The following is a 111,184-nucleotide window of genomic DNA, read 5'->3' as shown; positions in this document are numbered from 1 at the left end:
AGATGTGTATAAGAGACAGGGACATGCCGCACCTGCCTATGCAAAATGACGGCGGGACGCGTGCGCTACACGATCGAATGGCCGGGTCTCAGCCGGGAAGAAAAAGCGGAAGGCTACATCCTGCCGTGTGTGGCGATCGCGGAAACCGACGTGGTGATCGAGGCTCCGGACGCGGTCGAAATATAGCAGCGCGAGGACTGCGCCTCGCGCTGCCCGCATTGCATTCAGCCTTACCGACCGTTGCCCATCGCCCGGGCGATTTTCTTGTCGGTGTTGTACTGGCTCAGTGCATACACCGACCAGATCGCAGCCGGAATCCAGCCGATCAGTGTGATCTGCAGAATCAGGCAGATGATTCCGGCAAAAGGCCGGCCGATCGTGAAGAACTGAAACCACGGCAGAATGATGGCAAGCAAAAGACGCATTCAGATTTCCTGTTTGTATTGACCTGGCGGCACACGTTCTTCGAGTGCAATCGTGATGACGATAACGACTGCCTGAACGAGGCAGCCTAGTTGATCGGTGCGAAGCGCGGCACCTTGATACCTTCGACTTCGACCAGCTCGAAAAACACCGAAGCCGGACGGGTCCAGATCGTACCATTGCCGGCTTTGTAGACGATCATCGTGATCGTCGGATCGGACTCCAGCGTGGCCTCGCAAACCAGCTCGTAAATGCCGCCTTTGTAGTGTCGATAACGCACCATTCAACTACTCCTGTCCCGATCAACGGAATCTTTTATAAACGGGCCGACGTCCTCCGAAGCAGAGCACGTGGTTTTATTGCGGCTGTCATTGTAAACCTGTGCTGGACCCCGAAAGATCACTGATGCAGGCTTACGCTATCGCCAACACTTGCAGAGAAACCTTCGCCCGCGCATTTCGCCGCGTGCCCAGCCAGTGGCATGGGCATGCGCTCAATCTTTTGACGTGACACCAATGAGGACAATGATGACTCTCGCGATCGCAACCGCCACCTCGGACGCAGATTCACCCAACTATGTCGTCAAAATCGATGCGGGCACACACAGCCTGCTCGGTGATGAAGGGCCGCGCGAAGGGGGACAGGATACCGGCCCGGCTCCCTTTGAATTCGTCCTTTCGGGTCTCGCGGCATGCACCGCTGCAACGCTCAGGATGTACATGCAGAAAAAAGCATGGCCGGGCGGCCGGATCAAGGTGGACACGCAATTGCACGCCGAGCGCGACGGCGGTCAAACCATTCGGCGCACCGTTTCCGTCGATGGGCCTCTCGACGATAGCCAGCGCAAGCGCCTTGGCGAAATCTGCGAGAAGACGCCGGTCACCCTGTTCATCAAACGGGGAACACGAATCGACACGACGATGCAGTGGTGAGGCGGCCCACGATCTTTTCGTTTTTTTTGAAAATGATTCAAAAGACACGCCAATTATCAAAAAACGCTCCAGCTCGCACAATGCGTCACGTCCTCAGAACAGTCCGGCGTTCAGCATCGAGTCGATGCTGTTGACCGGCGACCTGAGATGACGCACGCAACGCAAATGCAGGCTCACCCCGCAGCAAGGAGCAGAACATGTTTGTCTATCGCGGCTCGACCGCCCTGATTACCGGAGCCTCAAAAGGACTCGGCAAGGTCTTTGCGGAGACGCTGGCCGCACGCGGCATGAACCTTGTGCTGGTCGCCCGCTCTGCTGACACATTGCAGGCTCTGGCGGAAGGACTTTCCGCCAGACACGGCGTGCAAACCGTTGCGCTGAATATCGACTTGAGCCATCCCGACGCCGCCCTCCAGATCGGCGAGGAACTCGAGCGCCGCGGCATTCAGGTCGATCTGCTCGTCAACAATGCCGGGCTAGGTCTGACTGGCAGTTTCCTCTCGCACGATCCGACGAAAGAGCAGTCGCAGATTCAGGTCAACGTTCAGGCGCTCGTCGCTCTCAGTCATCGGTTTGGCAGCGGCATGGCGAAACGCGGCAGGGGCGGCATCATCAACCTCGCGTCCAACGCGAGCTTTCAGTCCCTCCCGCACATGGCCACTTACGCGGCGACCAAGGCTTTCGTCCTGTTCTTCAGCGAGGCGCTGCAATTCGAACTCGTCGGCACGGGCGTGCATGTGATGGCGGCCTGTCCGGGACCTACGGCAACGAGCTTCTTCGACGGGGTGTCGACCAACGTGTCGCCGAAAGACATGGACAGCTCGGAGTCCGTCGTTCAGGAAACGCTCAAGGCCTTCGACAAAAGAAAGGCGGTTGCGTATCCGGGGCGGACCAGCGTGCGAGCCGCGACCTGGCTGTCACGCTTGCTTCCCAGGGGGCTCGTGGTCCGCGTTGCAGCCATGGCGAGCGGCAAAATGGGACTGCATAGCTGAACGCAGCGATTCTTCGCGCAAGGCGGCCACAATCTCCTGGGCGCATCGGCCTTGCTGATCAGCTTGATCATCGGCTCACTGCCGGGTCCGGCGCTGGGCAGCGCCAGCCCACTGCGATCTGAGGAAGCGTCAGCCGCCCTCTTTCATCTGCTTCAGAATCTTATAGACGGTGGCGCGCCCCATCGTCAACACAGCGGCCACATAGTTCGCCGAACTGCGGCCGCGAAACGCGCCCTGCGCATGCAGCGCCTCGACGATTTCCCGCTTGTGTTCGCGCGTGAGTGCATTGACGCCGATTTGCCGCTCGCGCAGCCAGGTGTGCAGGAACGTGTTGATGCGGTCCTGCCAGTCATCCCGGAACAGATCTTCCGCGGGCGCGTCTGTCAGATTGCCGCCTTTGATGAACAGATCTAGCGTGGAGCGCACATCTTCGAACACCGCGATGTTGAAGTTGACGCACAGCATGCCGGCCGGCTTGCCCTCGTCGTCGAACAGGATGTTGCTCACGCAGCGCATGCGACGGCCGTCCCAGTTGAGCTTCTCGTACGGCCCGATCGTCCGGCCGCGCGCCGCGTAGTGGACTTCATCGAGTACCGAAGGGCCACCGACTTCGAGCTTCGACAGGTTGTTCACGAGATACGCGATGGTCTGATCACGCAGGTCGTGAATCACGACTTCGGCACACGGATAGAACAAGGCCGCAATGCCGTCTGCGATGGGTGCGTAGCGGTCCAGCAGCAGGTCTTTCACAGGAGAGACGGTTGTCTTGCGCATTGAGAAATCGCAGTGTTCCAGGGAGGCGGCGCCGCTTTAGCCTGATTGAGCAAAAAGGGACGCCGAGGTTATGGCCGGCAGCCGAGGCAAGCACAACAATGCCGGACAGCCGCGCGCTGCAACTCGCCATTGTAACGACCCCAATCGCCAGCGACGACCGCGACGGCACGGCGCCCGCGCAGCGGCTTTTTTATTGCGGGGCCGCATCGCGCGCGGGGCCTTGATGGGCGCTCGACGACATGCTGCTGCCTTGTTCCGGTTGTTGCATCCGCACCCGCCGATTTTTGTTCGCTTGGCGGGCGCTTTTTTTTCGTGCGATAAAAGAACCCACTATTTCACGGAGCAACAGATGGCTACGCTCGAAGCGTTTCGCGCCGTGCTCGATGACGAAGGCACGCCCGAAATCATCCGCAATCACATCATCGATTCACTGCAATACACGCTGCGCAATCACGGGCAGATTTTTACCTCGAAGGAAGTCGAATGGCTCGCCGGCTGGGATGATGCGCGCATCCCGCTCGCCGCTTCACGCGAGCTGCAAAAGCGCGTCGCCGAAACCACCCGCTGAAGCTCGCCCGCCTTCACCCTCGCGGCGCGGTCTCATACACGGCGTGCCGCTCATGCCCCGGCGCTCCGTTCGCGGCAGCCCTTTTTCGCCCAAAGCCCCGCCGGCTGGGCGGTTTGCCCGCGCGCGGAACTTTTTGCTATCCAATTAGCCCCATTTAGTGCATCATATTGGAATAGCTGTATTCCGCATCCGCACTATCGGGAATGCAGCGCGGGAATACAAGCGGCAGTACCAAGCACAGTATCAATCGGCGTCTCCGCACCACCCCCGACTGTTCGACCGCTGCCTGTCAGCGATCCCGTCACTCCGGCAATGCGCCGCCTGCATTCGCCGTCGCGAGTTGTGCAGCTGAGTGGTTCATTTACGCGCCCGATGTCTGCGCGACATCAGCGTGTTTCTTCTCCATCGAATCCGCGATTTTGCGCGGCCGCGCTCATGCCCTTGCCATCGGGCCTGTGCCAACCTTTTTCCATGGCGGCGCGCCCCAAGGTGCTGCGCTGCCGGGTCTGTCGTGCCGCGCGTAACACGCGTGACACGGCGGCCACGTAATACAGGACACGTGCTTCATGAATTCAGTTGTCAAGACGTACAAGGGTTACGAAATTCACCCGCTCGTCTATCCGCGCCGCCCGGCGGACGGTCAGACGGGCCGCAATCCGGACGCAGGTTACGACGCGTCGGTGCGCATCTGCCGCGTGGGCGCCAATCCGGCAGCCGACGGGCGTGTGTTCCGTCTGCAGTATCTGTTTCCGTTCGACGGCACGGGCAAGGCGCGCATTGCGTGCATGGCCCACGCCGAGCAATTGATCGACGGCCGTGTAGACGGCCAGTCCGTCGCCGATCTTTGAGCGGTACTATCAGCGAATCTGCTGGTGCCGCAGCAGTTGGCCTGAAAGCCAACTGTCAACCGTATCAGATGTTGCGCCAGGCTTAACCGCGCGGCCAACACCCATTTATCCCATCGACCAGGAGTTATGCATGGCGAAAGAAGAACTGCTTGAACTTGACGGTATCGTCGACGAAGTACTTCCGGACAGTCGTTACCGCGTGACGCTCGACAACGGCGTCGTGGTTGGCGCTTACGCGTCCGGCCGCATGCGCAAGAATCACATCCGTATTCTCGCGGGCGACCGCGTGACGCTGGAACTGTCGGTTTACGATCTGACCAAAGGCCGGATCAATTTCCGTCACAAAGACGAACGCGCCACCGGTGGCGGCGGCGCACGCAATACCCAATTCCGTCGCCGTTAAGGCTGGCGGCACGCTGACCGCTTCCTGAGTTGTTTCATGACCGGTCCGGGCGTGGTTAATTGTTGCTATCTGGTTGTTCGCGAAGCCTTTCGCGCGCCTTCTCCGGCTTGATTCGTTGACTCGAGCCTGAGCGGCGCGCCGCGGCGTCGCATGGGTTACGCGCTTTGCAGCACGCCTGGCGCCTCGACCCGTCCTGCCGCAGTCGGGTGTCTCACACCCTTGCGCAATTTCCGTTGCTTCCTTTTCATACCCCGAACACCGCACCGAGATCCTCTCCGGCGGCGCTTTTGCGCACCTGTTCGACCACCCGCTCCTCCAGCTCCGACAGATGCTCGCGCATCGCCGCCAAGGCGGCATGCAGGTCGCCCGCATCGAGCGCTTCGATGATCTGCATATGCTCGTCCGCGGAGCAGGCCGAACCCTTCGACGGGTCGAACAAGGCCTTGTATAACTCGGTCTTTGCGACGAGTTGCCCAACCAGTCCGAGCAATTCCGTCCCGCCCGCCAGTTCCGTCAACAGCACATGAAACTGGCCTGCGAGCCGCACGGATTCTTCGACTGCGCCGGCGTGTGACACCTTCTCTTCGCTGCGCACATGGGCGCGCAGGCGGCGCTTGTGAGCCGCACTCAAATTCCCGCATAAAGCCGCAACGATACCCGCCTCGACAATCTGCCGGGCGCGATACACCTGACGAATGTCTTCCTCCGATGGCGACGGCACGAACGCGCCGCGATTCGCCTCGAGCACCAGCTTGCCTTCGAAACCCAGCCGCGCGAGCACCTTGCGCAACGCACCGCGCGTACAACCGAACGCCGCGGCGAGATCGCGCTCGACCAGTTGCGCGCCCGGCCGCAGACGGCCCTGTAGCAATGCCGCGGTGATCGACGCGTAAATGCGCTCTTCGACGCTGATCGAGTCGTCTTCAGGCGCGCTGCGGATGGGTGTGCCGGTGCTGACGGACGGCGTACGCGAGGAACGGGAGACCATGAGTTCAGTAATGGAGAACGGAGCGATATCGCCCGGCATTGTAGCGACGCGGGGTGGCAGGCGCCATCCGCGGGCGCTTGGGCTTATACCGGGCATCAGAAAAATGGTTAACCATCTCATGATATTATGGTCAACCAAAATAGTCGTGCACGGTCTTTTTCACCCTGTTCGCGGCTCGTCATCCGCCTTGCCGCCAGCGGTCACGCAGCGCCCCGCAGCGTCCTCTTCCCGCTTGCAAGGTGTCGCCCACTCTCGCATTCAGGTCCATTGTGAACTCGCACTCCAGCGCCAGCCCGACCCCAGCCCATGCCAACGACGCATCCCACGCGCTCACGTGGCGCGACGCGCTATGGCTGGGCGCGATTGTCGTGATCGGCATCAATCTGCGGCCCCTGCTGACGTCGATCAGCCCCTTGATGACGACGATCCGCGACGCAACCGGGTTGAGCTTTTACGGCGCGTCCTTGCTGACCAGCCTGCCGGTCGTCGCGATGGGCATCGGCGCATTCGGCGCGGGTGCGCTAACCCGGTCGATCGGCGAAACGCGTGGCGTTGCGCTCGGCTTGCTGGCGATCGCGCTTGCCTGCGGCGCCCGCTGGTCGACCGCCGGCGGCGCTGCGCTCCTTGCGACGGCAGCGCTCGCGGGCGTCGGTGTCGCGGCGATTCAGGCGCTGCTGCCCGCCGTCCTGAAGCAGCTTTTCACTGCACGCGTGCCGCTGGCGATGGGGGTTTTCTCGGCGTCGATCATGGGCGGCGGTGGTCTCGGGGCGCGTTTGAGTCCGTGGGTAAGCACAGCGACGGGGTCGTGGCATGCGGGGCTCGCGGTATGGGCGATTCCCGCTCTCGTGGCCTTGCTGTGCTGGCTGGGGTTGAACCGCGGACCTTCGCACGGCCCTGCGGCACAGCCCGCTCCGGCAGATGCGATCGCTTCTTCGCTCTGGCGCAAGCGACGCGCGTGGACGCTTGGCTTGTACTTCGGGATCGTTAACGGTGGGTATACGACGCTCGTCGCGTGGTTGCCGGCGTTCTATCAACAGCATGGCGCGAGTGTCGCGGAGAGCGGTTCGCTCCTTGCCGGCATGACGGTGTTTCAGGCCGCGGCGGCCTTATTGCTGCCTCTTGCTGCCGCACCGTTCCGGGATCGGCGCCCATGGTTGATCCTCGGATTGTCGGCGCAACTGGTCGGCCTGCTTGGCTTGATCTTCTGGCCCGATGCCGCGCCGCTGGTGTGGGTTGGCATTGCCGGCGCCGGGCTTGGCGGGACCTTCTCGCTGACGCTCGTTACCGCTATGGATCATTCGGCACACCACAGCGTGGCAGGAAAGCTTGTCGCGTTTACGCAAGGTGTCGGCTTCGTTGTAGCGGCTATTACGCCCGTTTTTGCCGGCATGGTCCGGGGCTGGACTGGCGGGTTCGGCGCCGCCTGGGTCATGCTGGCCGTTAGCGTTGCCGCCATGATCGTCGTGAGTGTCTTCTTTTCGCCTCGCAGTTACGCGAAATGGAACTGATGCGTTGGCATGCTGCGTGGACGCGCGTCGATGGCCTTACACGGCCGGTAAATTTTCTGACCGAAAAATAGAAAGCCCTGATTGTTTATATTAATCAGGCTATTTATTCTCTTCATCAAGCTATCTATAGCGTTCAAACATAAGAACCTGACCGGCTGACTAACAGCCGCAGAAGGTCGCGTACCAGGCAGCCGTCACCAACGGTCATTAGTTAGGAATCTTAACTCGGTACAAAAAAACAACCTGTGCCGGCTGGCCAAATGACGACCTATGGCTTTGGCACCGCTGATGACCGCAGTACGACTACTTCACAAAAACAGGGGCAATCATTTCTGTATGTCGTACCGGGAATAAAACCGTGAAACAAAAGAAAGATGAGAGCGTGCGGAACGACTCTCGTAGAACAACCGCCTCCATTAGCGCGCTGCGGTCCAAAGCCGGAGCGCGCTATGCGTTGGCATGCGCTGCCTGTATTTCGCTTTCGCTGGTACTCGTAGCATGTGGCGGAAGCAACGCCAGCGACGCGACTTCCGAAGCTAAGGAGCCAGTCGCTGCTGCGGCAAACGCCGCCAGCTCAAACACCGTTCCACTGCAAACAGCGCTGAAGATGAATACGAGCAGCCTGTCGCCAGATGTGTCCAGCGACCGCTTCATCATCAAGTACAAAACCGGCACCGCCGAGCGCGGAGCAGCATCGGCGGTGCAATCAAAACTTAACCGGCTGGCGAATGCTTTCCCGTCGAAGGCGCGCCACATGCGCCGCATGGGCATCGGCGCTGACGTGGTGACAACGGAGCGCAAGCTGACGGCGAAGGAGGCGAAAGCATTCATGCGCGCCATCGCATCGGACCCCAACGTCGAATTTGTCGAACCGGATACGGAAATGTCGACAACCATGGTTCCGAACGATCCGGAGTATTTCAGGCAGTGGAGTTTGGCCTCGAACCTGAAGCCCGCTACCCCCTACCCGGGAATACGGGCCGAGGGCGCGTGGGATATTGCTAGCGGTTCGGGGGCCGTGATCGCGATGGTGGATAACGGCGTAACGAGTCATAGCGACCTGGATGCCAATATCCTGCCTGGGTACGATTTCACCGCGTATAACCGGGGCGGCAATGGCAGCAATCCGGGAATCACAACAGAGACGTGCTCGGTCCAGTGGCACGGCACGCATGTCGCGGGCATCATGGCCGCGCCCGCCAATAACGGCCTGGGTATCGCCGGCATTGCTTCTGCTGCAAAGGTCGTCCCGGTCCGGGTGCTGAACGGGTGCGGCAAAGGCTATACGTCCGATATCGCCGACGGCATCGTATGGGCCGCTGGCGGGAGTGTTCCGGGCGTCCCCGCCAACGCCCACCCGGCCAGGATCATCAATGTGAGCCTCGGCGGTAGCGGATTCTGCGAAACGACATTTCAGAACGCGATCGACTATGCAGTCAGTCAGGGGGCTGTGGTCGCCGCGGCGGCGGGCAACGATCAAGCCAGCGCAACAAATTTTGAGCCCGCTAACTGCCGCAACGTCATCAATGTCGGCGGTAGCAATCGCTATGGTGCGAGGTGGATCGGTTCAAACTTCGGCGCAGGGGTCGATATCGCTGCGCCGGCCGACTCGATCTGGTCCACCTACAACAGCGGAACAACTGCGCCGGGGGCCGAAGCGTATGCCTTCATGAACGGCACTTCGATGGCGACACCGATGGTAAGCGCTGTGATCGCGCTCGCCCAGTCAGCCGCTCCCTCGCCCCTAAGCGCCGCTGAAATGCGAACCCTGCTCTCGCAGAATGCACAGCCCTTTCCCACCGGTCAGCCAGATCGACCGCTCGGGCAGGGCATTCTGGATGCGAACGCAACCGTCGTTGCAGCCAGGTCCGGAAAGATTCCAGCCGCGGCGGATTTCAAATGCTCTGAGCATACAGCGGTGATGCAGGTGTCATGTACCGACCTCTCTACTGCGAGGGGTGTGCCCATCAAGTCATGGTCCTGGAATTTCGGTGCTGGAGCCCCTGATTTCACACGTACGCAATCAGTCAATCCGACCACGAACTATGACTATCCTGGTATTTACGAAATCACACTGACCGTGACGGATAACACCGGGGCCATTAGCCGGCTGACTCGCCCTTTCCAGGTCTTGCCACCGGCTATTACGGATATCAGCCCCAATATTCCGACGACGTTTTCGGCGAACCCTGGCGATATGCGGTATTTCGCACTGGACGTTCCAGCGGGCGTAAAGAGCCTCACTTTTAGCCTGTCACCCGGCGCCAACGGCGAAACCGGAACGCTGTATCTCAGGGCCGGCACGCCTTCCTTGCTCCGTCCTGACTGCGGGAACGCCTGGACCAAAGGTGCGAATGCAATTTGCACGCTCTCCAACCCGGCGCCCGGGACTTACTACGGCATAGTGAGTGTCCCTAACTCAACCGTCAGGGGTGCTTCCATTCTGGCAACTTATACACAATAAGCCTCTGCCAACGGAATGACACTGTCCCCCTGCTGCGGATCGCAGGGGCGACTTCCCGCGCTCGACAAACTTGCCCCAGGACCTCCTGTCGATGTTCAGAATCCCCCGTTTCAATAACGATGACCCAGACGTCGACGCGCTCATCGCACGTGCAGACGTGCATTTTTCCGCGCGACGGATGACAGAGGCGATCGTCGCTTACCGGCAGGTGCTAAGCGTGCGTCCACGCGACGCTCACGCGCTGCACCGCATGGGACTCGCTTGCGTTCATACGAACGACATGGAGCGAGCCCACGGCTACCTCGAGCAGGCACTGCACGCCGCCCCTGACCGGGCCGAACTATGGGAGCACGCGGGCCTGCTTGCAGCGTTGGCAGGCAAGCACGAATCGGCTGAAGCGTTCTATCGTCGCGCAATCATCCTGGCTGGCAGTACGGCCAGTCTCCACAGAAACCTCGGCGACTGCCTGCGGCTATCCGGCCACCTCACGGAGGCGATAACTCACTACGAGAAGTCGATTGAAATCGAACCGGGGCTGCATCACGCGATTCGCGCCCTGGCCCGCATCCATGCGCAACTCGGGCAACTTGATAGCGCGGCGCATTACTGGCGCCGCGCATGGACACTCGAACCGGCCAGCCTGAACGATGGACTCGGCCTGATCGCCGTACTCGCAAAATCCGGCCGTATGCACGAGCTTGCCAATGCGATCACGCAGATAAGAATCCGCTTTGCCGGCGATGCCAACGCTCTAAAAGCGTTGGCCTTCGTACTGAACACAAGCGATCGCTTCAATGACGCGCTCAGTGTCGCCCGACAAGGTCTCGCCATCGATCCGCACCATCCGCTCCTGCATCACAACGCGGCACGCGCACTCAGCATATGCGGAAAAATCGCCGAAAGTCGGCCGCATAGTATGGAAGCAGCACGGCTTCTGCCGGATAACCCCCACATGCAATTCCATCTTGCGGGCGTGCTGCTTGGGCTCGGGGAATTCGAAGAAGGCTGGAAGCGGTACAGATGGTTCTACGATCTGCCGGACAGGCAAAACGAACAAGTCCGGCCCATCTTCCGCGAATGGAACGGGGAACCCGTTGCGGGTTGCCGGTTCCTGCTCGTTGGTGAACAGGGGCTCGGCGACGAAATACAGTTCATCAGATTTGCCGAATGGCTGCATCGCCAGGAGGCAACGGTCGATGTGCTGGTAAGCGGGCCGATAGCGGAATTGGCGATCAGCATGACGGGCGTGCATGCCGTATTCACAACGATGCCGTCCGGACCTTACGACTACTGGTGCCACATGCTAAGGATGCCGGAGCATATGAAACTCGATATATCGATGCTCCCCGTCGCTATGCCGTATCTGACGGCGCCACCCGATAAGCCGCGCCAATGGCGGGCTCGTATCGATGCTATTTCATCGGGCAGAAGACATTCCAATAACAGACGCGTCGGCGTCGTTTGGGCAGGTAGCCCGAACCATGTTCTTGACCGTTACAGGTCAATCCGGCTCGATGCGCTAAGGCCCCTGTTTGGGCTTGCCGGGGTGACCTGGTATTCCGTGCAAAAAGGCAACCGCGAGCGTGAAAGCGAAAGCCTGGCGCATGAATACGACCTGCACACGTTGGGCCCTTCAATCAACAGTTTCACTGACACCCTGGCAATACTGCAAACGCTCGATCTTCTGATTACCGTCGACACGTCGGTCGCGCATCTTGCCGGTGCGGCCGGACTTCCCGTTTGGGTGCTGGTACCCGCCTACTCCGAGTGGCGATGGTTGACCAACAGAACCGATAGCCCATGGTATCCGTCAATGCGTCTATTCCGGCTGCAGGAACTGGGCAAGTGGGATCCCGTTGTCAATGAAGTGCGGGCCGCGTTGCAAGTGTGGCGTGACGCCCCGGCAGCCCGCCTTCGCGTTCATTAAAACAATGTTCATACCTCATGCGCCACTTCGGTGCATGCCTTGTGCATGCCCCGTACGGGTGCAGCTCCTGTGGCTTACACTGTTTGTAAGCCCATGATTGCGTTGTCTTCATCGCAATCGTCTCGCACTGGCATACACGTTGCTTTAACAGTAGCCAGCCGTCGATAAACCACACCTCATGCTGCGCGTTCTCCTCGTAACCGATACCGACAAGCCGATAGGCGATCTGCGCGACGCCCTCGCACGACTCGGCTACGAGATGCTGGCCGGCACGGCGACGCCGCAAGCGCTCCACCGCGTGGTCCAGAGCGAGCGGCCCGACGTCATCATCATCGATACGGAATCGCCGTCGCGCGACACGCTCGAACAACTCGCGGTCATGAACGCCACCGCGCCACGTCCGGTGCTGATGTTCAGTCACGACGCGAACCAGCAATTGATCCGCGACGCGGTCGGCGCCGGGGTCACGGCCTACCTCGTCGAAGGGCTCGCCACGGAACGACTGGCGCCGATCCTCGAAGTCGCACTCGCACGATTCGCACAGGAATCGGAGTTGCGCGAACGCCTCGCGCAAGTCGAAAACGAACTCGCCGAACGCAAGCTGATCGATCGCGCCAAACGCCTGCTGATGGATCAACTGAAGATCACGGAACACGCCGCCTACGCCAACCTGCGCAAGCGCGCAATGAACCAGGGCGTCAAACTCGCCGAAGTCGCGCGCGCCGTCGTCGCAGCGGCCGACTCGCTCAAATGAAGCGCCGCACATGAACTCTCCCAGCTCCCTCGCCCCATCGTCCGCGCCTGCGCCGCTCGAGAAAACCCATTTGCGGCTCGGGTTCGTCGCACTAGCCGATGCCGCACCGCTCGTCGCCGCAAAGCTGCTCGAATTCGGCCACGCCCACGGACTGACGCTGGAGCTGTGCCGCCAGCCGTCATGGGCCGCCGTGCGCGACAAACTACTGTCGGGCGATCTCGATGCGGCGCATGTGCTCTACGGTCTCGTGTACGGCGTGCAACTCGGCCTCGGCGGCCCGCAAACGGATATGGCCGTGCTGATGGTGCTCAATCGCAACGGCCAGGCGATCACGCTCTCGAATCGTCTCGCCGATGCATTAACCGAACACGGCACCTTGCCCAAGGCTTTGGCGACGCTCGGACGCAAGCCGGTGTTCGCGCAGACCTTCCCCACCGGCACGCACGCCATGTGGCTGTACTACTGGCTCGCGTCGCAAGGCGTGCATCCGTTGCGCGATATTGAAAGCGTCGCGATTCCGCCGCCGCAAATGGTCGCCGCGCTCTCGGAAGAAAGGCTCGATGGCTCCTGTGTCGGCGAGCCGTGGAATGCAATGGCAGAAGCGGAAGGTGTCGGCAGAACAGTCGCTTACACGAGCGAAGTCTGGCCCGATCATCCCGAGAAAGTGCTGGCGTGCCGGCGCGATTTTGTCAGCGCGAATCCGAATACAGCGCGGGCGCTGGTGCAGACAATGCTCGAAGCGTGCCGCTGGCTCGATGGCGCGGGGCATCGCGAGGAGATTGCACGCTGGCTCGCGCGGCCCGAATTTATCGGCATCGATGAAGCGTTGATTGCGGCGCGGCTCGGCAACGAGATCGCGGCCTCAGCGCCGCGGGGTTTGCCCATGCGGTTCTTCGACAACGGCGCGGTGAATTATCCGCGAGCAACCGACGGTGCCTGGTTCCTCACGCAGTTCGAACGTTGGGGCATGATCGACCCACGCGCGGATTACGCGGAAATCGCGGCGCACATCAATCAGACGGAGTTGTATCGTGATGCGGCAGCACGCGTCGGCATAGCGGTGCCGGGCGATGAGCGCTCTCAAGTGCTGATCGACGGTAAGGTGTGGGGTAGCGACACGGCATCCAAGGCTTACGCGCGGAGCTTCGCGATCCGCGCATAGCGGTTGCGGTTGCGGTTGCGGTTGCGGTTGCGGTTGCCGCGTGATCGTCACGCGGACTTTAACGCCGGAAACAGCACGCTAACCACCAGCCCACCGCCGGGTGCATCGCTCAACGCAATCTCCGCGCCATGCACGCGTGCGATTTCCCGCACGATCGACAACCCCAGCCCGCTGCCCTCGACCGTCTGCGTCGCTTCACTGCGATAGAACCGCTCGAACACCGCATCGCGTTCGCCGACGGCAATCCCCGGCCCGTTATCGATCACCTGCAGCAACGGTTGCTCACCTTCGCATGCAACGCGTACGGTAATCACCGCCCCATCGCCCGAATAACGAATCGCGTTGTCGATCAGATTGCCGACCAGTTCCGCCAGCAGATCGGTCTGGCCCATCACGTCGATACGCACGTCCTGTTCAAAACCGAGATCGATGCCACGCGAGCGCGCCACCGGCGACCAGTCGAGCGTCACGCTGCGCGCCACTTTATGCAACGGCACGGCGGCATGCTTGACCGTATAACCGCTGTCCGCATCGAGCCGCGAAAGCGACAGCAATTGCTGCACGATACGCACCGCCTGCTGCACCGCGCGATTCAGCCGCCGCAAATGCACGCCTTGCCGGCCATTACCGTTCGAGGGCTCATCACCACCATCGATATCACGCAACGCCAGCTCCGACTCCGCCTGAATGACCGCGAGCGGTGTCTTCAACTGATGCGCGGCGTCGTTAAAGAATCGCCTGCGCGACAATTGCATCAACCGCGTGCGGCCGATGTACTGATTGATCGAATCGACCAGCGGCGCAACTTCACTCGGCAGGCCCACCGTATCGAGCGGCGTAGGATCGTCCTCGGCACGCGCGGCGACTTTCGCCGACAGGCGGTTCAGCGGCCGCAAGCCGCGCGCCACCCCCAGCCACACGATGCCTAGCGCGAGCACCACCAGCAGGAATTCCTGTTGCAGTGAGCCGATCAGAATCTCGCGCGCCAACGCCTGGCGCTGCTCGATCGTTTCGCCGACCCGCACCAGCACCACACGCGTCTGCGCTGACGGCACGTCGTGGACCGGCAATCTCAGCATCGCGATACGCAACGGCCGTCCGCGAAACACGTCGTCATAAAACTGCACACTGTAGGGCTCGGCAAGCGCCTTCGTGCCTGACGGCAGATCCGGATAACCGGTCACTACCCGGCCGCCCTCCTCGCGGATCTGATAGTAGATGTTGCCGCCGCCGTTGGATTCGAACATCTCCAGCGCGAGATACGGCAGATCGACTTCGATCTGAGCGTCGCGCAAACGGATGCCGTCGCGTATCGAACGCAGTGAAAACTCCAGCGTGCGATCGAAGGCCGCGTGCGCCGCGTTCATTGCACGTTGATACGTGAGCCATGCATCGAAGGCAAGCAGCAGAAGCAGCGGCAGCAATAACCACAGCGCGACGCGAACGCGCAGATTCGGCCGTGTCATGCGTCTTTCGCTTCCAGCAGATAGCCAAGCCCGCGCAGCGTCACGATGCCGACCGAACTGCGCTCGAGCTTCTTGCGCAAGCGGTGCACGTAGATTTCGATGGCATCGGCATTCACCGATTCATCGAGCCCGAAGATTTTCTCGGAGAGCGTGTCTTTGTTGATCGCGCGGCCGTTGCGCAGGATCAGCACTTCGAGCACCGAACGTTCGCGTGGCGTCAATGCGAGCGGCTCGCCGTCGAGCGTGAAGCCGCGGTCGACGCTGTCGTAAAGCAGCGTGCCGCATTGCGCATGCAGCGGTTCCTGGCCGTGACTGCGGCGCAGCAGCGCCCTCGCACGCGCTTCGAGTTCGGTGAGCGCAAAGGGCTTGGCGAGGTAATCGTCGGCGCCGAGATCGAGCCCGCGCACGCGCTCTTCCACCGAACCATGCGCGGTCAGCATCAACACCGGCACCGCGTTACGCCGAGCGCGCAAACGGCGCAGCACTTCGAGGCCGTCGAGCTTCGGCAAACCGATATCGAGAATCACCAGCGCGTAGTCCTGCGTGCGCAAAACATGGTCGGCAGACTCGCCGTCATGCATGCAATCGACGGTGAGTTTCGCGCTGGTCAGCGCATCGGTTAGCGAGCGGGAAAGAATCGGATTGTCTTCGACGAGCAGCACACGCATAAACAGAATCCCAGGGAAATCCATGAGGCGAATTCGACCATTGTGACGCATTTTCCTCGAAAACTGAAAGCATTCAGAAAGCAAGCGTCTCTTACCATTCGCCTACACAAAACAAACACAATGTTTTCTGGAGGAAGACGTGCAAATCTCTTTGAAGTATCTCGCCGTAGCCGTTGCATTCGCCGCAAACTCAGCATGGGCGGCCTTTCCGGCCGGTTATCCCAGCGACTATCAGGCCACCGTCGACGGGGCAAAGAAGGAAGGCAAGCTGATCGTGTATTCGGTCACGGACACCGCTCTCGTGCGCCCGCTCATCAAGGATTTTGAAAGCCTGTACGGCATCAAGGTCGAGTACAACGACATGAACAGCACCGAGCTGTACAACCGCTACATCAGCGAAAACGCGGCCAGCAGCACCAGCGCCGACGTGCTGTGGAGCTCGGCGATGGACCTGCAGGTCAAGCTCGTCAACGACGGTCTGATGGCCAGTTACGAATCGCCTGAAGCGAAGCAGTTGCCGCAATGGGCGCAGTACCAGAAGCAGGCGTATGGCACCACGTACGAGCCCCTTGCGATCGTCTACAACAAGCGCCTTCTGGCCGCCGGCGAAGTGCCGCAAACCCGCGCCGATCTGATCAAGCTGCTGCAAAGCAAGCCGGATCAGTTCAAAGGCAAGGTCACGACTTACGATATCGAAAAATCCGGCGTCGGCTTCAACTATCTGACGCAAGACGCGCGCGTCAATCCGCAAGTCACATGGGACCTCGTGAAAGCGATGGGCGCCACCGGCCCGAAACTGCAATCGAGTACCGGCGCGATGATGGAGCGTATTTCTTCGGGTGAAAACCTGATCGGCTACAACATCCTCGGTTCGTACGCCCTCACCAAAGCGAAGAAAGACCCGTCGATCGGCTACGTCTATCCCAAAGACTACACGCTGGTGGTGAGCCGCCTCGTGACGATTTCGAAGAAGGCGCAAAGCCCGAACGCCGCGAAGCTCTGGGTCGATTACCTGCTGTCGCAACGCGGTCAGACCTTGCTCGCGAACCAGGCGAGCCTGTTCTCGATTCGCGCGGACGTCGACGGTGAAACGTCGATGGCGGGACTCACGAAACAACTCGGCGACTCGCTCAAGCCGATCCCGATCGGCTTCGGCCTGCTGGTGTATCTCGACCAGTCCAAGCGGCTTGAATTCCTCAAGCAATGGCAGCAGTCGATCAAGCGCTAAGCCTCGGCTGACCTGACGGCGTCCACGCTGAAACGCGCGGACGCCACGCCTTCCTTCATTACCTGTCGATATGCGGCTTTCACGCTGCAGGGGGACACTCATGCTTTCCACTAGCGCAACCGGACACCGCGATGCCCCACCTTTCGCGGCCGACGGCGGCACGATAGGCGCACTGCCGCGCGGCGGTCTGCAGCCGTTTGCGGGGCTGCTGCGCTGGCTCGTCATCGCGGTGCTGACCGTCGCGGTGGCGCTGCCGCTCGGCTTCATTCTGTTCCAGAGCGTGCTGAACGCGCCGTTCTTCGACGCCAAACGCACGCTCGGTCTTGCCGGCTTCGAATTCATTTTCAGCGACCCCGACTTCTGGTCCGCGCTGAAGAACTCTTTCATCATCGCGGCCGGGATGCTGTTCATCTCGATCCCGCTCGGCGGCATTCTTGCGTTCCTGATGGTACGCACGGACCTGCCCGGCCGCCGCTGGCTCGAACCGCTGCTGCTCACCCCCGTATTCGTTTCGCCGATGGTGCTCGCATTCGGCTATGTCGTCGCGGCCGGTCCGGTCGGCTTCTATTCAGTCTGGTGGAAGGAACTGTTCGGCACCGCCGAGGCGCCATGGAGCGTGTACTCGATTCTCGCCATTACGGTGATCGTTGGACTCACACACGTGCCGCACGTGTACCTGTATTCGTCGGCGGCACTGCGCAATCTCGGCTCGGATGTCGAAGAAGCAGCGCGCGTCGCCGGTGCGCGACCGTTCCGTGTCGCGCTCGACGTCAGTCTGCCGATGACGCTGCCAGCATTGTTATTCGCCGGCGTGCTGGTGTTCTTCCTCGGCTTCGAAGTGTTCGGCCTGCCACTCGTACTCGGCGACCCCGAAGGACACCTCGTGCTGGCGACGTATCTGTACAAGCTCACCAACAAGCTCGGCGTGCCCTCGTATCACCTGATGGCCGCCGTCGCCGTGTGCATCGTCGCGATCACGTTCCCGCTCGTGCTGCTGCAACGACGCTTGCTGAAGAGCGCGAACCGCTTTGTCACGGTCAAGGGTAAGGCGGGGCGTCAGACCGTGCTGCCGCTCGGCGCATGGCGTTGGGTTGCGCTGGCGATCGTCGCGCTGTGGCTACTGCTCACGGTGTTCGTGCCGCTCTCCGGCATCACGCTGCGCGCGTTCGTCACCAACTGGGGCGAAGGCGTGAACCTCGCCGAAGTGCTGACGCTCGCCAACTTCACCGAACTGTTCGAACAGGACAACCTGGTCCGCGCAATTCTCAATACGCTGGGCATCGGTGTGATCGGTGGCGCGCTTGCAGTGGGCTTCTATTCGCTGGTCGCATTTGCCGGCCATCGCCGCAACGACTGGGCCACGCGCCTGCTCGACTACCTCGTGCTGCTGCCGCGCGCCGTGCCCGGCCTGCTCGCCGGTCTCGCGTTCCTGTGGATCTTCCTCTTCGTGCCCGGCCTGAAGGAACTGAAGAACTCCATGTGGAGCATCTGGATCGCGTACACGGTCGTGTGGCTCGCGTACGGCATGCGCCTGATTCAAAGCGCGCTGCTGCAAGTCGGCCCCGAACTCGAAGAAGCGGGACGCAGCGTCGGCGGCACGCGGGCACGCGTCAGTCTCGATGTGACGCTGCCGCTTGTGCGTTTCGGTTTGCTCGCGGCATGGCTCCTGATCTTCATGATCTTCGAGCGCGAATACTCGACCGCGGTCTATCTGCTCTCGCCCGGCACGGAAGTGATCGGCGCGCTACTGGTATCGCTGTGGGCGACCGGCGCGGTCGATCAGGTCGCGGCGCTTTCTGTCATCAACATCGCGATGGTCGGCGTCGGACTCGGCGTCGCCCTGCGCTTCGGAGTGAAATTGCATGGATAAGCTCTCGGTCGACAACCTGTTTCTCAGCTATGGCGACAACCCGATCCTGAAAGGCGTGTCGTTCGAACTTAACCCCGGCGAAGTGGTGTGCCTACTGGGCGCATCGGGCAGCGGCAAGACCACCCTGCTGCGCGCGGTCGCGGGGCTGGAGCAGCCCTCCTCGGGCCGTATCGAACTGGACGGCAAGGTGTTTTTCGACGGTGCTTCCAAAGTCGATCTGCCGGTCGAACAACGCTCACTTGGGCTGGTGTTTCAGTCGTACGCGCTGTGGCCGCATCGCACGGTGGCGGACAACGTCGGCTATGGATTGAAGTTGCGGCGCGTATCGAGCGCTGAGCAAAAAAAACGCGTGCAGGCTGCACTCGATCAACTCGGCCTCGGCCACCTCGCCGCGCGTTATCCGTACCAGCTTTCCGGCGGCCAGCAACAGCGTGTGGCGATTGCGCGGGCGCTGGTCTACAACCCACCCGTCATTCTGCTCGACGAACCGCTGTCGAATCTCGACGCCAAGCTGCGCGAAGAAGCGCGCGCCTGGCTGCGCGAGCTGATCGTATCGCTCGGCCTGTCCGCATTGTGCGTCACGCACGACCAGACCGAAGCGATGGCAATGTCGGACCGCATCCTGCTATTGCGCAACGGCCGCATCGAACAGGAAGGCACGCCCGCCGAACTCTATGGCGCGCCCCGCTCGCTCTATACCGCCGAATTCATGGGCAGCAATAACCGCATCGACGCGCGCGTTGCCGCGGTCGACGGCGAACGCGTGACGCTGACCGGCGACGGCTGGCAATTGCAAGCCCAGGCGCGCGAAGCGCTCACCACCGGGCAAAACGCGCAGGCCGTGATTCGCCTCGAACGCGTGCAGGTTGCCGATGGCCCAGGTGCAAACCGCCTCGAAGCGGAACTCATCACGTCGATGTATCTCGGCGACCGCTGGGAATACCTGTTCCATTGCGGCGATCTGCGCCTGCGCGCCTTCGGCCATGTGCCGCGCGCAGCCGGCCGTCACTGGATCGAATTCCCCGCCAACGACTGCTGGGCGTTCGCACAGGCGAGCTGAAGCGAGTTCAAACGTGCTGATGGACCCAGCCGCACCGTATCCCCAACCGAAGTGAATAAACCAAGCACAGGAGACTGTTGATGAAGTGGAGCATGACAAAGGCAACCCTCGGCGTGACGTGCGCCGGCCTCGCCGGATGGGCAGCAACGGCCCATGCGCAATCGAGCGTGACCTTGTACGGGATCGTCGATGCGGGCGTCGAATACGTGAATCACGCGAGCAAGGACGGCGGCGCCGCGCGCCTCGTCTCGGGCGGCAAGAACACCTCGCGCTGGGGTCTGCGTGGTGTCGAAGATCTTGGCGGTGGACTGAAAGCGGTCTTCCAGTTGGAGAGCGGCATCAACGTCGCGAACGGCCAGTTCGACGACGGCCCCGGCGCAATCTTCGACCGCCGCGCCACGATCGGCCTGAAAAATCGCTTCGGGCAAATCACGCTCGGCCGCAATTTCACGACCACCTACGACTACATGCTGCAGTTCGACCCGATGGGTTACGCGCCGAACTACTCATGGGCGACGTCATCCACCGCTACCGGTGGTCGTAAGGACGGTTTGTTCTCGCGTTCGGCCAACGCCGTGCGCTATGACGGCACGTACGCCGGGTTCAAGTTCGGCGCCATGTACGGCTTCGGCAACGTGCCGGGCAGCATGAAGTCGAGTTCCAAGTACGACTTCGGTCTCGGCTATGAGAGCGGTCCGTTTGCCGTCGTCGCCACCTTCGACCGGCAGAACGGCGCGAACGACAGCGTGACGCCCGCGGATACCACCAACTACATTCAAGGCATCCACGCCGGCTTGAGCTACGACTTCGGCACGGTGAAGGCGATGGCCGGCTATCGCAACTATCGGCGCACCTTCCACACCGCCGCGCCGACCTTACGCAGCGATATGTACTGGGTCGGCGGTCAATACGATGTGACGCCGTTCTTCTCGCTGTTTGCCGCGGTCTACCATCAGGACATCAAGGACGCGAGCGACGCCGATCCGACACTGTTCTCTCTGCGGGCGCAGTACGCATTGTCGAAGCGGACAGTGCTGTATATGGCGGGCGGTTATGCGATGGCCAAGCATGACAACGCGGTCAGCCTGTCGCGTGATCTGACTGGCGCGGCGGATACGCAAGCGGGTGTCACGGCGGGGATTCAGCACCGGTTCTGACGCATCAGGATGCGGATAACGCATCCTGGCGTGCAGGCATCCAAAGCAGAGCGAGGCGCGGCGAAGGTCAATCCTTCGGCGCGCCTCGCTCGTTTGCTTTTAGATGGATTCGGGCAGTCCATTCGCCTAGAATGAATCAGGCAAATAGAGCACTAGCTGACAGGAGCCATGCCATGTCACAGGTAAGCCGTGATACCCGTAAGACGCCTCGCCACGGCCTGCTGTGGTTCGTTGCATTGTGGCTGCTTGGCGTCGGCGGAACGGCACTACTCGTGCTCCCGTTTCATCTTCTAGTCGCTGCCGCCATGCATCACTAGCATCGGCACCTTCCCCGGCGCTTATGCGTCCGTCCTCGCGCAACTCAAGATTGCTCAAGCGTTGGTGGTAACTGTCCAAGTTGCCGGAACACCGATAGCCAGTCTTCGAGATGCCACGTCTTCGCAATCAAATTTCCGCGCATCTGATGGAAAGAGTGAATTGCGAAACTGATGTGTTTGGAACTGGCCGCAATGCCCAGTAGTGTCCCGGTTTGCGTGCCCGTGATCTCTGCGCGAACGCCCACCCGGTCCCCATGAATCAACACGTCGAGAATGGTGATTTTCATATCCGGCAGTGCTGTGGCGATGTTCGCGAATATTTGAACCATCTGGTCAGGTCCCGGCGCCACCCCGACGGGCTCGGGAATATATTCCCAATCAGGGGTAACGACCTTTCGTAACAACGCGACGCTTTTCTGCTCGAAGGCGCGATAGAGCCCTTCAATCGCTTCACGGGTGATAGCTTCGTCGGTAGATACGGCCATGTCCGGTTACTCCTGAAGAATGCACCCGGTCAGGCAAGTGGTTTGCGCAAAACGCTCCCGCCATAACCGAGCACGATATTGTCGACTTCAAACGGTGACGCCTCCTGCGCCTCGAGGATGAATGCCACGTGGCCAGGGGTCAGTTTGCCGGATATCGATGCGACCAGATCGTCGTCGAACGTGTCCTTGATCGCGTGCTCGGCCAGTCCACCGCTTGCCCCTATCGTGAAGCCAAGTAGCGCCCCTGCCGGTCCGCCAAGCATCCCGATCAAACCGCCCGTCAGCGCACCGATCACTGTGCCCCAAAACGGCCGGGTTTGCTTGTCGAGCAGGATCAGCTTACCCGTGGCGTCCTTTTGAACCAGCACGCCGCTCTCGATTTTGAAACCAAGGTCTTTTTCCTCAAAATTCCTGAAATCCCGACCGGCTCTTTCGGCGACGTCCACACTGTCGAAAACCGCGACGATCAACTGTTGTGCCATTTGATAGCTCCTTGACTCGCCAACGTTGTCTATCAAAGATAGTGACTTTCGCATCGCGTGCCATTTGTTTGTTTCCGATTCATGGTATCGGTCGGACTGGGCCTTGACCTCAGCGCGCGCTCTACCGAGGATTTCCGGCGTGCAATGGTTTAGCATCGTCACAATCAGTTGTACCCGCATGGGTATCTGGCGTTGTGTCTGACTCAGGAGATTCAGTTCGAATGGCGGCACGTCGAAAGCCGGCAGGATTCGGACCAGCTTGCCCGCTGCGAGCGCATCGACGCACGCCGGCTCTTCCAGCACTCCGATGCCGGCACCCGAAAGGATCATTTCATACATGGGCCGCCAATGACTGGTCTTGATTGCGGTACGAATCGACGCGCTCTCCACAACGGTCGCCACGTGCCTGAGCGGCAACTGGTCGGTGCCGAACATGCCCTGGACCCGAATGAACGGGTGCTTGACCAGCTCAGACGGCTCGGTGATCGGACCGTGCTGGCTGAGATAGCCTGGCGCCGCAACAAGAACGCGCCCAACCTGACCCAATCGACGGGCAATGAATGCCCCTTCTCCAAGTTGCCCAAGACGAAACGAAATATCGACGCCCTCCGTCACGAGGTCGACGATCCGGTCGTTCAGGACCAGTTCCAGATCCAGCTGTGGATAGCTTGCCCGCACCAGCGTCAACGCTTCTGGCACGATCGTCTCGCCAAAGCAGTGGGGCGCCGCGATGCGAATCGTTCCCTTGAGACCCTGCTCGTCGCTCGACACTTCAGCGACCGCCTGTTCCACGGCGTGCAGAATCCTCTTGCTACAGTCGTAGAAGGTGACGCCTTCGGGCGTGCGATTGAAAGCGCGTGCACTACGGAGCAGGAGCCGGCAGCCAAGGTACTTCTCCAGCCGCTCGATGCGTTCGCTTGCGGCCGGCTGCCCGATATTGAGGTCCCGAGCCGCGCCGGAGATACTCCCACGCTCAACCACCCTGACGTAGATGCGCATGGCTTCGAACAGATTCACCGCACGCCACCTCCATTCGCAATGCGAATTATTTGGCGCCGCCTTTCTTGCTGCGAAAGACAGGCCTGAACGGATGGTAACGATATGACAGGAGAATAGAAGACCGTCAGGTCCGATATGAAGTATCGAATGAGAAGCAGAGATTTGCGACAAAACAATGTCGAACATTATCGGCACATGATCTCACCTGACGCCGCTTGATACGTTGCCGGCCGGCGAGCATGCAAAACGCAATCGGGTCGCCCGTCTGGCCTCGGGATGCCGCATTCGGACTCACCCAGATCCTTTGCACTGTTTCCATAATGTGCCTGGGCGGTATAACATCTCTGGACGCATAGTTGAACATCGACAATGTCACGTATATCTGCGCACCTCCTGATGACGAAGCAACTCTTCACGTGTGCTTGCAGCGGCTGTAACAGCACACATGCTTCAATCATCCGCACGAAAAATTTGCGCGCGCCTTAGACAGATGATCACAAAGGCGGAAAGACATTCGCTCCATTCCCGGAATCAATAACGGTTCATCAATATTCAATCCGATGCCCAAAGACACCCCAGAATCGCAAGCCGTCTGTAATGACATCACACGTAGCGCGATCTTCATCGTCGCGACCCTCGCGCCAGGCCAGGAGCCCGCTGAACAGGTGCGCGCGTGGTGCGGGGACGTTGCCGCCCTGGTACGCTCGGTCGGCAAGCGCGTCCCCTCCGGCAACCTGTCGTGCGTTGTCGGCTTTGGCTCCGACGTGTGGGACACGTTGTTCGGCGCCCCGCGCCCAGCGTGCCTGCATCGGTTCCGCGAATTCGGCGCAGGCGAACGTCGCGCCGTGAGTACGCCGGGGGATATCCTGCTGCACATCCGCGCAGATCAGATGGATCTCTGCTTCGAGCTCGCCACGCAACTGACAGGACGGCTCGGCGCGGCGGTCTCAGTCATTGACGAAGTACACGGTTTTCGCAACTTCGATCTGCGCAGCATGGTGGGCTTCGTCGACGGCACCGAGAATCCGGCGGGTCGTGAGGCCGTCGATTTCACCCGCATCGGTGACGAGGACCCGGAGTTCGAGGCCGGCAGTTATGTCATCGTGCAGAAGTACCTGCACGACATGACCGGCTGGAACGCGCTTTCCGTTGAGACCCAGGAGCGCATTATCGGCCGCACGAAACTGGCCGACATCGAACTCGACGAAGCGGTCAAACCGTCGTGTTCACACAGCTCGCTCACCACGATCACCGAGAACGGCGAGGAAGTGAAAATCCTCCGCGACAACATGCCATTCGGCCGCCCCGGCATGGGAGAGTTCGGCACCTACTTTATCGGCTATGCCCGTTCGCCCGAGCCTATCGAGCAGATGATGGAGAACATGTTCGTCGGGCGGCCGCCGGGCAACTACGACCGGCTGCTCGACTACAGCCGCGCGGTCACGGGCAGCCTCTTCTTCATCCCGTCGGCCACCTTGCTCGAGGCGCTCGCAGATCGCGATCCGCAAGCGGCTGCCGGCGCAGTCGAGCAACGACCCGAACCGTCTTCATCCGCCGAGCCGCGTCACGACGGCTCGCTGAATATTGGCTCTCTCAAGGGAATCTCTCAACATGAATAATCTGCATCGCGAGCTTGCCCCCATCTCCCGTGCCGCCTGGTCGCAGCTCGAAGACGAAGTGGCTCGCACGTTCAAGCGCAGCGTCGCCGGCCGTCGTGTGGTCGACGTCAAGGGTCCCGGCGGAACCGAACTGTCCGGCGTCGGCACGGGGCATCAGGTCGCGATCGCCGCGCCGCAGCAGGGCGTCTTGGCGAAACTGGCTGAGGTAAAGAGCCTCGTGCAGTTGACCGTGCCGTTCGAGCTGCAGCGCGAAGCGATCGACAGCGTCGTGCGCGGCGCGAAAGATGCCGACTGGCAGCCCGCGAAGGAAGCAGCCAAGCAGCTCGCCTATGCCGAAGACCGTGCGATTTTCGATGGATATAAGGCTGCGGGCATAGGTGGCCTTCGCGAAGGCTCGTCGAATCCGGCGCTCGCGCTGCCGGCCGACATCAGCGATTATCCGAACACGATCAGCAACGCGCTCGAAGAGCTGCGGCTTGCGGGCGTCGACGGACCCTATTCCGTATTGCTCGGCGCCGACGCATATACAGCGCTCGGCGAGGCGCGCGATCAGGGCTATCCGGTGATCGAGCACATCAAGCGGATCGTGAATGGCGACATCATCTGGGCGCCCGCGCTTGCCGGCGGCAGCGTGCTATCCACGCGCGGTGGCGACTTCGAGTTACATCTTGGCGAAGAGCTGTCGATCGGATACGTGAGCCATACCGACACCGTAGTGCGCCTCTATCTGTGCGAGACGCTGACATTCCTGATGCTGACCAGCGAAGCGTCGGTGTCGTTGACGCAGGCAGAGTAAGCGCCTTCCGATTCCTGCTATCGGTTGCTGGGGGTTGCCAGATCTCCCAGCCTCAGCCATCGTTGCGTGTTCAGGCCCGCAACGATGGTGTTAGAAGTGCAGACACATCATCGTCGGGAAGTACTTCAAAGCGACTCGTCACTTCGCCGCAGTCGACCTGCACCCTCTCCAGGATTTCCGACGTGCACTTTCTCAACATCGTCACCATCATCCGTACCCGTGGCGGCACCGGACGTTGCGCCTGAATCAGTACATTCAGATCGAAGGGCAGCACCTCGAATTCCGGCAGTATGCGCACGAGCCTGCCCTCTGCAAGCGCGTCGACGCATGCCGGCTCTTCCAGCACTCCGATGCCTGCACCCGAAAGGATCATTTCATACATGGGCCGCCAATGACTGGTCTTGATTGCGGTACGGATCGGCGCGCTCTCCACAACAGTCGCCATGTGCCTGAGCGGCAACTGTTCCGTGCCGAACATACCTTGGACCCGGATGAACGGATGCTTTACCAGTTCAGACGGCTCGGTGATCGGACCGTGCTGGCTCAGGTAGCCTGGCGCGGCGACGAGAACACGCCCAACCTGCCCCAGTTGACGGGCAATGAATGCCCCTTCCCCAAGTTGCCCAAGACGAAACGAAATATCGACGCCCTCCGTCACGAGGTCGACGATCCTGTCGTTCAGGACCAGTTCCAGATCCAGTTGCGGATAGGCTGCGCGCACCAGGGTCAACGCTTGCGGCACGACCGTCTCGCCAAAGCAATGAGGCGCCGCGATGCGAATCGTTCCCTTGAGATCCTGCTGGTCGTTCGACACTTCAGCGACCGCCTGCTCCACGGCGAGCAGAATCGCTTTGCTACGCTCGTAGAACGTGACGCCTTCGGGCGTGCAGTTGAAAGCGCGTGCGCTACGGAGCAGGAGCCGGCAGCCGAGGTATTTCTCCAGCCGCTCGATGCGTTCGCTTGTGGCCGGCTGCCCGATATTGAGGTCCCGTGCCGCGCCGGAAATACTCTCGCGCTCAACCACCCTGACGTAAATCCGCATGGCTTCTAGCAGATTCATAGTGCCCAACCTCCCTTTGTACCTATCTCGCGTGATTCGAACCAGTTTTTACGCATCGGAAGGCCCCTGCGGGGCGGCCTGGCAATGCGCATTCGATGGAGAACAGGTTAAGGCTGGGCTATCGGTCGCTGAGTGCACACATCGGGCCGACTCGGGTCAGTACAGTTCTGCTACGCTCCTTGCACCGGGCGGCGGCATGGCGAGGCGAGCGCGTGCAAGCCAGGGGAGAGGTCGATGCAACGTGCCGCTGCGGAACGCTAAGGGAATCATCCGATGAATCTCTACGAGAAGCTGGCAGATGACATCGAGAAGCTGATCCGGCAAGGCGTGTACGGGCATGGCGAACGCCTCCCATCGGTACGGCAGACCAGCCAGCAGCATCGGCTCAGCGTGACGACTGTCATCCGCGCCTATTTGCTGCTCGAAAGCCGCGGTTTGCTGACGGCGAGGCCTCAGTCGGGCTATTTCGTCAATTTCAGGGGCGAAGGGGGCGAACGGAAAACGCTCGAACTCAGGCCATCGAAGCCGATTCCGATCTCGTCGCCGGTCGACGTCAGCCGGCTGGTGCTGTCCACCTTGCGCTCGATCGGTGTCGACGATGCCGTGCCGCTCGGTTCGCCCTACCCCGACCCCGGCCTCTTCCCCTTCGAAAGGCTCAACCGCTACGCTTACGACGCGGGACGCGGCAAGACGCGCTGGGGCGTGACCGACGCGCTACCGCCCGGCAATGCGGCGCTTGTGCGCCAGATCGCGCGACGCTACCTCGAGAACGGCATGGCCGTCGATCCGAACGAGATCATCATCACGGTCGGCGCAACTGAGGCGATCAATCTGTGCCTGCAGGCGGTCGCGAAGCCCGGCGACGTGATCGCGGTCGAGTCACCGACGTTCTACGCGATGCTCCACGCGATCGAACGGATGGGCATGAAAGCGATCGAGGTGTCGACGCATCCGGAGCACGGCATCGATATTGAAGCGCTCGCCGCCATCGTGGAGTCGCAGACCATCACGGCCTGCATGGTCATGCCGAACTTCCAGAATCCGCTGGGTTTTCTGATGCCCGACGAACGCAAGCGCGAACTCGTGGAATTCCTGACGAAGCGGGACATTCCGGTCATCGAGAATGGTGTCTACAACGAGCTTCACTATGACAACACGCACCCCAGCACGTTGAAGTCCTTCGACACGAAGGGCCTGGTGCTGCACTGCGGGTCGTTCTCGAAGACTCTCACGGCAGCCTACCGGATTGGTTGGGCGCTGCCGGGACGATATCGCGATCAGGTGGAGAAACTCAAGTTCCTGAATACGCTGACCTCTCCGTCGATCCCGCAAATGGCGATTGCGGAATTCCTCGAGCGCGATGGCTATGAGCATCACCTGCGAAGGGTTCGCAGAGCGTATGCGCAACAGGCCAATCTGATGAAGGCGACCGTCTCGCGTTTCTTTCCTGAAGGCACGCGCATGTCCAACCCCGCGGGCGGATATGTGCTGTGGATCGAACTGCCGCCCAAGGTCGACGCGATGCGGCTGTATAACCTCGCGCTCGATCAAGGTATCACCATCGGACCGGGCTACATGTTCTCGGTCTCGGAGACGACCTATCGGAACTTCATCCGCCTCAATTACAGCAGCCCCTGGTCAAGCGAGATCGAACAGGCGGTGGTTACTGTGGGCAAGCTCGTCGCGATGTGCGCCCGGTAGCGGCACGCTGATACGCTGGCCACGACCTTAGCGCGTGTGGGGCACGGGTGAACTCCGAGCGGCCCGATCTGGATCTTGAGGGGGGGAGCCTCAGCCCCCCGTGACCGGCGGAAAGAACGCGATTTCGCTGTCCTCGCGCACGACAAACGTGTCGGCGACCATCTCGTGATTGACGGCTGTGCGAAGCGGCCGGCCCGCGCGCAGTGCCTCGGCCATCCGCTCGTCTCTCGACGCGAGTCTGACCCGCAGGCAGTCAACGGGGAGTTCGGGCGCGTCAATGTGCACAATCTCCTGCGAGATGCCGAGTTGTTCACGAACGCTAGCAAAATATCTGATAGTGAGTTTCATTCGTCTGTTCCTGTTGCCAGCACGATGTGGGCGCACGTTGTGAGCGAATCGCGCATCACCCCCACCGCAGCATCGACTGTTCGTCGCGCGTCTTGGCCTCGACCCATCTGACCTCGCCGTCACGGCGGATTTCCTTCTTCCACAGCGGTGCATGGGCTTTCAGGAAGTCCATCAGGAATTCGCACGCGTCGAATGCCGCCCTGCGATGCGGCGCGGCGACCACGACGAGCACCACCGCCTCGCCAAGCGCGACGCGGCCCACCCGATGCACGATCTTCACCGCCTCCAGGTGCCATCGTGCGATAGCTTCTTCGACGATGCTGCTGAACGACTGCTCGGTCATCCCCGGATAGTGCTCGATCTCGAGTGCGACTAAGTCGTCGAAATCACCGCAATGACGCACCACGCCGAGGAAGTTCACGATGGCGCCCACGTTGGGATTGCGCGTGACCGGCATGATTTCCGACTGGATATCGATCGGCTGAAACTGGACCCGTACTTCGAAGCCCGACGCGATGGTGGCCTGCACAAGCGCTGGATCGATTGCACGCTTGCCGGCATGCGCCGCGTCAGGCTGTGTGCGATCGCTGGGCGACGGTGTCATGGCAGAACTCCGGTCTCTGTCTGCTTCGCAAGGACTCGCCAGGCGTCAACCGCCGACCAGCGACATGCGGACGGTGGGATAGGCTTTCCCCGATCCTGGCCTGCGCGGTGTCGAGCGAAGCTCGGAGTAGCGATCGTCGCGCTGGATCCACCGGCTGCGGACGACCCCAGCCAGCTGCTCGACTGAAGCGGCCTCAGTGAGCCAGGGCCTGAGGTCCGTGCCATGTGTGGCGAAAAGACATGAATAAAGTTGACCATCGGCCGATACGCGAGCGCGCGAACACGACCCGCAGAACGGTTGGGACACGCTCGCGATGAAGCCGACTTCGCCTGTGCCGTCGGCATGGCGATAGTTGACCGCGGTGCCCGTCTGTTCGCGAACGACGACGGGGACGAGAGGAAACGCCGATTCGACGATGTTGCGCGTCTCGCGAGCCGTGATCACCTTCGTGTTCGACCAGCCGCCCGCGCCGCCAACGTCCATAAATTCGATGAAGCGCACCGCCACGCCGGTGCCCTTGAACAGCCGCACGAGCGGCAGGATCTGGCTGTCGTTGGCGCCTCGCTCGATCACGGCGTTGACCTTGACCGGGTCGAGTCCCACCGCACGCGCGGCCTCGATCCCGTCCAGGATTCGCGACACAGGCATGTCGACGTCACTCATCCGGCGGAATACGGCTTCGTCCACGGCATCGAGGCTCACCGTCACGCGACCGAGGCCGGCGTCGCGCAACGAACGCGCCTTTGCGGCAAGCAGGGAGCCGTTTGTCGTCAGCGCGAGCTCCAGCGGTTTACCGCTGGGTGTGGTCAGTTTCGCGAGTTGCTCGATCAGGGATTCGAGTCCACGCCGCAGGAGCGGCTCGCCGCCCGTGATGCGGATCTTCTCCACCCCGAGCAGCGCGAATGCTTTCGCGAGCTTGAGCATCTGTTCGAACGACAGGCGTTCCGAAGACGGCAGGAACCGGTAGTCTGCGCCGAAGGTCTCCCGCGGCATGCAGTACGTACAGCGGAAATTGCATTGATCGATGACAGACAGACGTAGATCCCGCAGCGGACGATCGAGCGTGTCGAGCGTGGTCGTGACAGCGCCGGCGGATACGCCATGGCGCGATGCTGTGTCGGCGAGTATGGGTTGGTGGACGATGTTCACGATCTATCCGAAGGTGGGCGGCGGGATGTGGCGTTGCCGGCAGTCGATCTGTCTGACCGGGACAGCCGCCGGTCCGTCAATGACCTGCTGGCAGGATAGTGCGTCGGCCCTGCCTGCGGGACGCACAGTCTGTGCCGAATTTCAGGAGTACAGTTCGTGCGCCGTATCGGGTACGACGGCGAGGCTGACGCGCGTCCTGCCGGGCAGGCTGACCGGATGCGTCGAAGAACGCGCTCTAAGTCAGTTGGTACGCGCGCACCGGTACCACCTCCTCGGGAAGTTCACAGCCACACAGTTCAAGAATCGATCGTTCGATGTTGCGGGTCATGGCGTCAAGCGCCAGCGCATTCGGCGCGACTGTAAAAGGCTCGGCGACTTCGCTAGCGATCGCTTCAAGCGCAATGAGCGTATAGGAAATGAAAACGCAAAGAAGCGGTGTGAAGAACTCCGTCGAATCGACCAGACCGAACGGCAGCAAAACGCAATAGGCGTAGACGGTGCGGTGCAGCAACACACTGTAGGCAAATGGAATCGGCGTGGAGGCGATCCGTTCGCAGCCCCCCACGGTTCTTCCCAATTCGTTGATCTGCGCGTCCAACATCCAGAGCTGGGTATCCGACATCAAGGCCCGACTTTGCAGATCGGCAAAGTCGCGGCGAAGCTCATTGAGCAACGCGGTCGGTTTGTAGCAGGTGTGCTGCAATGCCTCGGTTCGCGTGCGTCCGAGAAAGCGAACGAGATCCGAAGTCGGGTCGGTCCCACGCAGTTGATGCTTCAACGCGTACACACTCGCAATCAGCGTATGAGCCATTTGAACGTGGTGATCGCTCCGCGGGACATAACACAGCATCTGCGAAGTCAGCGCCCGCGCCGAGATCAGGATGCTGCCCCAGAGATGGCGCGCCTCATTGAACCGCTCGTAACTTGCGTTGTTGCGGAACGCCAGGAAGATCGCAAGGGCCAGGCCAAACAATGTGAACGGCGCCGTATTGAGCGGGATCTTTTCGCCGAAAATGCGCCCTTGCGTCATCACAGCGAGACTACTGACGGCCGCCATAAAAACCAACTGCGGAATAATCGACTGCAACACGGAACCGTTCCAGACAAACAGCAGCCGGAACCAGTTCTGCCCTGGCCTCACAATCATAATGTGCTCTTTTAATGGTCTGACTTCGCCGTCACCCTCAGTGGTAACCGGCATCCCCTTCCCGCACCTTGCCCCGGAACACGCGATACTGCATGACGTTGTAGACGAGGATGATCGGCAGTACGATCACCGTGCCGACCAGCGCGAACAGTTGGCTCGAGTGGCTCGACGAGGCTTCCCAGATCGTCAGCGACGGCGGAACGATGTTCGGCCAGATACTGATGAGCAAGCCGCTATAGCCGAGAAAGCACAGCGCGAGCGTGAGCAGGAACGGCGTCGCCTCGTGCTTCTGGCGAAGCGAACGGAAGACGCCCCACACACAGGCGACAACAAGAATCGGCACCGGCAGGAACCAGCCGAGATTGCCGCTTCCAAACCAGCGATGTGCAACCGCCGGCAAGCCGATTACCGTCCATAGACTCACGACGACCATCACCCCGAGCAGGATGCTCACGAGCGGCCGCATCACCTCGCGCATCTTGCGCTGCAATTCTCCATCGGTCTTCAGGACAAGCCAGCCGCAACCGAGCGTCGCATACGTAGTGAGCACGCCGATTCCACAGAACAGGCTGAACGGCGAGAGCCAGTCGAACGGCCCACCGGCGAAGCGGCCATCGACGATCTTGATGCCCTGCAGCAGCGACCCCAGCACGATGCCCTGGCAAAGCCCCGCGAGCGCGGAACCGCCAATGAAGGCGAGATCCCACGCGTGCTGGGTCCTGACGGCCTTGGCACGCAGTTCGAAGGCCGCCCCGCGGAAGATCAGGCCGATGACCATCAGGATCAGCGGGAGATAGTTCGCCGGCAGCAGCGTCGAATAGACCACCGGGAACGCCCCGTAAAGCCCGGCGCCGCCGAGCACGAGGAATGTCTCGTTGCCGTCCCAGACGGGCGCGATGGTATTGAGCATCACTTGCCGGTCGCCCTTCTCTTCGAAAAACGGAAACAGCAGGCCGATGCCCAGATCGAAGCCGTCCAGCATCACGTAGATGAAAACGCCGAGTCCGATGATCGCGGCCCACACAACAGGAAGATCGATTTGCATGGTGTCACTCCCCTTCCAGTGCGTCCAACGGGCGATTACGCAGGACCGGATGCCGGCGGGACTCGCGGCGCTCGACGTGCTCCTCTGGTCCGCGTTTCATCATCTTCATCATGTAGTAGAAACCCATGCCGAACACCAGGAAATACACCAGCACAAAGATCAGCAAGGAAACGCCGACTTGCTGGGAACTGACCGGCGAGACGGAGTCCGCTGTACGCAGGACACCGTAGACCGTCCAGGGTTGACGGCCGACCTCCGTCGTTATCCACCCCGCCAATAGCGCCACGATTCCAGAAGGTCCCATGCACAGGACGAAACCCTGATACCAGCGCGTCTCGTAGAGACGGCCACGCAGCCTGAGCAGTAAGCCAAGCAGCGCCGTCAACAGCATCAGCATGCCGAGACCCGCCATGACCCGGAAAGTCCAGAACACGATCGGCGAATACGGACGGTCCTCCGGCGGAAACTCTTTCAGGCCGCGAATCTCGCCATCCCAACTGTGAGTCAGGATCAGGCTGCCCAGATGCGGTATCTGGATCGTATATCGCGTCACTTCCGCATTCATGTCGGGCAGGCCGACCAGGTTGAGCGCGGTGCCGCCGTGCTCGGTTTCCCACAGGCCTTCGATTGCCGCGATCTTGGCCGGCTGATATTTGCGCGTGTTGAGTCCGTGCGCATCGCCAACGAAAATCTGTATCGGCGTCAGGAAAAGCAGGATCCACAGCGCCATCGAAAAACTACGCGTGACGGGTTTGTCGCGCCGGCCGTGCAACAGATGCCACGCACCGCACGCAGCAACAATGAAGCCCGCGACGATGAACGCGGCAATGGTCATATGCGCGAGGCGATACGGAAACGACGGATTGAAAATCACCTTCATCCAGTCGACAGGCACGATCCGACCATGCTCGATGGCGAATCCTTGCGGCGTCTGCATGAAGCTATTCGACGCGAGAATCCAGAACGTGGAAATGAGCGTGCCCACCGCAACCATTAGCGTGGCGAAGAAGTGCGCGCGTGGGCTGACGCGTTGCCAGCCAAACAGCATGACGCCGAGAAAGCCGGCCTCGAGAAAGAACGCCGTCTGCACCTCGTAGGTCAGGAGCGGCCCCGTGACGTTGCCGGCCACGCTGGAAAATCCACTCCAGTTGGTGCCGAACTCGTAGGCCATCACCACGCCCGAGACCACCCCCATTCCGAAGCCGACCGCGAAGATCTTCGACCAGAACTGGAACATGTCCTTGTAGGCCACGTCGCCGGTGAGCAGCCAGCGCCATTCCAGCACGGCGAGGAAACTCGCCATGCCGATACTGATCGCGGGAAAGATAATGTGAAATGAAACGGTGAACGCAAACTGCAGCCTGGCAAGGTGGAATGCATCGAAGATTTCCATGATCGATCAATGGCTCCAGGTGACAACAGAATTTGCGTAAAACGGCGTTCACGCCCGCTATCCGGCAGGCCGGTCAACTGGACGCGCACGCCCGGTTGATCGACCCGCTATCGCTCAAAGTCAGGCGTCTGCCGAGCGCACAACATGAACCGGAACAGACTTGTACGAAGGCGTACCGCTCTCCTTGTCGATGAAGTCGAGCGGCACCAGCACGTTGGCTTCAGGATAGTATGCCGCCACTGAACCCGGCGCGATGTTGTAAGCAATTACCGTTATTTTCTTCAAGCTACGCTGCCTGCCCGCTGAAATCGTTTCAATGTCGACCAGATCGCCATGCTCGAGTCCACGTGCGGCAAGATCGTCTTCGTTCATAAACAGCACGTCACGCCGGCCGAACACACCACGGTAACGATCGTCCATGGCATAGATGGTGGTGTTGTACTGGTCGTGGCTGCGGATCGTGATGAGACGCAGCACATTTTCAGCGCCGAAAACCTCTGCATCTTCCTTCACCCCGCCGTACACCGAGAACATCGCCTTGCCTGACGGCGTGGGCCACACGCGTTCCGTCGGAGGAAGCGGCATACGGAATCCTCCGGGCACCCTGATTCGGGTATTGAATGCCTCGAATCCCGGCACGGTTTGCTCGATCAGGTCTCGAATCTTGTCGTAGTCGGCAACCAGTTCCGACCATGCCACCTTGCTGTTCGGCAACGCAGCTCGCGCAATACCGGCGACGATCGCCGGCTCGGATAGCAGGTGTTCGGAAGCAGGCTTCAGCTTGCCTGAAGAAGCGTGGACCATCGACATGGAATCCTCGACCGTAATGGATTGCCGGCCGGTCGCCTGGATATCCAGTTCCGTGCGCCCCACAACAGGCAGCACGTACGTTTCTTTTGCCACCAGCAGGTGCGAGCGATTGAGCTTGGTACCGAGATGAACGCTCAAATCGAGGTTGCCCATTGCCGGAAAGCACTGCTCGGAATCGGGTAACGCAACCGCGAAGTTTCCGCCGAGGCAAATCAGGGCCTTGGCCGTACCGTCGATCATCGCCTGCATCGCCTGGACGGCATCGTGTCCGTGCGCCGCGGGCGGCTTGAAGCCGAATACATCTTCGATCTGCTTGAGGAAGGTGGCGGACGGTTTTTCGGTGATACCGACCGTGCGGTTCCCCTGCACGTTGGAATGCCCGCGCAAAGGGCAGATGCCTGCGCCGGGTTTGCCGATGTTGCCGCGCAATAACAACAGATCCGTAATCAGACGGACATTGGCGGTGCCCTTGTTATGCTGGGTAACGCCCATGCCATACGTGACAATCGTCGCATTGGATTTTGCATAGGCAATCGCAACCTCGTCGATATCCTCACGCGTGAGTCCACTGGCCTTTTCGATATCGTCCCATGACGTCGCTTCCAGATCGGCCGCAAACGCGTCGAACCCTTGGGTATGCGTTGCAATGAACTCGTGGTCCAGGACAGTGTTGCCCTGTTCCGCGTCCATCTGCAGGAGCGCCTTCATGATGCCTTTGAGCGCGGCGGCGTCTCCGCCGGCGTCGAGCTGAAAATAGGTCGACGCGATTCGGGTCGACGCAAAGGTCGCCATTTCGAAAACGCTCTGCGGATCGGCGAAGCGCTCCAGCGCGCGCTCGCGCAGCGGATTGAACACGATGATCGGCACGTTGCGCCGCGAGCATTCGTGGAGCGTCCCCATCATGCGCGGGTGATTCGTGCCGGGGTTGTGGCCGATCGAGAGGATCAGTTCGGTCTTGTCGAAATCATCCAGCGATACCGTGCCTTTGCCGATCCCGATCGACTGGGGCAAGCCAACGCTGGTCGGCTCGTGGCACATGTTCGAACAATCCGGGAAATTGTTGGTGCCATATTCCCGCGCGAGCAACTGAAAGAGGTAGGCGGCCTCGTTCGACGCTCTGCCTGAGGTATAGAACTCGGCTTCGTTGGGCGAGGACAACCCGCGCAGCACTTCACCAATGCGAGCAAATGCGTCCTCCCATTCGACCGCCCGGAATTTGTCCGTGGCGCGGTCGTAGACGAGCGGATGCGTCAGCCGGCCAAGATCCTCCAGTTCGTAATCCGTCCGTTGCAGCAGCGACGACACCGTGTTGCTCTCGAAAAACTCCGGCGTCACGCGCTTGGTCGTCGCTTCCCATGTGACCGCTTTGGCGCCGTTCTCGCAGAACTGGAACGTGGACTTGTGCTCCTTGTCAGGCCACGCACAACCCGGACAATCGAAACCGTCGGGCTGATTGGTCCGCATCAACGTGATCGGCGCCTCGATGCTTTCCATTTGGGTTCGGACCGCTTGAGCTGTCGCCCGGAGCGCCCCCCAACCGCCAGCGGGTCCGTCATATGGTCGGATTCCAGGAACTTCTCGTCGTGTGGTCATTTGATACTCCATGGCCTTTATTAGGATGCCTGATGGCTATCCAGATTGAGGGTACGTCGCCTCACGGCATAAAGCGTGAATACGGAATCAGTCTAGCTGGGTTGATACGCTGCGAAAGGTACAGATCGGCCCGTGGCGAGCGTGCACAGTACACACAGTACATGTGCGGTCACAGCGCCTGTATCGCCCAGACTGGGAGTCCGCACGCCGCCGGCGATGACGTAGCGGCGTCTCCCAGAGGGTTACGCACCTCATCCCTTCGAATGGGTGCCTACCGTTGCCTCGGCGCTGCTGACCTCTTTGGACGGCTTCTTCTTCGCACGTCCGTTGCTACCCTTCGCGCCCGTCGCCTTAGGCGTAGGCGGCGCCTCGCTCTTGCTGAACTTCACTTCGCCGCTGTCCTTGTCGTAACTGACCTCGACGCTGTCGCCCGACTTCAAGGCGTCGCTGAGAATCTCCTTCGCAAGCCGCGTTTCCAGTTCCTGACGAATCTGGCGCTTCAACTCGCGTGCACCGAACTCCGGCCGGTAACCGGCATCGGCGAGGTGATCGACAACCGATTCGTCTATCTTGAGGGTAATGTCCTGTGCGGCGGCAGTGCGCACGACCCGTTCGAGCTGGATCTGCACGATCGAGCGGATGTTGTCGCGCGAGAGCCTGTGGAAGACGATGATCTCGTCGATCCGGTTCAGGAACTCGGGCCGGAAATGCCCCTTGAGCACCCCCATCAATTCCTCGCGGATTGCTTTCTCGGCCTGGCGATCCCCCTCGGGTTTTTCGAGGTTGTCCATGATGATCGACGCGCCGAGGTTGCTCGTCGCTATGATGATCGTGTTGCTGAAGTCCACCACACGGCCCTTGCCGTCGGTCAGCCGCCCGTCGTCGAACACCTGCAGCAGCACGTTGTACACGTCGGGATGCGCCTTCTCGATCTCGTCAAGCAGGATCACGCAGTAAGGGCGCCGCCGGACGCGCTCGGTCAGTTGCCCGCCCTCGTCGTAACCGACGTAGCCCGGAGGAGCGCCGATCAACCGTGCAACCGCGTGACGCTCCATGTACTCGGACATGTCGATACGAACAACCGCCTGCTCGTCGCCGAACACGGTTTCTGCCAGCGCCTTCGCGAGTTCGGTCTTGCCGACGCCCGTGGGTCCGAGGAACAGGAACGTCGCGATCGGCCGGTTCGTCTGGCCGAGTCCGGCACGTGACAGGCGTACAGCATCGCTCACGGCAATCACCGCGTCGTCCTGGCCTACCACGCGTTCGCGCAGCTTCTTCTCCATATCCAGCAGCTTCTGGCGCTCTTCCTGCGTGAGTTCCGTGACGGGAATGCCGGTAAGACGCGACACCACTTCGGCGATTGACTGCACGGTCACTTCAAGCGTCTCCGAACCGGTCTTGCGCTGCCATGCTTCCATCTGCTCGTCGAGCTTCGCCTGCTTTTCGCCGATAGTTGCCTCGAAAGCCTTCGCTTCATCGAATCGCTTGCGCGAGGACGCATAATCCTGCTCACGCTTCATCTGGGCGATTTCGGCTTCGAGCTCCTGGATGGCCGCGGGACGCGAGGTCGCGCCGATGCGCACGCGTGCCGCCGCCTGGTCAATCAGGTCGATGGCCTTGTCAGGCAAAAAGCGCGATGTAATGTAGCGATCCGACAGTTCGGCCGCCGCAACGAACGCATCGTCGGCGAAAGTCACCTGGTGGTGTGCCTCGAGCTTGTCGCGAAGGCCGCGCAGGATGACGATGGTCTGGTCGACCGTCGGTTCCGGCACCAACACCGGCTGGAAGCGCCGCTCAAGCGCTGCGTCCTTTTCGATGTACTTCTGATACTCGTTGAGTGTCGTTGCGCCGATCAGACTGAGCTCGCCGCGCGCAAGCGCGGGCTTGAGCACGTTCGCGATGTCGAGGCCGCCTTCTCCCCCGCCTTGTCCCGCGCCCACGATCGTGTGCAGTTCATCGATGAACAGGATCAGTTCGTCCTTCTTGGCCGTGACCTCATCGATCAACTGCTTGGCGCGCTCCTCGAATTCGCCGCGATACTTCGCGCCTGCCACCATCGAGTTGATGTTGACTTCGACGAGCCGCTTGCCGCGCAGCACTTCAGGCACGTCGCCGTTGATGATGCGTTGCGCCAGGCCCTCGACGATCGCCGTCTTGCCGACACCCGGCTCGCCGATCAGCACGGGGTTGTTCTTCTTGCGCCGCGCGAGCACCTCGATCGTGCTTTCGATTTCCTGCGCGCGGCCGAGCACCGGGTCGAGTTTGCCCTGACGTGCCATCGCCGTGAGGTCGCGCCCGAACTTGTCAAGGTTGGGCGTGCCGGTTGGCGCGTCGACGCGACCGTCCTCCGCCCCTTTACCGACGACTTTCACGACTTTCTGCCGCAACGCTTCCGGCGTCACGCCATATTTCTTCAGCAATGTGCCCGCGATACTGTCCGGCACGGCAGCAAGCCCAATGAGCAGATGTTCCGGGCCAACGTATGAATGCCCCAGATCGCGCGACGCCTGGAACGCATATTGGAACGCCTTTTTCAAACGAGGCGACACGGTCATCTTGTCGACTGGCGAGTCAGGATCGCCCTTTCCCTTCTGCGCATGCTGATCGATGTAAGCCTTGATATCCTGCGGCGAGAGCTTGAGTTCCTTCAGCAACGCCGCACACACATCCGTGTCCGCGAGCACGTACAGCAGGTGTTCGGTGTCGAGTTCGTTACGGCCAAGCTCGTGTGCCTTTTCAGCAGCGCGCTGCAACAATTCGAGCGTCTGCTCGCTGAAAGCATCCGTGGCATCGACCGATTCACGCGGCACTTCGGCGTATCCAGCGTCATCGTCCTCGGCCCCATCCTCCATGCCGCCGAAGAAGCGCGACAGGCCGCCGCCCCCCAGCAATGAATCGAACGGATTCTGCATGCTTTGATGCCGCATTAGTTGCCGGTAGTCGTAGTCGCAGATCGATAAGGATTTCCGCTCCCCGTTTTGCACAACGGTTACACGGGCGACAGCGGGTCGGGCATTACAGATTTCGCAGAGGGCTGGCATCGGGAGTCACCTTTTCGGTTAAGGCATCCGGCTACGTAAAAGGTTATGGGGCGCGGTCATATGAGTTGCGAAGGCTTGGCGGGCTTCGCCAACAGGTCAGCTGAGTTTCTGTTCATGGTCCGTTTGTCTGGCTCAATAACCGGGGACCCGTGATAGTGATAGCTCATCGAGCGCGGTTTAAGCATCGGCGCGGAGCAGGTGTTCGTGCTCGACGAGCACTGTCTGAACAATACGGATCGGTTACAACGTCGATATCAACATGATTAGCATAACGAAACCCAAAATCCGCCCTTGGATTCTATGAGGGGTTTGTGAATAATGGAACATTGGTTTTTCCGATGATAGGCAATGGCGCAATCTGCCACCGGGGCCTCATGGAACAGGATTTCGCGGCCCGGCTTCAGGACCGCATCACGGCCATTCCCGACATCACAGCGGCGTTGGACGCCATCATTTGCCGGTCTCGCGACGGCTCTGCTCTTCAACGGTGAGGATCGCTTCCGGGGCGACTTCGAGCCGGGCTTTCGGTATCGGGTCACCACTCGCATCGGAGAGACCGTAGGTCCCCTCGTCGATCTTCTGCAGCGCCCGCTCGATGTCGTTGATGCGCTGGTCGTTCACGTCGTGCAGCGCCTGGTTGACCTCGTTCTGCGCCATGCCTTGCGCCTCGTCCTCGAACTCGTGCGCTTCGTCGCCGTGCTGCTCCTCGGCTGTTCGCTCGTTCGCGATCGTATTCTCCTCTCCACCCAACAGTTCCTGGCGTAGCGCGAGGAGGCGCTTGCGCTGCTGCGCGATGAACTCGTCACTCAACGTGCCCTGCTGCTCCGACATGGTTCTCTCCCTCGCCCTATATCAGGCGACAGCGCACTTTCAGCCAGCCTAAGGCAAGAATAGTACTAATTTGTAGAGATCAAAGTGCTATCTCGACCGTTTCGGAACGGCGTGCTCTACTCACCGATTCACCGTGGTATGGACGATCACGCACCCAGTTCCTGAAACGCATGGCCGTTCGCCTCGAGCCCATTCAGAATGTCTGGCGCCAGCTCGCTTTGCCACACGTGTCCATTGAGTTGCCAGTCACTTGTGTCGACGAGGTCGGGGAGGCCCGCTCCCGTGCGCACATAGAGGCCCAGTGTCGGCTTCTTCAGGTTGATGTAGAAATCGAATTCCTGCTGCATGGCAATACCTCATGCGAGATACCGAGAATCAACTATCGTCGACGTTGTCCGCATAGTGGTCGATAGCGACCTTGCACTCGTCCACAACGACCTGAAGGAAAGCGGGCTCATTTCTTTCGACCCATCGTTCCACATGGAGAAAGCGGGCCGTTCCCAGATCGGCGATGCGTTCCTGATCCGAGGTTGTGACATCGACCGTGACGATCCCCCGGTTACCCTGCAGCGGTGAGATCGTTGCGGCGATCTGGAACCGCCGATACGAAAGTTCATTCTGTGCCATGAAACCTCCCGTCAACCGAAAAGTGTGAGCCTCACGATTCTTTTGTACTCGAAGTCTATGAGCAAGTCATGTTCATGTGAACATGGGTTTCTCCGATGCTAGATATTGGTGAAATACGCCTACCGGTTTGTCACTGAACCTCAATAATCCGCGTGTCGGACTGCTGGAGTTACGGCATGATGGCGCTAGAAGAGAGGCCCGCACGCTGCGTTGCGGGCGGATATCGATCATGACCGCTGCAAAGGAGAAAACGATGCCAACACGCACTGTTTCTTACGGCGAATACGAAATCGCCGTGCGCCCTGAGCGCAACAAGCTCGGCGCCTGGATCGCAAGTGTCAGTGTGAGTCACGGCACCCGAACAGTCGTCGATATTCGTCCCATGACCGTTCAACCCGAGTGGCTAACCGAAGAGGAGGCGGCAAGAGACGGGGTCGAATGGGGATGCCGGTTCATCGATCGCGAGTTCAACACGCCGCCGTCTCGCTCATGGGTTGCCGAGCGGTCTCATGCGGAAACCTGGTTCCGTGATGCCGAGGAATCGGGTAGCTCGGAAACCAGCGTGTAGATAACACATCAACACAGAAACCCTGCGAGGCCACGATCCGTGGCCAGGTCGGGTTGACTGTGTGAAGGCTATATCACACCGAAGGCAGCCGATCAGTGTCGCCGCAGGTGCGCCTCAATTTGCCGGGCATTGAGCGTCGACAGATCCTCGCTGGTTTGCTCGAATATCAATCGACGGGTTTCCTCGCTGAGATCCGCTTTGACCATGCCGAGAAACTTCGGCTCGATGGCAAGTCTTAGCCGATTGTAGAGTTGATGGAGCCGCCCTGCCTCCAGATACGCGGCAACGCGCTTCGCGAATTTCTCGCGGTCCTTTTCCGTCAGCATCGTGCCGGTATATTCAGTGTTGATGAGACTTTCTTTTTCATGCAAGTCGAGTGTGAGTCCCGGCGTCTGGAAAACACGCGCACGGCCTCCGTCAGCCACAACAAGCCACGTCATTCCGATCATCATGCACCTCTAAGCAGGGATTTATCTGCGTGTACGGCATCCGTTCTGATTGCTCGCCTCCGTCCTCGCCGAAAACCGCGACCGCCAACTGCTGCGTCAATGATCATCCGTGGTCCGAACGGCGCTCACTCAAGATAGCAGTTCGGAGCCATCACGCCCACGGTCGATTTACCGATTCATAGTATAGGTCTTAAAGTTCACGCCGACGCCTCCCGCGCGTATCCGCAGCGGCTTCCGGTTTGGCCCGGCCGGCACGCATATCCCGTACCCGAATTGCGGCGCCCCGCTCGCTGGCTAGAAATTGAAGTTGTCGATATTGCTCGCATCGAACGTGGTCGGCGGTCCAAGAATGATTTCGCCTTGCGGTCCGATCGTGCGCTTGCCGAGCTTGCCGGCATCAAACGATTCGCCTTCCTTCCCGGCAATCGTTCCCGACGACAGCGCCGCTGCCGCATAAGCCGCCAGATAGCCGAGCTGATTCGGATCCCACAACTGGAACGCCTTGACTGTCCCGTTCTTCACGAAGGCACGCATCTGATTCGGGGTGCCCAAGCCGGTCACCTGTACCTTGCCCTTGCTCGACGAGGACGAGATATAACGCGCCGCCGCTGCAATGCCCACCGTGGTCGGCGCAACGATCGCCTTCAGATTCGGATACGCCTGCAGCAAGCCCTGCGTTTCGACGAACGACTTCTGGTCGTCGTCGTTACCGTACGCGATCTTGACGAGCTTGATCTTCGAGTACTCGGGCTTTTTCAACTCCTCCTGCATCCACTTGATCCACGTATTCTGATTCGTCGCGTTAGGCGTGGCCGACAGCACGGCAAACTCGCCCTCGCCGCCCATCAGTTTCGCGACCAGTTGGATCTGTCCCCGCCCGATACCCTCCGCGTTCGCCTGGTTGACGAAAAGCTGACGGCCTTCAGGCGCCGTGTCGGAGTCGAAGGTCACGACCTTGATGCCTTGCGACATCGCTTTCTTCAGATACGGCACGACCGCGTTCGCGTCGTTGGCCGCGATCACGATCGCGTCCTGCCGCTGCGTGATCAGCGTGTTGATGTATTGCACTTGCGACGAGGCGCCCGCATCCGACGGTCCCACGACCTTGCCCACCCCGCTGAACTCCTTGATCGCGGCCATGCCGCCGTCGTCGGCAATCACTTCATAGGGGTTGTTGATCTGCTTCGGCACGAAGGCAATCTTCAGGCCGCTTTTCAGGCCCGCCGCGGACGCGGCACAACTGATCGCGACTAGCGCAATGCAAAGCGCGGTCTTGCCGGTGTGACGTAGAGGATTGAACATGAGCTGTCTCCTGCTTTGTTGTTGGACGACATGCTGTCCGGGTTGTCGGTATTTGGTATTGGGTATTTCTTGTGGAGCCGGTTTTAAGAGAACGTTATAAAGAAGAAGCGGACTTCGCGATGAAACGCCGGTCACGCGCCGCACGCCAGCGCGCAACCAGATTGGGAATCAGCACCGATGCCAGCAGCAGCACGCCGGTGACGATCGTCAGCGTTTCGCTCGACACATCGTCGAGCGTCAGCGCGTTTTTCAGCACGCCGATGATCAGTAGCGAGAGCAGGACGCCGAACATCGAGCCGCGTCCGCCGAAAATACTCACGCCGCCGAACAGCACAGCCGCGATCACGGACAATTCGAAGCCTTCGCCGTTATCGCCGCGTGCGCTGGTGAAGCGCAGCGTGTAGACGACGCCCGCCAGCGCGCTCATCGCGCCGGACAGCACGAATAGACGCAGCCTGATCTTCGCGACTTCGATACCGGAGAAAGCCGCCGCGGTCGGATTCGCACCGATTGCGTAGAGGCTGCGGCCAAACGCCGTAGACTGAAGCAGCACGGTAAACAGCACCGCGCCGACGATCACGATCGCAAAAGGCAATGGAATGAAAGTCGAGCCGACCGTGTCCATGCCGAACGCTGTATAAGCTGCGGGAAAATCCGCGACCGCCTGATCGCCGAGCAGCACATACGCGAGGCCGCGAAACAGCGCCAGCGTGCCGATGGTGACCGCGAGCGAAGGCAGATTGAGCTTGACGATCACGAGGCCGTTCAGCAGACCCGCCAGCGCGCCGGCAATCAATACCAGCACGATCACGACCGGCATCGGCAGGCCCATGTGCCACAGCACGCCCATCAGCGCACTGGACGCGCCCAACACCGACGCCACCGAAAGGTCGATTTCCGCGGCGACGATAATCAGCGTCATGGGCAGCGCCATCAGCGCGATCTCGGTCAGATCGGCGAGGATGTTGCTGACATTCGCACTGGTGAGAAACACCGGCGACAACAAGCGCCCGAGCACGAGCGACAGGGCCAGTACGATGACCAGCAACACTTCCCATTGCAACGGCGTTTCGCGTTTGCGCGTGAGCAGCGCGGAATCGGGTTTAGCCATGATCGCGTTTCCTCATCATGCGTTTGGCGACGGAGCGGGCCAGCAAGGTGTCGGCGGTAATGGCGGCGACGATCAGCGCGCCCTGAATCGCCTGCTCCCAGAATGGCGAGACGTGCAGCACGACGAGCGCGATACTGATCACACCCAGTACGAGCGCGCCGAGCGTGGCGCCGAGGATGGTGCCCACCCCACCGGTGATCGCCACGCTGCCCACCACGGCGGCGGCAACGACTTGCAATTCGATCCCCTTCGCGGTGCTCGCGTCGACGGTGCCGAAGCGCGCGAGCCACAATGCGCCCGCGAAACCGGCAATCGCGCCGGACAGCAGAAAACCCGCCATGACGCGCCGTTCGACGTTCACGCCGGCAAGCCGCGCCGCCTCCGGATTCGAGCCGATGGCGTAGTGTTCGCGTCCGCCGCGAAACTGCTTTAGATAAACAGCCAGCCCGGCCAGCACGACAATCGCGATCAGCGCGAGAGTCGGTATGCTGAAGAAAGTGCCGGTAGCGAGACGGGAAAACGTGTCAGGCAAACTGGTCGCGTTGATCTGGCCGCCGTGTACCCACGCATAGTCCGCGCCGCGGAAGATGTAGAGCGTGGAGAGTGTCGCCACCAGCGATGGCACGCGCCCCACGGCAACGAGCAATGCGTTGATACTGCCCGCCACCAATCCGATCGCGAGTCCAGCCAGCAACGCGACGATCACCGGCATATGCGGAAACGCAACGTACAGGCTGCCGACCGCATACGCGCTGATACCGACCGTCGACCCGACCGACAGATCGATATGCCGCATCAGAATCACTACCGTCATGCCGGCCGTCAGCAAGCTGATGATTGACACGTTGAGCAGCACGTCGCGCAGATTCTGCAGATTCAGAAACTGCGGTTTCGCGAGCCCCGTGCCCACGATCAACAGAATCAGCACGACGAAGAGCGTCGTTTCGCGGCTCTTCGCAATGCCCGCGATGAAGCCGCCCGGCGCACTGCCGGTGCGCTTGGGGGTTGACGCCTGAACCGGCGCGGGATGGATCGAAGAATGGCGCATCATGCTGCGTTCCCCAACGGATGAGCCGGTTGGCCGAGCGCCGCGCCCATGATGCGTTCTTCGTCGGCTTCGGCGCGCGCTATGTCCGCGCTGATACGTCCCTCGTGCATGACCAGTACGCGATCGGCCATGCCGAGTACTTCCGGCAATTCGCTCGAAATCATCAGCACGGCCATGCCATCGCGCACCAGCTCCGCCAGCGCGCCATACACCTCGGCCTTGGCGCCGACGTCGATGCCGCGCGTGGGTTCGTCGATGATCAGGACCTTTGGATTCGTGGCGAGCCACTTGCCCAGCACGACCTTCTGCTGATTGCCGCCGGACAGCGTGCCGACCGGCGCATTCGGGTCACCCGCTTTGAGGCGCAAACGCGTGCCCCACTGATTGGCCAACTGCGTTTCGCTTCGCGTGGAAATCAGCCCATGTTTGACGAGACGTCCAAGCACCGTCATCGAGGCATTGCGCGCGACACTCAACTCCAGTGCCAGCCCTTGCTGACGACGGTCCTCCGGGACCAGCGCGAGGCCGGCACGCACCGCGGCGGCCGGACTGCCTGCGGTGAGACGTTTACCGCCAATCGAAATTTCACCCGAATCGAGGGGATCGATGCCGAAGATCGCGCGTGCCACTTCGCTGCGCCCCGCGCCGACGAGGCCGGCCAGCGCGACGATCTCGCCTGCGCGGACGTCGAAGGAAATATCCTTGAAGACGCCGATGCGCGTGAGTCCACGCACTGACAATCGCACTTCGCCCGGTGGCCGGTCGGCCTTGGGATAGAAGGTTTCCAGATCACGGCCCACCATCTTCGCGACGATGGATTCGGTGGTCAGATCGGCAGTGAGGCCATCGAATACTTTCGCGCCGTCGCGCATGATCGTCACGCGTTGCGTCAATGTGAACACTTCGTCGAGTCGGTGTGTAATGAACAGAATCGCCACATCACGCTCACGCAGCTTGCGCACGATTGCAAAGAGCCGCTCCACTTCCGGCAGCGACAAGGCGGCGGTCGGCTCGTCCATGATCAGCACGTTCGCGTTCAACGACAACGCCTTCGCAATTTCGATCACCTGCTGATCGGCAATCGAGAGCCCACGCACCAGTTGATCCGCACGCAGATCGACCCCGAGCGAGGCCAGCAAACCATCCACCTCGCGGCGCATGGCGTCGTACTGAATGCGGCCGATCCGGTCGACCGGCTGCCGCCCCATGAAGATGTTCTCCGCGATCGAGAGATCGAAAAACAGCGTCGGCTCCTGATAGATCACCGCGAGACCCGCGTCGCGTGCTTCCGCAGGCGTTGCAAATCGGCGCGCCACGCCGTCGACCAGCAGTTCACCGGTATCCGGCTGATGCACACCCGCGAGAATCTTCACGACCGTCGATTTGCCCGCGCCATTTTCGCCGAGCAATGCATGCACTTCGCCCGGCCACAACGCGAGATCGCCGTCGGATAACGCACGGACCCGGCCGAATGATTTGCTCGCGTGCCGTAGTTCGAGCCTGGGCACAGCGGATGGGGATTGCTGCACTACGTGTCTCCTTCTCTTTTGCTTTTGGGAATGCGTCAGACGCGGCAGGTACGTCAGATACGATAAAAACGCTCCGCGTTACGGCAAAACAGCGCTTCTTTTTCAGCATCGCTCGCGCCGTCGACGATCGACGCGTACGCGTGCCACAAATCCTGGTAAGAGCCGAACAACCGATCGACCGGAAAGTTCGACGCGAACATCGCGCGCTCGACGCCGAACGTATCGATCGTCTCAAGCACATAAGGCCGCAGGCTTTCGATGGTCCACTGATGATCGAACATGGCGAGTCCGCTGATCTTCACCGCGACATTCCTGCAACTCGCAAGCGTCCGCATACCTTCACGCCACGCGCGATAGCCGGCAACGCTGCTGCGGTCCACGAACATCCCCGCATGATTGACGATAAAAACCGTATCCCCATGCGCGCGCGCCAACCCAGCCGCCTCCTCCATCTGCGACGGATACAGTTGCAGATCGAACGACATGTCGTAACGGCGCAGCAACGCAAAATGTTCGCGCCACTGCGGCTCGCGCATGAAATGACGGCCTACGTAATCGAACAGCTTGTTCTCGTGCACATTCAGGATCTGCCTGATGCCACGGGTATTGGCGAACGACGCATGCGCTTCGAGCAGTTCGGGTGCGTTCGCCGCGGACAGATCCACGGCGGCGACAATCGCATCCGGCATGCCACGCGAGGCCGAACGATCCGCAATGGACTGCAACCAGCGGGTTTCCTCGACCGGATCGGCAGGATCGTGATTCGCCTCTACGTGCACCAGTTTCAGCACCTCGATATCGCCCGCCTCGCCGAGCAGATCATCGAGCAGATAGTCGTGCTTCAGATCGCGCGCGTCACCCACGAACGACACGCCCGGGTTTTCCAGCCACGGATAGCGATGCGTCCTCAGATCCCACAGATGGATATGCGAATCGACAACCTGCATGCGACATCCTCCGCCCATTGGGCCAAGCACAGTCAGCTAAGCGAATTCAGATGAAAGACCGGCTCCAGCGGTTGCTGAAACGGCGTGTGGTCGGGGGCGGTCTGCATGATGTCGGCCATGTAATCCCACCATTTGCGCATCACGTCGAGTTGCGGCAGCGCGTTCATCGTGTGATTCGTGCTGCGCGTCAGAATAGCGAACAGGTGATGCGAGTCTGCGTCGAAGAAGATCCGATAGTCGCGCACACCGGCGTTGTGCAATGCATCAACCAGTTCAGGCCAGATTTGCGCATGACGTCGTTCGTATTCTTCGCGCATGCCGGGGTTGAGCACCATCCGGAAAGCGATTGTTTCCATTGCGGCCTGTCTCCCGTCGTATCCGGGCGCTTTCCCTGAGAAGCGTAGAAGCGTCTGGTACGACTATAATTCCTGCGTCGATAGCATCTCAATCCGTTGTTGGGATTGGGCGATCCACAAACCGAATCGCACCCGGAACCATGAGCCAACACTCAGCCGCCATCGCACTCGTCAATCGGCTCAAGTTCAAGCATCTGGCGCTGCTCGTCGCGCTCGACGACGCGCGCAATCTCCACCAGGCCGCCGAGGCCATCAACGTCGCGCAACCCAGCGCGAGCCGCATGCTCGGCGATATCGAGGAAGCGTTCGGCTTCCTGCTGTTCGAGCGCAACGCGCGCGGCATGACGCCCACGCCGCTCGGCGTGGTCACGCTGGCGTATGCGCGGCGTGCACTCGCCGAGTTGACCCGTTTCGCCGAAGACCTCGACGTCAAACGCCGCGGCGGACATGGACAGTTGACCGTCGGCGCGATCATGGGCGCCGCGCCCGATTTGCTGGCCATGGCGGTCGCCGCCCTGAAAACCGAAAGCCCTCTGCTGAACGTGCGCATTCTTGGCGAAACCAGCGACCAGGTCGTGCAATTGCTGCATCGCCGCGAAGTCGATCTGGCGCTTGGACGGCTGACCAGTCCGTTGCAACACAACGATTTCAGTTTCGAACCGCTCGCGCGCGAGACGTTGCTGCTGGTGGTGCGTTCGGTGCATCCGCTGGCGCAGCGCTCGCGCATCACGTTGCGGGAGCTGATCGACTGGCCGTGGGTGGCGCAACCGGTCACCAGTCCAGCGCGCGTGCTGTTCGAAGAGGAACTCGCGCGTGCGGGTCTTGCGACACCCGTCAACCTGACCGAGTGCGCGTCGATCTTCGCCACGCTGCAATTGCTCGAGAACTACGACGCCGTGGCCATGCTGCCCGAGTCCGTGGTGCGCGATCATGTGCGTGGCAAGCTGCTGGTTGCGCTGCCGCTCGAGATCGGCAAGAGCCTCGCCGGCTTCGGCATTCTCACGCGCAAGGAAGAAGCGCTCGCCGAACCCGCGTTGCGCTTTATCGATTTGCTGCGCGGTTTCTCGCGCAAGCTCGCACGCGACGATCCCACCGCGACCGCGACTGAGCCTGTGATCGTATCCGCACCGATTCATTGACGTCGCCATCGCCCGTTACTGCAAGTTGACAAACAGGCCGCCGTCCACCAGCAGCGCGGCGCCTGTTACATAACGCGCGCGGTCGGAGGCAAGGAATACCACGCAATCGGCGACATCCTCCGGGCGGCCCAGTCTGCCCAGCGGAATACGCTTTTCGAAGTAGGCTCTTTTAGCTTCGTCGGCGAGATCTTCCGCGTTCAGGTCGGTCGCGATCGTGCCGGGCATGACCGAATTGCAGCGAATGCCGTACGGCCCCAGCGCTACCGCGCATGACTGCATCAGCGAATGCACACCGGCTTTGGTCGGCGTGTAGTGGGTTTGCATGCCGCCGCCCACCAGCGCGCTGATCGAACTCGTCGCCACGATCGCACCACCCGTGCCCTGCGCTTTCATCTGCTGCGCGGCGGCTTGCGTAACGTAGAACGCCCCGTTCAGATTCACTGCCACCGTCGACTCCAATACCTCGGGCGGCATGTCGAGAAAGGCGTGAAACGGACAGATGCCGGCGTTGCTCGCGAGCACATCGACTTTGCCGAAGGCTTCGACAGTGCGGCGAACAAGTTCCTGACCGGTTTCGCGTAAGGCGACATTCCCTTCGATCGCGATCACGCGCCGCCCCAAGGCTTCAATTTCGCCGACCACTTCCGCGACGGCCGAACGTCGCCCATACGATGCGTCGTTATCGCCCCAGTAGTTGATCGCCACGTCCGCACCTTCGGTTGCGCACGCAACTGCTATCGCGCGGCCGATGCCACGCGAGCCGCCGGTAACGATCACGACCTTGTCCTTGAGCAACACGTCATTCTCCTGTTGGCTGGATCGATAAGATGTCTTGCGGGTTGAAATCTAGTCCAACCCACCTTCAATAAGCATTCAGCGTGGATAAGGCCGCACCAGCGCGCACTCCGGATTGAGCCGCACACCGAAGCCCGGCGTGTCGGGCACTTTCATCCGTCCATTCACGGGGACCGGTTCATCGAGCAGCAGCGGCGTGAACATCGGCACGACTTCATTCGCCTTCGGCGCCATCATCAGAAACTCGGCGAACGGTGAGTTGTGCCGCGTGACGACGAAGTGATAGCTATACACCGACGAACCGTGCGGCACCACCATCACATTGTGGGCATCGGCGAGCGCGGAGATCTTGATGAGTTCGGTGATGCCGCCGCACCAGCCCACATCCGGCTGAATCAGATCGCAGCACTGCATCTCCAGCAGCATGCGAAAACCCCAACGCGTCGCTTCGTGCTCGCCGGTCGACACCATCATGCCGCGCGGCACGTTGCGGCGCAGCTCGGCGTAACCCCAGTAGTCGTCCGGCGGCAGGCACTCTTCGATCCATTTCAGACCGTACTCGTGCGCCGCCTGCGCGAGCCGCGTTGCATACGGTACGTCGAGGCTCATCCAGCAGTCGTACATCAGCCAGAAGTCATCACCTACACGGCTACGCATCTCGGCGAGCTTCTCCAGATTTTTCTTGAGACCCGCTTCGCCTTCGGCAGGACCATGCTGCAACGGCAATTTGCCGCCGATGAATCCCATCTCCTTCGCGAGGTCCGGACGCGCGCCGGTCGCGTAAAACACGAGTTCGTCGCGCACCGGGCCGCCCAATAGTTGGTACACCGGCTCCTTGCGCACTTTCGCAAGCAAATCCCACAACGCAAGATCGACGCCCGAGATCGTATTCAGCACCACGCCTTTGCGGCCGTAGTACAGCGTCGAGAAATACATCTGATCCCACATCTTCTCGATGTCGGTGACGAGCTGCCCCTCGAGAAAACGTGCGAGATGTTTTTCAACGATGAACGCGCCGATCTCGCCACCCGTCGTCACCGCAAAACCAACCGTGCCGTCGCTCGCTTCGATCTCGACCACCAACGTGCCGAGCACATTGATGCCGAATGACTGCCGGCTCTCGCGATACTCCGGATAACGCGCCATCGGCGTGGCAATGTGATCGTCGATCCAGTGTCCATCGGGTTGATCGTGATAGTCCGCGCCGCCACCGCGGACGATGAAGGCACGCACGTGCCGGATAGTAGGCATGGCCATGAAAAGGGCTCCGTTATGGGTGCGTCGAACGTGCAGCCAAAAAATGCGCCTAGCGGGCGCGGTGCAGTAATTGTTGGAAAGACCCGCTTGATTGGACGCCGTCACGACATAACAGCGTGCCGATCATGAGCGCCGCCAGCAGACTCGACACGCCCAATACGATCAGCCCCGCCGAGGTCGACGAAAACGCCCGTTCCGCCGCAGTGCGCAGGCTCGGCGCAATAAATCCACCGAGGCCGCCGAGCGAATTGATCAGCGCGATTCCGCCCGCCGCTGCGGCACCCGTGAGGTAGCGCGTCGGGAATGTCCAGAACAGCGGTTGCGCCGCGATGAAGCCGCTGGCCGCACAGCACAGCGCGATCAGGCCGATCGACGGGTTATGCGCGAGCCCCGAGGCGCCGATGCCGAGACCCGCGAGCACCAGCAGCGCAACCGCCCAGCGCCGGTGTGCACCCGTACGATCCGCTCGACGCGGCACGTACCACGTGACAGCCAACGCACACAGCCATGGCAGCGCGCCGACGAGGCCAACGCGCAAACCGACCGTCGTGCCGAGCAAAGCCGCCACCTGCTGCGGCAAATAGAAGATCACGCCGTAGACGCTCATCTGAATCAGCAGATAGATCGCCGAAAGCAGCAACACACGGCGGTCCACCAGCGCAGCGAGAATATGACGCGGCCCATGCGCCGATGCGGCGAGCGCATCGTCATCAAGCGCGCGGCGCAAGGTGGTGCGCTCCTGCGCGTCGAGCCACTGGGCGTCTTCAGGACGGTTGTCGAGATACCAGAACGCCCACACGCCGACCAACGATGCCAGCGTCCCCTCGATCAGAAACAGCCACTGCCAGCCGGCCAAACCCATCGCGCCATGCAGTTCGAGCAAGGAACCCGACAACGGACTGCCGAAGATGAACGCCAGCGGCGCACCGAAATAAAACACGCCCACCGCACGCGCTCGCGCCGCTTGCGGAAACCAATGCGTCAGGTAATAGATCACGCCGGGGAAGAAACCGGCTTCGGCGACACCAAGCAGAAAACGCAGCGAGTAGAAAGCAGTCGGCGTATGCGCAAGACACATCGCCGCCGAGACGAGCCCCCAGGTCACCATGATCCGGCACATCCACGCGCGCGCACCGACCTTGTGCAGCAGAAGATTGCTCGGTACTTCGAACAATGCATAACCGACAAAGAACACGCCCGCGCCGAAGGCAAAAGCCGCATTGGACAAGCCCGTGTCGTGCTGCAACGCTTTCTGCGCGAAGCCGATATTGGCGCGATCGAGAAACGCCAGCACGTACATCAGCAAGAGAAACGGCAACAGCCGGCGCATGACCTTGCTGTTGATCGCCTCCAGTGAAGCGGGCGAATGCGGATTCATGTCGTCTCCTTCACAGAGCATGCGGGTCGCGCTCTGCGTTGTTCCACCTTTCTTTTGCACCGCCACTGCAACTGCTACGGCTTAGGCGACGCTGTGACGACTCAGTAAGTGGCGCGGCCGCCGGACAGGTCGAATACCGAGCCGGTGCTGAAAGCGCAGTCTTCGGAAGAAAGCCAGAGAATCAGCGACGCCGCTTCTTCCGGCAACAGAAAACGGTTCATCGGAATCTTCGAGAGCATGTAGTCGATATGCTGCTGCGACATCGAATCGAAGATTTCCGTTTTTGCCGCCGCGGGCGTGACCGCATTGACGAGGATGTTCTTCGTCGCAAGTTCTTTGCCGAGGGATTTGGTCAAGCCGATGAGCCCGGCTTTGGAGGCGCTGTAGTGCGAGGCGTTCGGGTTGCCCTCCTTGCCGGCCACCGACGCGATATTGACGATCCGGCCATACCCCTGCTTGAGCATCTGCGGCACGACCGCGCGACAGGTGAGATACGGGCCGATCAGATTCACGTCGATCACGCGGCGCCAGACCTCGGGGTCCAGCTCCCACGTCGTGCCGTTGCCGCCGGTGATGCCGGCGCAGTTGATCAGCACGTCGATCGCGCCATGGGCGGCGACCGTTTGCGCCACCGCCTGAACCACTGACGCTTCCTGGGTGAGTTCAACTGTGTCGGCGGTGACTTTGCCGAGTTCGCTGAGTTCGCGCTCGCTGCGCGCGAGGCGCTCGGCGTCGATGTCCCATAGCGCGACCGACGCGCCCGAGTTCAGCGCCCGTTGAGCCACTGCGTAGCCGATGCCGCGCGCGCCGCCGGTAATGGCGACAACACGCCCCTCCAGATCGATTCGATTCATCGCTGTGCTCCTGTAGCAGGCCCGAGAGGCCTGCCGTTCAGTTGTTGTATTTCTGCTGTCTGTGCTTTCGTCCAGCAAATATACGAGCGGTGCGATGCGCTAACAATCCGTGTATTGGAGGGGCCGATAACAAAATCGGATCGGTTGACGTGGCGCTCGACGCTTACCGGCTAATCAGTACACGCCGGACACGCCATCGCTTCCGCTGGCACTTCCTGCTTGCTTCGTCCGAAGCTCGCGAGCGCCGCGAGTCCCAGCAGCGCCAAACCGCTGCCGAAGAGAAAGTCGGCGGAAATACCGACATGGTCGACCACCACGCCACCAATGAGCGATCCCAAAGCAATGGCAACCTGAATGATGCTGACAAACAGCGCCGAGCCCGCTTCGGGCGAATCCGGCGTGGCGCGCTGAATCCAGATGCTGAAACACAGCGGCAGTGCGCCGAACGAAACACCCCACGCGAGTACGAGCGCGGCGACCCCGATTGGCGATTGTTCCAGCAACGGCATTGCCAGCAGCGCGAACATGAGCAGAGAAACCATCACGCCCAGAGACACTTTCAGATTACGCGTCACCGTCGACGAAACGGCGAAGTTCGAGAAGAACCCAATAATGCCAAAGCCGAGCAGCAGCCACGTAATCGTCGACATCGTGAAACTCGCGTTATGCAGCAGGAACGGCGTGATGTACGTGTACGAGGAGAAATGCGCGCCGAATACGAGCGCCACCATCAGCATGCTTCTACGCGGATGCGGGCGGCGCAGCAGCGCCACCAGATCGCGCAGCCGCAAGGCGGTGCTCGACGGCAACGACGGCACGAAAACGAACTGCGCCACGAGCGCGATCGCGACAAGCACGCCGGTTGCCATAAACGAAGCACGCCACGACGCGAAGCTGGCGATGAATGTGCCGAGCGGAACACCGATCACCGTCGCGCAAGTCACGCCGGTCAGGATCGTCGCCATCGCTTTGGCTGAATCTTTCGGCTGCACGAGGCGCCCCGATGCCGCCGTTGCCAGGGTCCAGAAGCCGCCCAGCGCCGCGCCGAGCAACGCGCGTCCGACCAGCATGAACAGGAAATCGGGCGCGAAGGCGGAAATCAGATTCGACGCCAGCAGCAAGGCCGTGAGCAACAGAAAGACACGCCGGCGATCCATCCGTCCGGCCACCAGCATCAAACCGGGCGCCGAGATGGCGGCAATCACGCCCGGCACCGTGACCATCAGCCCTGCGGTGCCAGGCAGCACACCCAGATCCGCCGCTATATGCGGCAGTAGTCCGACAGGTAAAAACTCCGTGGTCACGAACGCGAACGCACCGATTGCAACGGCCACAACGGCGAGCCAGGAACGCAGGGACGACGAAGCCCCATCGTCCGGCGAGGCAATGCTCGCCGGCAGATTATCTTCCATCAACATAGTATTGTTTGCGAGTAACTAAACAACGGGTGGGATTGGAGCAGTCACCGGACTAATCAAATCGCAGACTGCAAATCATGAATAAAAAAGCAGGCGGTATTGGCCTGCTTATGATTGCGATCGGAAAAGACAGCGAGTGAAAACCCGAATGGAACACACCTTAACATCGTATTAAATCGCCCGCTGACGACTCCGTAAAATTGCACTCGGGCGTGTGGGTATTCCGATCAGGGTGCCGTGCGCGAATGGAATTGGAGGCGGTGCGTTCTGCTCCCCCACCGCCTCCTGAACTGCCGGCCTGCTATTGGCCAAAATAGATCCTGCATTGCGGCCCGGAAGCGCACGGCCGCTCCTGTCGGCCTCCCACTTCCGTAGCGCCTGCGGCCACCCCGCCATAGGAGGCGTTCTGCACCGGTTGCCCGGCCGGCATCGCGGTCCGCACAGTGTCACCAAACGACATGTCGGTGGTGTCCTGCACTGATTCGTTTGCGTTCTGCATGAGCGCCCGGCCCGACGCGGCTTCGCCCTGCTGGCTGTCCAGTGCGCCGGCTGTGCTCGGCGCCAGAAACAGAGCGGCGCTTGCCAACGCCATCAATAAACGTAGTTTCATGTCCAGACTCCTCGAATCCGGCGCAGCAGCGCTTAACCCCTTCAAAAAAAGAAGTAATCCGCGAAAAACGTCGTGTCATCAAATCGAACTGACGAACTGACAAAGGGGCGAATGCCTATGCGGGACTGCTGCGGCGAGTCACCGAACTAAACGAGTAAATAGTTGCCAGGCCTGAAACCGATGTCGGGCGTGCACGCGCGGCTTGCCGGAAGCGGTCGCCACCAGGCTGGAAACGCAGATTGTTGCTCCGCTGTTTCGTTATAGGTCGGCCACTCAGGATTTCAATCCCGGCGGTGCAGGCGGCCTTGGCGGCACCGGCCGCCGTTCGATCGGCGACATGCAACAACAAAATCAGGCTGGCCGGCGCGTGCGTTACCCGAACAGTGCGTTATGATGCTGGCATAACGCACAAAAATCGGCCCCGCGCGAGGCACCGGCGAGAGACGGAGCGTCGACATGAGACCGACTGTTCGCAATCATTGCATTGTCATCACCGTTTTTTCCATTGCGGCCGTAGGGCTTACCCAGCCGTACCTGCCGCGCGGCGGAGCGCTTGAATATTCACTGATTGGCACAGTCAGCCTTATAGGCGGGCTTGTTGGGCATATGCTGTACCGCAATGTATGGGGCGACGTTCTTTGACGCTGCCGCTGGAATTTCCTTCGATCAATAACCTTACCGCGAGCGGACCCCATCTACGTGGGCTCAATGCTTTCGCGGCTTCCCCTTGCAATCTGTAACTGACAGAACGCCGGACGCTTTAGAAGGACGAATATCTTATGGACGAAAGGAAGCGAGATAGCATGATTGCGTATCTCCGCCACCGCATGGAAGAGTTTGGTATCAAACCAGAAGACCTCGCCGCCGTGCTGGCGGCCGAACCGAAGGGGCAAAAGGCTGAACGCTACCGCAGCGCAACGGGAGATAGCTGGGATGGCCAGGGCGAAATGCCCCAATGGCTTAAACAGGCAATTAGCGCTGGTCAATCAATCGACCACTTCGAATTATCGGCCACGCCGGCACCCGCCCCGCAGCCGAAAAAACAGGTGGATTGGCTAAACGACCCATTCGCGGGAAGTCCGCTTGCGCGCCCGAACAACCGCTAAGCCGTCTGATCGCCAAACCGCTGGAGCAAAGCCATAACCCCGAGGCATAACCCCGTACTGGTTGACGCGCCGGGGCCGTTCACACGTTGCACCGAATGGCGGGACTCGTCGCGTCGCTCTTCGATGCACACGATGCGTCGCCGACACGAGTCGGCGCCGCCGCGTACTGCGGCAATTCGATAAACGTGCTGACCTGCCGGACGATTTGCCAGAACACCTTTTCGAACGAACGGACTCGCTCCGGCTCGAGCATGCCATCGGCAAGCGGATCGGCAAAGATCCAGCTACACAACGCAGGTTCTCCGGGAAAGCGCGGCGCATGATGCCCGGCGACGCACGCGTCCATGGCGATGACGAGGTCCATCCGCGGCGCCCATTCGCCGGTGAATTCCAGCCAGCTTTTCGGGCAGAGTACGCCGAGGTCCGATATACCGGGCCGCAATTGCGCGATCGCAATGGGATGAACGCGCGTGGCCGGCTCCGGCCCCGCGCTGAACGCTTCGAACCGGTGTCCAGCCAGTTCGCGCAGTAAAGCTTCGGCAATGATGCTGCGTGCTGAATTCTCGCGACAGAGAAACAGCACCTTGTATTTTTTGGTCACGCTCACCCCGTGTTTTTTTATCTCTCTCTATGCGCAATTCTGCCGGCCTAGTCTTGCGTCCTCGTGACACTACGATGACGTAATTTGTTGCGCCACAAGAATTTGTACCAGGGCCGTCGACCCACGGGTATCGCGCGCTGCATTGGCGACGAAGTGCAACTGCTCAAAGCCGAATCTTTCAACATACTTTCGACCGCGTGACGGCGGCTCCTCAGACGGAAGCCTCGCTGTCGCGCTGTTCGGACACGATCCGGTTCGCGGCGTCGCTTGCGCCGTCAGACGCCGCCGGTGACGGTTCGAACAGCATCGCCGCAGGCTGCGCGCTGATCGACTTGACGCCGTTCGCAATGCCGGGCGCTGCGACGTACGGGATAAACGCCGCCATCGCAACGACAAAAATAAAAGTAACCATGGCCGTCGTGCCTCTCGGAATCTGCAACGTGGAGGTCAAGCGAAGCGGGTCTTTCGCGGGGAAATAGAGTCAGCAACAAGGAGAGGAGCAGCGGGCACACATACAACCTGTGCCCGACGTGCTGATGCGTCCGCCACCCGCATGCGTGGCAATGAAGAGCCGTCGCTTCACGCCGACGCTCGAACGACACATGTCACGGACATGTCTTTGATTCTAGAAGCGGATATCCCAACGCCGAAGGCCGCTCTCCATATCAATTCGGCCTACGTCTCGGGTCTACCGGCCAGAACTGTCTGTTCAAAACCGCAAGCCGTTCAGGAACTGGAACCAGAGTCCACCCAGTACGCCGGCCGGATGAGCATCGCTGGCACTTTCTTCGTGCTTGCCTGAGTTGGCGTGCTTACCTGGTGCGTCACGATTGGCGGCGGCGTCGTTCACCGTCGTTGCCTCCGCTTTGGCTGAAACGTCGGGGACGTCCTCCGCTTTTGCTGCCGCCTCGGCCGCGACCTCCGCCTTCTCCGCCTCGCGCCGCGCCGCCTGCAAGGCCGACACGCTGTCCGCGATCTGCGCGGCCCGCTGCGCCTCGCATCGACGTCCTAGCAACACGCCGAACAGCACGTCGCGATTGTGGCCGTCGTCGGCGAAACGCATGGCGAGCGAGACCATCTCGGCATACGCTGCTTCGTCCGCGGCACGCGCCGCCGCCTCACGTTCGGCCTGTGCTTTTTGCTGGCGGGTGCGCTGCGCTTCCCAGCCGCGCATCTGCTCGGCATAGACCGCGTCATACACCTTGCGCTGTGCGGCGTCGGAGAGGATCGCGTACGCGTCCTTGATTTCCTGGAAGGTAGCGCGCGCAACTTCTTCGGCACCGTTGTTGCGATCCGGATGCCATTTCATCGCGGCCTTGCGGTAGGCCCGCTTGATTTCTTCGTCCGTGGCGTGCGCGTGCACACCAAGCGTGTCATACAGGGTTGCCATTGCTTGTTCGACCTCGCCGTGATTCGCGTTGCGGACCATCGTAGCATGCAAAAAACGGCTTTATCGTGAAGCGGCAAGCGCGGGCGCCACTGAAAGGCCAGACGAAAAAAAGGCCCCGCCAGTGGCGAGGCCGAATCCCATGTCAAGGAGATGTCATGGAGGAGACGACTCGATCATAGCCGCGTGTCATCGCGCCCCCAAACAATGGTTCGCCATATGCTTATCCGGGGCGGCCTCAACTGCATTGCACCGGGCGGCGTATGTGGATCGAAAACGGCTTCGAAGCATCCGTCAGACGACCCACTGAGCCGCCGATAACCCCGCGCGGTTATATCGTTAGAACAAAAAGTCGCTTCGCCCGGCTCGCGGCGGTCATTAAGATGACACTTCAAAGTCCGGTTCGCCCCGGTTCGTCTACGCGCAGCCCCGCGCCAGCGTCCCGTGAGCCGCTACCGAAGGAGCATTTCGTTGACCAGTTTCGACCATCACCGCCGGCCGCTCGTCATCGGCATCGGCGGCACGACACGCGCGGCGTCGTCGACCGAGCGCGCACTCGGCTTTGCGCTGCGTGGCGCGGAAGCCGCGGGCGCGAATGCCCCCCCCGCCGCCGCCCGCGCGCGCCCCCCCCCGCCTGCCGCGCCCGGCCCCGGAAGCGCCGGCCGCCAACACCCGCCTGTTCGGCGGCACCTTCCTGCATAGCCTGCCCCACTACGCTCCGGAAAACCCTCAACGCACGGCCGAACAGCTCGAGCTGATCGAAGCCGTGCGCCATGCGGACGCGCTGATCATCGCGACGCCCGGCTACCACGGCGGCGTCTCGGGCCTCGTCAAGAACGCACTCGACACGCTCGAGGAGCTGCGCGCCGATGAACGGCCGTATCTGGATGGCCGCGCGGTCGGCTGTATCGTCACCGCTTATGGCTGGCAGGCTGCCGGCTCGGTGCTGACGTCGCTGCGCTCGATCGTCCACGCGTTGCGCGGCTGGCCGACGCCGTTCGGTGCCGGGATCAACACGCTGGAAACGCGCTTCGACACCGTCGACAGTTGTTCCGATGCCAAGGTGGTCGATCAGCTCGCCACGGTCGGCCAGCAGGCCGCGCAATTCGCCCTGGCGTTCAACGCGCATCGCACGCCGACGGCAGCGCCGCTCGGCAATGCAGTCAAGGAAGCGCAACCCGCCCGGTTGCTGCACGCGGTTTAGCGCCTTTGCGTACGGCGTCAAGGACCCACGCTCGCACTTGCGGGGTCCTCGACGCACCCGCGTTTGCACTGAACCGGCGGCCATCCCGCTGCCTCGACGAACCATTCGACGCATGCGTGCGTTTGCCTCCCATCCCGCCAACCGCAGCATCCTCCAACGATACTTTCAAGGCCGACAAGCCGCGCCATGCGCGTTCGAACGCGCTCGTGTTTCCGCTCGCCCAAACCGTGCGCCACACAACAGACCGTACGCCCACAACGCCGGATAGTGTGTTCGAACGCCTCGCTGATTTGCTTACGACGAAAGATTGGTTCACCCGCTGCGCGGCGCGGCCTACGCTTGATCCTGCCCGCTCACTCACCGGTTGCCTGACGCACAGGGTTGCGTCCCGCGCGCCGGCTCCTCAGCAATACACGCGGGCACACTCACTGCCACGACCATGAATTCAAATATCCGCTACAAGGGCTACGAAGTCGCACCGGCTGCGCAACTGCTGCCCAACGGCCTGTTCGCCGCCAACCTGACCATCGAGAAAACGTCTGCAAGCCAGGGCCAGGCTTATTCGTTCGACGCACTCGACTACTTCTTCGACGAAGAGCACGCGCTCGCCTATGCGTTCCGTTGGGGACGCATGTGGATCGACAGCCGCAAGTAACGCCGGCAGACTCGTCCGATAGCACCCAGGCGGTCACGCCGGTCTCGCGCGCAGAACCGGAGAAGACCGTCCACCCCGCGAGCCGGCAAACGCGGGCCACCTTGCGCCACCCGGCGTCGATTCTTAAGCGGCTGTGCCAGAATAGACGATACCTCAGTTAAAGGAGACGCCTGCGATGACATGGACCGTCGATCAACAGTTGGCCCTAACCGCAACCGAAGCGGTCGCCGCGATCCAGTCCGGGCGCCTCAAGGCCGCCGACTATATGGCCACGCTGCTGGCGCGCGCGGCGTCGCTCTCGAGCCTCAATGCGCTCACCACGCTCGACCTCGACGGCGCGCTGGCCGCCGCGCAGCGCATCGATGCATTGCCGCCCGAAGCAAAAGCGCAATTGCCGCTCGCCGGTTTGCCCATCGTCGTGAAGGACAACATCAACACGGCCGGATTGCAGACCTCGGCGGGCACGCCCGCTTTGGAAGGCTTCGTACCGAAGACGAACGCGCCTTCGGTACAACGGCTTCTCGATGCCGGCGCGATCATCCTCGGCAAAGCCAACATGCACGAACTCGCGTTCGGCATCACCAGCACGAACTTCGCCACGCACGCCGGGCCGGTGCGCAATCCGTACGACCCAACGCTGATTCCCGGCGGTTCGTCGGGCGGCACCGCTGCCGCGATCGCCGCGCGCATCGTGCCCGCCGGTCTGGGCACCGACACCGGCGGCTCGACTCGCATTCCGGCTGCGTTGACCGGCATTGCGGGGTTTCGTCCGTCGGTTGGTAACGGTGGGGCCGAACGGCGTTATCACGACCCGAATGCCGTCGTGCCGATCAGCCATACGCGCGATACGGTGGGGCCGATGGCGCGCACGGTTGCCGATATCGCTTTGCTCGACGGCGTGATCACCGGAACGGGACCGTTGCCCGCGCTCACGTTGAACGGTTTGCGCATCGGCCTGCCCGAGCCGCTCTGGGAAGGGCTCGAACACCAGGTGGAAGACGTTGCACGCGCCGCCTTGCGCCGCCTCGAAGCAGCAGGCGTCACCTTCGTGCCTGTAGCGATGAGCGAACTGGCGACCTTGAACAGCCACGTCGGCGGACCGATCGCGATCCACGAGCCGCGCGAGGACGTGCTCGCCTGGCTCGTCGCCAATAACGCGCCGGTAAAGACAGTCAGAGAAATGGCAGCCCGCATCGCGAGCCCTGACGTGCGCGCGATCTACGACGGCGTGCTCGCCGACGTACTCGGCGCTCATTACGACGCAGCGCTGAAGCAATGGCGGCCGCGCTTGCAGCAGTATGTCGCGGCGACTTTCGCGGACGAGCGTCTCGATGCGCTGCTGTTCCCCACCACGCGCCTCGCCGCGGTGCCGATCGACGACCTGCACGGCTCGTCGACGGTATCGATCGATGGCGCCGCGCCAATCGATACGATGGACGCGTTCCTGCGCAATACCGACCCGGCCAGCACGTCCGGCATTCCGGGCTTGTCGCTGGCGGCTGGGATGACTGCCGGCGGCCTGCCGGTCGGCCTGGAACTGGATGGCCCGCTCGGCGAGGACCGGCGGCTGCTGGCGATCGGCGTCGCCTTCGAACAATTGCTCGGCGTGCTGCCAGCGCCGGTGCTCTGACGGCTTTGAAAATGCCGTCGAAGGTGCCAATGAAGATGTCGCCGAACACGCCAGTAAAAAACCGCCGATCCGCATGCCGATGACCGTACCCAAACCCGCCCGCATTCGCCAAACTATTCTGCGCACCGCCGCCGCATTGGCGGTCGCCTTCACCGCCGTCTCCTGCGCGCGTCTTGCTACAGTCGATTCGAACGCGCTCTGGAAAATAGTCGATATGCGCTGCGTGCCCTCGCAACAGGCCACCGGCACGCCGGGCCAATGCACGGTCGTCGATCTCGACAAACGTTATGTGATCCTGAAGGATATTGTCGGCCGCTCACAGCATCTGCTGATTCCGACCGACCGCGTCACCGGCATAGAAAGCCCATTCGTGCTTGCGCCGAATGCACAAGACTACTGGGACGACGCGTGGGTGTCGCGGCTCTACGTCGATAAGTCCGTCAAGCGATCCTTGCCCGACAATCAACTCGGCATCGAGATCAACTCGCAATTCCGCCGCACGCAAAACCAACTGCATATCCATATCGATTGCATGCACAGCAAGGTGAGCGACGCCTTGGCGCGTCACGCGAAGGACACGCCCGGCGAGTGGCGCTGGGATACGCTCGACGGCCAGCGCTACCGGATCATGCGCGTCACCTCGCTCACTCAGGCGAGTAATCCGTTTCGCATCGTCGCGCGTGATAACAGAGGCGCTGCGGCGATGGCCATGCAAACCATCCTCGTGACGGGTGCGGGGCCGTCGGCGGAGAAGGACGGCTGGCTCGTCGTGAATAGCGGCCTCGACGTCGGCAACGGCAGCGGCTCGGCGGAAGGCTTGCTCGATCACGCTTGCCGCGTGGCGGACGATAAATAAGCGTCTGTTACCGATCGCCCGGACAGTATCCGCGAGGACCTTGCACGGCGGTCGGCGCGCCGGGTGCTAGCGGCTTGGCGCTGCGCAAGGGCTGGCGATGTGCCCCCCCGCTTTTGCACATATGCGCAGATGCATTGCTGAACAAAATGGTTCTAGTCGCGTGAATTGGTCCGTAGGATCGGTCTAAACCTGCATTCCGACCGATCCAGCCGATGGCGATTTATCTCAACGACACGCAACGTAAAACACTCGCCAAACAGGCTGTAAGCTGGACATGGCGCACGCAATGGCCGACGTGGCTGCTGATCGCTACAATCTACGGTGGATGGTTCGGTGTGGCAACGCATGCGCGTGGGCTCGGCCTGCCGCTGACCACTGTGCTGCTGGCGTTGCTGGGTGCGTGGTACATGTCCCTGCAACATGAGTTGCTGCACGGCCATCCGACGCGTTGGCCGTTCGTCAACGCACTATTGGGATTCGCGCCGCTCGCGGTGTGGTTTCCGTACAGCGTCTATCGTGATTCGCATCTTCAGCATCACGACGACCCGCATCTGACGCTTCCTGAGTGCGATCCCGAAAGCTACTTCGTCAGTCAGCGCGTGTGGCAACGTGCGGGTTTGGCGATTCGCGCGCTGCTGACCTTCCGCAATACGTTTATCGGCCGCCTGCTAGTCGGGCCGGCTTTTGCCATAGCGGCAACGGGTGTCGATGAATTCCGCAGTATCAAACGTGGTGATTTGCGTCATGTGCCGATGTGGGTCGCGCATCTGGTTGCGTTAGCCGCGCTGACGGTGTGGCTTCAACGCGTCTGCGGAATCCCAGCCTGGGCCTTTATCGTCGGCGCAGGTTATGGATCGTTGTCGTTAGGTTCGATCCGCTCGTTTCAGGAACATCGGGTGGCACATGCTTATGAGCATCGCACCGTCATCAATGAGGCGGGGTGGTTCTGGCGGCTGCTGTTCCTGAACAACAACTACCATCTCGTGCACCACGACTTGCCTCATGTGCCGTGGTTTGCACTTCAGGAGGTTTATGAAACGTCAAGGCAGCAATATATAGAACGCTCGGGAGGATTTCTGGTAAAGGGTTACAGCGAATGGATCAAACTTTATGCGTTCGCTTCGGTTGCGCCTCCGGTTTATGGGGATCTATCCGATTTGATCCAGCGCAATCCACGTGCTTCCGACAGTTTTGCGGGTAAATTGCGGGTAAAATTCATGATAGTTGTCCGTCGAGGAGAACTCCGTGAAGCTAACCTACCCGCTACTGCTGAACGCCAAACCACAAGACAAGCCCTATAAGATCCTTGACCTTGCCTCTGTACAAAAGCATTTCTCCGAGGCTGGCGTAGCACGTCAGAAGACTCCGGAAAGTCTTTATATCGTTGCAGAGTTACCGCGCACAGCCTCCGGAAAGGTTCGAAAACCCGACCTGCGCAGGCAGGTCAACGGGAGTTGACCGATTCATTACAGTTGCATCAATTCATAAGCGCAAAGCGCCGCGATCTCCGTAACGCCGCCATCGACCGGAAGACACGCGCCGGTAATGAAGCGCGCTTCGTCGCTGGCGAGGAACAATGCGGCCGATGCGACGTCCCATGCGTCTCCCTCGATGCCGAGCGGCGCGATCTTCCGGCGCCGCTCCCTGCTCTCGTCGTCCAGCATGGATTCGACCATCGGCGTGAGGATATGACCCGGCGCAATCGCATTGGCGCGCATGCCGTCGCGTCCATACGCGACCGCCAATTCTCGCGTAAAAGCAATCATGCCGGCCTTTGACGACCCATAGGCGGCCGACCCATGACTCCGGATCCCCGCGGTCGAACTGACATTGACCACCGAGCCGCCTCCATCCGCGATCAGTCGCGGTGCCGCGCTGCGGCTCATCAGAAACGCACTCTTCAGATTCACGTCGATGATGCGATCCCACGAAGCCTCGTCGAGATTATCGAAGCGGCCGCCCGCACCTGCCACGCCGACGTTGTTCACCAGCACGTGGAGCGCGCCGTAACGTTCGACCGTGGCGGCCACGATACGCGCGCAGGCATCACTGTCGGTGACATCGGCAGCACAGACAAACGCATTGCCGTCCGCCTCATGAATCATCGCAAGCGTCTCGGCGGCTCGCGCCTCGTGCTGGTCGACGAGGCACACCGACGCACCTTCACGCGCGAAAACGCAGGCAATCGCCTTGCCCGTGCCGACGCCGTGACCTTGCGAACCGGCACCCGTCACGATCGCGACCTTACCCGCAAGACGCTGATGGAATGTTTTTGGATAAGGCATCTCGTTACCCAATATGAAGTAAACCGATGAACAATCAATGAGGAGGACGCAAGACTGTTACGCGACCTTCATGAGACGCCAGAATAACCTCGTCACCGGGGTGAAAGCGCATGGGGATTTCATCGAGCGGTACCTTGCCGCCATCGAGACCGCGGCTATACGTACTTTCATCGAACGTAAACGTTCCACTGCGGCCATCTTCGCCCTGCACTGCCACCTCGCGCTGCGTGATCGAGGTGATATTGCCGACGATCGGCGTGTTACCGGACGCCGCCATCACCCGGATGTCCATGGAGAGCCGGAAGCGATCCGAGTAGTTCGCCACACCCGTATGCGGAGTGTTCAAATGCATGATGACCACATCGCCCGGGCGATAAGTCGTGCGACGCCACGCGTGCGCGGGTACTGCGCCATCGGGGATCGGAAACAGCGGCGGCTGCGAGAGATCATGCAAATAGGGCCCTTTATGCAGCCCTTCGGCAAGTACCAGCCCACCGACATCCGCATCAATTTCCGCGAGCGGGATCCAGCAGATGAGGAACGGTATGCCCGCGTTGTAGAAGCCGTCCTGATGAACGTAATCGAAGCGGGGACGGGAGCGATCCTGTGCCGGCGGCGTCGCGCGGTATTCCACAGTCGGAATCCAGAACGGCTCGTCGGCAAGCAGTCTGGTAAAGAAGCGATGGATGGCCGGCTCGGCAACGAATGGCTTCCATATCTTGCGTGCCGCGAGCGGTTCCATCCGAAACGGGAATTCGCTGAGACTCTTGCCGCTGTAGCGAGCGATCGGATCGCCAGGGGAAATCACGCCGAGCTGCGCGATCTCGTCGAGAAATTTGCTACGCAAGCGCTCGACCGCCTCCGTATCCAGCACACCCCGGAAGAACCAGTAGCCATCGCGTTCCCAGGCCGCCTCAAGTGCCACGCGGTTGTCGAGAATATCGTTCGATACGTGCAGTTCCTGCATGGCCGGCAGCACACCAGCTTCCAGTACTGGGGTCATTTCGTCTCCTTATTGTTCGTCGCGGCTCATTCGTGCGGTCGATATCCCACCCGTGACGCCCGGAATTCGAGTCTAGTCTTGAGCCCAATTTAATGCAACTATCAGTTGCATTATCAGTACGAGCAAATGCCGGACCTGGTTCGTGACGAAGGGTCTCATCAGATCTTCCAACCTCATCTCCTGCCGAGGATGTTGCATCGTTGCGCGTGTTGTCGGCCGCTAACAACTTGGGGAAAACCACACGACAATATTCGTTGCACTTTCTGAATGTCGTGCATATATTTGCATTCAATCGCGCAGGAGTACCCCATGGATCACGTCGAATCAGCAACCCGGGAAACCGGGCCATCGCCGCAATGTGACGCCACCGCGGCCTTGCCTGTGCCGCACGTCTATCGCGGGCGAACGGTAGTGGGCAATACAGTCACGCACGTATCGCGCGATCTTGGCAAAGGATTCTGCACGCCAGCGATAGATCTCGACGATCTCGTCTGGCCCCGTGCGCAGGCGGGTCCGGCATTCGATCTGCCGATTGCAGAAGTCATCGATTTCCTTGTCGAGCTCGGTCCGCGGCTGCATCTGGACGTGAACCAGCTGATGCAACAGGCACTCGAATCGATGATCGAAGTGAGCCCGCTCGGGCGTCGAATTCTGGAGAATTGCTACCGCGATATCCCGAACCTGTTTTCCCGCGGCGTGATCGAAGATGAATTGCGCCTCAGCCTCGGCGAGGCCGGCTTCATTGACGGCTGGATGCCGCGCACATTGCGTGGCCGCCCAAGCCGTCTGCGCGCATTTCCGCCCAGACTGGTTCACATACTTGCCGGTAATTCGCCGATGGTGGCGGCGATGACGGTGATGCGCGCGGCACTGACCAAAGGCGTGCATCTGCTGAAACTGCCGTCCAACGATTTGTTCACCGCGACCGCCATTCTGCGCACGATGGCCGAGATCGACCCGGCACATCCGTTGACACAGTCGTTTTCGGCAGCTTACTGGCGCGGTGGCGACGAAAACGTCGAGTCGATCCTGTATCGCCCGCAGTACTTCGACAAGCTTGTCGTGTGGGGCGGCGAAAGCGCCGTGCGCCACGCGATGCGTTACGCCGGCCCCGGTCTCGAACTGGTCGCATTCGACCCCAAGGTATCGATCTCGCTGATCGGCCGGGAAGCGTTTGCTTCTGACGAACTGCTGAAGCAGGTGGCGCGTGCCGGCGCAGCCGACGTGCAGTCGTTCAATCAGGATGCCTGTAACGCGAGCCGCTATCAGTTCATAGAAGGCAATGAAGAAGACGCCGACCGCTATTGCGAACATCTGGCAGCCGCGCTTGGCGAAGACTTTCGCTATGGCGACGGTCAGGGTCCTCTCGTACCGGCCGACATCCGCGAGGCAGTCGACGTATTGCGCGAGATGGAACCCCTTTATCGCGTGTTCGGGGGATACGACGGCAAGGGCCTCGTCATCAGGTCTGACGAGCGGGTGGACTTCCATCCCATCTGCAAAACCGTGAATGTCGTACCGGTGCAAAGCCTGCGTGATGCCACCCGCTTTGCCACCGTGGCGACGCAGACCGTGGGCATTTATCCGCCGCATCGCGTCGTCGAAGTACGCGATGCCCTTGCATGTGCCGGCGTGCAGCGCATCGTGACGCTCGGCGAATCGATTTCGGACGGCGTCGGCGGCTATCCGCATGACGGCATGTTTCCCATCCACCGTTTCATGAAGTGGATATCTGAAGAAGCGGGCGACGTAGCCGAAGCCGGCCGGCCCGTGTGAAATCCGCTTTGCTTTCATTCGGGAGAGATTTTTGATGACCGCTATACCGACGCCCTCCGCTATCTGGCTCATCACGGGTGTGTCGTCCGGTTTCGGCCGCGCCCTCGCCGAAGCCGTCCTGGCTCGTGGCGACCGGGTGGTCGGTACCGTACGCGACGCCTCTCAGATCGCGGCGTTCGAACAGATGTCGCCTGACGGATTCGCACATGGCGTCGTGCTCGACGTCACCGATTCAACTGCCGTGCCTCACGCAATCGCAGAGGCGCTTTCTCACGCAGGCACCATCGACGTGCTCGTCAACAACGCCGGATACGGTCTGTTCGGCGCACTGGAAGAGGTCTCCGACGCCGAGGCGAGGCAGGTCTTCGAGACGAATTTCTTCGGCACCGTGAACACCATCCGGGCCGTGCTGCCGCACTTCCGTCAGCGAGGCTCCGGACATATCGTCAACCTGTCGTCTGTCGCGGGGTTGATCGGCATCACGGGATGCAGCTTCTATTGCGCTTCCAAGCATGCGGTCGAAGGCCTGTCGGAGTCGCTTGCGCGAGAACTCAAACCGTTCGGCGTGCACGTCACACTCGTCGAACCCGGCGGATTTCGCACCAATTTTGCGGGCGGCTCGCTGCGCTGGAGCGAAGCCGTCGAACCTGCGTACGCGGAATCCGTGGGCCGGATACGCGAACAGATGTCCCACTATCACGGTACGCAGTCCGGCGATCCGGCCAAGGCTGCGGCAGCGATTATTCAGGCGGTCCGCGCCGAACCGCCACCGTTGCGGTTGCCGCTCGGGCCCGATGCCGTGAGCGTGGTACGCGACAAACTTGCGTCCTTGCAGGACAACCTCGACGCGTGGCTCGAAGTCTCAAGCGCCACGGATTTCGATCAATAACGCACTGGCGCGTGACGCAATGTTGCGTCACGCCGGAGATACCATGTCGACGCTCAACCTCTTTTACGGCCTGCTTGAACAGGACGGGGACCCATTTCGCCACCATCCCGACAATTTGCGCGCGCTTCAACTGACGGCAATGCAGGAGCGTTTCGCCCAGCGCCGTGAACAGATCAGACTGCTAGGCCGTCGCGCCGCCGACACGGGCGTCGATGAAATCCGCTGCGAAGCCGACATGGTGCCGCTGCTTTTCGCGCATCAGATTTACAAGAGCTATCCCGAACAGTTCGTGGAAAGCGGTCGCTGGAAGCATCTGAATACCTGGCTGCAAACGCTGACGAGCAGACTGGTGACTGACGTCAATGTCGACGGAGTCGACAACGTCGATGCATGGATGGATCGCCTGAGTAGCGCCGGACATCATGTGTTCAGTTCGAGCGGCACCTCTGGCAAATGCAGTTTCATCAATCAGACGCGCGCCGACCTGGACCACGTAACAGCGTCGTGCGTAAAACTCGGCGTGTATGGAAACAAGCTAATCGCGCGGGATTTCGGCAAACGTGCGGTGTTTCTGATGATGCCGCCGAGCGGCGCGCATCGTCATATCGGGCCGGTCCTGAGCGCCGCCACGCAGCTCGGCAGCGAAAACACGCTGATGTTCGATGATCCGGCGCTCGCCTCCGCGACGATCGCGATGGGCCGCATGCGCCGCGCGCTCGCGGACGGCAGCGCAAAGCCGAGCGAGATAGCGGCTTTCCAGGAGCAGGCGGCCGCGCGTCAGCGACACACCGGCGCAATGATTGACCGTTTTCTCGACAAACTACTCGCTCGCCGCGATGGGCCTGTGCTCGTGCAAGGCAACTGGTCGCTGCACTGGACGCTGGTCGACTACGCGCGCCGGCGCGGCGTGGCGGATGGCATCTGTCATCCGGAAACGGTTATCACCACAGGCGGCGGCTTGAAGGGTACTCAGGCGCCGGCCGATTTCCGCAAGCAGATCATCGACTTCTATGGCATTCAACCGGAGAACGTCCAGAACAGCTATGGCATGTCCGAAATGATCGGCACCGGCCCGTGGTCCGAGGTGGCACAAGGCTATGCGATCTGTCCGTGGATCGTCCCGTTCGTACTCGACAAGTCAGGCGAAAAACTGCTGAATCCCGCCGATGGCAAGGGAGTGGTCGAAGGCCGATTTGCGTTCTTCGATCTGCTCGCCGAAGGGTACTGGGGCGGATTCATCACTGGCGACAAGGTGACAGTCGACTTCTCTCCCGAAGGCGCCACGGACGGTTTCAAGGGGCCGCTCGTCAGGCAGGTCGGCCGTTACGCGGATCTCGAGGAAGGCGAGGACAAACTGTCCTGCGCGGGCACGATGGAATCTTATGTCCGCGGCATGATCGACGTGTGACGTAGCTGGCGCGCCGGCCTGCCCAAGGTCGGCCCCACTGGCGGACCGGCAGGGACGTGAGTACACTTCTTCTTTTCCCTCGTGTCCCTCTGCCCATGGTCAAGCCCTCGGCACTTCGAGCTTCGCGCTCCGCTACCGTTGACGGCACTGCGACAGCCGCACCGCGCTCCGCGGGGCGCCCCACGCAGGACGCCGCCGCCGAATTGCGCGAAAGGCTCCTGAACGCAGCCACGCAGACTTTCCGGGCAGAAGGGTTCGGCGGGGCCAGAGTCGAAGAAATCGCCGAGCGTGCGGGAATCAGCAAGACCACCGTTTACCGGCAGTACGGCACCAAGGAAGACCTGTTTCGCGCTGCTATCTGGCACGGCATGTCGGATCTGCGTGGCAGGATCGAAGAACTGCTGAAGCCGCGCCGCGACTTCGCGAAGACATTGCTGGTCCTGGTGCGCACACTGACGGACCATATGGCGACCACGGACACGATCGAAATCACCCGCGTCAGTGTCGGAGAATCGCATCGCTTTCCGGATGTAGCGAAAGGATTTCTGCAATACGTGAATGCGATGCTGGAACCGGTAGCGGCCTTCATCGCCTCGGCCGCTCAAGGCGGGACAATAAACGTCTCCGACGCGCCACAGGCCGCCCGCGACCTGCTGACGCTCGTAGCCGGCAGCGTGGAAGTCCTGATGGGCATTCCAACCACGCCCGCGCAACGCGAGCAGCGTGCCGCACACATTCAGCAGTTGCTGCTCTCCGCGTGGCGGTATCAGTTGCCCGACCACCAGCACAACTCGCGAACTTAGGTCCCGCCCTCGTCTGTGCATCCATCTGGCCCACGACCTGAAACTGGGCCGGCACGCTTTTTTGCGGCAGGAATCTAGCGTATCATTATCCGTACGCAAGTCAACTATACGCACGGAGACAGGTATGATCACAGCGCCACTCTTTACGCCACTTTCGGTCCGCGGAGTTACGCTGGCAAACCGTATCGTCATGTCGCCGATGACGCGCGGCTTCTCTCCCGACGGCATGCCCGGGCCTGATGTCGCCTCGTATTATCAGCGGCGCGCCGAAGGCGAGACGGGGCTCATCATTACTGAAGGTGTCGGCATCGATCATCCATCGGCGCTCGGCGAAGCCGGTCTCGGAGAAAACTCAATCCCGACACTGGCCGGAGCGGAGTCGGTCGCAGCGTGGCGGTGTGTGACGGATGCGGTACACACGAGTGGCGGTGTGATTTTTCCGCAGTTGTGGCACATGGGTCCGATGAAGGAAGCCAATACCGGTCCCGTTCCTGCTGCAGCGCCGATGCGCCCTTCCGGACTGTGGGGTCCGGCCGGTCGCCTGACCTCGCTCGATGCCGGCTATCTGGCGCGCGTGAGTGCCCCTACCCGCGCGATGAGCGATGAAGAAATCGCAGATGTCATCGCTGCCTATCGCCGCAGCGCGTCATACGCGAAGGCCGCGGGGTTCGACGGAATTGCCATTCACGGCGGCCACGGCTACCTGATCGATTCCTTTCTCTGGAGTGAGACCAATCAACGCGCCGACGCCTGGGGCAAAGATCGGACTGCCAGGAGCCGTTTTGCCGCGGAAGTGGTCCGCGAAATCCGCGCGGAGATCGGCGAAACCATGCCCATCAGTTTCCGCTTTTCGCAGTGGAAACAGCAGGATTTCAAGGCACGTCTTGCGACCACACCTGCCGAACTCGAACAGACGCTCGGGCCGCTCGCCGAGGCGGGCGTCGATATTTTCGAGGCAAGCACGCGGTATTTCAATCGCGCGGAGTTCGACGGCTCGGAGATGAATCTCGCTGGCTGGGTGAAAAAGGTGACAGGCAAGCTCTCGATGACCGTGGGCGGCATCGGGATCAACAAAGGGTTCTATGACTCGATGGCCGGGACGGAAACCGTTGCCCAGCCCGACCTCACGCCGTTGCTCGATCGGTTCCTGCGCAACGAGTTCGATCTGATCGGAGTGGGACGCTCGCTGCTGCATGACGCGCACTGGGCTCGACGCGCCCGTCTGGGTGAACCGTTCCTCGGATTCAGCACGGATTCCCTGACGCGTTTGACCTGAGTGGCGAGGCCCTCGTGAGATCCTGGACGTCAAGGGGATCGCGAGGGCCCGCCGACCGCTTCAGACCCTCGCCTCGTAAAGCAGCGTCCACCAGCACGTCACCCCACGGAAGACGGCGCCCCGTGCACGGCTCTATGAACGGCCAGTGACCGGAATGGCCGCACCGGTCACGGCCGAGGCAGCCTGGGACGCGAGGAAGAGAATAACCGCCGCGATGTCAGCAGGCTGCACCCAGCGCGAAAAATCCGCATCAGGCATGTCCTTACGATTCTGCGACGTATCGATGGTGCCTGGCAAAATCGCGTTCACTGTAATGCCGCGATCCTTCAGTTCGTCGGCGAGCGCTTCGGTAAGACGTAGCACGCCCGCTTTTGATGCCGCATAGGCACCCATCCCCGTGCCCGCGCGCAGCGCCGCCCCTGCACTGATATTGACGATGCGGCCGCCCTGCGGTTCGGCGCCAATCAGATCAAGCGCCGCCCTCGATGCCGTCGCCGCCGTGCGAACGTTCATCTGGTACATCAGATCCCAAGCATCCAGATCACTATCAGCCAGCGTTTCCCAGCGAAAGCCACCGGCCACGTTGATCAATGCATTCAGCGATCCGAACCGCTCGACGACCGACGACATCGCCGTCCGTGCGCGGCCGAGATCGGTCAGATCGACGCCACCCAGCCGCCATTGGGTGTCCTGCCCTTCCTGCCCCTCCTGGGCCGACGCGTCAGGCGCCGATGCCCGATCCAGCAACGCGACCTTCCATCCGTCGGCGGCAAACGCGTCGCCAACCGCCCGTCCGAGTGTGCCGAATCCACCTGTAATCGCGACGACTCGTTGCATGTAAAACACCTCTGTTTCGTAACGGAATGGCCCCGGCCCAACCAGGCGCAGGCTGCCTAGCGGCCCTTGAAAACCGGATCGCGCTTCTCGCGAAACGCATTCACCGCTTCCTGATGATCCTCGGTCTGATTGGACAGCGCCTCATAGGCGATAGACGCATCGAGTATCGAATGCGCCAGTTGCTTCAAACCAATGTTGATCGAGGTCTTGGTCCACTGGATGGCCAGCGAAGCACCCGATGCCAGACGCTTCGCCATCGTGGCTACGACCGCATCGAGTTCGTCGGCTGGAACGGCGTAGTTGATCAGGCCGAGACGGGCCGCCTCTTCTGCACCCAGCAGATCGCCGGTCAGCAGATATTCCTTGGCCTTCGCATAGCCGATGAGTTGCGGCCAGATGACCGCCCCGCCGTCACCCGCGACGAAACCCACCTTCACATGTGGATCGCCGATCTTCGCATGGTTTGCCGCGTAACTCAGATCGCAAAAAAGCGCGATGGTCGCCCCGAGTCCCACCGCGTGACCGTTGATCTTGGCAATGACGGGTTTCGGACAATCGAGCATCGAAAAGATGATTTTCTTTGCGCGCTGCATACCGGCAAGAAACTGCGACGGATCGTCGATCACCTGTTGCATGTGCTCGATATCGCCGCCGGCGCTAAATGCACGGCCGGCCCCCGTGAGCACGACAACCTGGGTTTCGGGATCTTCCGTAACGTCGACGAAGAGCCGCGAAAACTCGACGTCCATCTGTTCGTCGAACGCGTTCAACGTATCGGGCCGGTTGAGGGTAACGGTGAGGATGCCGCCGTCACGCTCCAGCAACAACGCCTGATAGTCCAGTAAATTCATGGCTAGCCTGTCCACAGTGACGCAAATGTGCGGGGGCGTTGCAGCTCCTCACTCGCGCTTGCGTAGTCATTTGATCAGTCAAAAAAGCTCGTGAAGCTTGCAGCCCGATGTCTCCCGTGTGGCGACACGATATCGAGCGGCTAGGCCCGGGCGGGCAGGAAGCGGCGCCCGTTGTCATACATGATTTTCCGGGTGTCCTCCTCGGACAACGGCCCGCACGCTTCGCTTGCGAAATCGATGGGTTCAGGAACGCCTTCTGCGTGCGGATAGTCGGAGCCCATCAACAGGAAGTCCGCCGAACCGGTCTGCTCGACGATCTGTGCCAGGTCGTCTTCCGGATACGCTACCACGAAGACATTTTCCTTGAAAATCTGGCTCGGCCGGCTCTTCAACTGACCACAGGGCCAGTAGCCATTCTTCGACATACCCCGGCACTTGTCCATCTTGACCAGCATGGACGGTACCCACTCCGCGCCGTTTTCCGCGCTGCACAGTTTGACGTTCGGAAAACGCTCGAAGAAATTGTAGAAGATGAAGGACGACAGCGTTTCGATCACGGGACGCTCGCCGTAACCATGCATCCACACAAAGGCGGTCTGGCGCTGGCGCGACTGCTGTACCGGTTCGCCCCATACGGCCATGTGGTCCTTCATGTAGATGGCTTCTGAAACGTGGAAAGTCACGCACACACCCGCCTCGTTCAGAATCGACCAGTACGGATCGAAATACGGGTCGCCAGGCGCGCGTCCATTGAACGGACCCATCGGCATCAGAATCACACGCACGCCATTCGCCACCAGCCATTTTGCTTCGGCGACGGCAGAGTCGAGATCGTCGAGCGTCACGATCGGCGTGCTGTAAATACGGTCCTTGTAGTTGAAGGTCCAGTCGTCGAGCATCCAGCGGTTGTACGCGTGCAGTACAGCGTTTGCCGCAACGGGTTCGTTCAGATAGGAAATGCACGCCACCATTTCGCCGACATACATCGTGCACGCCTCGACGCCGAACTCATCCATTTTCTTCAGACGCGCATCACGGTTGAACATGTCCGGAGTCGGAGGCACCCGCATTTCGACGTTGCTCTGGCCGTCCTTCATGGCTCGCAGCCATTCGTGCAGTTTCCCCGGCGGCGGCACGAGCCCTTCTGCCGACGTGTAGCCTTCGCTGATCTCCACCTTGCGATCGCCGACGTACATGCAGCGGTTTCCTTCTGCGGTAACCCGGCTGGTAAAGCCCCATTCTTTCTTGAACTTCTCGGGCAGGTAACGGCTGAACGCATCCTCCACTTCGTAGAAATGCGTGTCGGCGTCGTAGATCTTTCCTTGGTAGGTCTGCATGAAAAAGTCTCCTGTCGATATGAAGCGAGCAATCAATGCCGCGCCTGTTGGCCTGCTGATACCAGAGTATCGGCACACGCAGTCGACGTTCAAACCCCCATATCGAAACCAGAAAGACCGATACCGGATTGATATCGGCGAAAGCGACCATCACAACGCGTAGGACATACGCGAAATATTTTATGTAACTATGCGCACGGCGTTCAACTATGAGAAAATGAACAAAAGCCGACCTAAAAAGGAGACATCCAATGCACGCTGATGCACTGCCGCAATCGTCTTCGCGTCAACCGCTCGTCGAGGGTCCTCGACGCTGGTTCCTGCTTGCGCTACTGATATCGGCGGTCTCGGCGTCAGCCGGCATCACCGTGATTTACACGATGCTCGTGACGCTCTACAGGGTTTTCCCCGGATCAGCCACGGTTGGCTGGACGGTGACCGCGTACTGGCTCGGCGCGGCGGTCTTCGCGGCAATCTGTGGACGGCTGGGGGATCTGCTCGGCTACCGGCGTGTCCTGCTCATGGTACTCGCGATCGCTACCGTGGGAGGCATCGTGTCGGCGTGCGCGCCAAACCTCGCCGTGCTGATCGCCGGCTGCGTGATGCAGTCGATCGCGTCGGGCATCACACCGCTTTCCATGGGGCTCGTCCGCGAAAATCTGCCGGCCCGCGATATACCTTCGGCAGTCGGACTTGTCACCGCGGCCGGCATGGTCTCGGCCGGATTGATCTACATTTGCGCCGGTATCGTGATAGATCGCTACTCATGGCAAGGCGGGTTCTGGCTGAAAGTCGTGCTGTGCGTGATGACAATCGCGGCGGTACGTTTGTGCGTGCCGAAATCGAGCCCCAGGCCCGGCACGCAAATCGATTTCGTGCGTGGCCTCGCCTTCGCGCCGGCGTTGTGTGCGATTCTCTTTGCGGTGCAGCAAATCCACACATGGGGACTGCGGGATCCGCGAACCGCCGGCTTGCTGATCGGCGGCGCAGTGATACTGTGGTTCTGGGCGCGGCATCAGCGCAGTGTGGCGGATCCGCTTATCAACATCCGCTTACTGGCCAAACGCCAGGTGATCCTCGCGAACGCCTGCATGATGTGCATCGCGGTCGGCGCCATGCAACTCGGACAGGTGTTCTCGCTCTTTTTGCAACAGCCGGCGTGGACACGTGCCGGGTTCGGACTGACAGCGACCGGCGCAGGCCTGCTCATGTTCACCTTTAACGTCACCGCGATGCTCGCCAGTCCGTGGAGCGGTCGCGTTGCCGCACGCCATACCGCGCGGCCGGCGGCGCTGATCGGCATGAGCATGCTGGTGGTTGCCTGGGCGTGTCTGATCCCGCTTCATCGCAGTGTGGTGCTGTTCGTTCCAGGCGCGATGCTCTGTTCGTTCGGGCTCGCCTTTGCGCAGACCGCTGTCTACAACCTGATTATCGAAGCGACACCCGCGCAACAGACAGGCGAAGCGACCGGCCTGCTCTACGTGTTTTTCTCGTGCTTCTTCGCGGTTGGCGCGCAAGCGGTTTTCACGCTACTGCAGGGCGCCTCCGTGAGCAACGGCGGCGCCTCGTTTCCGGCGGCGCAAAGCTATGTGGTGGTGTTTGGATATGTTGCCGGCAGTGCGCTGCTAGGGCTCGTTATCGCATACGCGTTGCCGAAGCGTCGCGGCCCGGACCATCGTCCCAGTGTTATCGAAGGCGCCGGCCTTAGCGGCCCGGCACGCATGCAATGAGTCAGAGCGGCACCCTCTCACGGGCGCCGCTGTTTGAGGCCCGTGAGAGCGCCGTGAAGAACCGTGACGCGCCTCGCCGGGCTTACTCTTCCTCGCTCGCTTTACCCAAGGCCGAGGCCCGTTGTGCGACCGCAAGCATCTGTTCCTCGAGATGCTCGCGTTGGCGATCGAACCGCTCCAGCGGCGCACCGACCGCCATCGCCGCAATCACCTCTCCATTCGGCCCGAAAATCGGCGATGACAGACCCGCCGAGTCGGGCAGCAGTTCGCCGCGGCTGACCGACAAACCCGTCTCCACAATATGCTGCAGTTCCTCGCGCAGGACTTTCTTGTTGACTGTGGTTTGCTCCGTATGACGCTCGAGTTTGACGGTGCGCAGATACTCGGTCACAAATTCGTCCGGCGCATAAGCCAGCAGAACGCGTCCGGCAGCAGTGCAATATAGCGGCCGGCGCATGCCGACAATCATCGAGTATCGAATGGACTGTGCGCTTTCGATGACGTCGACGTACGTAATGACCTTATGCTCCGGATCGAGGACACCGATATAGACCGTCTCGTGAGTCCGCTCCGACAGTTCGATCAGATACGGACGCAGCATCTTCGAGAAATTCCATACGGCCATCACATTCGCGGACAGCCGGAAAATGGACGGTCCCAGCCGGTAACGGCCACCGTCGTGCATCAGAAACCCTTCTGCCACAAGCGGCCGCAACAGATTCAACAAGCTACTCTTGGGCGACTCCAGTGCGACGTTCAGTTCTGCCAGCGACATCCCGTCCGACGCTTTTGCCAACACATCGAACAGCCCGAGCAGACGAGTCAGCGAACGCGGTCCGGTTACATCCTTGTCAGCCGAAGCCAGGATTTCTTTCGACATATCACTCCCCTTCCATTTGATCGCACCCATTATAAATGAACCATTCACATAGTCTCACGTCGGTCGCCGGTTTAGCATACATATTCCTGGAGGATTCGGGATTACGCCAAGACCATAAAAAGGCATGCTTGCATTATAATTGAACGACGTTCATAAATGTGTTCGACACGATACCGTTCTGCGTCATGAGCCGGTTTGATCCGCATCGTGCGAGCGTTCAATAGTCGTATCGCGAAGGAGTAGATTCATGAGTGCACTAAAGGACCGGGTTGCCATCGTCACGGGCGGCGGGCAAGGACTAGGACTGGGGATTGCAATTGCGCTGGCGAGCGAAGGCGCGAACCTCGTTCTGACGGGACGCACCGAAGCAAAGCTGCGAAAGGCTGAAACCACGCTGAAGGAGCATGGCGCTCAGGTGCTCGTGGTGCCTGGCGACACGCGCAGGCGTGCTGACGCAGATAAAGCGGTGGCCCTCACCATCGAGCATTTCGGGCGCATCGATATCCTTGTGAACAACGCGCAAAGCAGCACGCCGGGCGTGCCGCTGGAAGCGGTAACCGATGAAAACTGGTGCGAAACGCTCGAGTCCGGTCTCTACGGCACGCTGTATTTCATGCAGGCCGTCCTGCCCCACATGAAGCAGCAAGGTTCCGGCCGGATCGTCAATTTCGCCTCGCGCACCGGTATTGAAGGTACCCAGGGATTCGCGCCGTACGCCGCCGCCAAGGAAGGTATCCGGGCCTTGTCGCGAGTCGCCGCGCGCGAATGGGGGCCCTTCGGCATCACGGTCAACGTGGTGTGTCCCGCGGCGCTCACGCCTGCCGCCGATGCCTATCTGGAAGCGAATCCGGTAGAGCGCGCGCGTTACCTGGCCGAAATCTCGCTGGGCCGTTTCGGCGATCCGGAGAAGGATATTGGACGAGTCGTTGCATTCCTTTGCAGCGAGAGCGCGGGTTACGTGACAGGACAGACCCTCAATGTCGATGGCGGACAGACGATGCTTTAGTTACGCCGCGGGATCAAATGACCTTGCGTGCACGCAGTGCATCGATTTCCGCACTCGACATGTCCAGCAGATCGCGCAGGACGACTTCGGTATGCTGGCCGAGCGTCGGCGGCGGCATGTACGCATCGATCGGTGTGCCGGACATCTTCACCGGGTTGGCGACCATGCGTACTGCATCGTTTGACAGCGGATGCGCGACCTCCACGCACATCTGCCGTGCCTGGACATGCGGATCCGCGAACACCTGCTCCAGATTGTTGATCGGACCCGCCGGCACACCTGCGGCATCTAGTGCAACCAGCAATTCGTCACTCCGCCACTGCGCGATCAGCGGCTCGAACGCTTCACCGAGCGCCCGGCGGTTCCTAACCCGCAGCGCGATCTCGCTAAAGCGCGGGTCCGTGGCGAGTTCCGGGTGATCGAGTACCTTGCATAGCCGCGCGTACTGCTCGTTGTTCCCTGCCACGATCATGATGTCGCGATCCGCGCACCGGAACATCCGGGACGGCATGCCTCCGTTCCCCTCGGTGCCGCGCCGCACCGGCACCTCGCCGGACACCAGGTACTGGCTCGCATAGTGCGAGGTGGCAGCGATCATCGAGTCCAGCAGCGAGAGGTCGATGTACTGCCCTTCGCCGCTTTGCTCGCCGCCTGCATCACGATGATAGAGGGCCGCCACGATCGCGGACGCCGCGTACTGGCCGCACAGAATATCCGCGAGGCTCGGACCGGTTTTCATGGGACCACCGCCCGGCATGTCGTCGCCGTTGCCTGTGATGCTCATCAGGCCACCCATCGCCTGGAAGATCGAATCGTAGCCCGGCCGCGGACTGTACGGCCCCGTCTGCCCGAAACCTGTGATCGAGCAGTAAACGAGGCGCGGATTGACGAGCTTGAGACTTGCATAATCGAGCCCGTAGCGCTTCAGGTCCCCCACCTTGTAGTTTTCCAGCAGCACGTCGCATTTCGCCGCGAGCGACCGGATCAACGCCTGCCCGTCCGGGGTGGCGATGTCGCAGGTAATCGACTTCTTGCCCCGGTTCGCGCTGATGAAAAAGGTCGATTCACGCGTGTCGTTGCCATCGCGATCTTTCAGGAACGGCGGACCAAACTGGCGCGAATCGTCACCCTTGCCCGGGCGTTCCACCTTGATCACTTCCGCCCCCAGATCCGCCAGCATCTGCGCGCCCCATGGGCCTGCGAGAATGCGGCTCAGATCGAGCACGCGAATCCCGGACAACGCACCTTTCGTCATATCGAATCGTTTCCGTTGAATTCGTACCGGACGCTGCGTCCGGACCTGTGGTCTTCCAGCGTCGGGGGCGCTCGCCTGCGCGCCGCCTTTTATCGTGGCCGTTTGCCTTGCTTGCCGCCAGACTAGCGCCCAATGAATCTCGCGGTACGCCTTTCGACAAACGACTGCACGCCTTCCCTCGCGTCTTCCGTGTTGTAAAGAATCTGTTGGGTCGACTGGATCTTCGAATACGCGTCCAGCCATCCCGACCCAAGCGACACGCGCGCATTGGCCATGGTAGCCTGGACGGCCAGCGGAGCCTGCGCGGCAATACGCTCCGCGATTTCCAGCGCCCGCCCGAACTCCTCACCCGCCGGCACCACTTCCTGCACGAAATTCATGCGATACGCGTCCTGTGCCGTGAATTCGTCGCCTGTGAGCAGGATCTTCATCGCGTTACCCCACCCTGCGCGATCCACCATCCGGATCGTCGCACCACAGCCTGCCATGATGCCGCGCTTGACCTCCATCTGCGAAAAGCGGCAATTGTCGGCGGCCACCGCCACCTCGGACGCCAGCATCAGCTCGACGGCCACCGTAAAACTGATTCCCTTCAGCGCGATCACCACCGGCTTCTTGCGTAACGGTTCGCGCAGATTGAACGGGTCGACCTCGCCGACCGGAAGCAATGGCTTGCCTTCGCGGCGCAACGGCACGATCTTCGGCATGTCGAGGCCGGCGGTGAAGTGATCGCCCTCGGCGTAAAGCAGCCCGCAGAAAAGATCGGGACTCGCTTCAAGAAACGTGTACGCCCTGGCCAGTTCCTCGAACATTTTGGGGGTAAAGCCGTTGCGCTTTTCCGGACGGTCGATGCCGATCAACAGAATGTGACCGCGCTGCTCCGTGCGTATCTGTCCGTCCTCATGGCGTGTCGTCATGCCGTGCCTCCTTGCGTCATTGTGATGGAGCGCCAGCTCGAAGCTCGATTGACAAAGCCTCATCGCGCATTCACAATTATAAACACCGTTCAAATAACGAGCAAGCCTGCACACCGCCGATCCGTCCACATTCGTGCTGCGATGCAGCGCGCCGGAACTCGCTGCGGGTACCGATGCATGCCTCGTCGCCGGGACGGCATGCTGGCATACGTGTTCATCCGGATTCATGCGAGGAAAACTCATGGCCTATGAAACGCTCATCGTCGAAACACGCGGCAGGACCGGTCTCATCAAGCTCAATCGACCGCACGCGTACAACGCGCTCAACAACCAGTTGACCGATGAATTGACCGCTGCGCTCGATGCTTTCGAAGCCGACCAGGCGATTGGCGCGATCGTACTGACCGGGAATGAAAAAGCCTTTGCCGCCGGCGCCGACATCAAGATGATGGGCGAGTGGACCTACATGGACGTGTTCAAGAACCAGTTCATCACGTCCAACTGGGAACGCACGGCACGTTGCCGGAAACCCGTGATCGCCGCTGTGGCCGGCCTCGCGCTGGGAGGCGGTTGCGAACTGGCGATGATGTGCGACTTCATTCTGGCCGCCGACAACGCCCGCTTCGCACTGCCTGAAATCACGCTGGCCACCATCCCCGGCGCGGGTGGCACGCAACGTCTCACACGCGTGCTCGGCAAATCGAAGGCGATGGAGATGATCCTCACCGGCCGCAAGATGGATGCCGTCGAAGCCGAACGCTGCGGGCTGGTTAGCCGCGTCGTGCCCCTCAATGAGTTACTGGACGAAGCGTTGAAGACGGCCGACGCCATCGCTGGATTCTCGCAACCTGTCGTTGCAATTGCGAAGGAATGTGTCAATCGCGCCTACGAGTCGAGTCTCGCCGAAGGAATCCTGTTCGAAAGGCGAATGGCCTATTCAACCTTCGCTACCGAAGACCGCAAGGAAGGCATGGCCGCATTCGCCGAAAAGCGCAAACCGGTGTTTCGCCATTGCTGAGCACCATGCGCACGCATGAACTCGCAGTCGCCTGAATCAGTTGAACGACACCCGCTCGACTGATCCTTTTCAACCTGTCATTCGCTATCCTGGCTTCACGACCGACCATGAGCTCTCAAAAGAATCGCATCACCGAACTGCTCGGCATCGACTACCCGATCATCCAGGGCGGCATGCGCTGGGTGGCTCGCGCGGAACTCGCGGCGGCGGTCGGCAATGCCGGCGGACTCGGCTTCATTTCCGCGCACACCCATGCGAGCGCCGACGCACTGGCGCGGGAGATCGACCAGGTGCGCGCGCTCAGCGACAAACCGTTTGGTGTGAATCTGACGCTGCTCGGCAGTAACGCCGGGCTCGACTATGACGGCTACGTGCGCACCATCATCGACCGAAGGGTACCGGTTGTCGAAACCGCCGGCAGCAATCCCGCAAAGTACATCGAAACGTTCAAGGCAAACGGCGTCAAAGTGATCCATAAATGCGTCGCCGTACGGCACGCGTTGAAGGCTGAAGTGCTCGGCGCTGACGCGGTGAGCATCGACGGATTCGAATGCGCGGGGCATCCAGGCGAAGACGATATTCCGGGGCTGATCCTGATCCCTGCCGCCGCGGACAAGCTGAAGATTCCGCTGCTCGCCTCAGGCGGCTTCGCGGATGGCCGGGGCCTGATGGCCGCGCTCGCGCTCGGTGCGGACGGTATCAATATGGGCACACGCTTCATGCTCACGCAGGAATCGCGCGTGCATCCCGCGATCAAGCAACGCCTGCTGGAAGCCACCGAGCGCGATACCTTGCTGGTTGGACGCACGCTCCGCGATTCGAGCCGCGTGATCAGGAACACCGTCAGCCTCGCGGCAATCGAACTGGAAAACGCAGGCGGCGCCACAGCCGCCGACCTGTATGCGCTGACCGGTGCGAGCCGCTGGATGGACGCATTCGCGAGTGGCGATGTTGAAGGCGGGGCCTTTCCGGCCGGCATGGTGACAGGCCTGATTCACGATCTGCCCACCTGCGCCGAACTGATCACGCGAATCATGCAGCAGGCCGCCGCAATCGCGCAACGGCCCTTCGCATTCGAGGTGCCCGCCGCATGAAGCTTGCGGGTGTTCGCGTCGTCGATCTGTCGCAGTTCATGCCTGGGCCGATGCTCGCATCGAATCTTGCCGACCATGGCGCCGACGTCATCAAACTGGAACCGCTGACGGGCGAGGCGGCACGCGGGCCGCTCGAGTCGGACAGCGAGTTCTTTGTGGCGCTCAATCGCGGCAAGCGCAGCATCGCAGTGGATCTGAAACACCCCGACGGCCTCGCCATCGCGCGTAAACTGATCGACGCGGCCGACGTCGTCATCGAGTCGTCACGGCCGGGTGTGGCGGCGCGCCTGGGCATCGATTACGACACGGTGAGCCGCACCAATGCGCGCCTCGTCTACTGTTCGCTGACCGCATTCGGCCAGACCGGCCCGCTTGCGCAAATGCCCGCGCACGACCCGGTCATCCAGGCCATGGCCGGCACATTGCCGCGCGATGAGCGCGGCGTGCCCGTGACCTCAGGCGCCTCGCTTGCCGCGCTGGCCGGTTCGTTGACGGCGTTATCCGCCGTGTTGATGGCCTTGTTGCATGCGCGTGAAACGGGTGAGGGAGACTTCGTCGATATTTCACTGTACGACGCCGCGCTGTGCGCACAGCCGCATTTGACCGCTCGCGCGCTCAACCCTGCAGCAAGCGGTCCGGTCGACAGTGCATACGGCAGCAACGCGATTGCCCTACTCGCAGCGTATCAGACGCGCGATGCGCAGTGGCTTTGCCTGGGTGGACGCGAACTCGACTTCGCGACCAATCTGCTGACGCCGCTAGGCCGCCCGGATCTGATTAGCGTCGCGGTCGGACCGGCCGGCGCAGCACAAGCCGGGCTAAGCGCCTTCCTGACGAGGAGGTTCCTGACACGCACACTGAGCGAATGGCTTGCGTGGTTCGAAGGCCGTCGTATCAGTGTCGCGCCTGTGATGACCCTGACCGATGCGCTAGCGCAGCCACACACGCAGGCCCGTCAGATGGTGAACATCGATGCGAACGGCCGCCGGCATCTTGGCAGCGCGATCCGGTTCCAGCGCGATCCGGCACAACCATCACTGTCGATTCCGGCCATCGGCGAGCACACAGCGGAGATTCTCGACACGCTCGGCTACGCCGCCGAACACATCGCCGCGCTTGGTGCTGCCGGCGTCATTCGCACGCAGAATGCCGTCGCGAAGACATAGCGCCGAGCCATTCCGTTCGCCCTCCGTCAGCCTCATGCCCATACTCCTGCAAGCCGGCTCCATCGACTTTCGCTCCATCGTCCGCCCTGGCGACAACATCATGTGGGGTCAGGCGAACGCGGAACCAGTGCCGCTGACTCAGGCACTCATTGCGCAGCGACGGGAGATCGGCCGGTTACGTGTGTTTCTGGGCGCGAGCACCACCGATACATGCCGGCCTGAACACGCCGACTGCATCGACTTCGTTTCCTACTGCGGCTCCGGCGCCAATCGCGCTTTGGCGCGGGCCGGCGCACTCGATGTGTTGCCGTGCCACTACTCGCAATTCCCGCAGATGATGCGCTCCGGCCCACTCAAAATCGACGTGCTGCTGCTGCAACTGGCACCTCCGGATCATGAAGGCCGCTACAGCCTGTCGATCGCGCACGAGTATCTCGTTCCGGCGCTGGACACCGCCCGCGTCATCGTCGCGGAAATCAACGAGCAGGCACCGTGGACGTATGGCGAGCGCTATCTGCGACACGCCGACCTCGACTTCATTCTGCCGACATCGCGCGCGCCGCTCGAAAATCCCCCCAGCAGAATCGGCGAAGTCGAACTGGCAATCGCGACCCATGTTGCCGGTTTGATCGAGGACGGCTCGACGCTTCAATTCGGGCTCGGTGCGATTCCCGAAGCCGTGCTTGCGCGTCTGTCCGACCGGCGCAACCTGGGGGTTCACTCGGGTGCGATCGGAGACAAGGTCGCCGATCTGATGGACGCCGGGGTGATCAACAACACGCGCAAGAATGTCGACAGGGGTTTGACAATTGCAGGCGTGATGATGGGCGGCCGCCGCATTCATGGGTTCGCACATCGCAACCCGGCCGTACAGTTTCGCTCAACGAACTACACGCATAATCCTGACGTACTGGCCCGCATCGACCGTTTTGTCGCTCTGAATTCGGCGCTCGAAGTCGACCTCAGCGGGCAGATCAACGCAGAAGTGGCCAACGGCAGCTACGTCGGCGCCGTAGGCGGCGCACTCGATTTCCTGCGCGGCGCACGGCATGCCAGAGGCGGCCTGCCCGTAGTCGCGATGCCGTCGACAGCAGGCAAGGCCGCAAGCCGCATTGTCGCGACGCTCAGCGGCCCCGTCAGCACGCCGCGCAGCGATGCCGGCATCATCGTCACCGAATACGGCGTCGCGGACCTGCGCGGACTCACCTTGAAACAGCGACGCGAGCGCCTGCTGTCGATCGCCCACCCCGACTACCGGGCCGCGCTCGAATGCTCAAACGCCGGAGCCCTCTGACGCAATCCGGTCGCCACGCAGCCGGCGACAAGATCCACACCCATTGAAGGAACGCATATGAAACGCGCAGCGATCGTCTCTCCCGTACGCACGCCGGTCGGCACTTTTGGCGGCAGCTTGCGCAGCGTGCCGGTCGAGGAACTGGGCGCACTGGTGACCCAGGAAGTCCTCAAACGCACCGGGCTCGATCCCAAGCGGATCGACGACGTGGTGTTCGCGCAGTCGTACGCGAACAGCGAAACGCCCTGCGTGGGACGCTGGATCGCCTTGCAAGCCGGACTGCCGGTCGAAGTACCCGGCATGCAGCTTGACCGGCGTTGCGGCGGCGGACTCCAGGCGCTCGCGACGGCCGCCATGATGGTCCAGACCGGCGCGGCCGATGTCGTGCTGGCGGGCGGTGTCGAGAGTATGAGCAACATCGAGTACTACAGCACCGACATGCGATGGGGAGCCCGCGCGGGTTCGGTACAGTTCCACGACCGGCTCGCGCGTGGCCGCGAACGCTCGCAACCGGAGGCGCGCTTCGGACCCATTTCGGGAATGATAGAAACAGCTGAAAACCTCGCCAACGACTTTCACATCAGCCGTGAAGCGGCCGACGAATATGCGGTGCGCAGCCATCGTCGCGCGGCTCAAGCCTGGGCGTCGGGCCGCATGGCAGCCGAAACCGTGGCGGTCGCCGTCCCGCAGAAAAAAGGCGCACCGCTCGCCTTTGCCCAGGACGAAGGCTTTCGCGAAGACGCCAGCATGGAGAGCCTCGGCAAGCTGCGGGCGCTGATCCCGGGTGGCACCGTCACCGCAGGCAATTCCAGCCAGCAAAACGATGCGGCAGCCGCGTGTCTCGTCGTCGCGGAGGACAAACTCGAAGCACTCGGTCTGGAGCCGATGGCCTATCTGAATGGCTGGGCCGCGGCAGGTTGCGAGCCGTCGCGCATGGGAATCGGCCCCGTGCCCGCCGTCCAGAAACTGATGGCACGCACCGGCTTGTCGATCGATCAGATGGATCTTGTCGAACTGAACGAAGCATTCGCCTGCCAGGTGCTGGCGGTGCTCAAGGGATGGGGATGGAACGACCCGGAGCGGCTCAACGTCAACGGCTCCGGCATCTCACTGGGCCATCCGATCGGCGCCACGGGTGTCCGCATGATGACCACGTTGCTCTTCGAACTGCAACGGCGCAAGGGTCGCTACGGTCTCGAGGCAATGTGCATCGGCGGTGGTCAGGGGCTGGCCGCAATATTCGAGCGTGCCTGAAGGCGCGCAACAAACCGCATCGCACGGCAACGCTCAATGCGTTGACCGGCGGGCAATCGATTGTGATCGTGGCGACGTTATCCGCGCAACCGTACTGCACGGCTGCAGACATCACACTTCAATCATCACGAAGTCCGCCTTCGCCGCCCCGCATTCCGGGCAGACCCAGTCTTCGGAAATGTCTGCCCAGCGGGTGCCCGGCGGAAAGCCTTCGGCGGGAAGGCCGACGGATTCGTCGTAGAAAAATCCACAAAAGATGCATTGCCACTGTTTCATCGATGTCGTCCTGCGGGGTTTGAGTGAAGGGTCGACGCATCGCCCTTCCGTTCACAATATGCAACGATGTTCAGTTTTGTTATTATAGGCTGACGGATTTTCTACATCAACGCCTGAAACGAATGGAGACGACAGTGAGCGATATCGTGAAAGACAAGGTGGTGGTCGTAACCGGAGCGGGAGCGGGCATCGGCCGCGATTTCGCGCTGCAGTTCGCGGCGGCCGGCGCGAAGGTGGTGGTCAACGATCTGGGGCGTCATGCGGAAAGTGGCGAGTTCGCGGCACAGCGCGTCGTCGCGGAAATCCGGGAAGCAGGCGGCGAAGCCGTGGCGAGTACGGATAGCGTGGCCGAATGGGATTCGGCGCAAAAGATCGTGCAGGCAGCGCTCGACACCTTCGGGAGAGTCGATTGCGTGATCAACAATGCGGGCATCGTACGCGACCGTATGTTCTTCAACATGAGCCCGGAAGAATGGAAGGCCGTTGTCGACGTGCATCTGAACGGTTCGTTTTTTGTGGCGCGCGCCGCCGCACCGCACTTCAAGGCGCAGAACGGCGGCAGCTACGTTCACATGACTTCCACCTCCGGTCTGATCGGCAATATCGGCCAGGCCAACTACTCGGCGGCGAAGATGGGCGTCGTGGGCCTATCGAAGTCGATCGCGCTCGACATGGCGAAGTTCAATGTGCGCTCAAACTGTATCGCGCCATGGGCATGGACCGCGATGACCGCATCGATTCCGTCCGAGACGCCCGAGCAGAAGGCGCGCGTCGAGATCATGAAGAAAATGGAAGCGCGCAAGGTGGCGCCGCTTGCGGTCTATCTGGCGTCGGATCGCGCGGCGAAGGTATCGGGGCAGATCTTCGGTGTACGTGCTAACGAAATCTATTTCTTCAACCAGATCCGCATGGTGCGCTCGCTGCATCGCGATGGCGGCTGGACCCCGGAGTCGATCGCCGAACAGGTGATGCCCGCGTTCGAGTCGAGCTTCTTCCCGAACGTGCCGTCACTCACATTGACGCCTTGGGATCCGGTTTAATACGGTCCCGACACGTCACCAGCCGCGAGCGACCTTGATGGCCGGCCGCTCAGCCGCGGCTGGTTGTTCTGCCGCACAGCGACTCGATCCAGGCGCGCGGCAAAGCGGCGATCTCTATCCGACACACGATTCACTAACGCAACCGCTGTCCGGTGCGTTGCTATTCCGTGCGCCGGTCGAGCCGCCTGCCATCGCCAACTGACGCCGCGCCTTGAGCAAAACCGGCAGATCCACCATCCGTCCGTCGACGGACACCGCGCCGCCACCAGCGCGCTCAAATGCTTCGACCACTTCCCGCGCCTTCGCTAGTTCATCCTCGCCCGGACTGAACGAGGCATTGACCTGAGCTACCTGCTTCGGATGGATGCACAGCTTGCCGCCGAAACCCAGGCGTCGCGCGGCCGATGCATCGGCCGCGAGTTGCGCGGTGTCATCGAGCGTTACGGTTACGCCATCCACTGGCGGCAGCAGACCAGCAACCCGCGACGCCAGAACGATCCTCGAGCGGGCATAGAGGAGCGCATCCCATGAACCTGAGCAATCCAGATCCAGTTCGAAATCGACCGAACCGAATACGAGCCGCTCCACGCCGGGCGCCCTGACCACCTCGAGAACCTGCCATACGCCGAGTGCCGATTCGACGATCGGCAGAATCGGCTTGCCGCTCACGCGCGCAACATTAAGAAGAGCTTCCGCGCTCTCCGCTTTCGGCAATACGACGCCATCGATGCCGCGCGCCGTGAGCAACGCCAGGTCGTCATCGAACCATGGCGTACCGAAGCCGTTGATGCGCACGAGCACGCGCGTGGTCGATGCGCCGAATGCCGATGCGCCATCCGCGACATATTGACGAGCCTGCGCCTTGTCCGCTTCAGCGACCGCATCTTCGAGATCCACGATCACGGTATCGGCGCCAGAAGTGAGCGCCTTGTTAAAACGCTCAGGCCGTATCCCCGGAACAAACAGAAATGAACGCATAACGCCCCATGAAAATTAACGTCAGATGCCGGAAGTAGCCGGTGTCCGCTATCGGCGACGAAGCTGACAGTTACCCCAGAACGGCCTCAGCTTGCATGCGCAATGTGCCGTCGCTACCTGCGATCCACAGTTTGAGCGTCTTGCCGTCATCGCTGTCCGGACGTCCGCAAACAACGAATGGCGCCGTGTCGATTACCGGACTGACTGCGCGAAACGAAAACGCCACGACCCGCGCGCCGGGAAGAGCCGATCGCACCAGATCCAGCAGCAGCGTCGCCAGAAACGGGCCGTGCACCACAAGCCCCTGATAGCCTTCCTGCTCCATTGCATAGGGCCGGTCGTAGTGAATACGATGACCGTTGAGCGTCAATGCGGAATAGCGGAACAACTGCACGGGATCCGGATGGATCTCCCGCATCCATTGCGCGCCTTCGGGCGCCGGCTGGAGTGCGGGCAGCTTTTCGCCCGGGACAGGATGATCGCGATAGACAATGTCCTGATGCTCCGTGATCGCCACGCCTGCCGCATCGCTGATCTGATGCAGCACCTTGACGAACACCAGGTCGCCACTTCGACCTTGCTTGTGCGCCACGTCCGCGATCGTCGACAAGCGGATGATCGCATCGCCGGCCTTCAGCTCCCGTAAAAACGTCAACTGACTGCCCGCCCACATTCGCCGCGGCAAGGCCACCGGCGGCAGGAAACCGCCGCGCTTCGGATGTCCGTCCGGACCCACCAGCGACTGCCGGTGCAACGGCAAAAAGTAGAGCCAATGCCATAACGGAGGCAATGCATTGCCGGGCGCGACCGAGGTGTCGTCTTTGTCAAGCGTGGCGGCAAGTGCGGCGATCGGCGTCGGGCCAAGCGTGTCGGAAACGCGCTCGCTTCTGCCGATCCACTGCTGTAAATGCGCGGTATCGATCGCCATAGGTCACTAGTCCAGATTCAATGCTTCGCGGATCGCCCGCGCGACGGGCAGCAGAGGGTCTTCCCCGGGCGAAGTCGGATTAAACATCTTGTTGTGACAAATCGCAACGGCCAGACCGGTATCCGGATCGGCCCAGCCAATCGAGTTGCCCTGCCCCGGATGGCATAAGGCGCGCGGCGATTGAACGGCGGTCACCGGCGGATGAGCGCCGCCGAACCAGAACCCGCCGATGGTGATCGGAATCGGAAACCCGAACATCACCGGGTCAGGTTCTTCGCTGTTCGCCCGCGGCGTATTCAGCGTCGCGACGAGCTCTTTCGACAGCAACCGCACACCGTCAAGCTCACCGCCGCCCGCAAGCATCGCCCAGAAGCGCGCTTCGCTGCGTGCGTTGAATATGCCGCCAACCCCCGCCACTTCCGCGCGGCGCACATCGGCCCGCTCGAACACCGTTGGATTCAGCGCGACCTGCTCAGGCATCGAGGCGAGGAACAGCGGCGGCAGATATTCCACCGGCACCATTGCGTCAGTGAGCTTCGCGATACGTGGCTCGACTTCATCGGGGATACCGATCCAGAGGTCAGCAATGCCGAGAGGCGCTGCGATTTCCTCGCGCACGAAGCGTCCCAGCGAGCGCCCTTCCGGATCCGCCCGACGTACCAACTCGCCGATGATCCAGCCGAAGGTCATCGACAGATAGAGTGTTTTCGTTCCCGGCTCCGCCAACGGTTTCAGGTCGGCAATCGCCGTGGTCATCCACTGCCAGTCGCACATCCGTTCGGGCGTGACGCCGCCGGGCATCTGCGGCACGCACGCACGATGGGTCAGCACGTCTCGAACCGTCGTGCGCGCCTTGCCGTGCGCACCGTATTCGGGCCAGTAGCGTGTAACGGGTGCGTCGTAGTCGATGTGGCTCCGATCGGCCAGAATGTGCAGCGCGGTCGCCGCCACGGCCTTCGTGACTGAGTAGACGTTGAACAGTGTTTCGCCATCCACAAGACGTCCCGTCGCCTGATCCGCCACCCCGCTCCATGCATCTACGACCAGCTTGCCATCCAGATAGGCCGCCGCCTGGACGCCGATTTCGCCGCCCTCGCGAGTCGCATGGTCGAGCGCCTGCTGGACGATCGCAGTGATGTTCGAGGCTTGCGCCGTCAAGTTCATGCCATCAGTCCCTGATCAAAATTTCGCGTATGCAGGTTCGCGTCACGTTCGCAATACGTATCACGACATGTCATCGTGCGTCCGCCATAATCAGATCGGCTGCGCGCCACGCCATGGCCATCATCGGGCCGTTCGTGTTGCCGGAAATCATCGTCGGCGTGACGGACAGGTCCAATGATGTGCAGTGCAGATGTTGCGGATCGCCCCCCGACAGTTGCAAACCGAGGCGTTCACGCAGATCCCAAATTGAGTTCTAATATTCGAACTATGTTCGATTTAATGTTTTTGTGCAATAAGAATTTCCCGTCCCGAAACGCGAACGGGAACGGGGTGGCCGATAGGGAACCCGAGAGTTGACAGCCCGTCCGAATGGCGTTCACAATTGAGAATGTCATTCAAAAATAACAATTGTCGCCAGTGCGTCGCAGTCCGCACGATAGTCACACGGGACGGGAGTGAGCGTTTATGAGCACTGCAGCAACCCCAGAGGACATCGCACTGATTGTCGGTGCCGGCCACGCAGCGGGCGAGTGTGCAACCAGCATCCGGGATCAGGGCTGGACGGGCCGCATCGTGCTGATCGGAGAGGAGCCGCATCTGCCGTATCAACGCCCGCCATTGTCGAAGGCTTTTCTATCGGGCGAACTCAGCGCGGAACAGCTTTATTTAAGACCGAAGGCCACTTACGACAAGGCCCGGATCGAATTCATTCCTAATACCCGGGCCGAGCGCATCGACCGCGCGACGCATGTGGTGACCCTGTCGGACGCTCGCGAGATCGGTTATTCCAAGCTCGTAATCGCGACGGGTGGCCATGCTCGCAGGCTCGCATTGCCGGGCATCAAAGCGATCGAAAAGCAACCGAACTTTCACTACCTGCGCACGCTCGACCACGTCGCACGCATCCGCATGCAGTTCCATACGGGGGCACGCCTCGTCATCATTGGCGGCGGGTACATCGGCCTCGAAGTCGCGGCTGTTGCAGTGAAGCGAGGGCTGCACGTGACCGTTCTCGAAGCATTGCCTCGCGTGCTCGCCAGAGTCACGGCGCCGGAACTTTCTGCGTTCTATGAACGGGTGCATCGCGAAGCCGGCGTCGATGTGCGCACCAGCACGGCGGTCAGCAGCTTCGAACTGGATGCATCCGGCGATGCGGTCGCAGCCGTGGTCTGTGCTGACGGTTCCCGCATTCCCGCCGATCTCGTCATCGTCGGTGTCGGCTTGCAACCCGCCACGGAACTGGCCAGCGCAGCGGGTCTCGTCGTGGATAACGGCATCGTGGTGGATGAGCACACCCGCACGTCCGACCCCGACATCTTCGCCATCGGCGACTGCACCAACCACCCCAACGGACTTCTGGGGCGGCGCTTGCGGCTGGAGTCCGTGCCCAATGCCATGGAGCAGGCGCGCACGGCAGCGGCCACGCTGTGCGGCAAGGAGCGCGTCTACAACAGTGTGCCGTGGTTCTGGTCCGATCAATATGACCTGAAACTGAAGATGGTCGGCCTGTCGCAGGGTTATGACGAACTTGTCATGCGCGGTGCGCCTGAAAGCCGTTCGTTCTCCGCGTTTTATCTGAAAGATGGCGTGATGCTTGCAGCCGATACCGTTAGCCGTCCGCAGGAATTCATGCTGGCCAAGCGTTTCGTCGGCGAGAAGATTCCAGTGCGCGCCACCGACCTCGCAGACGATTCGATCCCGCTCAAAAGCCTGCTCCCGCAGCCTGATTGATCATATTCACTCCAGCTACATCATGCCCATCATTCGATTCATTCAACCGGACGGCCATGAAACCACTGCGACGGCCAACGTCGGCGAATCGGTCATGCAAACCGCCGTCAGTCACCAGGTGCCGGGGATTCTGGGGGATTGCGGCGGCAGTTGCAGCTGCGCGACCTGTCATGCGTACGTCGACGAAGCGTGGGTCAACCACATGCCGCCCGCCGAGCCGTATGAGATCGACATGCTGACGTGCGCGATGGACGTGCGGGAAAACAGCCGCCTGACGTGTCAGATCAATGTCACGCCGGAACTCGACGGTCTGGTGGTTCGCCTGCCCGGCGCGGCCTGAAAGCGGTGCGGTGGGCGCGCTTGCGCTGTCCGCCATCACCAGCCCCTCGCCGCTTTGTGAAGTGGAGTGAATCAGGGCGAACGCGTCAGCACACCGATCGCGGCCGGTTCAACCGCCTCCCAGAAAGACGCCCAGGTCGGAAACGACTGCGGCAGGCGCGGCTGGTATTTGTCGCTCTCGTACTTGCCGGGCCAGTTCTGCAAGCGCGGCGTCCCCGGGCGCTCCAGCCAGTCGGTCGAATACCAGTGGCGTTCGTCGCGGCGTTCGAAATACCACGTCCCCTCGCGCCGTACGTAGTGGTCGAAATAGCAGATCGCCATGACCACCCAATGACCATTGTCCTCATGCTCGGCGCGGCAATACACCTGGCCTGTCGCATGATCGGCATCGACCAGGTCGATCGCATGTCCGCAGATCTGATGAATGCTGCGGTAGAAGCTGCGCAGGACATGCTCCGACCCATAGAACGTTTTCAGCGCGGCACGCCCTACACCCCACCGCCCGCAATTCACGTCGTCGGTAAAGAGCGCGACAAGGCTGTCCAGATCGCGCGAATCGACGGCAAGCGCGTAGCGCATGGGCAATTGCTGGATCGCCAGTTGCGCCTCGATACGGTCGATTCGAGCAAGCAGATCGGCATCGATGGTCATGTCGTCCTCTTCGCGCCGACCGTCACGCCGCCAGCGGTGCGGGCGCGAATTTCATCGGCGTAGTACGGTTGATGAGACAGCAGCCCGCCGTCCACGTTGATGATTTGCCCGGTGACAAAAGCGGCCTCATCGGACGCCAGGTAGACCACCGCATGTGCCACGTCTTCCGGCTTCCCGAGGCGCGGGGTGAGATGATGGCTCAGCATCATCTCACCCACGGGTCCCGCGTAATGGCCTATTGTTGCCGGCGTCACGATCAGGCCGGGCGCAATTGCGTTGCAGCGAATGCCCTCTTTGCCGTGCTGAGCGGCCACGTAACGCGTCAATGCTTCGATGCCCGCCTTGCACACACCGTAAGCGCTATAGCCGAGCGCACCGGCCTGAGCCGCGCCCGACGACGTATTGATGATCGAGCCGCCTCCGCGCGCCCGCATCAGCGGGATGGCATAACGTGACGCCAGCATGGTGCCGCGCAGGTTGATGCGCATCGTGTCGTCCCAGACAGAGACATCGACGGCTTCTACGGCGGCATCGACGGTGCTCGACAGCGAGGTGGCCGCCGCATTGTTGTGCAGCACGTCAAGGCCGCCCCAGGTTTCGACGGTAAGCGCAAACAACGCCGCTATTGATGCCTCGTCGCCGATATCGACCCGCGCGGCAATCGCCCGGCCGCCCTGCTGCTCGATACGCTGGGCCTGCGCCACGGCGCCGTCGAAATCCCGGTCCGCCACGACCACCCGCCCGCCTTCAGCAGCCAGCATCGCGGCACACGCCGCACCGATACCGGACGCCGCGCCCGTGACGATGGCGATCCTGTCTTTGACTCGTAACATAAGCGCTATTCCTTCTGATTGGACACGTGGCCCGATTCAATGCGGCGCGGCAAAGCGCGCGAGGTGAAAGTCGATGTCGCCGTACAGCTTTTCCATCATCGTCATCTTGCGAAAGTAATGGCCGACCTGATATTCCTCGGTGATCCCCATGCCGCCATGTAGCTGAATACCCTGCGCACAGACGAAACGGCTTGCCCGGCCGGCGACCGCCTTGCCCGCCGAGATGACGCGGCTGCGTTCCGTTGCCGGCCGATCCAGGTGCGCAATGCCGCAGTAGAGTATCGAGCGGGTCTCCAGCACGACGACAAACATTTCGGCCATACGATGCTGCAGCGCCTGAAATTTGCCGATCGGCTGACCGAACTGCACGCGAGCCTTGATGTATTCGGCGGTGATGTCCATCACGGCTTCCATCACGCCGAGCATCTCGGCTACGCTCGCTAGCGTAGCGAGTCCGGTCGCCACCTCGAGCACTTCGCGGGCGCGATCGGAGGCAACCAGCAACGAGGACGCATCCAGTTCGACGTCGCGAAACTCGATGTCCGCGGCACAAGATCCATCGAGCAGACGATATGTCCGGCAGGTCACGCCCGCCGCACGGCGGTCCAGCACGAAAATCGCGACGTCTTCCGCTTGCTCGTTCAGACGCGCGGTCACCAGCAACTGGTCCGCCGAACCGCCCGCCATCACCAGCGTCTTGGCTCCGCTCAGCAAATAGCCACCAGCCGTCTTGCGTGCGACTGTACGATCACCGCAGCCCAGCTTGAACCGTGAGCCCGCTTCACTGTCGGCCAGCGCGAGCAGCAGCCGGCCTTCGATCACTGCCGGCAGGAGCGCCTGCCGTTTGGCATCCGAGCCACTACGGTCAATGATGGCCGAACACAGAAGCGCGGTTTGCACGAAAGGCTCGAGCACCATGCCGCGCCCGAATGCTTCCATCACAATGGCAGTTTCGACAAACGAGCAGGCAAGACCGCCGACATCCTCAGGCAGCATCAGGCCGAGCCAGCCGAGGTCAGCATAGTCCTGCCAGCGCGCGCGGCTAAAACCCTCTTCGCTTGCGGCAATCGCGCGGCGCGTTTCGAATCCATACTCCTGCTGAATGAACCGGTCCACGCCGTCCTTCAGCATCAATTGTTCTTCGGAGAGGTTGAAGTCCATGGTCAAAGTCCAAAGGCGAGACGGGCAATAATGTTTTTCTGCACCTCCCGCGCACCGCCGTAAATGGTCGACGCGCGGCCGATGAGGTAGCCGGTCGTGCGGCCTGCCACGTAGCCGGGCCATGCGTCATCGTCGTCGGCTAACGGATCGTCGAAGCGCCAGTCATCGTGTTGCTGGAAGCGCATGCTGCGCGGACCGAGCGCGTCAATCTGCAGCTCCGTGACGCGCTGCTGCATCTCCGAGCCACTGATCTTGAGCGCCGACACCACCGCGTCGAGATTGCGCGTGTTCCTTTCCTCGGCCAGGATTCGTAACACCGACCATTCGAGCGCCAGCAGATCCACTTCGACCGACGCCAGCTTGCGGGCAAATTCGGCTGTGTCGATCAGACGCACACCGTCCACCATTTCCCTTTCGGCGATGCTTTTGGCGCGCTGCAATTCCCGCTTGTTGAAATAGAGAAACGCGCTGGTGGTGCGCTCCTTTTCGAGCAGATATTTCGCGTAAGTCCAACCCATGCCCGCCTCGCCAACCAGGTGTGTGCGTGGCACGCGAACGTTCTCGAGAAAGACCTCGTTCAGGCCCGTTCCGCCTTCGATCGAAACGATCGGGCGCACGGTGATCCCAGGCGTATCCATTTTGACGAGCAGGAACGAGATGCCGCGCTGCGGCTTGACCGTCGTGTCCGTCTTGACAAGGAAGAAGCCCCATTCGGCAATCGAGGCGTCGCTGGTCCAGATCTTCTGACCGTTGATCACATATTCGTCACCGTCAAGGACCGCGGTGGTCTTGAGACCCGCCAGGTCCGAGCCCGCATTCGGCTCCGAAAAACCCTGACACCAGAACTCGTCCCCGGAAAGAATGGCGGGGAGAAAACGCTTCTTCTGCCAGTCCGAGCCGAACGCGATGATGACGGGCGCCACCATGTGGGTTGCCTGCCAGCCGTAGTCCATCGCGTCCGCGTTGTACAGCTCTTCCATGAAGATATGCTTGCGAAAGGCTGCCCAGCCGGTGCCGCCGTGTTCCACCGGCCAATGTGGTGCGCCCCACCCGCGCTGATGCAGAATACGCTGCCACGTACGAATGTCCTCCTTCAATGGAGGATGCGCCCCGATCGTCCAGCGATGCGCAATCGCGGCGGGCAACTGCTCCCTGAAAAACTGCCGGACTTCCTGACGAAACGCTTCGTCCTCCGGGGTGTACTCGAAGTGCATGCCTGATTCCTCCTGCTATGTCCCCATACGCGCGTCCACCGAAGGTCGCACTGCTTCGCGGCCGCCGCCTGCTTGCGCCGGTTATTTGATCGACCTAGTGCCCCTTGAAAGAGGGGGTGCGTTTTTCCCGCGCGGCGAGCCGTCCCTCGGCGGCATCGTCGGAATTCACCGCGAGCCCAACGGAATTCAGCTCGTGCACGAGAAACTCTTCCATGCTGCCGGCGTTCAGGCGGAAGAGTTCTTTGGTCAGTCCGATCGAGAACGTCGGCATGGCCGCCAGTTCGGCGGCGAGCGCTTCGGCGGCATTCATGAGACTCGCGTCCTCGACGACACGGCTTGCCAGTCCCGCCTCGAACGCTTCCTGACCAGTCAGCCTGCGATTGAGATACATGATCTCCTTCGCGCGAAATTCTCCGCAGTGGCGGGCAAGCAGATGCACCATGCCGCCTTCGGGCAAGGTTGCGCGCATCAGAAAGGCCGGAATGAACTGCGCCGTGTCCGACACCAGAAGCTGGTCGGCGCACAGCGCAAAACTCCAGGCAATGCCGACCGCGACACCTCGCACCGCCGCGACCACCGGCTTATTGAGGTTGTAGAGCTTCAAGGCAACCTGCTGATAAACCGCCATCGATTGGCGCGCGTGCGACACGCTCATCGGCGGCGACGCCGCGCCACTGCCCTTGATATCGGCACCGGCGCAAAAGGCCCGCCCTGCGCCCGTCAGAATGACCGCACGGATTTCCGGATCACGTTCGATGCGATCAAGATGCTCGATCAGCATGCTCAGCATGTCCGGTGTCAACGCGTTGAGCTTCTCCGGACGATTCAGACAGAGCGTGGCAACCGCGTCCTTCACTGAAAGTTCGACATCCATGGTTTTCATGTCTTAAGTGAGTCAACCGGATGGCTCCGGGTCCCCCGCATGGTGCGGGGACGTTTCATTCGCCGCGTGCACGCAGCTTGATCACGCCGTCCCCGAAAGGCTCGTCGCGGCGCTTGAGCGCTTCCTTCAGTCCATTGGCTTCCATATCCGCCTTGAATTGCGCACGCCGTGGGCCCTGGCTCTGATGGGCACGCGCGTCGTTCTCGACAGCAAGGCGTTGCAGCGTGCGTGCGCCCGCCAGTTCAAGCCCGAGATTCACAATCCGTTTGTTCGCGGAGAGCAGATCGGCGTCGACGAACGACAGCCGGCGCGCGAGTTCCACAACCTCGGCTTCAAGTTCTTCCGCGGGTACGGCGTCCATCACGAGACCGATCTTTGCCGCATCGCGGCCGGTCAGCGAATCCCCGGACAGCAACAGGCGTTTCGCCCACTGTGGCCCCACGTGATAGAACCACATGTGCGCCGGCGGCGAGCCGTTGGCGCGCGTCGCGGGAAAGCCGATCCGCGCGTTGTCCGCGGCCAGCACCATGTCGCAGGCCAGCGCGAGGTCGGTGCCGCCCGCAAGGCAGTTGCCGTGAACCTGCGCGATGATCGGCTTGTGCACATCCGCCATGGCGTTAACGGTTTCCGCCTGCCGCTCCATCGACCAGCAGTCGTCATCGAAGCTTCGTACCGTGCCCCGGTATTCACCCGGATCGACCTGCTCCGCCGCGCGATCCGAATAGGTGGTGACGAGGTCATAGCCGGCGCAGAAGTCCTTGCCGGCGCCACGCAAGACGATCACGTTCACCGACTTCAGATCGTCCGCCTCGAGCAGCGCCTCTTTCAGCTCGCGCAACAGGACACCATTAATCGCATTGCGTTTGTCCGGACGATTCAGCGTGATTCGCGCCACGCGCTCGGCGACCTCGAATTGAACGCATTCCGTGCTTTGGAGCCATTTGCTCATGATTCACTCTCATTCGAAGAAGGCGGCGTGGCTGTCACGCGTTCAGCGGCCGAACCGCTGGCGCAATACAACCTTGCTGATCTTTCCGGTAGGCAGCCGCGGGAGCTCGTCGACGAATTCAACCGATTTCGGGCATTTGTAGCCGGCGATCAGCTCGCGGCAAAACGCGATCAGCTCTGCCTCCTGTATTGTCTTGCCCGGCCGGAGCACAACGATGGCCTTCACGCATTCACCCCATTTTTCGTGGGGTGAGCCGATCACTGCCGCGTCGATCACGGACGGATGCTGCAGCAAGGCGTTCTCCACTTCGCGGCTGTAGATGTTTTCGCCGCCCGAGATAATCATGTCCTTCTTGCGGTCCACCAGGAAGACATAACCGCTGCTGTCCTGAAAGCCCATGTCGCCGCTGCGATACCAGCCGTCGCGCAAGGCGTCGATCGTCGCCACGCTGTTGTTCCAGTATCCGCTCAGTTGAGTCGCCGAGCGCAGCCACACTTCGCCGGTCTGGCCTTGCGGCAGGTCAAGGCCGCTATCGTCCACAATGCGCAGTTCGATCCCGGGACAGGGATGGCCGACCGACGCCAGACGCCGGACTTCTTCCGCCGTGCCATCTGGCCGCACTTCATGAGACGGCAGCCAGCAGGCGTTGCTCTCGGTCATGCCATACTGGACCGAGAACACCGGGCCCAGCACCTCGATGCCGCGCTTGAGGAGCGGCACCGGCACCGGCGCGGCTGCCGTTGTGATGTTCTCGATACTCGACAGATCGTACGAGGACAATTCGGGTATATCGAGCAAGGCCTGCAGCATGGCGGAGACAAGGAACGTGAACGTGATGCGCTCGGCCTGGATCGTCTCCAGCATCGCCTTCGGCTCGAAACTGCGATGCAGTACGGTCGTTCCGCCCAGCCACGCAACCGCGTTCACAAAGCCAATGCCGCCCACGTGAAACGCCGGCGTGGTCTGCAGCACCCTAGAGTGTCCGGAAAATTCGGTGACCAGCGCACAGCTTTCCGCCGTGGCGCACATCGCACGGTGCGTGCGGACCACTCCCTTCGGGTGCCCGGTCGTGCCACTCGTGTAGATCAGATAGGCGAAGTCGTCGGGCTGCGAGCGAATCGGCGGCCCGTCAGCCGAGCCGGCTTCCATCGCGGATTCGAATGATGTCGCCCATGACGGCGCGTCGCCGATGCAGATATAGCATTCAACATCGGGCAACTGCGGACGCAGGGCGTCCACCAGCGCAGCATATTGCGCTTCGAAGACAAGCGCTTTCGGTGCCGCGTCCTTCACGATGTGCAGGATTTCCGCAGGCGCCAGGCGGAAGTTGACGGTGGCGAGCAGAAAGCCGGCCCATTCGCAGGCACGGTAGGTCTCGTAGTACTCGGCGCAATTCATCGCCAACACCGCGACCCGGTCCTGCCGACGCAACCCTTGCCGATACAACGCATCAGAGAAACGGCGGGCGCGCTCCGCCATCTCGCCATGAGTCACACGCCGGTCGCCAAACACCAACGCTTCCCTGTCCGCATGGAAACGCGCATTGCGCTCTATCATCTCCCCAAGCGTTTTCATCTCGATCCTGTCGTTGTCGGTTGGGTGTCTGCGGTTCAGGCTGCAAGTGCCTGAGGGTCGGCGAGCAGCGTGGCAATCAAGGCCGTAAAGCGCGCCGCATCCGCACCGTTGATGACCCGGTGGTCGTAGCTCAGCGAAAGCGGCAGCGTCTTGCGCCAGTCCACGCCGCCATCGTCCGAGGCCTGCGGCATCAGCCGGGTTTTCGTCACCCCGAGAATTGCCACTTCGGGGGCGTTGATGATCGGCGTGAAACCCGTGCCGCCAATCCCTCCGAGCGAACTGATCGAAAAGCAGCCGCCCGACATCTCCGCCATCGAAAGACCTTTCTCTCGCGCCTTCGACGACACCGCCGTCAGTTCCGCCGCCAGCTCCAGAATGCTCTTTTTGTCGCAATCGCGCAGCACCGGCACCAGCAGGCCGAAACGTGTATCCACCGCCACGCCGATGTGAAAGTACTTCTTCAGCACAAGGTTCTTGCAGTCGCCATCCAGCGAAGCATTGAACTGCGGAAACGCCTGCAGCGCGCGCACTGCCGCCTTGATCAGGAACACCAGCGGCGTCAGCTTCATCGTCGCGCCGCCGTCGTTGTATGCCTTGCGAAAAACCTCGAGGTTCGTGATATCCGCGTCATCCTGATGGGTCACGTGCGGAATCGTCAGCCAGTTACGCGACAAAAATGCACCGGTCAGCTTCTGGATGCGAGAAACCGGCTTGATCTCGATCTCGCCGAACTCGGCGAAATCGACCTGCGGCCATGGCGGCAGATACGCACCGATCCCGGCTTGCGCCGGACCGGTCGCCGCGGCAGGCGCCGCAACGGGTGCTGGGGAGGAAACGGATTCGACGCTCATTGCAGATGCCTCGCTAGACTGTTTCGACCAGGATGAATGATGAATGACGAGTGACGGATACCGGGTGCCGGCTCAGACGATTTCCGCCAGTACCGTGCCGACCGGATACACCTCGCCTATCTGGGCGACGATCCGCAGCGTTCCCGACGCCGGCGACTCGACCTCCTGCACCGATTTGTCGCTCTCCAGCGCATAGAGGGCCTGGCCTTCGGCAACTGTCGCGCCGTCCTCCAGGAGCCATTCGGTCAGCGTGCCTTCGTTCATCGAAAAGCCCAGCTTCGGAAGCAAAACCTGTGTGGTCATAAGTGCACTCTTCAGGATGATTAAAGTCCGGATACGGCTCGCGAACCCGTGTCGTCGAGCGTTGCGCGAATCGCGGCCTCGATCTGCGCCGCGCCCGGCACAAAGGCGTCTTCGAGCGGCTTCGAAAACGGCACCGGGCAAAACTGCGAGCCGACCCGCTGCACGGGCGCCTTGAGCGACCGAAACAGCGATTCATAAATGCGCGAGGCTATTTCCGCGCCGACACCGAACGGCTTGACCGCTTCGTGCACGACAACGGCGCGGCCCGTTTTGGCCACCGAGGTCAGGATCGTATCCATATCAAGCGGGGAGATCGTGCGCAGGTCGATCACTTCGCACGAGATTCCGGTCGTACCGAGCTGGGCCGCCACGGCCATCACGTCGTGCACGCGGCGGCTATAGGTGATAACCGTCACGTCCGTGCCGTCGCGCACCACGTTGGCCGTGCCAAGCGGAATGCGCACACCACGCTCCGGCGCCTTGCCCGGGTTCCAGTAGCTCGGCAGGTTCTCGATGAAGAGGCACGGGTCGTCATCTTCGATACAAGAAAGCATCAGCCCATAGGCATCCGCGGGCGTGGACGGCGCGACCACCTTGATGCCCGCGACGTGCGCGAACCACGCCTCCAGATAGTCGGCGTGCTGGCCACCGGTACCGAAGCCGGCGCCGGTCATCGTGCGGATCACAAGCGGCACATGCGTCTGGCCGCCCGACATGAAGCGCAACTTCGCCGCGTGATTGACGATCATGTCCATCGCGACCGTCGTAAAGTTCATCAGCATGATCTCGGCTACCGGACGCATGCCGACGATTGCCGCGCCGATCGCCGCCCCGATGATGGCCTGCTCCGAAATGGGCGTGGATCTGACACGCGATGTGCCATATTTCGACGACAGCCCTTTGGTCACACCGACAATGCCGCCCTCCTGGCCGTCGGCCACGTCCTCGCCGAGCACAATGACGTTGGCATCGGCAGCCATCGCATCGTCAAGCGCGAGGTTGACCGCCTGAATCGTATTGATGTCAGTCTGTGTCTGGTTCATGCCGGCACCTCGTCTTTGAAGATGTCGCGCCGCAGTTCGGCGACCTCAGGATAGGCGCTCGTCAGCGCGAACTCGACCGCCGCATCGATTTCGGCGTTGTGCGCTGCTTCCATCTCCGCCAGTTGCGCTTCAGTTGCATGTTTCGCGGCGATCAACCATGCGCGGAACAGCGGCACCGGATCTTTCGCAACCCACGCCGCTTTCTCATGCTCGTCCATGTAGGCATCCGGGTCGCCGAACACATGGCCGTGGAAGCGAAACGTATTCGCTTCGATCAGCGTGGGGCCACCGCCGTCGCGGGCCCGTTCGATGGCCTCGCGCGCCACCCGATGCATCGCGATGGGATCGTTGCCGTCGACCGTGATGCCGGGCATCTGATACGCCGCCGCGCGTTGCGCGATGTTCGGCACTGACGTCCCGTATGCGTATTTCGTGTGTTCGGCATAGCCGTTGTTCTGGCAGACGAAAACAACCGGCAGTTTCCAGACCGACGCCATATTCAGCGACTCGTGAAAAGCGCCGATGTTGGCCGCGCCGTCGCCGAAATAGGCGACAGCCACGCGCGGTTCACCCCGAATCTGCGCCGCAAGAGCGAGGCCGTTCGCGATGGGCATCGAACTGCCCACAATGCCGGTGGTTACCATCACGCCGGACGCAGGATGGGTCACATGCATCGGGCCGCCCTTGCCTTTGCAGGTGCCGGTGACACGCCCCCCGAGTTCGGCCCAGAGATCCTTAAGCGGCACACCCTTGGCGATCATGTCATGCACGCCGCGATAGATCGTGCAGATGTAGTCGTCATTGCTCAGGCAGACGGACACCGCGGAAGGAATCGCCTCCTGGCCGCGCGGCGAGTAATAAGGCATGACCAGCTTGCCGGACTTGATCACTGCACGAAAACGCTCGTCGTTCTGCTTGATGAGTGTCATCCGCCGATAGATATCGATCAGCACTTCACTGCTGGGCGGTTGCTGGACTTTCATGCGAAGCTCTCCTTCGATCACCAGATCGTTTGGGCGCCGCTGGCATGCAGCGCGGCGATGTAACCGAATACGAACGACGCGCCAATGCTGCTGCCCGCGCCCGGATAGCAGCGGCCCACCACGGACGCCGTGCAGTTGCCCGTCGCGTAGAGCCCTGGAATCAGCGACCCGTCTTCTTTCAGCACGCGGGCGTACTCGTCCGTCACGAGTCCACCGGCCGTGCCGACGTCGCCGGGGTACATACGGACCGCGTAAAACGGCGCCTGTTCGATCGGGCCGAGATTCGGATTCGGCTTGATCGTCGGGTCGCCATGACAGCGGTCGAAGGCCCGCGAACCGCGTCCGAAATCGCTGTCCACTCCTGTCGCGCAGAACCCGTTGAAACGCGTCACGGTCTCCTGTAAGCCTGCAGCGTCGATACCGCATTTCGCCGCCAGCTCTTCGATCGATCCGGCCTTGATCATGTAGCCGCTATCGAGCCATTGCTGCGGAATCTGCCCCTGCATCGCCGAACCCCAGGGGTAATACTTGCGCTGACGGCTATCCATGACCACCCACGCCGGAACGGCTTTACCCGTCTCCTTCTGACGCCGGTACATGCGTTGCCCGATCTCCATGTAGGCGCCGGCTTCGTCGCAAAAGCGCTCGCCATCCTGGTCGACCATGATCGAAAACGGCAGCGACAGATCGAGGTGATGCATGAAGGGAAGCGGCGAGCCGTCCGGCGCGCGCGCACCCTCGGGCAAGGTCTCATTGGGACCGAGCGAAGTCACGACCCACCACGCCTCTTCCATGCAATCGACGGCTGCGCCGAGACCCACAGCGGCTTCCAGCACTTCGCCGGTGTCGCCCGGATTGGCGTTCGTCCAGTTGCTCGACGACGGTTGCGGCTGATATTTGCGGCGCATTTCGGCGTTATGTGAAAAGCCGCCGGCGTTCAACAGCACGCCCTCGCGCGCGTGCACGCGCATTTCGCGCCCGTTGCGGATCGCGACCACCCCCGTGACACGGCCGTCCTCAACGATCAACTCGCCCACAGGCGTATCGGTCCAGATAGGAATATCGGCACGCAGCGCCATTTGCAGCATGCGCCCCTGAAGCGCGGCACCGTTCGAAACCAGCTCTTTACCTGTGATCTTCTGATACAGCATGCGGCCCGCGAGCTGCATTGCCTTGCGTTTGCCACCCCACGTGCGCTTTAGCAGGAACAACTCGGTAAACTCATTGGAGTTGGCCGGGATCGACGGGCCCTTGTATCGCGAAAGCTTCGGCGCCCACTCGCCCAGTTCCCTGATGTCGAACAGTTTGGCCAGCAGCGAGCGGCCACGCGGCTCGCCGCCCGGCAGCGTGTCGTAGTAGTCCGACCAGCCGTCCGCATAGACAAACTGCATGCCCTGCTGTTCGAGGAACTCGGCCATCTTCGGACCCGTGCGCAAATACGCCTCACGACGCGCCGCCGATGTTCCGGGGCCCTGATAGGTAACCGCGGCATCGAAATATTGTCGCGCGCGTTCGTAGGAGTCGTTCACGCCGTGGCGCTTCATCACGTGATTGTTCGGCAACCACCAGACGCCGCCGGAATACCCTGTTGAGCCGCCTACTTTGCCCTGCTTTTCGATGATGAGCGCCTCTTTGCTTGCGGTCTTGCACGCAAGTGCAGCGCACATCGAACCGCCGCCGCTGCCAACCACGACGAAGTCATAGCTTGCATCCCAGACAGCCATGCTCAATCCCCTTGCGCAATGAATTCCCGCAATGCGCGGTGGAAATTGGACACGGACGTCTCCTGAAGCGGGTTCGTGCGCGCCCCCTTGAAGCCACGCGATTTCATACCCTGCTGCACATTCGTCATGTTCTGAAAGTCCTGCCAAAGGATCAGACCGAAATTCTCGATTGCGTTCTGCTTCCAGTCATCAACGCCGTGGTAGATCTCGCGCTTGAGCGGTGGCTCCGCACCCGGCGCATAGCGAACCAGCGACCAGATGTCGTAAATGCAGGAATCCGGATTGTCGCCGTCGGGCCGCGCGCGGTAGAACAGCGCACCGTCGGGGTAAGGCAGGAAAATCAGATTCGGGAACACGTGCCAGTCGGCGCCCGCACGTCCCATCTGCTCGAACGAGATGTCAGGCCAGCCCGCCCCTTCGGCCACGGCCGCTTCGCGCTGGAACTCCATGGCCTTCGCCAGCACCTCGAACTGGTTGCCGCTCGGCGCCATCTCGGTCAGCAGACGTTTGGAAGCTTCGTAGTCGCGCGCCGAGTTGATCGCCTTCAGCGTGTCTTCCATCACCTTGAAGAAATTGACCAGGCCTTGTCGCACGTCTTCGGGCATCGGCTTGCCGGTACGCGGTGAGGGGGCGCCGATAAAGCGCGTGGCCGTCGCGTAACCGAACATGCCGTGGCGTCCATAAGGAAAGCTGCGAGTCACATCGTCGCCGGCGACATCGAGGAGTTGCGGGTGCGTGGCCGAGACGTGATAGCCCTCGTTGAACGCCTCCAGCGCGACCTTCCAGTTGCACGGCAGCCGGATCGACTTGTACCAGCGGTAGCGCATCTTTTCAAACTCGAAGCAGTCCGTGATTTCAGGTACCGGTTCGAGAAATTTAGCGAGCGGTTCCGCGTCGGGATCCATGTTGATAAATACGAATCCACCCCACGTGTCCACCCGCACTTCCTGCAGCCGCAGATCGCTGTCGGCCATGTCGGGGCAGCCTTCCCAATCGCCGCGATCGAGCACGCGTGCGATGCTGCCATCAAGATTCCACTGCCAGCCGTGGAAGTTGCAATGAAACTTTGCCGCCTTGCCGCAACCATTGGTCAGACGCCGGCCACGATGCTGGCAAACGTTGTAGTAGGCTTTGATCCGGTCGGCCGCCGTGCGCACCACGATGATCGACTCACCGATTACATCGAACGTGACATAGTCGCCTACCGCGGGAATCTCCTCGAGCCGGCATGCCACCTGCCACACGCGCGGCCACAGGTTGCGCGTTTCCTGGTCGAGGAACTGCTTCGACAGGTAGCTATCCTTGGGGACAAAATCGAGGCGGACCGGATGCTCACCCGAACCGGAATTCGTGTCACGCATTGATATCTCCTTCATGGTTTCGTCGGCTCGCGCACCGATTCTGGTTTCTTCTCGCCGGCTCACCGCCCATCGGGGCCAGGTGACGCATCAGTCGGTATATATGAACACCGTTCAAAATACTAGGCTGACGGTGAGAACCTTGTCAATCCGGTCCAACGTCAGCCCAGTGCCGCTGTCAGCGCCGGTACGGCCTCAAAAAGATCGGCGGCGAGGCCGTAGTCGGCAACCTGGAAAATCGGCGCCTCGCTGTCCTTGTTGATCGCGACGATGACCTTCGAATCTTTCATCCCGGCCAGATGCTGGATCGCGCCGGAAATGCCGACTGCGATATAAAGCTGCGGCGCTACGATCTTGCCCGTTTGCCCGACCTGATAGTCGTTCGGCGCGAATCCCGCGTCCACCGCGGCGCGCGATGCGCCCACTGCCGCACCGAGTTTGTCGGCGAGCGCGTCGAGCAATCTGAAGTTATCGCCATTCTGCATCCCGCGGCCGCCTGAAACCACGACGCTGGCGGCCGCCAGTTCGGGCCGGCTCGATCGGGTCAACTGCTGGTCGACGAAACGTGCCCGCTCATAGGCTGGCGCGGCCGGCGCCGACTCGACCGGCGCGTTGCCCTGCAACGGTGCGGCGTCGAAGGCGGTCGTGCGCACCGTCAACACCTTCAGCGGATCGGCCGACCTGACGGTGGCGAGCGCATTGCCGGCATAGATCGGCCGCACAAACGTATCGGCCGCCTTGATGGCGACGACTTCGGAAATCTGCGCACAATCGCGCAACGCTGCGACGCGCGGCATGAAGTTTTTTCCGACGGCCGTGGCTGCGGCAATCACATGGCTATACGACTGAGCAAGCGACAGCACCAGCAGCGCGAGATTTTCAGGAAGTGGATGCGCGTACGCGGCAGCGTCTACGTGCAATACCTTGCTGACTCCGCTGACTTTCGCTGCATCGGCCGCGGCTCCCCCTGCTTCATGGCCGGCTACCAGCAGATGAACCTCACCGCCGATCTGCGTTGCGGCAGTAACGGCGTTGAGCGTCGCGCGATGGAGCGTCGCATTGTCGTGTTCAGCAATAACGAGGATGGACATAGTCAGATCACCTTGGCTTCATTGCGAAGTTTTTCGATCAACGTCGCGATGTCGGGCACCATCATCCCGCTCTTGCGCGCCGCCGGCTCGGTGACTTCGAGTACCGCAAGACGTGGCGCAACATCCACACCGAGTGCTTCAGGCGTCAGCGTGTCGAGCGGCTTCTTTTTCGCTTTCATGATGTTGGGCAGCGTCACATAGCGCGGACTATTCAGACGCAGATCCGTGGTGACAACGGCGGGCAGATCGAGCGCGACGCGTTCGAGCCCGCCGTCGATTTCGCGCGTCACGGTCAGCACGCCGTCCGCGATTTCCGTCTTGAAGGCGAAGGTGGCTTGCGGCCAACCGAGCAGTCCGGCGAGTTTCTGCCCCGTCTGACCGGCATCGTTATCGATGGCCTGCTTGCCGAGCAGTACCAGTTGCGGTGCTTCCCGTTCGACGATCGCTGCCATGAGTTTCGCAACCGCCAACGGCTGCAACTCTGCTGGAGTCTCGATCAGGATCGCCCGGTCGGCGCCCATGGCAAGCGCGGTGCGCAAGACTTCCTGCGACTGCGCGGTGCCGGCTGAAATCACGACGATCTCGGCGGCAACCCCTGCCTCTTTTAGCCGTACCGCCTCCTCCACCGCGATTTCATCGAACGGATTCATGGCCATCTTCACGTTGACCAGATCGACGCCGGAGCCGTCGGATTTGACCCGGGGCTTCACGTTGTAATCGATAACACGCTTCACCGCGACCAGTATTTTCAATTGACGCTCCATGCTATTTTCTGAACGATGTTCTACATTCTGAACCAACTCTTTTGCTGTTGTCAACGACAATGGCTTTTGCAGACCCTGCCCCGTGTAAACCCCGTTTCAAGGTCGCCGGAATATATCCATAATTTAGAACATCGTTCGTATTTCAAAATCCCGCGCAGATCGACTGACTGCGTGCTCTGCCGCAGGATCGCCGGCGGTAGCTCCTGATAGAAACTCGCCCATGAAAATGTTTTCTCTCGATGGTCAGGTTGCGCTTGTCACGGGCGCTTCGCGCGGCCTGGGGCTGGCGATGGCCAATGCGCTTGCGTGCGCCGGTGCAACGGTGGTGCTCGCAGCCCGGTCGCGCGCCGGTCTCGACACAGCCGCGGCGTCCATTCGTGGCGGCAGCAGCGCTCTGATCGATGTCGAGCCATTCGATCTCGTCGATCAATCCGCCATCGAAGCCGCCGTGCAGAACGTTTTTGCGCGTCATGGAAGGATCGACGTCCTGCTGAACAACGCCGGCATCTGCGAGTGGAGCGACTTTCTACAATCAACACCGCAGATGTGGCACCGCACCATGGACACCAACGTTACCGCTGCATACCTGCTCGCGCGGCAAGTGTCGCCGTCGATGATCGAACGTGGGCACGGCCGCATCATCAATGTCGGCTCGTATGTTTCGGTACTCGGGCGCGAAAAGCTCCAGGCCTATGTAGCGAGCAAGCATGCGGTGGCGGGTCTCACCAAATCGCTTGGAGCCGAACTGGGGCGGCACGGAATCCGCTGTAACGGCATTTGCCCCGGTTACTTCATGACCGAGATGGCCGAACCTGTCACGTCAAATGCGCAAATGAAGGAGATCGTCCGCTCGCACATCTCCGTCGGACGCTGGGGGCGCCCGGAGGAACTCGGGGGCGCCGCGGTGTTCCTCGCCTCCGAGGCGAGCTCTTATATGAACGGCCAGATGCTGATGGTCGACGGCGGCGTTTCGGAGATTCTGAGCTTCCCGATGTCGGTGGTCTAGCCTCGGCCAACAGCGGGTGCCGCCAGGTGGCCGGCGCCCGCAGCACGCATGGCGCTTGAGCGCCGCCGGGCCTTCACGCGCCTTTCGAGTTCTCGGCGAGTGCTATCGCGCTGCGTAACTCCGCGTGCCCGGGCCGCGACGATACCCCGCGCAGCAGAAAGTGGGACAGCGACGGGATCAGAACCAGTGCGCCGATCATGTTGGTGACGAACATGAAGGTCAACAGAATGCCCATGTCGGCCTGGAACTTGATCGGCGACCATGCCCACGTGACGACCCCGGCGGCCAGCGTGACACCCACCAACGCCACGACCTTGCCGGTGAACTGGACCGCCCGGCGGTAGGCGTCCCGCAGCGGCAAGCCGGCGCGCTGATAGTTGAGCTGCACCGACAGCAGATAGAGCGCGTAATCGACGCCGATGCCTACGCCAAGGGCGATCACAGGCAAGGTCGCCACCTTGACGCCGATGCCCAGCATCACCATCAACGCCTCGCATAGGACCGATGTGACGACGAGCGGCACCAGTGCGACGATGGCGGCGCGCCAGCTGCGGAACGTGATCAGGCAGAGCAGGACGACAGCCCCGTAGACCAGCAGCAGCATGCGTTCATTCGCTTCCTTGACGACGATGTTGGTCGCGGCATCGATACCCGCGGATCCGGCAGCCAGCAAAAATTGGTGGCTTGCGTCCTTGTGCGCATCCGCGAAACGTTGTGCCGCGTCGAGCACGCGAGTCAGCGTGGCGGCCTTATGATCGGTCAGGTAAGCGATGATCGGCATCGTATTGCACGCTGCGCTGATCAGATCGGGACGATCAAGC

The 111,184-nt window shown here is 61.3% G+C and carries 106 protein-coding genes and 4 pseudogenes (1 of these 110 running past the window's edge); 45 read left to right on the top strand and 65 right to left on the bottom strand.

Features of this window, described 5'->3' with window-relative positions; translation table 11 throughout:
* Window positions 1-18 precede the first annotated feature (18 nt).
* Window positions 19-186: pseudogene (locus FSO04_RS03900) on the top strand (2Fe-2S iron-sulfur cluster-binding protein); the annotation flags it as partial.
* Window positions 187-230: 44 nt separating this feature from the next.
* Here the strand turns inward: FSO04_RS03900 and FSO04_RS03895 are convergent.
* Window positions 231-425, bottom strand: a complete 195-nt coding sequence (locus tag FSO04_RS03895; RefSeq protein WP_028194701.1) for a YqaE/Pmp3 family membrane protein — start codon at window positions 423-425, stop codon at window positions 231-233.
* 86 nt (window positions 426-511) lie between these two features.
* Window positions 512-706: a DUF1653 domain-containing protein gene (locus tag FSO04_RS03890; protein ID WP_154558447.1), complete on the bottom strand. Its 195-nt coding sequence runs from the start codon at window positions 704-706 to the stop codon at window positions 512-514.
* Window positions 707-950: 244 nt separating this feature from the next.
* Between FSO04_RS03890 and FSO04_RS03885 the strand changes: the two genes are divergently transcribed.
* Entirely contained in the window at window positions 951-1,355 is a 405-nt protein-coding gene (locus FSO04_RS03885) for an OsmC family protein (protein ID WP_154558446.1), read from the top strand.
* A 197-nt stretch (window positions 1,356-1,552) separates the two neighbouring features.
* A complete protein-coding gene (locus FSO04_RS03880; protein ID WP_154558445.1) occupies window positions 1,553-2,347 on the top strand; it encodes an SDR family NAD(P)-dependent oxidoreductase in 795 nt (264 codons plus the stop codon).
* 129 nt (window positions 2,348-2,476) lie between these two features.
* Here the strand turns inward: FSO04_RS03880 and FSO04_RS03875 are convergent, their stop codons facing one another.
* Window positions 2,477-3,121, bottom strand: a complete 645-nt coding sequence (locus FSO04_RS03875; protein ID WP_154558444.1) for a helix-turn-helix transcriptional regulator — start codon at window positions 3,119-3,121, stop codon at window positions 2,477-2,479.
* Window positions 3,122-3,470: 349 nt separating this feature from the next.
* Between FSO04_RS03875 and FSO04_RS03870 the strand changes: the two genes are divergently transcribed.
* From FSO04_RS03870 to infA, 3 genes are all read left to right on the top strand, one after another.
* Window positions 3,471-3,689, top strand: coding sequence for a hypothetical protein (locus FSO04_RS03870; RefSeq protein WP_028194708.1), 219 nt, complete (start codon window positions 3,471-3,473; stop codon window positions 3,687-3,689).
* A 566-nt stretch (window positions 3,690-4,255) separates the two neighbouring features.
* On the top strand, window positions 4,256-4,537 hold the full coding sequence (locus FSO04_RS03865; RefSeq protein ID WP_093635985.1) for a hypothetical protein: 282 nt from the start codon (window positions 4,256-4,258) through the stop codon (window positions 4,535-4,537).
* A gap of 130 nt (window positions 4,538-4,667) precedes the next feature.
* Window positions 4,668-4,940, top strand: a complete 273-nt coding sequence (gene infA, locus FSO04_RS03860) for a translation initiation factor IF-1 (RefSeq protein ID WP_012427521.1) — start codon at window positions 4,668-4,670, stop codon at window positions 4,938-4,940.
* Window positions 4,941-5,184: 244 nt separating this feature from the next.
* On the opposite strand, the gene FSO04_RS03855 is transcribed toward infA, so the two are convergent.
* Window positions 5,185-5,928, bottom strand: coding sequence for a GntR family transcriptional regulator (locus FSO04_RS03855; RefSeq protein WP_154558443.1), 744 nt, complete (start codon window positions 5,926-5,928; stop codon window positions 5,185-5,187).
* Between the two features lie 269 nt (window positions 5,929-6,197).
* On the opposite strand from FSO04_RS03855, the gene FSO04_RS03850 reads away from it, so the two are divergent.
* The 5 genes from FSO04_RS03850 (at window position 6,198) to FSO04_RS03830 (ending at window position 13,743) form a co-directional block, all read left to right on the top strand.
* Window positions 6,198-7,436, top strand: coding sequence for a cyanate transporter (locus FSO04_RS03850; protein WP_168435557.1), 1,239 nt, complete (start codon window positions 6,198-6,200; stop codon window positions 7,434-7,436).
* Window positions 7,437-7,794: 358 nt separating this feature from the next.
* The gene (locus FSO04_RS03845) at window positions 7,795-9,900 is read left to right on the top strand and encodes a S8 family serine peptidase (RefSeq protein ID WP_154558441.1); all 2,106 of its coding nucleotides are present in this window, start codon (window positions 7,795-7,797) and stop codon (window positions 9,898-9,900) included.
* 91 nt (window positions 9,901-9,991) lie between these two features.
* Window positions 9,992-11,827, top strand: coding sequence for a tetratricopeptide repeat protein (locus FSO04_RS03840; protein WP_154558440.1), 1,836 nt, complete (start codon window positions 9,992-9,994; stop codon window positions 11,825-11,827).
* Between the two features lie 178 nt (window positions 11,828-12,005).
* Complete coding sequence (locus tag FSO04_RS03835; RefSeq protein ID WP_054036012.1) at window positions 12,006-12,581, top strand: ANTAR domain-containing response regulator; 576 nt, start codon at window positions 12,006-12,008, stop codon at window positions 12,579-12,581.
* 10 nt (window positions 12,582-12,591) lie between these two features.
* Entirely contained in the window at window positions 12,592-13,743 is a 1,152-nt protein-coding gene (locus tag FSO04_RS03830) for a CmpA/NrtA family ABC transporter substrate-binding protein (protein WP_154558439.1), read from the top strand.
* Between the two features lie 47 nt (window positions 13,744-13,790).
* On the opposite strand, the gene FSO04_RS03825 is transcribed toward FSO04_RS03830, so the two are convergent.
* Together FSO04_RS03825 and FSO04_RS03820 are read right to left on the bottom strand one after the other, a co-directional pair.
* Window positions 13,791-15,209, bottom strand: coding sequence for a sensor histidine kinase (locus FSO04_RS03825; protein WP_154558438.1), 1,419 nt, complete (start codon window positions 15,207-15,209; stop codon window positions 13,791-13,793).
* A complete protein-coding gene (locus FSO04_RS03820; protein WP_120345163.1) occupies window positions 15,206-15,877 on the bottom strand; it encodes a response regulator in 672 nt (223 codons plus the stop codon). The genes FSO04_RS03825 and FSO04_RS03820 overlap by 4 nt, the downstream gene beginning before the upstream one ends.
* Window positions 15,878-16,016: 139 nt before the next feature.
* Here FSO04_RS03820 and FSO04_RS03815 point away from each other — a divergent pair, with 139 nt between their 5' ends.
* The 5 genes from FSO04_RS03815 to FSO04_RS46250 all read left to right on the top strand — a co-directional run bounded on the left by FSO04_RS03815 (window position 16,017) and on the right by FSO04_RS46250 (window position 21,509).
* Window positions 16,017-17,105 (top strand): ABC transporter substrate-binding protein, encoded by a 1,089-nt coding sequence (locus FSO04_RS03815; protein ID WP_168435556.1) that lies wholly within the window; start codon window positions 16,017-16,019, stop codon window positions 17,103-17,105.
* Window positions 17,106-17,205: 100 nt separating this feature from the next.
* Window positions 17,206-18,975, top strand: a complete 1,770-nt coding sequence (locus tag FSO04_RS03810) for an ABC transporter permease (RefSeq protein ID WP_154558436.1) — start codon at window positions 17,206-17,208, stop codon at window positions 18,973-18,975.
* Window positions 18,968-20,035 carry an ABC transporter ATP-binding protein gene (locus tag FSO04_RS03805; RefSeq protein ID WP_154558435.1) on the top strand — a complete coding sequence of 356 codons (1,068 nt, stop codon included), beginning with the start codon at window positions 18,968-18,970 and terminating at the stop codon, window positions 20,033-20,035. Before FSO04_RS03810 ends, FSO04_RS03805 begins: the two co-directional genes overlap by 8 nt.
* Before the next feature lie 80 nt (window positions 20,036-20,115).
* Window positions 20,116-21,192: a porin gene (locus FSO04_RS03800; RefSeq protein ID WP_154558434.1), complete on the top strand. Its 1,077-nt coding sequence runs from the start codon at window positions 20,116-20,118 to the stop codon at window positions 21,190-21,192.
* Between the two features lie 173 nt (window positions 21,193-21,365).
* Window positions 21,366-21,509 (top strand): hypothetical protein, encoded by a 144-nt coding sequence (locus FSO04_RS46250; protein WP_166618143.1) that lies wholly within the window; start codon window positions 21,366-21,368, stop codon window positions 21,507-21,509.
* 44 nt (window positions 21,510-21,553) lie between these two features.
* Here the strand turns inward: FSO04_RS46250 and FSO04_RS03795 are convergent, their stop codons facing one another.
* The 3 genes and pseudogenes from FSO04_RS03795 to FSO04_RS03790 form a co-directional block, all read right to left on the bottom strand.
* Window positions 21,554-21,994 (bottom strand): ester cyclase, encoded by a 441-nt coding sequence (locus tag FSO04_RS03795; protein WP_154558433.1) that lies wholly within the window; start codon window positions 21,992-21,994, stop codon window positions 21,554-21,556.
* 29 nt (window positions 21,995-22,023) lie between these two features.
* A pseudogene (locus tag FSO04_RS48635) lies at window positions 22,024-22,275 on the bottom strand (DUF1269 domain-containing protein); the annotation flags it as partial.
* A 327-nt stretch (window positions 22,276-22,602) separates the two neighbouring features.
* Window positions 22,603-23,493: pseudogene (locus tag FSO04_RS03790) on the bottom strand (LysR family transcriptional regulator); the annotation flags it as partial.
* Between the two features lie 542 nt (window positions 23,494-24,035).
* On the opposite strand from FSO04_RS03790, the gene FSO04_RS03785 reads away from it, so the two are divergent.
* Together FSO04_RS03785 and FSO04_RS03780 are read left to right on the top strand one after the other, a co-directional pair.
* Entirely contained in the window at window positions 24,036-25,094 is a 1,059-nt protein-coding gene (locus FSO04_RS03785) for a Dyp-type peroxidase (RefSeq protein ID WP_154558432.1), read from the top strand.
* On the top strand, window positions 25,087-25,890 hold the full coding sequence (locus tag FSO04_RS03780; protein WP_154558431.1) for a family 1 encapsulin nanocompartment shell protein: 804 nt from the start codon (window positions 25,087-25,089) through the stop codon (window positions 25,888-25,890). Before FSO04_RS03785 ends, FSO04_RS03780 begins: the two co-directional genes overlap by 8 nt.
* A gap of 70 nt (window positions 25,891-25,960) precedes the next feature.
* Here FSO04_RS03780 and FSO04_RS03775 read toward each other — a convergent pair whose 3' ends face one another.
* Window positions 25,961-26,950 (bottom strand): LysR family transcriptional regulator, encoded by a 990-nt coding sequence (locus FSO04_RS03775; protein ID WP_154558430.1) that lies wholly within the window; start codon window positions 26,948-26,950, stop codon window positions 25,961-25,963.
* 273 nt (window positions 26,951-27,223) lie between these two features.
* Here FSO04_RS03775 and FSO04_RS03770 point away from each other — a divergent pair, with 273 nt between their 5' ends.
* Window positions 27,224-28,651, top strand: coding sequence for an aminotransferase-like domain-containing protein (locus FSO04_RS03770; RefSeq protein WP_154558429.1), 1,428 nt, complete (start codon window positions 27,224-27,226; stop codon window positions 28,649-28,651).
* Between the two features lie 90 nt (window positions 28,652-28,741).
* Here FSO04_RS03770 and FSO04_RS03765 read toward each other — a convergent pair whose 3' ends face one another.
* The 11 genes from FSO04_RS03765 to FSO04_RS03715 all read right to left on the bottom strand — a co-directional run bounded on the left by FSO04_RS03765 (window position 28,742) and on the right by FSO04_RS03715 (window position 41,239).
* Window positions 28,742-28,999, bottom strand: a complete 258-nt coding sequence (locus FSO04_RS03765; RefSeq protein WP_154558428.1) for a MoaD/ThiS family protein — start codon at window positions 28,997-28,999, stop codon at window positions 28,742-28,744.
* A gap of 55 nt (window positions 29,000-29,054) precedes the next feature.
* Complete coding sequence (locus tag FSO04_RS03760; protein ID WP_154558427.1) at window positions 29,055-29,603, bottom strand: molybdenum cofactor biosynthesis protein MoaE; 549 nt, start codon at window positions 29,601-29,603, stop codon at window positions 29,055-29,057.
* Window positions 29,604-29,648: 45 nt separating this feature from the next.
* A complete protein-coding gene (gene moaA / locus FSO04_RS03755; RefSeq protein WP_168435555.1) occupies window positions 29,649-30,752 on the bottom strand; it encodes a GTP 3',8-cyclase MoaA in 1,104 nt (367 codons plus the stop codon).
* 235 nt (window positions 30,753-30,987) lie between these two features.
* Entirely contained in the window at window positions 30,988-31,899 is a 912-nt protein-coding gene (locus FSO04_RS03750; protein ID WP_154558455.1) for a bestrophin family protein, read from the bottom strand.
* A gap of 37 nt (window positions 31,900-31,936) precedes the next feature.
* Window positions 31,937-32,944 carry a cytochrome d ubiquinol oxidase subunit II gene (cydB, locus tag FSO04_RS03745; protein ID WP_154558426.1) on the bottom strand — a complete coding sequence of 336 codons (1,008 nt, stop codon included), beginning with the start codon at window positions 32,942-32,944 and terminating at the stop codon, window positions 31,937-31,939.
* A 4-nt stretch (window positions 32,945-32,948) separates the two neighbouring features.
* On the bottom strand, window positions 32,949-34,337 hold the full coding sequence (locus FSO04_RS03740; protein WP_154558425.1) for a cytochrome ubiquinol oxidase subunit I: 1,389 nt from the start codon (window positions 34,335-34,337) through the stop codon (window positions 32,949-32,951).
* Between the two features lie 120 nt (window positions 34,338-34,457).
* The gene (locus tag FSO04_RS03735) at window positions 34,458-36,740 is read right to left on the bottom strand and encodes an FdhF/YdeP family oxidoreductase (RefSeq protein ID WP_154558424.1); all 2,283 of its coding nucleotides are present in this window, start codon (window positions 36,738-36,740) and stop codon (window positions 34,458-34,460) included.
* A 251-nt stretch (window positions 36,741-36,991) separates the two neighbouring features.
* Entirely contained in the window at window positions 36,992-39,781 is a 2,790-nt protein-coding gene (locus FSO04_RS03730; protein ID WP_154558423.1) for an ATP-dependent Clp protease ATP-binding subunit, read from the bottom strand.
* 450 nt (window positions 39,782-40,231) lie between these two features.
* Entirely contained in the window at window positions 40,232-40,612 is a 381-nt protein-coding gene (locus tag FSO04_RS03725) for a TraR/DksA family transcriptional regulator (protein WP_154558422.1), read from the bottom strand.
* Between the two features lie 146 nt (window positions 40,613-40,758).
* The gene (locus FSO04_RS03720; RefSeq protein ID WP_154558421.1) at window positions 40,759-40,959 is read right to left on the bottom strand and encodes a hypothetical protein; all 201 of its coding nucleotides are present in this window, start codon (window positions 40,957-40,959) and stop codon (window positions 40,759-40,761) included.
* Between the two features lie 28 nt (window positions 40,960-40,987).
* The gene (locus FSO04_RS03715; RefSeq protein WP_154558420.1) at window positions 40,988-41,239 is read right to left on the bottom strand and encodes a hypothetical protein; all 252 of its coding nucleotides are present in this window, start codon (window positions 41,237-41,239) and stop codon (window positions 40,988-40,990) included.
* 229 nt (window positions 41,240-41,468) lie between these two features.
* Here FSO04_RS03715 and FSO04_RS03710 point away from each other — a divergent pair, with 229 nt between their 5' ends.
* Entirely contained in the window at window positions 41,469-41,807 is a 339-nt protein-coding gene (locus FSO04_RS03710; RefSeq protein WP_233464730.1) for a DUF6566 family protein, read from the top strand.
* Window positions 41,808-41,899: 92 nt separating this feature from the next.
* Here the strand turns inward: FSO04_RS03710 and FSO04_RS03705 are convergent, their stop codons facing one another.
* From FSO04_RS03705 to rhaM, 7 genes are all read right to left on the bottom strand, one after another.
* A complete protein-coding gene (locus tag FSO04_RS03705) occupies window positions 41,900-42,259 on the bottom strand; it encodes a host attachment protein (RefSeq protein WP_233464729.1) in 360 nt (119 codons plus the stop codon).
* 291 nt (window positions 42,260-42,550) lie between these two features.
* Window positions 42,551-43,558: a rhamnose ABC transporter substrate-binding protein gene (rhaS, locus tag FSO04_RS03700; protein WP_154558419.1), complete on the bottom strand. Its 1,008-nt coding sequence runs from the start codon at window positions 43,556-43,558 to the stop codon at window positions 42,551-42,553.
* A gap of 94 nt (window positions 43,559-43,652) precedes the next feature.
* Window positions 43,653-44,669: an ABC transporter permease gene (locus FSO04_RS03695; RefSeq protein ID WP_154558418.1), complete on the bottom strand. Its 1,017-nt coding sequence runs from the start codon at window positions 44,667-44,669 to the stop codon at window positions 43,653-43,655.
* A complete protein-coding gene (locus FSO04_RS03690; protein ID WP_154558417.1) occupies window positions 44,662-45,720 on the bottom strand; it encodes an ABC transporter permease in 1,059 nt (352 codons plus the stop codon). The genes FSO04_RS03695 and FSO04_RS03690 overlap by 8 nt, the downstream gene beginning before the upstream one ends.
* Window positions 45,717-47,246 carry a sugar ABC transporter ATP-binding protein gene (locus tag FSO04_RS03685; RefSeq protein ID WP_168435554.1) on the bottom strand — a complete coding sequence of 510 codons (1,530 nt, stop codon included), beginning with the start codon at window positions 47,244-47,246 and terminating at the stop codon, window positions 45,717-45,719. The genes FSO04_RS03690 and FSO04_RS03685 overlap by 4 nt, the downstream gene beginning before the upstream one ends.
* 53 nt (window positions 47,247-47,299) lie before the next feature.
* Window positions 47,300-48,193 carry an amidohydrolase family protein gene (locus tag FSO04_RS03680; RefSeq protein WP_154558415.1) on the bottom strand — a complete coding sequence of 298 codons (894 nt, stop codon included), beginning with the start codon at window positions 48,191-48,193 and terminating at the stop codon, window positions 47,300-47,302.
* 32 nt (window positions 48,194-48,225) lie between these two features.
* On the bottom strand, window positions 48,226-48,549 hold the full coding sequence (rhaM, locus tag FSO04_RS03675; RefSeq protein WP_154558414.1) for an L-rhamnose mutarotase: 324 nt from the start codon (window positions 48,547-48,549) through the stop codon (window positions 48,226-48,228).
* Window positions 48,550-48,689: 140 nt separating this feature from the next.
* On the opposite strand from rhaM, the gene FSO04_RS03670 reads away from it, so the two are divergent.
* A complete protein-coding gene (locus tag FSO04_RS03670) occupies window positions 48,690-49,688 on the top strand; it encodes a LysR family transcriptional regulator (RefSeq protein ID WP_154558413.1) in 999 nt (332 codons plus the stop codon).
* Window positions 49,689-49,703: 15 nt separating this feature from the next.
* Here the strand turns inward: FSO04_RS03670 and FSO04_RS03665 are convergent, their stop codons facing one another.
* From FSO04_RS03665 to FSO04_RS03640, 6 genes are all read right to left on the bottom strand, one after another.
* On the bottom strand, window positions 49,704-50,486 hold the full coding sequence (locus FSO04_RS03665) for an L-rhamnose 1-dehydrogenase Lra1 (RefSeq protein WP_168435553.1): 783 nt from the start codon (window positions 50,484-50,486) through the stop codon (window positions 49,704-49,706).
* 75 nt (window positions 50,487-50,561) lie between these two features.
* Entirely contained in the window at window positions 50,562-51,740 is a 1,179-nt protein-coding gene (gene rhmD / locus FSO04_RS03660; protein WP_154558412.1) for an L-rhamnonate dehydratase, read from the bottom strand.
* Between the two features lie 49 nt (window positions 51,741-51,789).
* Window positions 51,790-53,118: an MFS transporter gene (locus FSO04_RS03655; RefSeq protein WP_154558411.1), complete on the bottom strand. Its 1,329-nt coding sequence runs from the start codon at window positions 53,116-53,118 to the stop codon at window positions 51,790-51,792.
* Between the two features lie 101 nt (window positions 53,119-53,219).
* Window positions 53,220-53,972: an SDR family NAD(P)-dependent oxidoreductase gene (locus FSO04_RS03650; protein WP_154558410.1), complete on the bottom strand. Its 753-nt coding sequence runs from the start codon at window positions 53,970-53,972 to the stop codon at window positions 53,220-53,222.
* A gap of 170 nt (window positions 53,973-54,142) precedes the next feature.
* Window positions 54,143-55,390 (bottom strand): MFS transporter, encoded by a 1,248-nt coding sequence (locus FSO04_RS03645; protein WP_154558409.1) that lies wholly within the window; start codon window positions 55,388-55,390, stop codon window positions 54,143-54,145.
* A gap of 301 nt (window positions 55,391-55,691) precedes the next feature.
* Window positions 55,692-56,000 (bottom strand): hypothetical protein, encoded by a 309-nt coding sequence (locus tag FSO04_RS03640; protein WP_154558408.1) that lies wholly within the window; start codon window positions 55,998-56,000, stop codon window positions 55,692-55,694.
* Between the two features lie 202 nt (window positions 56,001-56,202).
* Here FSO04_RS03640 and FSO04_RS03635 point away from each other — a divergent pair, with 202 nt between their 5' ends.
* From FSO04_RS03635 to FSO04_RS03625, 3 genes are all read left to right on the top strand, one after another.
* Entirely contained in the window at window positions 56,203-56,394 is a 192-nt protein-coding gene (locus FSO04_RS03635; RefSeq protein WP_154558407.1) for a hypothetical protein, read from the top strand.
* A gap of 62 nt (window positions 56,395-56,456) precedes the next feature.
* The gene (locus FSO04_RS03630) at window positions 56,457-56,642 is read left to right on the top strand and encodes a hypothetical protein (protein WP_154558406.1); all 186 of its coding nucleotides are present in this window, start codon (window positions 56,457-56,459) and stop codon (window positions 56,640-56,642) included.
* Window positions 56,643-56,779: 137 nt separating this feature from the next.
* Window positions 56,780-57,106 (top strand): H-NS histone family protein, encoded by a 327-nt coding sequence (locus FSO04_RS03625; protein ID WP_093636065.1) that lies wholly within the window; start codon window positions 56,780-56,782, stop codon window positions 57,104-57,106.
* 79 nt (window positions 57,107-57,185) lie between these two features.
* Here FSO04_RS03625 and FSO04_RS03620 read toward each other — a convergent pair whose 3' ends face one another.
* The 3 genes from FSO04_RS03620 to FSO04_RS03610 all read right to left on the bottom strand — a co-directional run bounded on the left by FSO04_RS03620 (window position 57,186) and on the right by FSO04_RS03610 (window position 59,097).
* Entirely contained in the window at window positions 57,186-57,707 is a 522-nt protein-coding gene (locus FSO04_RS03620; RefSeq protein WP_168435552.1) for an arsenate reductase/protein-tyrosine-phosphatase family protein, read from the bottom strand.
* A 211-nt stretch (window positions 57,708-57,918) separates the two neighbouring features.
* Window positions 57,919-58,119 (bottom strand): hypothetical protein, encoded by a 201-nt coding sequence (locus FSO04_RS03615; protein WP_154558405.1) that lies wholly within the window; start codon window positions 58,117-58,119, stop codon window positions 57,919-57,921.
* A gap of 297 nt (window positions 58,120-58,416) precedes the next feature.
* A complete protein-coding gene (locus tag FSO04_RS03610) occupies window positions 58,417-59,097 on the bottom strand; it encodes a J domain-containing protein (RefSeq protein ID WP_154558404.1) in 681 nt (226 codons plus the stop codon).
* Between the two features lie 468 nt (window positions 59,098-59,565).
* On the opposite strand from FSO04_RS03610, the pseudogene FSO04_RS03605 reads away from it, so the two are divergent.
* The 5 genes and pseudogenes from FSO04_RS03605 (at window position 59,566) to FSO04_RS03585 (ending at window position 64,740) form a co-directional block, all read left to right on the top strand.
* Window positions 59,566-60,298 (top strand): annotated as a pseudogene (locus FSO04_RS03605) (NADPH-dependent FMN reductase).
* A 439-nt stretch (window positions 60,299-60,737) separates the two neighbouring features.
* A complete protein-coding gene (locus tag FSO04_RS03600; protein WP_154558403.1) occupies window positions 60,738-60,953 on the top strand; it encodes a transcriptional regulator in 216 nt (71 codons plus the stop codon).
* Between the two features lie 175 nt (window positions 60,954-61,128).
* Window positions 61,129-62,583 carry an indoleacetamide hydrolase gene (gene iaaH / locus FSO04_RS03595; RefSeq protein ID WP_154558402.1) on the top strand — a complete coding sequence of 485 codons (1,455 nt, stop codon included), beginning with the start codon at window positions 61,129-61,131 and terminating at the stop codon, window positions 62,581-62,583.
* 79 nt (window positions 62,584-62,662) lie between these two features.
* Window positions 62,663-63,439, top strand: a complete 777-nt coding sequence (locus FSO04_RS03590; protein WP_414693381.1) for a CDP-diacylglycerol diphosphatase — start codon at window positions 62,663-62,665, stop codon at window positions 63,437-63,439.
* Window positions 63,440-63,651: 212 nt separating this feature from the next.
* Window positions 63,652-64,740, top strand: a complete 1,089-nt coding sequence (locus tag FSO04_RS03585; protein ID WP_154558400.1) for a fatty acid desaturase — start codon at window positions 63,652-63,654, stop codon at window positions 64,738-64,740.
* A gap of 165 nt (window positions 64,741-64,905) precedes the next feature.
* On the opposite strand, the gene FSO04_RS03575 is transcribed toward FSO04_RS03585, so the two are convergent.
* Window positions 64,906-65,724, bottom strand: coding sequence for an SDR family NAD(P)-dependent oxidoreductase (locus FSO04_RS03575; protein ID WP_154558399.1), 819 nt, complete (start codon window positions 65,722-65,724; stop codon window positions 64,906-64,908).
* Window positions 65,725-65,758: 34 nt separating this feature from the next.
* Window positions 65,759-66,727 (bottom strand): phytanoyl-CoA dioxygenase family protein, encoded by a 969-nt coding sequence (locus tag FSO04_RS03570; RefSeq protein WP_154558398.1) that lies wholly within the window; start codon window positions 66,725-66,727, stop codon window positions 65,759-65,761.
* Between the two features lie 309 nt (window positions 66,728-67,036).
* Here FSO04_RS03570 and FSO04_RS03565 point away from each other — a divergent pair, with 309 nt between their 5' ends.
* The 5 genes from FSO04_RS03565 to FSO04_RS03545 all read left to right on the top strand — a co-directional run bounded on the left by FSO04_RS03565 (window position 67,037) and on the right by FSO04_RS03545 (window position 72,879).
* Window positions 67,037-68,503, top strand: coding sequence for an acyl-CoA reductase (locus tag FSO04_RS03565; RefSeq protein WP_154558397.1), 1,467 nt, complete (start codon window positions 67,037-67,039; stop codon window positions 68,501-68,503).
* Between the two features lie 34 nt (window positions 68,504-68,537).
* On the top strand, window positions 68,538-69,392 hold the full coding sequence (locus tag FSO04_RS03560) for an oxidoreductase (protein ID WP_154558396.1): 855 nt from the start codon (window positions 68,538-68,540) through the stop codon (window positions 69,390-69,392).
* 43 nt (window positions 69,393-69,435) lie between these two features.
* Window positions 69,436-70,800 (top strand): hypothetical protein, encoded by a 1,365-nt coding sequence (locus tag FSO04_RS03555; protein ID WP_154558395.1) that lies wholly within the window; start codon window positions 69,436-69,438, stop codon window positions 70,798-70,800.
* A 95-nt stretch (window positions 70,801-70,895) separates the two neighbouring features.
* Complete coding sequence (locus FSO04_RS03550) at window positions 70,896-71,603, top strand: TetR/AcrR family transcriptional regulator (protein ID WP_154558394.1); 708 nt, start codon at window positions 70,896-70,898, stop codon at window positions 71,601-71,603.
* 124 nt (window positions 71,604-71,727) lie between these two features.
* Entirely contained in the window at window positions 71,728-72,879 is a 1,152-nt protein-coding gene (locus FSO04_RS03545) for an NADH:flavin oxidoreductase (RefSeq protein ID WP_154558393.1), read from the top strand.
* A gap of 132 nt (window positions 72,880-73,011) precedes the next feature.
* On the opposite strand, the gene FSO04_RS03540 is transcribed toward FSO04_RS03545, so the two are convergent.
* The 3 genes from FSO04_RS03540 to FSO04_RS03530 form a co-directional block, all read right to left on the bottom strand.
* Complete coding sequence (locus FSO04_RS03540; RefSeq protein WP_154558392.1) at window positions 73,012-73,716, bottom strand: SDR family NAD(P)-dependent oxidoreductase; 705 nt, start codon at window positions 73,714-73,716, stop codon at window positions 73,012-73,014.
* Window positions 73,717-73,772: 56 nt separating this feature from the next.
* Entirely contained in the window at window positions 73,773-74,567 is a 795-nt protein-coding gene (locus tag FSO04_RS03535; RefSeq protein WP_154558391.1) for an enoyl-CoA hydratase/isomerase family protein, read from the bottom strand.
* Between the two features lie 140 nt (window positions 74,568-74,707).
* Window positions 74,708-75,904: an amidohydrolase family protein gene (locus tag FSO04_RS03530; RefSeq protein ID WP_154558390.1), complete on the bottom strand. Its 1,197-nt coding sequence runs from the start codon at window positions 75,902-75,904 to the stop codon at window positions 74,708-74,710.
* A 251-nt stretch (window positions 75,905-76,155) separates the two neighbouring features.
* On the opposite strand from FSO04_RS03530, the gene FSO04_RS03525 reads away from it, so the two are divergent.
* Complete coding sequence (locus FSO04_RS03525; RefSeq protein WP_154558389.1) at window positions 76,156-77,634, top strand: MFS transporter; 1,479 nt, start codon at window positions 76,156-76,158, stop codon at window positions 77,632-77,634.
* 82 nt (window positions 77,635-77,716) lie between these two features.
* Here FSO04_RS03525 and FSO04_RS03520 read toward each other — a convergent pair whose 3' ends face one another.
* Window positions 77,717-78,514 (bottom strand): IclR family transcriptional regulator, encoded by a 798-nt coding sequence (locus FSO04_RS03520; RefSeq protein WP_154558388.1) that lies wholly within the window; start codon window positions 78,512-78,514, stop codon window positions 77,717-77,719.
* Between the two features lie 247 nt (window positions 78,515-78,761).
* On the opposite strand from FSO04_RS03520, the gene FSO04_RS03515 reads away from it, so the two are divergent.
* Window positions 78,762-79,520 (top strand): SDR family NAD(P)-dependent oxidoreductase, encoded by a 759-nt coding sequence (locus FSO04_RS03515; protein WP_154558387.1) that lies wholly within the window; start codon window positions 78,762-78,764, stop codon window positions 79,518-79,520.
* 13 nt (window positions 79,521-79,533) lie between these two features.
* Here the strand turns inward: FSO04_RS03515 and FSO04_RS03510 are convergent, their stop codons facing one another.
* Together FSO04_RS03510 and FSO04_RS03505 are read right to left on the bottom strand one after the other, a co-directional pair.
* On the bottom strand, window positions 79,534-80,775 hold the full coding sequence (locus FSO04_RS03510) for a CaiB/BaiF CoA transferase family protein (RefSeq protein WP_154558386.1): 1,242 nt from the start codon (window positions 80,773-80,775) through the stop codon (window positions 79,534-79,536).
* A gap of 122 nt (window positions 80,776-80,897) precedes the next feature.
* Window positions 80,898-81,692 carry a crotonase/enoyl-CoA hydratase family protein gene (locus FSO04_RS03505; protein WP_154558385.1) on the bottom strand — a complete coding sequence of 265 codons (795 nt, stop codon included), beginning with the start codon at window positions 81,690-81,692 and terminating at the stop codon, window positions 80,898-80,900.
* 241 nt (window positions 81,693-81,933) lie between these two features.
* Here FSO04_RS03505 and FSO04_RS03500 point away from each other — a divergent pair, with 241 nt between their 5' ends.
* From FSO04_RS03500 to FSO04_RS03480, 5 genes are all read left to right on the top strand, one after another.
* On the top strand, window positions 81,934-82,710 hold the full coding sequence (locus FSO04_RS03500; protein ID WP_154558384.1) for an enoyl-CoA hydratase: 777 nt from the start codon (window positions 81,934-81,936) through the stop codon (window positions 82,708-82,710).
* Between the two features lie 107 nt (window positions 82,711-82,817).
* On the top strand, window positions 82,818-83,804 hold the full coding sequence (locus FSO04_RS03495; RefSeq protein ID WP_154558383.1) for an NAD(P)H-dependent flavin oxidoreductase: 987 nt from the start codon (window positions 82,818-82,820) through the stop codon (window positions 83,802-83,804).
* Entirely contained in the window at window positions 83,801-84,970 is a 1,170-nt protein-coding gene (locus FSO04_RS03490) for a CaiB/BaiF CoA transferase family protein (protein WP_154558382.1), read from the top strand. Before FSO04_RS03495 ends, FSO04_RS03490 begins: the two co-directional genes overlap by 4 nt.
* 34 nt (window positions 84,971-85,004) lie before the next feature.
* Window positions 85,005-86,264, top strand: coding sequence for an acetyl-CoA hydrolase/transferase family protein (locus FSO04_RS03485; protein WP_154558381.1), 1,260 nt, complete (start codon window positions 85,005-85,007; stop codon window positions 86,262-86,264).
* Between the two features lie 57 nt (window positions 86,265-86,321).
* Window positions 86,322-87,518, top strand: coding sequence for an acetyl-CoA C-acetyltransferase (locus tag FSO04_RS03480; RefSeq protein WP_154558380.1), 1,197 nt, complete (start codon window positions 86,322-86,324; stop codon window positions 87,516-87,518).
* Window positions 87,519-87,629: 111 nt separating this feature from the next.
* Here FSO04_RS03480 and FSO04_RS03475 read toward each other — a convergent pair whose 3' ends face one another.
* Window positions 87,630-87,794: a rubredoxin gene (locus tag FSO04_RS03475; protein WP_154558379.1), complete on the bottom strand. Its 165-nt coding sequence runs from the start codon at window positions 87,792-87,794 to the stop codon at window positions 87,630-87,632.
* A gap of 134 nt (window positions 87,795-87,928) precedes the next feature.
* On the opposite strand from FSO04_RS03475, the gene FSO04_RS03470 reads away from it, so the two are divergent.
* A complete protein-coding gene (locus FSO04_RS03470) occupies window positions 87,929-88,834 on the top strand; it encodes an SDR family NAD(P)-dependent oxidoreductase (RefSeq protein ID WP_168435551.1) in 906 nt (301 codons plus the stop codon).
* A gap of 114 nt (window positions 88,835-88,948) precedes the next feature.
* Here the strand turns inward: FSO04_RS03470 and FSO04_RS03465 are convergent, their stop codons facing one another.
* The 3 genes from FSO04_RS03465 to FSO04_RS03455 form a co-directional block, all read right to left on the bottom strand.
* Window positions 88,949-89,812, bottom strand: a complete 864-nt coding sequence (locus tag FSO04_RS03465; protein ID WP_154558377.1) for an HpcH/HpaI aldolase/citrate lyase family protein — start codon at window positions 89,810-89,812, stop codon at window positions 88,949-88,951.
* A gap of 70 nt (window positions 89,813-89,882) precedes the next feature.
* Window positions 89,883-90,740: an HTD2 family dehydratase gene (locus FSO04_RS03460; RefSeq protein WP_154558376.1), complete on the bottom strand. Its 858-nt coding sequence runs from the start codon at window positions 90,738-90,740 to the stop codon at window positions 89,883-89,885.
* Between the two features lie 6 nt (window positions 90,741-90,746).
* Complete coding sequence (locus tag FSO04_RS03455) at window positions 90,747-91,904, bottom strand: serine hydrolase domain-containing protein (RefSeq protein ID WP_154558375.1); 1,158 nt, start codon at window positions 91,902-91,904, stop codon at window positions 90,747-90,749.
* Between the two features lie 465 nt (window positions 91,905-92,369).
* Between FSO04_RS03455 and FSO04_RS03450 the strand changes: the two genes are divergently transcribed.
* A complete protein-coding gene (locus FSO04_RS03450) occupies window positions 92,370-93,635 on the top strand; it encodes an NAD(P)/FAD-dependent oxidoreductase (RefSeq protein ID WP_154558374.1) in 1,266 nt (421 codons plus the stop codon).
* 22 nt (window positions 93,636-93,657) lie between these two features.
* Complete coding sequence (locus tag FSO04_RS03445; RefSeq protein WP_154558373.1) at window positions 93,658-93,975, top strand: 2Fe-2S iron-sulfur cluster-binding protein; 318 nt, start codon at window positions 93,658-93,660, stop codon at window positions 93,973-93,975.
* 71 nt (window positions 93,976-94,046) lie between these two features.
* On the opposite strand, the gene FSO04_RS03440 is transcribed toward FSO04_RS03445, so the two are convergent.
* The 15 genes from FSO04_RS03440 to FSO04_RS03370 form a co-directional block, all read right to left on the bottom strand.
* On the bottom strand, window positions 94,047-94,625 hold the full coding sequence (locus FSO04_RS03440) for a nuclear transport factor 2 family protein (protein ID WP_154558372.1): 579 nt from the start codon (window positions 94,623-94,625) through the stop codon (window positions 94,047-94,049).
* A complete protein-coding gene (locus FSO04_RS03435) occupies window positions 94,622-95,458 on the bottom strand; it encodes an SDR family oxidoreductase (protein WP_154558371.1) in 837 nt (278 codons plus the stop codon). Before FSO04_RS03435 ends, FSO04_RS03440 begins: the two co-directional genes overlap by 4 nt.
* 36 nt (window positions 95,459-95,494) lie before the next feature.
* Window positions 95,495-96,619, bottom strand: a complete 1,125-nt coding sequence (locus FSO04_RS03430; RefSeq protein WP_154558370.1) for an acyl-CoA dehydrogenase family protein — start codon at window positions 96,617-96,619, stop codon at window positions 95,495-95,497.
* Window positions 96,620-96,621: 2 nt separating this feature from the next.
* Window positions 96,622-97,833: an acyl-CoA dehydrogenase family protein gene (locus tag FSO04_RS03425; protein ID WP_154558369.1), complete on the bottom strand. Its 1,212-nt coding sequence runs from the start codon at window positions 97,831-97,833 to the stop codon at window positions 96,622-96,624.
* A 94-nt stretch (window positions 97,834-97,927) separates the two neighbouring features.
* The gene (locus FSO04_RS03420) at window positions 97,928-98,707 is read right to left on the bottom strand and encodes an enoyl-CoA hydratase/isomerase family protein (protein ID WP_154558368.1); all 780 of its coding nucleotides are present in this window, start codon (window positions 98,705-98,707) and stop codon (window positions 97,928-97,930) included.
* Window positions 98,708-98,771: 64 nt separating this feature from the next.
* On the bottom strand, window positions 98,772-99,665 hold the full coding sequence (locus tag FSO04_RS03415) for a crotonase/enoyl-CoA hydratase family protein (protein WP_154558367.1): 894 nt from the start codon (window positions 99,663-99,665) through the stop codon (window positions 98,772-98,774).
* Between the two features lie 42 nt (window positions 99,666-99,707).
* Complete coding sequence (locus tag FSO04_RS03410) at window positions 99,708-101,240, bottom strand: class I adenylate-forming enzyme family protein (RefSeq protein ID WP_154558366.1); 1,533 nt, start codon at window positions 101,238-101,240, stop codon at window positions 99,708-99,710.
* Window positions 101,241-101,275: 35 nt separating this feature from the next.
* Window positions 101,276-102,091, bottom strand: a complete 816-nt coding sequence (locus FSO04_RS03405) for a 2-oxo acid dehydrogenase subunit E2 (protein ID WP_154558365.1) — start codon at window positions 102,089-102,091, stop codon at window positions 101,276-101,278.
* 72 nt (window positions 102,092-102,163) lie between these two features.
* Window positions 102,164-102,394: a biotin/lipoyl-containing protein gene (locus FSO04_RS03400; protein WP_154558364.1), complete on the bottom strand. Its 231-nt coding sequence runs from the start codon at window positions 102,392-102,394 to the stop codon at window positions 102,164-102,166.
* Between the two features lie 20 nt (window positions 102,395-102,414).
* Window positions 102,415-103,437, bottom strand: coding sequence for an alpha-ketoacid dehydrogenase subunit beta (locus FSO04_RS03395; RefSeq protein ID WP_154558363.1), 1,023 nt, complete (start codon window positions 103,435-103,437; stop codon window positions 102,415-102,417).
* Window positions 103,434-104,420 carry a thiamine pyrophosphate-dependent dehydrogenase E1 component subunit alpha gene (locus FSO04_RS03390; protein ID WP_154558362.1) on the bottom strand — a complete coding sequence of 329 codons (987 nt, stop codon included), beginning with the start codon at window positions 104,418-104,420 and terminating at the stop codon, window positions 103,434-103,436. Before FSO04_RS03390 ends, FSO04_RS03395 begins: the two co-directional genes overlap by 4 nt.
* Before the next feature lie 17 nt (window positions 104,421-104,437).
* A complete protein-coding gene (locus FSO04_RS03385; RefSeq protein ID WP_154558361.1) occupies window positions 104,438-106,144 on the bottom strand; it encodes an FAD-binding protein in 1,707 nt (568 codons plus the stop codon).
* Window positions 106,145-106,146: 2 nt separating this feature from the next.
* Complete coding sequence (locus FSO04_RS03380) at window positions 106,147-107,505, bottom strand: aromatic ring-hydroxylating oxygenase subunit alpha (protein ID WP_154558360.1); 1,359 nt, start codon at window positions 107,503-107,505, stop codon at window positions 106,147-106,149.
* Window positions 107,506-107,663: 158 nt separating this feature from the next.
* Complete coding sequence (locus tag FSO04_RS03375) at window positions 107,664-108,593, bottom strand: electron transfer flavoprotein subunit alpha/FixB family protein (protein WP_154558359.1); 930 nt, start codon at window positions 108,591-108,593, stop codon at window positions 107,664-107,666.
* A 2-nt stretch (window positions 108,594-108,595) separates the two neighbouring features.
* The gene (locus FSO04_RS03370) at window positions 108,596-109,345 is read right to left on the bottom strand and encodes an electron transfer flavoprotein subunit beta/FixA family protein (protein ID WP_154558358.1); all 750 of its coding nucleotides are present in this window, start codon (window positions 109,343-109,345) and stop codon (window positions 108,596-108,598) included.
* Between the two features lie 232 nt (window positions 109,346-109,577).
* Between FSO04_RS03370 and FSO04_RS03365 the strand changes: the two genes are divergently transcribed.
* A complete protein-coding gene (locus tag FSO04_RS03365; RefSeq protein ID WP_154558357.1) occupies window positions 109,578-110,363 on the top strand; it encodes a glucose 1-dehydrogenase in 786 nt (261 codons plus the stop codon).
* Window positions 110,364-110,436: 73 nt separating this feature from the next.
* Here FSO04_RS03365 and FSO04_RS03360 read toward each other — a convergent pair whose 3' ends face one another.
* Window positions 110,437-111,184, bottom strand: the 3' portion of a protein-coding gene (locus tag FSO04_RS03360; protein ID WP_154558356.1) for an efflux RND transporter permease subunit. Its footprint extends 1,721 nt past the window's final position; 748 of the gene's 2,469 nt are visible here — the last part of the coding sequence; its start codon lies off the right edge, out of view; it ends in the stop codon at window positions 110,437-110,439.

This window comes from Paraburkholderia madseniana, from assembly GCF_009690905.1.
Lineage (GTDB): Bacteria > Pseudomonadota > Gammaproteobacteria > Burkholderiales > Burkholderiaceae > Paraburkholderia > Paraburkholderia madseniana.
Note: the sequence above shows the minus strand (reverse complement) of the source record. Positions and strands in the feature narration are given on the sequence as shown.

Bases quoted from the DNA above. Each gene is read 5' to 3' on its own strand.
- FSO04_RS03465 (WP_154558377.1), bottom strand. From the start codon at position 89,812: ATGCGTTCATTTCTGTTTGTTCCGGGGATACGGCCTGAGCGTTTTAAC.
- FSO04_RS03805 (WP_154558435.1), top strand. From the start codon at position 18,968: ATGGATAAGCTCTCGGTCGACAACCTGTTTCTCAGCTATGGCGACAAC.
- FSO04_RS03645 (WP_154558409.1), bottom strand. From the start codon at position 55,390: ATGTTGATGGAAGATAATCTGCCGGCGAGCATTGCCTCGCCGGACGAT.
- FSO04_RS03690 (WP_154558417.1), bottom strand. From the start codon at position 45,720: ATGATGCGCCATTCTTCGATCCATCCCGCGCCGGTTCAGGCGTCAACC.
- FSO04_RS03550 (WP_154558394.1), top strand. From the start codon at position 70,896: ATGGTCAAGCCCTCGGCACTTCGAGCTTCGCGCTCCGCTACCGTTGAC.
- FSO04_RS03730 (WP_154558423.1), bottom strand. From the start codon at position 39,781: ATGCCAGCCCTCTGCGAAATCTGTAATGCCCGACCCGCTGTCGCCCGT.
- FSO04_RS03545 (WP_154558393.1), top strand. From the start codon at position 71,728: ATGATCACAGCGCCACTCTTTACGCCACTTTCGGTCCGCGGAGTTACG.
- FSO04_RS46250 (WP_166618143.1), top strand. From the start codon at position 21,366: ATGTCACAGGTAAGCCGTGATACCCGTAAGACGCCTCGCCACGGCCTG.
- FSO04_RS03820 (WP_120345163.1), bottom strand. From the start codon at position 15,877: ATGCGTGTGCTGCTCGTCGAAGACAATCCGATTCTTTCCCGCTCGCTA.
- FSO04_RS03880 (WP_154558445.1), top strand. From the start codon at position 1,553: ATGTTTGTCTATCGCGGCTCGACCGCCCTGATTACCGGAGCCTCAAAA.
- FSO04_RS03405 (WP_154558365.1), bottom strand. From the start codon at position 102,091: ATGAGCGTCGAATCCGTTTCCTCCCCAGCACCCGTTGCGGCGCCTGCC.
- FSO04_RS03535 (WP_154558391.1), bottom strand. From the start codon at position 74,567: ATGAATTTACTGGACTATCAGGCGTTGTTGCTGGAGCGTGACGGCGGC.
- FSO04_RS03445 (WP_154558373.1), top strand. From the start codon at position 93,658: ATGCCCATCATTCGATTCATTCAACCGGACGGCCATGAAACCACTGCG.
- FSO04_RS03705 (WP_233464729.1), bottom strand. From the start codon at position 42,259: ATGATGATCGGAATGACGTGGCTTGTTGTGGCTGACGGAGGCCGTGCG.
- FSO04_RS03515 (WP_154558387.1), top strand. From the start codon at position 78,762: ATGAGTGCACTAAAGGACCGGGTTGCCATCGTCACGGGCGGCGGGCAA.
- FSO04_RS03525 (WP_154558389.1), top strand. From the start codon at position 76,156: ATGCACGCTGATGCACTGCCGCAATCGTCTTCGCGTCAACCGCTCGTC.
- FSO04_RS03520 (WP_154558388.1), bottom strand. From the start codon at position 78,514: ATGTCGAAAGAAATCCTGGCTTCGGCTGACAAGGATGTAACCGGACCG.
- FSO04_RS03480 (WP_154558380.1), top strand. From the start codon at position 86,322: ATGAAACGCGCAGCGATCGTCTCTCCCGTACGCACGCCGGTCGGCACT.
- FSO04_RS03435 (WP_154558371.1), bottom strand. From the start codon at position 95,458: ATGTTACGAGTCAAAGACAGGATCGCCATCGTCACGGGCGCGGCGTCC.
- FSO04_RS03385 (WP_154558361.1), bottom strand. From the start codon at position 106,144: ATGGCTGTCTGGGATGCAAGCTATGACTTCGTCGTGGTTGGCAGCGGC.
- rhaS (WP_154558419.1), bottom strand. From the start codon at position 43,558: ATGTTCAATCCTCTACGTCACACCGGCAAGACCGCGCTTTGCATTGCG.
- FSO04_RS03365 (WP_154558357.1), top strand. From the start codon at position 109,578: ATGAAAATGTTTTCTCTCGATGGTCAGGTTGCGCTTGTCACGGGCGCT.
- FSO04_RS03765 (WP_154558428.1), bottom strand. From the start codon at position 28,999: ATGAAACTCACTATCAGATATTTTGCTAGCGTTCGTGAACAACTCGGC.
- FSO04_RS03740 (WP_154558425.1), bottom strand. From the start codon at position 34,337: ATGGAAATCTTCGATGCATTCCACCTTGCCAGGCTGCAGTTTGCGTTC.
- FSO04_RS03485 (WP_154558381.1), top strand. From the start codon at position 85,005: ATGCCCATACTCCTGCAAGCCGGCTCCATCGACTTTCGCTCCATCGTC.
- FSO04_RS03795 (WP_154558433.1), bottom strand. From the start codon at position 21,994: ATGGCCGTATCTACCGACGAAGCTATCACCCGTGAAGCGATTGAAGGG.
- FSO04_RS03565 (WP_154558397.1), top strand. From the start codon at position 67,037: ATGGATCACGTCGAATCAGCAACCCGGGAAACCGGGCCATCGCCGCAA.
- FSO04_RS03560 (WP_154558396.1), top strand. From the start codon at position 68,538: ATGACCGCTATACCGACGCCCTCCGCTATCTGGCTCATCACGGGTGTG.
- FSO04_RS03490 (WP_154558382.1), top strand. From the start codon at position 83,801: ATGAAGCTTGCGGGTGTTCGCGTCGTCGATCTGTCGCAGTTCATGCCT.
- FSO04_RS03895 (WP_028194701.1), bottom strand. From the start codon at position 425: ATGCGTCTTTTGCTTGCCATCATTCTGCCGTGGTTTCAGTTCTTCACG.
- FSO04_RS03475 (WP_154558379.1), bottom strand. From the start codon at position 87,794: ATGAAACAGTGGCAATGCATCTTTTGTGGATTTTTCTACGACGAATCC.
- FSO04_RS03830 (WP_154558439.1), top strand. From the start codon at position 12,592: ATGAACTCTCCCAGCTCCCTCGCCCCATCGTCCGCGCCTGCGCCGCTC.
- FSO04_RS03840 (WP_154558440.1), top strand. From the start codon at position 9,992: ATGTTCAGAATCCCCCGTTTCAATAACGATGACCCAGACGTCGACGCG.
- FSO04_RS03710 (WP_233464730.1), top strand. From the start codon at position 41,469: ATGACCGCTGCAAAGGAGAAAACGATGCCAACACGCACTGTTTCTTAC.
- FSO04_RS03650 (WP_154558410.1), bottom strand. From the start codon at position 53,972: ATGAATCGAATCGATCTGGAGGGGCGTGTTGTCGCCATTACCGGCGGC.
- FSO04_RS03395 (WP_154558363.1), bottom strand. From the start codon at position 103,437: ATGAACCAGACACAGACTGACATCAATACGATTCAGGCGGTCAACCTC.
- FSO04_RS03785 (WP_154558432.1), top strand. From the start codon at position 24,036: ATGCCCAAAGACACCCCAGAATCGCAAGCCGTCTGTAATGACATCACA.
- FSO04_RS03415 (WP_154558367.1), bottom strand. From the start codon at position 99,665: ATGAGCAAATGGCTCCAAAGCACGGAATGCGTTCAATTCGAGGTCGCC.
- FSO04_RS03865 (WP_093635985.1), top strand. From the start codon at position 4,256: ATGAATTCAGTTGTCAAGACGTACAAGGGTTACGAAATTCACCCGCTC.
- FSO04_RS03555 (WP_154558395.1), top strand. From the start codon at position 69,436: ATGTCGACGCTCAACCTCTTTTACGGCCTGCTTGAACAGGACGGGGAC.
- FSO04_RS03655 (WP_154558411.1), bottom strand. From the start codon at position 53,118: ATGAATCCGCATTCGCCCGCTTCACTGGAGGCGATCAACAGCAAGGTC.
- FSO04_RS03570 (WP_154558398.1), bottom strand. From the start codon at position 66,727: ATGACCCCAGTACTGGAAGCTGGTGTGCTGCCGGCCATGCAGGAACTG.
- FSO04_RS03670 (WP_154558413.1), top strand. From the start codon at position 48,690: ATGAGCCAACACTCAGCCGCCATCGCACTCGTCAATCGGCTCAAGTTC.
- FSO04_RS03695 (WP_154558418.1), bottom strand. From the start codon at position 44,669: ATGGCTAAACCCGATTCCGCGCTGCTCACGCGCAAACGCGAAACGCCG.
- FSO04_RS03875 (WP_154558444.1), bottom strand. From the start codon at position 3,121: ATGCGCAAGACAACCGTCTCTCCTGTGAAAGACCTGCTGCTGGACCGC.
- FSO04_RS03750 (WP_154558455.1), bottom strand. From the start codon at position 31,899: ATGATTGTGAGGCCAGGGCAGAACTGGTTCCGGCTGCTGTTTGTCTGG.
- FSO04_RS03380 (WP_154558360.1), bottom strand. From the start codon at position 107,505: ATGCGTGACACGAATTCCGGTTCGGGTGAGCATCCGGTCCGCCTCGAT.
- FSO04_RS03400 (WP_154558364.1), bottom strand. From the start codon at position 102,394: ATGACCACACAGGTTTTGCTTCCGAAGCTGGGCTTTTCGATGAACGAA.
- FSO04_RS03890 (WP_154558447.1), bottom strand. From the start codon at position 706: ATGGTGCGTTATCGACACTACAAAGGCGGCATTTACGAGCTGGTTTGC.
- FSO04_RS03855 (WP_154558443.1), bottom strand. From the start codon at position 5,928: ATGGTCTCCCGTTCCTCGCGTACGCCGTCCGTCAGCACCGGCACACCC.
- FSO04_RS03780 (WP_154558431.1), top strand. From the start codon at position 25,087: ATGAATAATCTGCATCGCGAGCTTGCCCCCATCTCCCGTGCCGCCTGG.
- FSO04_RS03450 (WP_154558374.1), top strand. From the start codon at position 92,370: ATGAGCACTGCAGCAACCCCAGAGGACATCGCACTGATTGTCGGTGCC.
- FSO04_RS03460 (WP_154558376.1), bottom strand. From the start codon at position 90,740: ATGGCGATCGATACCGCGCATTTACAGCAGTGGATCGGCAGAAGCGAG.
- FSO04_RS03495 (WP_154558383.1), top strand. From the start codon at position 82,818: ATGAGCTCTCAAAAGAATCGCATCACCGAACTGCTCGGCATCGACTAC.
- FSO04_RS03390 (WP_154558362.1), bottom strand. From the start codon at position 104,420: ATGAAAGTCCAGCAACCGCCCAGCAGTGAAGTGCTGATCGATATCTAT.
- rhmD (WP_154558412.1), bottom strand. From the start codon at position 51,740: ATGGCCATGCCTACTATCCGGCACGTGCGTGCCTTCATCGTCCGCGGT.
- FSO04_RS03870 (WP_028194708.1), top strand. From the start codon at position 3,471: ATGGCTACGCTCGAAGCGTTTCGCGCCGTGCTCGATGACGAAGGCACG.
- FSO04_RS03735 (WP_154558424.1), bottom strand. From the start codon at position 36,740: ATGACCACACGACGAGAAGTTCCTGGAATCCGACCATATGACGGACCC.
- FSO04_RS03640 (WP_154558408.1), bottom strand. From the start codon at position 56,000: ATGAAACTACGTTTATTGATGGCGTTGGCAAGCGCCGCTCTGTTTCTG.
- FSO04_RS03720 (WP_154558421.1), bottom strand. From the start codon at position 40,959: ATGCAGCAGGAATTCGATTTCTACATCAACCTGAAGAAGCCGACACTG.
- FSO04_RS03575 (WP_154558399.1), bottom strand. From the start codon at position 65,724: ATGCCTTATCCAAAAACATTCCATCAGCGTCTTGCGGGTAAGGTCGCG.
- FSO04_RS03425 (WP_154558369.1), bottom strand. From the start codon at position 97,833: ATGCACTTCGAGTACACCCCGGAGGACGAAGCGTTTCGTCAGGAAGTC.
- FSO04_RS03430 (WP_154558370.1), bottom strand. From the start codon at position 96,619: ATGGACTTCAACCTCTCCGAAGAACAATTGATGCTGAAGGACGGCGTG.
- FSO04_RS03615 (WP_154558405.1), bottom strand. From the start codon at position 58,119: ATGGTTACTTTTATTTTTGTCGTTGCGATGGCGGCGTTTATCCCGTAC.
- FSO04_RS03585 (WP_154558400.1), top strand. From the start codon at position 63,652: ATGGCGATTTATCTCAACGACACGCAACGTAAAACACTCGCCAAACAG.
- FSO04_RS03420 (WP_154558368.1), bottom strand. From the start codon at position 98,707: ATGGATGTCGAACTTTCAGTGAAGGACGCGGTTGCCACGCTCTGTCTG.
- rhaM (WP_154558414.1), bottom strand. From the start codon at position 48,549: ATGGAAACAATCGCTTTCCGGATGGTGCTCAACCCCGGCATGCGCGAA.
- FSO04_RS03455 (WP_154558375.1), bottom strand. From the start codon at position 91,904: ATGAACTTGACGGCGCAAGCCTCGAACATCACTGCGATCGTCCAGCAG.
- cydB (WP_154558426.1), bottom strand. From the start codon at position 32,944: ATGCAAATCGATCTTCCTGTTGTGTGGGCCGCGATCATCGGACTCGGC.
- FSO04_RS03590 (WP_414693381.1), top strand. From the start codon at position 62,663: ATGACCGTACCCAAACCCGCCCGCATTCGCCAAACTATTCTGCGCACC.
- FSO04_RS03715 (WP_154558420.1), bottom strand. From the start codon at position 41,239: ATGGCACAGAATGAACTTTCGTATCGGCGGTTCCAGATCGCCGCAACG.
- FSO04_RS03625 (WP_093636065.1), top strand. From the start codon at position 56,780: ATGGACGAAAGGAAGCGAGATAGCATGATTGCGTATCTCCGCCACCGC.
- FSO04_RS03835 (WP_054036012.1), top strand. From the start codon at position 12,006: ATGCTGCGCGTTCTCCTCGTAACCGATACCGACAAGCCGATAGGCGAT.
- FSO04_RS03505 (WP_154558385.1), bottom strand. From the start codon at position 81,692: ATGACGACACGCCATGAGGACGGACAGATACGCACGGAGCAGCGCGGT.
- FSO04_RS03725 (WP_154558422.1), bottom strand. From the start codon at position 40,612: ATGTCGGAGCAGCAGGGCACGTTGAGTGACGAGTTCATCGCGCAGCAG.
- FSO04_RS03600 (WP_154558403.1), top strand. From the start codon at position 60,738: ATGAATTCAAATATCCGCTACAAGGGCTACGAAGTCGCACCGGCTGCG.
- infA (WP_012427521.1), top strand. From the start codon at position 4,668: ATGGCGAAAGAAGAACTGCTTGAACTTGACGGTATCGTCGACGAAGTA.
- iaaH (WP_154558402.1), top strand. From the start codon at position 61,129: ATGACATGGACCGTCGATCAACAGTTGGCCCTAACCGCAACCGAAGCG.
- FSO04_RS03410 (WP_154558366.1), bottom strand. From the start codon at position 101,240: ATGAAAACGCTTGGGGAGATGATAGAGCGCAATGCGCGTTTCCATGCG.
- FSO04_RS03825 (WP_154558438.1), bottom strand. From the start codon at position 15,209: ATGACACGGCCGAATCTGCGCGTTCGCGTCGCGCTGTGGTTATTGCTG.
- FSO04_RS03510 (WP_154558386.1), bottom strand. From the start codon at position 80,775: ATGACGAAAGGTGCGTTGTCCGGGATTCGCGTGCTCGATCTGAGCCGC.
- FSO04_RS03775 (WP_154558430.1), bottom strand. From the start codon at position 26,950: ATGAATCTGCTAGAAGCCATGCGGATTTACGTCAGGGTGGTTGAGCGC.
- FSO04_RS03800 (WP_154558434.1), top strand. From the start codon at position 20,116: ATGAAGTGGAGCATGACAAAGGCAACCCTCGGCGTGACGTGCGCCGGC.
- FSO04_RS03810 (WP_154558436.1), top strand. From the start codon at position 17,206: ATGCTTTCCACTAGCGCAACCGGACACCGCGATGCCCCACCTTTCGCG.
- FSO04_RS03540 (WP_154558392.1), bottom strand. From the start codon at position 73,716: ATGCAACGAGTCGTCGCGATTACAGGTGGATTCGGCACACTCGGACGG.
- FSO04_RS03530 (WP_154558390.1), bottom strand. From the start codon at position 75,904: ATGCAGACCTACCAAGGAAAGATCTACGACGCCGACACGCATTTCTAC.
- FSO04_RS03770 (WP_154558429.1), top strand. From the start codon at position 27,224: ATGAATCTCTACGAGAAGCTGGCAGATGACATCGAGAAGCTGATCCGG.
- FSO04_RS03760 (WP_154558427.1), bottom strand. From the start codon at position 29,603: ATGACACCGTCGCCCAGCGATCGCACACAGCCTGACGCGGCGCATGCC.
- FSO04_RS03885 (WP_154558446.1), top strand. From the start codon at position 951: ATGACTCTCGCGATCGCAACCGCCACCTCGGACGCAGATTCACCCAAC.
- FSO04_RS03680 (WP_154558415.1), bottom strand. From the start codon at position 48,193: ATGCAGGTTGTCGATTCGCATATCCATCTGTGGGATCTGAGGACGCAT.
- FSO04_RS03610 (WP_154558404.1), bottom strand. From the start codon at position 59,097: ATGGCAACCCTGTATGACACGCTTGGTGTGCACGCGCACGCCACGGAC.
- FSO04_RS03440 (WP_154558372.1), bottom strand. From the start codon at position 94,625: ATGACCATCGATGCCGATCTGCTTGCTCGAATCGACCGTATCGAGGCG.
- FSO04_RS03500 (WP_154558384.1), top strand. From the start codon at position 81,934: ATGGCCTATGAAACGCTCATCGTCGAAACACGCGGCAGGACCGGTCTC.
- FSO04_RS03630 (WP_154558406.1), top strand. From the start codon at position 56,457: ATGAGACCGACTGTTCGCAATCATTGCATTGTCATCACCGTTTTTTCC.
- FSO04_RS03375 (WP_154558359.1), bottom strand. From the start codon at position 108,593: ATGTCCATCCTCGTTATTGCTGAACACGACAATGCGACGCTCCATCGC.